Here is a 112772-nt window from a genome sequence, read left to right as displayed (position 1 = left end):
GACCAACGATCCGGCCTTTTACTCGCTGTTCTTGCAGGCGCAGCAGCCAACGTTACTGCCGGACGGTCAGGGCAATGGCCTGGCGGCCGCTCTCAGGCTGGCCGATGATAATCTGCCGGACACGCCGCGCAGCATTGTGCTGGTGGCCGATACGTTGCGCCAGGATGATGCCCGGTTGCTCGGCCAGACCTCGCTGCCGCTGCAGCTGTGGGTGCCCGGCACTGCGCCAGGCGGCCCCTTGCCGCCCGCTTTCGCCAGTCAGGCTATTGATACCCGCCTCAACGTGGCGCGCTTCCAGCAGCTACGCGCCAACGGCGTGGCGGTTACGCTCGCCACCCCCGATGACAGCGATCTGCCTGCCATCAGACGCCATATTCAGCAAAGCCTCAGCGCCCAGCAAAACAGTCGCGAGGATCTGCCGTGGCACAACAGCGGCTACTGGCTGATTGCGCCGATGTTGTTGCTGCTGTGGTGGCGTCGTCAGATACTGATCGTGCTGATTGTGTTGCCGCTCGGTGGGATAACGCCGCCGGCCGCCGCCGCGCTGCTGGATGCGTTTATCCCGCCCGACCTGCAAGGGCAACATGCCTTTCAACGGCAGGATTACGCGCGCGCGGCGCAGCACTATGTCGATCCGCTGCGCCGCGGCATTGCGCTCTACTATGCCGGTGATTTTTCCGCCGCCAGCGGCGCTTTTCGTCAGGCACCCGTGACGCCTGAATCGCTGTTGTGGCTGGGCAACAGCCTGGCGCAGCAGAAACAGTGGCAGCAGGCGCTGCAGCATTACGATCAGGCGCTGAGCCTGCGTCCCGACTGGCGTATGGCACAACAAAATCGCGCCAGTATCGCGCGCATTGTGATGCAGCTTCGTCAGCAGGAGCGCGATCGCCAGGCGGCACAGGGGAAAGAACAGGATTACGATCCTGACGGCAGCAAAAAAGATCTGCACAAACAGCAGGGCGTCGCGCAGCAGGTCATGCAGCCTGCAGGTCACGCGGCACCGCAGGTCAGTCAGTGGTACGACAATCTCAGCCTGTCGCCCGGTGGCCTGCTGGAAAATCTCTATCGTCAGGAGTCACCATGAGAACGCTGCTGATTTGCCTGCTGCTGCTGACCGGGCCCGCGCGCGCCGCAATGGACATCACGCGCGAGCTGGTCGGCGATGACCGTTTGGTGCCCGGCCAGCCGCTGCGCGTCGCGGTAACCTACTGGACCGATAGCTGGTTTAACCCGCCGCCGCAGTGGCCTGACTTTCCGGTCAGCAACGGCACGCTGTTGCCGGCGGCCATTCCCAATCAGCTGGTATCGCGTCAGCGTGACGGTGTCAGCTGGAGCGGCATCCGCATGGAGCGGCAGCTGATGGCCTGGGATCAGGGCAAACTGCAGCTGCCGGCGCTGGACATCACTTTGCAATCCGCAGGCCAGCCGCCGCAGACCGTTACGCTGCCAGCGCTGGAAAAAAATGTGCGCTGGCCGCCGGATGTGCAGCAGCCGGATCGTTTCCTGCCCGCCGCCACGCTTCATCTGCAGGAAAAAGTGACACTGTATCGTGCCGCGCAGGGCGACGCGCTACACGCAGGCGACGTGGTGGAACGTCAGATTACGCTGCAGGCCAGTGGTGTGGTCTCCGGACAGATTCCACCGGTGCTGATCGATTTGCCCGGTGCCAGTACCCAGCTGCTGACGCCCGAGGTTAGCGTCCTGACCAGCGGACGCGGTGAAATCACTGGCAGCCAGCGACGCGAGCGGCTGCGCTATCTGCCGGACAGCGCCGGCAGCCTGACGCTGCCGCCGGTGCAGCTGCGCTGGTGGGATACGCGACAACAGACATGGCAGCTCGCCACGCTGCCCGCCCATCACTATGACATTCTGCCTGCGCGCACGGCCGGCAGCGAACAGGTGCTGCGTGCCGGGCCTGAACGCCCCTGGTGGCAGTGGCTGCTGCTCGCCGCAACCGTGGTTCTCCTCGTCGCGGTGCTGTGGGCTGGCCGCCATTTACTGCGTCAGGCGCTGATGTTTGCCGGCCATGCGTGGAGCCGCCTGTGGCGTATTCATGCGCTGCCCGATCTCGTTCCACATCACAGGAGTCGCCGATGAAAACTGTTTCAATACTGGCGGGCCTCACGCTGTGCCTCGCTAGCGTCAGTCAGGCTGACGATCTCTCCGCCTGGCGTGACGGTGCGGCAAAGCGTGCCATTACACAGTGGGTGGATGACACCACCCGCGCCGGCAGCGCTGACTTTATTCCTCTTAACCAGCGCTACGTGGTGTTCGATAATGACGGCACGCTATGGCCGGAAGCACCGCTCACCTTTCAGCTGCAGTTTGCGCTCGATGAAGTGAAACGGCTGGCACCGCAGCATCCGCAGTGGCAGCAGGATGCGCTGGTGCAGGGGGTGCTCAGCAACAACACGGCCGCTATTGCCGCCAGCGGGAAAAAGGGGCTGATGCATTTGCTGACACTGACTCACAGCGGTATCACCACCGATGAGTTTGCACAACGCGTGCAAAACTGGGTGGCGACGCAGCGGGATACGCGTTTTGGCTGCCGCTACGATCGCATGGGCTATCTGCCGATGCGCCAGCTGCTGGATTATCTGCGCGCTCACGGTTTCCGCACCTGGATTATCTCCGGCGGCGGCATCGATTTTATGCGCGTGCTGGCGGAACAGATGTACGGCATTCCACCCGAGCAGGTGGTTGGCTCGTTTTCCCTTGCGGAATTTTCACTCAGCGACAACGGCACGCAGTTGCGGAAAACCATGAATGGTGCATTTTATGATGATGAAGCGGCCAAACCGGTGGCCATCCATCTGTTCATGGGCCATCGGCCGGTAGCAGCGTTCGGCAACAGCGACGGCGATGTGCCGATGCTGCAATACACCTCGGGGAATCCTGCCGCCAGCACCTTCGGCCTGCTGGTGCATCACACCGATGCACAGCGGGAATACGCCTACGATGCGCATCCGCCGGCCAGCGGCAAACTGGTTAACGGTCTCAGGCTGGCCGCGCACTATGGCTGGACCGTTGTCGATATGAAACAGGACTGGGGTACGGTGTTCGATCCCGCCCAGTGCCCGGCCGCCGTTTCCGTTCATCAAGGAGAAGCAAAATGAAAACATTACCTTTCACTGCCATGATCGCCCTGCTCACCCTGAGTGCCACGTCTGCGCTGGCAGCGTCGCCGTATGAGAATCTGGCGCTGGCGCTGCGGCAGCAGACCATGATCAACGATCTGCGCACTCACTGCCGCGTGCCGGTCTCCATCGACGACGAAAAAATCAAGCAGACCTTTCTGGCGGATAAGAGCAATCACAACGCGCTGCTGCAGGCGGCTGATGCGCTGAAGATGGGCAAGCATCAGCATTATCAGCAGCTGATGTCGCAGATAACCTGCCCGGATTTTAGCTGATCGTCGCTGACAGGAAACGCCAGACACCATCGTGTTCAGCGCGGAACAGGCCAGCGGCGTGGCGCTGCGGTTTCAGGCGTGATCTACGGTTTGAGCTGCGCCCGCGCGGTGTAAAAGCGACGGTAGGACAGATACGCCGCGATGATGGTCGACAGGCTGGCGGTGGCAATCAGCATAAACGTCACCATGATCTGATACTTGATGGCCTTAACCGGATCGATCCCGGCGAAAATCAACCCGGACATCATGCCTGGCAGACTTACCAGCCCCACCGTTTTTGCGCCATCAACGGTGGGGATCATCGCGGCACGAATACTGTCACGCATCAGCCCGGCGGATGCGCGTTTGATCGGCGCGCCCAGGCTGAGCATCTCCATGATTTTTTGCTGGTTGTCGCTAAAGCGCTGATTGAGATTGGTGAAACACAGCCCGACCGCCACCATGGCGTTACCGGCAATCATGCCGGAAATGGGGATTACCTGCATGGGAACAAAGGCAATGGCGCCGCTCAGCAGCAGCACCGTTAGTGTCAGTGCCGTACCGCTGGTAATCGCCACCAGCGCGATGATAAAACCATGATCGATCCGCCGGCTGCGTTTGCGCGCATTCAGCGCTGCATTAACGCAGATAAACAGCACCATCAGTAGCGTCAGCCAGTCATTATTGACATCGAAAATTGACTTCAGCACATAACCGACGATCACCAGCTGGATAATGGCGCGTGTGACACTCCACAGAATGTCTTTGCTCATCCCCAGCTTCTCTTTCTGGCTAATCAGCAGCGCCACCAGCACCAGCATGAGTGAAAGCAGCAGCGAGCTGTCGCTGATATTATGCTGATTCATGCTGTTCTCCCGCTGCGGGTGGGGTCAGCCGCAGAATACGCTCAGCGGCATCAATCTCCTGTACGTCATGGCTGATACGGATCACCGCCAGCCCTTTTTCCGCCACCAGCGTGGCAATCAGCTGGTTAACCCGTTGTTTATTGGGCTCGTCCAGTGCGCTGGTCACTTCGTCCAGCAGCAATATCTGTGGCAGAAACTGCAGATTGCGCAGCAAAGCCACCCGCTGCTTTTCACCACCAGAGAGTCCGGCAATGTTTTTGTCCAGCATGTCGCCGGATAAATGCAGACTGCGCAACGCCGCCACCAGCTGCTCGCGTGACGGTTGTTGCTGACGCAGCTGCCACGGCAGCGCCAGGTTATCGTAGACCGTGTCACCAAACAGTTGCGGTGTCTGGAAACAGTAGGAGACCTGCTGGCGATAGTGTTCGACTTTCAGCGTGTGAATATCCCGCTGCTGAAAAAGGATCTCGCCGCTATCGGGCTCCAGCAGTGAGGCAATAATTTTCAGCAACGTGCTTTTGCCGCTGCCGGACGGGCCGGTGAGCAACAGCGTTTCACCTGCGTACAGCTGCAGTGATACCGGTGCCAGCAAGGTGCGCCCCTGCACGGCCAGCGTGACGTCTTGTACCGCCAGCAAAGGAGAATCAGCAGACATAAAAGGTATCCGTGAGAAATTGTCGGCAGATTATAGACAGCTGCACAAGGCAGGGGAATGCGTCACGACGCGGAGAGCGGCTGCCGTTTAACCGCCGTGGCTTTACAACGCGGCAGAAATCCGCATGCTGGTGACATTCAGGACCACTTTCTTCATTACTATGACCGCCACCAAAACCGGATTTCTCTGCGCGAGCGTGCTGCTGCTGAGCGCGCTGACGCTGCTGTCGTTGCACTGGAGCGCGTTTCAGGCATGGGCGCTGCAAAGTCAGATTCAGCTGCACCGGCTGCTGGTTACCCATTTACTGCAAATCAATAGCGGCCAGTGCAGTGCCGGACTGTGGCTGCTGGCTGTGACCTTCATTTACGGCATTCTGCACGCGGTGGGTCCCGGCCACGGTAAATTTATCGTTACCACCTGGCTGACCACTCATCAGCCCCCGCGCGGCGTGGCGCTGAGCGTGCCGCTGCTGGGCAGCCTGGTGCAAGGGCTGAGCGCGATTGCCTTTGTCTTTATCCTCGCGGTTGGTTTTAACCTGACCACCGGCGATCTCAGCCTGAGCCGCTGGTATCTGGAGAAAGCCAGCGCTGTGTTCATCGCCGGGCTGGGCGTGATGATGCTGCTGCAAGCCTGGCGCAGGCCGCCAGCGGAGCATAATCATGATCATTGCGGCCACGCGCATGGCGTCGCGGCTGGGCACCACAGCGACTGGAAAAGCTGGACGGGCATTATTATTGCCACCGGCGTGCGGCCGTGCAGCGGTGCGCTGACGGTGCTGCTGTTCGCCAGCGTCATCGGCATTACGCGCTGGGGCATGCTGGCGGTGATGAGTATGGCGCTCGGTACCGGCATGGCGCTGGTGGCGCTGGCACTGTTTGTGCAGCATTACCGTCAGCGCGCCGGGCAGCTGTGGCTGACAGAACGCTCGCCGCAGGCGGCATCGCTGCTAAGAGCGGTGCGGATCGCCGGTGGGATATTGCTGGTGATGTTTGCGCTGGTGTTGTTTTTTACCGTGGTGCCGGTGAGTGCCAACGGGGATTATATTGCGGCGGGATGTTGAGGTGCATGGGTTGGGGAGGGTGCGGTTTTCCCCTCACCCTAACCCTCTCCCGCACGCGGGAGAGGGAACGTCAGGTGCCGCTTTGGGCTCTGGCTTACTGATCAGAAACGGTATTTCGCGGACAGCATAAAATTGCGCGGTTCGCCGTAGACGATGCCGGTGCTGTCGACGTTTTCGTCGTACTCTTTGTCGAACAGGTTATTCAGGTTGGCCTGCAGGCTGAGGTTTTTGGTCACGTCGTAGCGCGCGAACAGATCCACCAGCGCATAGCTGCCCTGACGGGTGCGCCAGGTGCCATTGCCATCCGGGCCACTGATATCCGCGTAAGTTCCCGCCTGCCAGTTCACCCCGCCGCCCAGCGTCAGCTGGTCCAGCATCGGCAGGCGATAGCTGGTGAACAGGTTGAACGACGTGCGCGGCAGCTGTGAATTATAGCGATCGCCGTTGGCGTCTTCCGCCACATACGAAGTCCCGCCAAAGGTCATCTGCCAGTTATCGGTCAGCGCCCCATTCACCTCAAACTCGACGCCACGACTTACCACGCCCTTCTTCGCCACGTAAATGGTGTTACCGGTCTGCGCATTGGTCTGTCCGGTGCTCTGACCGACGTTATCCAGTTCGGTGCGGAAGATCGATACCGAGGTGGTCAGACGGCTGTTGAACCAGTCAGACTTCACGCCGGCTTCGTAGTTTTTGCCAATCACCGGCGAGAGATAAGCGCCTGACGCATCCTGATAATCCTGCGACTGGAACACCGAAGTGTAGCTGGCGTAGGCAGACCAGTTATCGTAGAAGTCCCAAATCACCCCCCCGTACGGCGTGATGTTGTTTTTCTCCATCTCTGCCGTCAGCGTCTGGCGGTTCCAGTTGGTGTAGCGCGCCCCGACAATCAGGTGCAGCGGATCGGCCAGATTGATGCGCGTCGCAAGATACGCTGACTTCTGCCGTACCAGTTGGGTGTCGGCCGCAGGTTCACGCGGATTCCAGTCGGTTTCCGGGAAATCGCCGTTAAACTGGTTGAAGTTGCCCAGCTCGGCTGACGAAATGTTGGCCCAGGCGCTGTAATATTTGTTGTCCTGACGGCTGTAGTTCACCCCGACCATCAGTTCATGCTGGCGGCCCAGCAGTTCATAAGGACCGCTGGCGAAGGCGTCTACCGCATCCACCTTACGTTTGCCGGTGTTGTAGCCGGTTCCGCCCACCACCGGATAGCCGGCATAGCCAGAGACGCCTGCGCCAGTGGTTTTATCGAAGTAACCGTCGAGATACAGCTGCTTGCTGTCGAGGAACATCTCGTTATGCGTGCCGTTAAGGGTGATGTTCCAGCCGTTATCGAAATTCTGCTGCAGGTTAACAAAGACCTTTTTATTTTCTTTGTTGTTGTAAGCCCATTCAGGTGCGGTGTTATAGCCGCGACGGGTGTGGATCTGCGTGCCGTCGGTGTACCAGCGTGGCGCGCCGCCCCACATCGGTGAATCCGTGTTCACCTGGCTGAATTCATAACCAACGGACAGTCTGGTGGCGTCCGTCACGTCAGCGTCGACCACACCGTAGATAAACTTCTTATCGGCGCCGTAGCGTTCAATGAAGCTGTTTTTGTCTTCATAGCCGGCAACCAGGCGACCGCGCACGTCGCCTTCCGGTGACAGCGGTGCAGAAAGGTCGGCGACGTAACGCTGCTTATTCCAGCTGCCATAGCCAGCTTCAAGGCTACCGGTAAACTCTTTGCTGTCGGCATGTTTACGCACCATGTTGATGGCAGCAGAAGGATTGCCCGGTCCGGTCAGCAGGCCCGTTGCGCCACGCACCACTTCGACGCGTTCGTACAGCGCGGTATCGGTCTGCGCATCACCGAGGTTCCAGCGCTGGGCAAACGCGGTCGGAATGCCGTCGGTCATGTAATTATCAATCAGAAAACCGCGCGAATAGTAATTGATGCGGTCCATATCGGCGGCCACACCGTGGATGCCGGTGGTGTTGCTCAGTACGTCGTTCAGCGACTGCAGCTGTTGATCCTGCATGCGCTGTTTGCTGACGATGGTGACCGACTGGGGAATATCACGTGCGGTCAGCGCCATTTTGGTGCCGGCCCGCGTCACCGGTACGCTGTAATCCGCTGCGGCCTGCGCCTGCTGCGCTTCTGCGCTGGCGCTGGCATCAACGGTCAGGGTGGCCTCACTGTTTTGCGTATCGGCCGCCTGAGCGACACCCGAGGCAACCAGCACTGCCAGCAGTGACAGGCGCAGCGCGCGCTGCGGCGCAAGACCTGCGTCCCGGACGCGCATCTCTTTGCAAGACATAATATTCCTCAATCGGCTTATCGTTATTTTGTGGTGAGCATGTGGTTAAGAAAGCAAATGAGAAATATACGCATTAAGATTAACATTGCAAGAAATTGTTACTGCCTTTCTGACGCCTTTACACTGCGAAAAAATCTTATGCTTCAGGGAGTAACGGCACTAATACTGCTTTACAGGAAACTATCACGCCTGAAATCATCCTTAATCTCAGTCAACCGGTGCGTGAACGGTTGTGCCTGCATCCTGCTATGGCATCTGAACACCACGCATGTACCAGCTTCGTACCCGGTCACCGCCATTGATTTATAATTACGCTGCCAATAGGAAAGGTGTTTATAAAGTTTCCTTTTCTGCGCTAAGGTGGACCAGTTACGCTTTTAATCCCTGCAGCAATCGCTGCGTTGTTTACATGACGCCATTTATTAAGCTGTAAATCGCCGTGACGTATATTGTGTGAGATGCTGTGATGTTAAATGAACGGCTTAACGTAGGTGGCTGGCAATATTAAATCAGTCGCTAACATGTTTATGCGTAATCAATGAATAGACAAAAATCTTTACGCCCAATCAAAAACTGTACAGGTCGGGGCATATTTCCGGACAAATCTGTCGGCGGGTGAATATTTCCATTTGAATAAAATTGCCGTAGAATACACGCTTTCAAATCAGTGATATCAGTAATAAGGGTTTATACATGAGCGATGCACTCAAGGCATTGAACAATCTTCGTACGCTGCGTGCTGAAGCACGTAATATTGAGGTTGCGGTATTAAACGAAATGCTGGAGAAGTTTGCCGTGGTGGTCGCCGAACGCCGCGAAGAGACGGCGGCAGAGAGTGCTGCACAGCGCGAAAAAGAAGAGAAGCTGGCATTATATAAAGAGATGCTGCGCAAAGACGGCATTACAATTAATGAACTGGCGCAATTAAACCAGGGTGAAACGAAGAGCAAAGCAAAACGTGCACCGCGTCCGGCGAAGTATAAATTTACCGACGAACAGGGTAATGAGAAATTCTGGACCGGTCAGGGTCGTACTCCCTCGCCGATAAAGTCAGCGATTGACGCTGGCGGTTCGCTGGATGATTTTCTGATTTAATCCAGTCGCAGGAAATCGGGGCGGAACCGGCTAATTGCCGCATCACCGCCCCTGTATCGCGGCACCCTAAATGCTTTCATGCAATCCTTTCATGCATTCCTTTCATGAAGTGTACCGCGAGGTGATCAGGCCATTACGCCTTCCCACACCCGCCCGTCAGATTAACGCTGCACAGGCGCGCGCAATACGTTTACCCGCCTCCTGCACGCTATCGATATCCGTGGCGATCGACAAACGGAAATACGGCGACAGGCCGTAAGCACTGCCCGCAACGCCGGACACACCGCTCTCCAGCAGATAATTCAGCACATCCTGTTCATCATGCAGTACGGCGCCGTCAGGCCGGGTTTTGCCCAGCAGGCCAGCACAGCGACAAAAGACAAAAAATGCGCCCTGAGGTTGCAGCACTTCAATGCCGGCCACCTGCTGCAACTGCTGCACAATGACATCGCGTCGCGCCTGATACGCGGCGCGCTGCGGGGGCAGAAAATCGAGCCCACCGTTAAAGGCCGCAACCGCCGCCGCCTGGCTGATGGCGCTGGCACCAGAACTGTTCTGCGACTGCACCACTACCATGGCATCAATCAGCGGCTGCGGCCCGGCACCAAAACCAATGCGCCAGCCGGTCATGGCATAGGTTTTCGACACGCCTCCCACCAGCAAAATGCGTTCAGCCAGCTCCGGCGCCACCTGCAGCAGGCTAACGTGCTGACGATCGTCAAACAGGATATGTTCGTACAGCTCATCCAGCATAATCAGCACATTGGGATGATCGCGCAGCACCGTCGCCAGGGCCTGCAACTCCTGTGCGCTGTACACCATGCCAGAGGGATTGCCGGGATTGTTCAGCACCAGCCAGCGGGTTTTCTCAGTGATCGCCTGCGCCAGCTGCGCCGGCTGCAGCTTGTACTGCTGCTCAAGCGGACAAGGCAGCAGCACCGCCTCGCCACCGTTGAAACGCACACTGTCCGGGAAAGTTGGCCAGTATGGCGTGGGCACAATCACCTCGTCGCCGTCGTTTAGCGTCGCGGCAAACGCGTTGAAGATGATTTGCTTTGCGCCGTTGGCGATACAGATTTGACCCAGCGCGGACTGCAGCTGGTTCTCGCGCGCCAGTTTGGCCTGCACCGCTTTACGCAGCGCGGTGGTGCCATTGGTCGGCGTATAACGGGTTTCACCGCCATCCATCGCGGCGCTGGCGGCGGCACGGATGTGCGCGGGCGTATTAAAATCCGGCTCACCGGTGGTGAGGTCAAGAATATCCACGCCCTGCTCTTTTAGCTGGCGCGTCAGCTGACGTGCCGCCGCATTAGCCGAGAGCGACACAGACTGTACGCGCTTCGATAGGGTGATCATGTTTCGCTCCTGTCTGTCTCTCACACCACCGGCAGGCCGAGGTTTTCACGCAGCGTGGCGAACTCGTACTCTTCGCGGAACAGACCGCGACGGCGCAGTTCCGGAATCACCAGCTCCACAAACAAATCCAGCTGCTCGGACATGATCGCCGGCATGATGTTGAAACCATCGGCGCCGCCCTCGTTGAGCCACAGCTCAAAGTCATCGGCAATATCCTGCGCGGTACCGACGATTACCCGGTGACCACGCGATCCGGCGGCTACCGCGGCCAGTTCGCGCAGCGTCAGATTTTCACGTTTCGCCATGTCGGTCATCAGTTTCACGCGGCTCTGGTTGCCTTCACCCAGCGGCACTTCCGGCACCGGACCGTCGAGCGGATACTGGCTCAGATCCATATTGAAGCGCAGCGAGAGCTGACGCAGACCGTTGTCGATATCAACCAGCGTGTTGAGCTCTTTCCACAGCGCTTTGGCCTCTTCGCGCGTGCGGCCAACGATCGGCATCACGCCAGGCATGATCACCACGTGATCCGGATTGCGTCCGGCGGCAATCACCTGATCTTTCTGCGAACGGTAGAAGCTCTGTGCTTCTTCCAGGCTGGCCGAGGCGGTGAAAATCACCTCGGCAGTCTCTGCCGCCAGCTTCTGCCCATCGCTGGAAGAACCGGCTTCGATAATCACCGGACGCCCCTGCGGTGAGCGGGTAATGTTCAGCGGGCCCTGCACCTGGAAGTGCTCGCCGACGTGGTTAATCGGCTGAATTTTGTCATCAATGAAGTACTGACCGGTCTCTTTGTTGGGCTGCACCGCCCCCGCCTGCCAGCCGTCCCACAGCTTACAGGTAACATCAAGGAATTCACGCGCGCGCGCGTAGCGCTCCGCATGATTAGGCATATCGCTGCGGCTGAAGTTACGCGCCACATCGGTAGAGAACGACGTCACCACGTTCCAGGCGGCGCGGCCGCGGCTAATGTGGTCCAGCGACGAGAAGCTGCGTGCCATGGTGAACGGGTCGCTGAAGGTGGTCGAGGCGGTCGCCGCCAGGCCAATGCGTTTGGTGTTGACCGCCAGCGCCGACAGCAGCGTTAACGGCTCCAGACGCGCCATGGTGGAAGGCAGACGATACATGCTGGTCGCCAGTGCATCACCCACGAAGAACAGATCAAACTTACCGGCTTCGGCTTTTTTCGCGATGGTGATCAGCCAGTCAATATCCGTCGGATCGCCCAGATTTTCCGTCAGCCGCCAGCCGCTTACGTGCTGTCCAACCGGTTGCACAAACAGCCCTAAACGGATGCGGCGTGAAGATGAAGTAGCCATATTTTTTCCTGGTCAATAAAAGGGTCAATAACAATTAAAAGGCGTTCTCGGTCGCCAGCAGCGCCTGCTCTAAGGCATCCGCGCTGATGCGGAACGGCAGACGTTCGGCGCTGGCCGCCGGGAATTTGATCTGTTCAGCAATGCTTCTGATGGCTGCGCGACGATCGCCGTGCAGCGGCGCTAAGGTTAGCGGCATATCATACTGTCGCAGCAGCGCCAGCAGCGCGGCGTCCGGCTCACCGTCGTGCTCAATCAGCGACTGCACCAGCAGGCTGTAACCGACTTTTTCACCGTGCAGCCAGTGGTGCAGCTCCGGCTGATGGGTCAGACGGTTATGAATTGCGTGGGCAAAGCCTGGCGTTGGCAGCACATCACGCACGCTGTTGGCCAGGCCGGCCAGCACAATGCTGGCATCGATCACCTTCTCCAGTTCCGGCGTCACCTGCTGTTGCTGGTTGGCCAGCACGGCGGCGGCACCGTGCTGGCGATAGACATCCAGCGCGCGCTGCGCGGTCATCACTTTAAGATCGAGGGCGAGATCGTGGGGGTTGTGCCGCAGATAAGGATAGAACTCGTAGTATTTAGCCAGCGCGTCGACAATGCCCGCTTTGAGGTAACGCACATCACTTTGCGCAATCACTTCGCTGTCTACCAGCACCAGTTCAGGCATTTTGCCCAGCGGCTGGCTGCGCACGTGGCCGCCCTGCGCGTCATAAATAATCGCCACCGGCGACCAGGCGGCACAGGTCGCCGCGACGGTGGCGAAATTGACGACGGTGATTTCCGGTAACTGGCTGCCGACCGCTTTAGCCGCATCCAGTACGCGCCCGCCGCCAATTGCCAGCAGCAGTTCAGCCTGCTGCTGTTGCAGATTGCTTTTCAGCGTATCAATGGCCGCGTCGGTGCATTCGCCGTGTAAATACTCGATTGCCCAGCGAATACCACAGGTTTCCAGACTTTGCGTTAATTGCGGATTAACCGCCTGCCAGGCGCGTGGAGAGGTGAAAATACGGATATGCGTAGCATAAGGTTTAATGAATTCACCGGTGCGCGCACGCAGTCCCGGTTCGTGTGCGTAGGCACGCGGAGATTTAATCGCTAACACGTTGTCACCCTGACTAGGAAAAACGCCATAACAAAATTGTTATATTTCAGAGGATTAATGCGAAATAGTTATAGCGCTATGTATTTTATGCATACTACGGTAAATGGCGATTTGTGCAATGAAAAAGCCGCCATTTCATTTTCACAAATTTGCATTAGCTTATCCGTATTTCACATATAGGCCGTCAGCGCTTTACTGCTACTCTGAGCCTTCTTTCTTTATCGCCCACCGGGCGGTTTTCCGGGGATAGCTATGACACTTGAGTTTCGTCAGGTCACAGAAGACGAAGTGGACACTTATCAGGCGCTGATGCATGCCGCCTATGCGCCCACGCTGGCGCTGGGGATCAAATTTGATGCGGCCACCGCTGACCGCGAGAAAACGCTGCGGCATCTGCAAAGCCACGGCGTGTATGCGCTGTATGCCCAGGGCGTGATGGTCTCCTCGGTCACCGTGCGTTATCCATGGGGCCCGCTGCCGGGTCCGTTCGGCCTGCCGCATATCGGCTGGTTTGGTGCTCACCCGGACTATGCGGGGCAGCAGTTTGGCCGCCAGGTTCAGGATCGCCTGGAGCAGGAAATTTTACGCGGCCAGTTACGCGCACCGGCAGTTTCGCTCGGTACCGCCATCAGCCATCCTTGGCTGATTGATATGTATCGCAAGCGCGGATTTGTGCTCATGCACACCACCGATCTCGGCAAAGGCCACATCACGCAATATATGAAAAAAGTGCTGGATGAAACCGCGCACGATGCCTGGCTGACGCGCCAGGCGGCATCACAAGGAAGCCAGGCATGAGCCAACTGAATGAAACAGCGCTGGGCGAGCAGCTGATCGCCTTTCGCCACGAACTGCATCGTTTTCCGGAACTCTCTAATCAGGAGTTTGAAACTACCGCCCGCCTGCGCCAGCAGCTGGAACAGCACCAGATTCGCATCGTTGATTTGCCACTGAAAACCGGTCTGGTGGCAGAGGTCGGTCCGGCACAGGGACCGCTGATTGTGCTGCGTTCGGATATTGATGCGCTGCCGATTGAAGAGCAGTCGGACGTCGCTTTTCGTTCGGAGCGTCCCGGCGTGATGCATGCCTGCGGCCACGATTTTCACGCTTCCGCTGCACTCGGCGCGGCGATTCTGCTTAAGCAGCAGGAGGCAACGCTGCCCGGCCGCGTGCGGATTCTGTTCCAGGCCGCCGAAGAGACCGGCCAGGGCGCGCCGGATGTCATCGCCACCGGCGCGCTGCAGGAGGCGGTGGCGATTTTCGGCATTCATAACGATCCGTCGCTGCCGCCTGGCGTGGTGGGCAGCAAAGCCGGCGCGCTGACCGCGGCGGTGGATCGCTTCGATATCCGCATCACCGGCACCGGCAGCCATGCCGCCAAACCGCATCAGGGCAACGATCCGATCGTTATCGCGGCGCAGATTGTCTCCGCGGCGCAAACGCTGATTAGCCGTAACGCCCCCTCCGCTGACAACGCGGTGGTGTCGATCACCCAGCTGCACAGCGGCAGCACCTGGAACGTCATTCCGGACAGCGCCTGGCTGGAAGGCACGGTGCGCACCTTCTCTCAGTCCACGCGTGAGCGACTGGAGCAGCGCTTCCGCGAAATCGTGCTTGGCCTTGGTGCGGCTTTTGCCGCAGAGGTTGAGTTTAACTGGCACGCCGGTCCGCCTGCGGTGGTGAATGATGCGCACTGGGCGGATTTTGCTCTGCAGCAGGCCACCGCCAGCGGACTTGAGGCGCGCGTGGTGGAAGCCAGCCCGATCGGCGAAGATTTTGCTTTTTATCAGCAACAGCTGCCCGGTGCCTTTGTGATGATCGGCACTGGTGAACCTTATGCGCTGCACCATCCGGCTTTTCGCATCAATGATGCGGTGTTACTGCCCACCTCACGCTACCTCGCGCAGCTCGCCGTGGCGGCGCTGCGCAGTCTGGAGCAGGCATGAACCTGAGCCTCGCGCTGGCTGAGCGCATCCTGCAAAGCCAGCCGGATGCGGCGGCACGTGATGCCGCGCGCACTGGCGTGCAGGATTTTCTCGCTGTGAGCTGGCCGGTGTTACAGCAGCAGGTGCCGGACAGCGGCTTACCGGCGCTGCGACAGGTTTATGGCGACGGCAGCGTACGCTCACAGGCGTTACTGCTGGGCTATGCCGGGCATGCGCTGGATTACGATGATTTCCATGCCGATTTTCGCGGCCATCCCAGCGTGGCGATTCTGCCCGCGCTATTTGCCTGGCAGCAGCAGCAGCCCGCCACTGCCGAAGCGTTCCTTGATGCCTATGTCATCGGCGTGGAAGTGGCTGGCCGGCTGGGACTGGCCGCCAGCCAGCAGCACTATGCGCTGGGTTATCACAACACGGCCACGCTGGGCACGCTGGCGGCGGCGGCCGCGCTGGCACGTCTGCTGCAGCTTAATGCAACCGACTGCGCCACGCTGATCGGCATCGCGGCGACCCAGGCCAGCGGACTGCGCGCTCAGTTTGGTTCAGCGGTGAAGCCGCTGCACGCCGGACTGGCGGCAGAGCGTGCGGTGATGGCGGCGCAGCTGACGCTGGCGAAATTCGATGGCCGGCATGAAGGCGTGCTCGACGCGTTTCTCGCCGCCAGCAGTAACGGCGAGGCGCAGCCGCAACGGCTGGTGGAAAACTGGGGCGCGCCGTGGCGCATCAGTACCCCCGGTCTGGAGTTCAAACCCTTCCCCACCTGCGCCGGAACTCACAGCGCTGCCGAAGCGGCACGTCTGCTGCGGCGCGCCTGGCTGGCGGAAGGCCACTCGCTGGACTCGCTGCTGGAAAATATTGATGACATCACGGTCGCCTTCCCGCCGGGTGGTGACATCGCGGCGGCAGTTCGCGTGCCGGCTAACGGCATCGAAGCACGCTTTAGCCTGGAGTACGTGATCGCCGCCATGCTGATGTACGACGATTTACGGCTGGAAGATTTTGCCGAAGGTGCACTCAATCCGGCGGTGATGCCGCTGGCGGCCAAAGTGCGTCGCACGCCGGATGCGTCCGCGCCGCCCGATGCGCTCAACCCGGCGCGGCGTTTTCATCTCGTCACGCTGACGCTGAAAGAGGGTCGTCAGCTGCAGCAGCGCCGCACGCGGCAGCAGTCGCTGGCGGATGGCGTAGATGTGGCGGCCAAACTGCGTCAGGCGCTGCGCCATGAAGTGCCGGCGCGCCAGCAGCAGTTACTGGCTATCAGCGAGCTGCAAAGCACGGCGGATTTGGCTACATTAAGCCAACTGTTGCGCGCCTGAATCCTGTCGGCGCGCGTTCTTCGCTTAAGGCTGGCGTATCATGTCTAAAACTCAGCGGCTTCCTGAACTGCTGCAATTGCTGCGCTGTCATCGCTATCCGCTGACCGCGCAGCGTCTCGCCGAACAGCTGCACATCAGCGTGCGCACCGTCTATCGTGACATTCTTAGTTTGCAGCAGCAGGGCGTAGAGATTGAGGGCAGTGCGGGCGTTGGTTATTTACTGAAATCCGACGGCCATTTGCCGCCGCTGATGTTTTCCCGTCAGGAGATTGATGCGCTGGTGCTCGGGCTCAACTGGGTCACCCGACACACCGACGAAGAGCTTAAGTCCGCCGCGCGCCATGCGCTGGCCAAAGTCCAGGCTGTGATTCCGCCCCATCTTACGCAGAGTATCGATCACCAGTCGCTGCTGATCGCCTCCCAGGGCGAAGCATTATTCGAAACCCATCTGCCGCAGATTCGCCAGGCGATCCATCAGCGCAGCAAGATCAGCCTGCGCTACAAAGATCTGCAGGATAACCTCTCCACGCGCACCATCTGGCCGGTGGTGATTGGCTACTTTGATCGCGTGCGCCTGCTGTGCGGCTGGTGCGAACTGCGCCAGGAGTTCCGCAATTTCCGCGTCGACCGCATTGACGCGATCAGCGTCACCAGCGAACTCTATCCCGGCACGCGTCATCAGTTGCTGAAACGCTGGCGGGATTATCACCATTTGCGTCACCCGGCGGACAGCGCGACACGCTAGCGACATAAAGTTGCCATAAGCGACAAAATGTCGCATACTTAGCCGCGTGCAGCAGTAATCGCAACTCAACATTACAACAGTCAGTCCATCACCGCTTTCATCCGCGAGGTAATATTCATGGCCACAAGTATTCGTTTAGACGATGACTTCGTGAGCGACGTAAAAATTCACGCTGAAGCCGCCAGCCGCAGCATTCCAAAGCAGATTGAGCATTGGGCGAAGATCGGCCGGATTGCTGAGGATAATCCGGACTTACCGTATAGCTTCATCGCTGAAGTATTGATCGCCCAGGCTGAAGTCGATAATCAGAAGGTTTCGCCGTATGTCCGCCGAACACCCCGATCCAAAACCACAAAATAGCATCGAGGTTTATCAAACACGCCGCTTTGAAAAAACGCTCGATAAATTGCCCGATACACAGCGTGCCATCGTCGAGGATGAGATCGACAGGATTGTTGATGCGCCTGAAATCGGTGAGCTCAAGAGAGGTGACTTAAACTTTTTACGCGTGCACAAATTTCAGCTGAATAACCGCCTGACGCTGTTGGGTTATAGCTGGGTGGAAAATAAACTGGAACTGTATCTGCTGGATATCGGACCCCATGAGAATTTCTATCAGGAACAGAAAAAGCACCGTAAAGCCGATCTGAAAATTATCAGTTAACCCATCGACTCCTGACAAAATCTGTCACAGCCTCCCCCTACTATGCAGCGGTAAACACACAAGGAGATCACCATGCTTACCGCTAACATGACCATTATTTATGTGCCCAACGTCGTGAAAAGTGCTGACTTTTATGCCGCGCTGTTCGACATCAAACCCGCAGAACTCAGCCCAACCTTTGCCATGTTTGTGTTTGAGAGCGGCTTTAAACTGGGTATCTGGTCGCAGTATACCGTTGAACCCGCACTCTCCCTGCCCGCCAGTACAGCGCGTAGCGAAATTGTTTTTAAAACCGCGCGCAAAGACGATGTCGATTTTCTTTATCACGAATGGGGCGTGCTGCGCGAAATCACCATCATTCAGTCACCGGTGCGCATGGACTTTGGCTACACCTTTACCGCGCTGGACCCGGACGGGCACCGCCTGCGTGTCTGCTATTTACAGCTGGATGAGTAAGTGAAGAGACCTGGCGCTGACGGTTGCAGGTTGTTAAATGTGCTGAGCAATCATTAACTATATTTATACTCTTAATTGCCGGTTAATGACATTAACGCTGCTGTTCAGTTAAGCAACGTGCAGGTAATTCAACCTGGTGGATAGCGGTGCGATTTATCGCGCAATAAGTTTCACCGCTACACAGTGCGCGCAATGCTTGTATCACCTCAGGTTAATTTCTATATATTACAGCGCATTAAAATAATATTGTCATCGTTGAATTTATCCGTCATTACCGTTCCCCTCCCACATCGCGCTTTTTTAAAGTGCCTTCCGTGTATGCAATAAATAAAATCTACTGATTACAGCCACCTGAACACGCTACGTCATTTCCAGGACAAGTCTTGTTACTGTTAAATATTAATTACGTTTTTATGGGCCTCTGCACAGGCTGCAGTGTACCTGTAGCCCGACCATGGATAAGGCCAGGCAATGAAACGCCGTACTACACCGGGATGTGATGATGAACAGTAATCTGCTTAACCTGCGCCAGCAGCGCGCGACGCGCACGCTATTTTTTATCGCCGGACTGGGCATGGCCGCCTGGGCGCCGCTTATTCCCTTCGCCAAAGCGCAACTGGCGATCAATGACGGCATGCTGGGGCTGCTGCTGTTCTGTATCGCCGCAGGCTCCATGTCAGTTATGCCCTTTACCGGCGCGCTGATTGCCCATTTTGGCTGTCGCACGCTGCTGCTGCTGTGCGGTGCGGGACTGGCCCTGGATCTGCCGCTGCTGATGCTGCTGAACGCACCGCTGCCGATGGCGGGCGCGCTGTTGCTCTTCGGCGCGATCAACGGACTGATGGATGTCAGCATGAATTATCAGGCGGTGATCGTGGAGCGCGAGGCCGGGGTCAGCAAGATGTCGGGCTTTCACGGCTTTTACAGTCTTGGCAGCATTGCTGGCGCCGGCGCGGTGAGTCTGCTGCTGTGGCTGCAGGTTGCGCCCCTGCTGGCGCTGCTGCCGCTGTGTGCGTTGATTTTATTGCTGCTGCTGATGAGCCATACCGCCCTGTTGCCCCGTCGCCGCACGGATGCAAAACCAACGCGCGGTACGCTGCGCGCCCTGACGCACCGTAACGTGGTGCTGATTGCCCTGCTGTGTTTCCTGCTGTTCCTCACCGAAGGCGCCATGCTCGACTGGTCAGCGGTGTTTATGAACAGTGAACGCGCCATGTCGATGCAGCTGGCCGGTTTCAGCTTCACGCTGTACGCCACGGCTGTCGCTACGCTGCGCCTGTTTGGCGATCGGCTGATTAATCACTATGGCAGTCGCCGCGTGCTCACCTGGGGCGGTCTCGTCGCCAGCGGGGGGCTGGCATTAGCGATTTTCTCCGTCTGGCTGTGGAGCGCCCTGCTCGGCTTTGTGCTGGTGGGTATCGGTCTGGCCAATATCGTGCCGATTTTATTCAACGCGGCGGGTAACCAGCGCACTGTCGCCGCGCATTACGCCATACCGGCCGTCACGCTGTGCGGTTACTCCGGGCTACTGCTGGGCCCGGCGCTGATTGGCTTTAGCGCCCAGCTCACGTCCCTGACCACCACGCTCAGCGCCGGCATCGTGATGTTGCTGCTGGTGACTTTCGCGGCGCGTTTCGCTCTGACAGCGAAGTAGCGCCTCTGCCCCGTCATATTCACAAGGAGTTTCTATGACAACCTCAACGCAACCGGTGTTCAGCCTGCACTACGTCGGGCTCAATCTGAAGAAAGGCGTTAATGCCGCGACCTTCGAAGCCTTTCTCAAGGCGCGCGGCACGCAGATTCCTGCTTATCCGGGCTGGCAATGGTCGCTGTTAAAAGGCCTGCGCGGCGAACGCCAGGAACAATACCTGATGCTGTATCAGGCTCCCAGCCAGGCAGACTATGACCGCTATATCACACCGGCTGGCGAACTCACGGCCGAGGCCATCGCCTTCTGGCAACAACGGCCCGAGGCGTGCGCGCTGCTTGAGGAGTGGAAAAACTTTGCCACCTACGGGGAGTTACCAACGCTGTTCTCCACCTTCTCGCTGCTGGCAGAAAACCGCCACAGTTCACTGCCGCCCGGCCCGAACTTTCAGCCCGATGCTCAACCTGCGGTGGCACGCGTGGTCGGTTTTCATCATCTGGCACTACGTGCTGGCGTGACGGCTGCCGACTTTGATCGCTTTATGATGGAGAACGTCGCGCGCATTGATGACTATCCCGGCTGGAAGTTTCACATGCTGAAGGGCACCGGCGGCAATCGAAGTGAGCAATATGCAGTGATGCTGGTGATCGAAAGTCTCGACTCGCTCAACAGCTTCCATCCGGCGATGGACGTCTCAACCGAAAAATCGCTGACGTTTGTGAAAAACCATCAGGAGAGCGAGCGTATGTATGATGAATGGCGCACCATGGCCTCGTTCTCCGGCGCACCGCAAATGTATACCGACTATCTGACGATTGCCGGCAACGTCGGCTGAGGTTGGCCACGACCGGCGGAGGCCGGTCAGACTGCATTATCACGCCCGTTCAGGGTTGGTGTTCGGTTCTGGCTGGCCCGGCACCTCAACGCCAGGCCAGCCCGCCGTTCGCGTCCGTTGCCGGATTAGCTCACCCGCGCCGCTGCCGGGCTGTTCAGCGCGGCCAGCAGCGTTGCCGAGTCCGCCACTGCGCCAAAAATACCGCCCTGCATGTGGATCATGCTGAGCGCCGCCTCGTGATGTTTCAACTCCGTCGCCGCGCAGCAGTCGCTCAGCACCAGACATTCAAAGCCGCGATCGTTGGCTTCGCGCAGTGTGGTATGCACGCAAACGTCGGTAGTGATGCCGCTGATGATTAAGTTGCGGATACCGCGACTGTGCAGAATCAGCTCAAGGTCGGTGGCGTAAAAGGAGCCTTTGCCGGGTTTATCAATAATCACTTCATCCGGTAGCGGCGCCAGCTCGGGAATGATTTCCCAGCCTGGCTCACCGCGCACCAGAATGCGGCCACAGGGCCCTGCTGCACCAATCTCCGCCTGCATCCGCCGCGATCGCCAGCGCTTGTTGGCCGGTAGATCGCTCAGGTCCGGACGATGGCCTTCACGGGTATGGATGATCGGGAAGCCGGAGTCGCGCATGCGCGCTAACACCTGCTGCAGCGGTTTGATGGGGGCGCGTGTCAGGGAGATGTCGTAACCCATAGTATCAACATAACCGCCCTTACCGCAGAAGTCGGTTTGCATATCAATCACCAGCAGCGCGGTGTTTTGTACCGTGCAGTTGCCGTCAAAAGGCCACGGATAAGGCGTTGAATCAACGATATAATCAGGCATTGCTTTTCTCCATTACCGCCGCGCTGCTTTCCGGTTTCCATTTCACAATCAGCGTGTAGCTCACTGCCGCTGCCACCAGACCAATGACCGCTTCACCAAACTGCGGGAATTCAAGGTGGGCCATCACCGCACACAGGCTGCCGATGGCCCAGGCGGCGAACGCGCTGCCGCGCAGGCGGCGGGTTTGACGCTTTTCGCTGATTTTTGCCATAAAGATCAAATCAACAATCATCACTGCGCCAAACGGCGGCACCACCATGCCGAGCAGGCTGAGCCATTCGAGGAACCAGGACCACACGCCGGCCAGCGCCAGCACGCCACCGATGGCACCGAGGATCAGCGTCCACAGGCGCATTTTGCTGCTGAACAGATGGCTGAAACCGACCGCGCCGTTATACAGGCAGTGCGTGCACACCGAACCGAGGTTGATGAACACAAACAGAAAGGCAATGACGGAGAGCAGCATGCCGTGCCCCATCAGCAGCGGCAGGAAGTTACCGCCGTTACTGAGCGGATCGACCGCCGCGCCGACGGCGACAATCACCACGCCAAACAGATAGGAAATCACATTCGCCAGCGGAAACGCGGAAAACGCGGCGATCACCGCTGATTTGCCGTCCTTCGACCAGCGGGTGAAATCCGCTGTCATGGTGCCGGAATCCGCAAAGCCGGCAATCACCATGGTAACCGCCGTGCCCATGCTCATGGCACCAGCGGCTGCCGGACTGCCCTGCCACTGGGTCAGCGTGGTGAAATCATGATCCTTGCTCACCAGCCACAGCGCAACCAGCCCCAGCACCACAAACAGCGGAGCGGCAATCATTCCCAGCACCGACAGCGCCCGCACCCCAAGAAAGGTGACGCCGGTATACAGCACCATGGCAAACGCGGTGACCGCCAGCGCGTTCCAGCCAAAAGTCTGGTTGATCACCGTCCCGGTCAGGCCGGTCTGGAAGGCGTACCAGCCTATCACCACGGTAGAAAGAAAGCCGGACACCAGGATATAGCCTTTGGTGCCGAAGGTCCGCTTCGCCTGCAGCGCGAAGTTCATACCGGTATGCCCGGCGAACCAGCTAAGTGCACCGACATAGGCAAACAGCACCAGGTTACCCAGCAAAATCGCCAGCAGTGCCGGCCAGAAGCCGAGATGCCAGGTGATAATGCCGCCGAACAGCGCATTGGTGAGGATCATCGGAAAGCCAAACCACACCGCCGACACCGAACCCGTCGAGTGGCGATGGCTAAGCGGCACCGGCTCATGCTCGAACTCCTGCTCCAGCGCAGGGGAAGATTTGTTACTCATGGAGAACTCCAATAGCAGCAGGATAGTGATGATTCCATGGTTGGATGCGCTCAAAAGCGGCACTGGCCGCCAGCACCAGGCCATCGTCCAGATGACGACCCACAATTTGCATACCGATCGGCAGACCACTGGCCGTGAAGCCGGCAGGCACCGAGGCGGCAGGCTGACCGGTAAAATTGAACGGGAAGCAGAACGACAGCCAGTGATCGCTGCGCACCATGCGGCCATCAATGACTTCCGGGCCCTGCATGTGCAGCGCAAACGGCGGCACCGCCAGCGTAGGTGACAGCAGCAGGTCGTAGCGCTGCATAAAGCGCCACAGCTGGTTGCAGAGCTTTTTGCGCGTGGTATTGGCGTCGGTGAAATGCTCCGCGCGCCAGTCGCGCTGCAGCATGGCACTCAGGTGCGGTGACATCGCAGCACCCAGCTCGCTCTGCATCTGGCGCATGCCGCTCAGATCGCTTTCGAACGCCACCAGCGCAGCAAAGCTGGCGCTTTCGTCAGCGATGCCGGGATCCACCTCCTCCAGCTCTGCGCCCAGCGCCGCAGCGAGACGACGCGCGGCCGCGGTGACCACGGCGCGCACTTCCGCATCGACGGCGATATAGCCAAAGTCGGCGCTGAAAGCGATACGCACCCCCTGCAGTGGCCGATGCAGGCTGCCCAGCCAGTCAACATCGCTGCACGGGATAGAGTGCCGGTCGCGCATGTCCGGACCGGCCATCACCGACATCATCAGCGCGCTGTCGCGCACGCTACGCGTCATCGGACCGATATGTTCAAGCGATTCCCAGCTGGAAACGCCAGGATAACGCTCATCGCGGCAGCCCGGCCAGAGCGGTACCCGCCCCATCGAGGCCTTGAGTCCATAGACACCGCAGTGGGCCGCCGGGATACGTACCGATCCTCCGCCATCACTGCCGAGCGCAATCGGACACAGCCGCGCCGCCAGCGCCGCGCCGGATCCCGCGCTCGATCCGCCCGGCGTTTTGCTCACATCCCAGGGATTACGCGGTGAGGGAAACAGGGGATTATGGCCGACACCGCTGTAGCCAAATTCCGGCGCGGTGGTCTTGCCCAGCAGGATGGCATCCGCCGCCAGCAGGCGCTCAACGGTGATGTCATCTTCTTCGGGAATAAAATCGGCGTAGGCGGCCGATCCTGACGTGGTTCGCACACCGGCGGTACAGATCAAATCTTTTACCGCCAGCGGCACACCCGCCAGTGCGCCCAGCGGCTCGCCGCGCGCACGACGGCGGTCGATCTGCTCTGCCTGTGCCAGCGCCCGCTCCGGCGTCAGGGTACAAAACGCCTGAATCAGCGGCTCCCGCTGTTCCAGGCGATCCAGCGTCGCCTGGGTTAACTCGCGCGCGGAAACCTCGCCGTCGCGCACCCGCGCCGCCAGCTGGGTGGCATCTTCATCCAGCAGTGCATCAAACATGATCGTTCTCCCGGGTTAATTGGCTACCGGGAGGAGTGCAGTTTGCGTGCCAGAATAGCGTGAAGTGCGCGGCCGTTATGCGCCGGGCCAGATAGGATACGGTCTGGGATACAAGATGGAATACTTATGGATGCGGCAGTCATACCGATGCAGGCAATGCGCACAAGCTGTGCACATCGCTGCATCATCGCGTTGCCATTTTAGGGTGCAGCCAGCGGAGGCGGAGTTGCTGCCGTGGCGTGCGTCAGAAGGGTTAGCTTTGCGCGCTGACTAACCGCACGGCGAAGCCAAAAAACAGCATGCCGGTCAGCATGTTCGCCAGCTTGACCAGGCGGGTGCGGCTGCGCAGATAGCGCACCATCACCGCGCCAGCCACCAGCAACAGTGAATAGTAGCTGAAACTGATCACCTGAATCAGCGCACCCAGGGTGGCAAACGCCGGCGCGGTATGGGTGACGCGCGGATCGATAAACTGAATGAAGAACGAAACGTAAAACAGAATCGCCTTGGGATTGGTTACGCCAAGCAGCAGCGCACGCAGGAAATAGTTTTCCTGTTTTACCGCTTCAGCCGGTTGATCGCCGCTGCGTTTGCGCAGCGCGCCGATGATAATCTTCACGCCGAGATACAGCAGGAACATGGCACCAAGATAACGCACCACCATAAAAATATGCGGACTGGTACGGATCAGCGTCGCGACGCCCGCCCAGGCGAGGAAAATCAAAATTAAATCGCCCGCCATCACCCCGGCTATCGCCTGACAGGCCGGCTTTGCCCCACGACTCATCCCGGTGCGCAGCACATACAGGCTGTTGGGTCCGGGTAATAGAATGATCACCAGCGCGCCCGCCAGGAAAGTCCAGAGATTGATGATGCCTAAATCGTGAAACATTACGGTGCTACCCCATGCCGTTAAGCAGGTAAAAATGAGTGAAAGTGGAACCCGGCGCGCTGCTCAACTGCCGCGGCGCGGCGCATAGTAGCAGTTGTGCGGTGGATTTGTCGCTTAACGCCACGGTTCAGTATGTCGAAACGGTGTTACGTAACGCATACAGCGCGTGACAGGCACCAGTGACGTTGTCACAGTGATGATTCAGAGGTTTTGCAACTGCTGCATCACCGCATCCAGAAATACCCGTAATACCGCAGGCTGGCGTTCGCGCGACATATACAGGCCATAAATGCCTAAGGTGCGCGGTTGAAAACCGGGCAGTACGCAACGTAACTGACCGCTGGTCAGCGCAGCCTGTGCCTCCATTGCCGGCACCATGGCAACCCCACAGCCGGCGATAGCGGCATCACATAACACGGATGAAATACCGGCGCTGAAATTGCCGCTCACCACCACGGAAACCGCCTCGCCTTGCGCATCGTGAAACTGCCAGCGCTGCCCGGCGAAGCGGCTGTAGTGCAGGCAATTATGTTGTGCCAGATCCGCTGGCGTCTGCGGTTCGCCCCGCTGCGTTAAATAGGCCGGCGCGGCGCAGACTACCGAGGCACATTCACCCAGCCTGCGGGCAATCGCGCCGGGCTCCGGATCGTCGGTAATGCGAATAGCCACATCGATGCGCTCACCCACCAGGCTGACCGGCTGATTATTGATCTCCAGCTCAATACGCACCGCCGGGTAACGCGCGAGGAACGCCGGAATCATCGGTCCAAGAATGTGTGTGGCGGTTGAATGTGCACAGGCCACGCGCAACGTGCCCTGCGGTTTGCCCTCATCGCCCTGCTGCTCTATCTCATCGGCAAGCCGGGCCAGCGCGCGTGTCTTATGCAAAATCTGCTCACCCGCCGGAGTAATGGTCAGCCGCCGTGAAGAACGGTGCAGCAGGCGTGCGCCCGCCCACTTCTCCATTTCATCAAGATAGCGACTGACCATCGGGCGCGAAATATCCAGCGCGCGCGCCGCCGCGCTCAGGCTTCCCAGCTCACAAATCCGGTTAAACACCCGCGCTGCCGTCACTCTGTCCATGCAGGCTCCATCTGATCGTTTTATGCAACTGATCATATCTGATTGCGGGAATTCTGCCAGCTGGCGATTTGCTTACAATAGCGTCTTTCAGTGACGGCACGTTGCCGTAAAAAGGAAGATGCCATGAAGATGAAATCACTCGCGCTGCTGGTCACCTTAGCCGCCGCGCCGGTTTTTGCCGCCCCGTTGCAGTTGGACGTGTATAACCCACAGGAACAGGGAATTTTTCCGGTCTCGTCGACGCTGGTCTCCGGTCCGCATGAGGCGATTCTGTTTGATGCGCAGTTCAGCCCCAAAGATGGCGAGAAGCTGGTGGAACTGATTAAAGCGCGCGGCAAGCAGTTGACCCACATCGTGATCACCTCGGGCGATCCGGATTTCTACTTCGGTCTTGAGCCGCTGGTGCAGGCGTTTCCGCAGGCCAAAATTGTCGCCTCGCCGCTGGTAGTGGAACATATCGAAGCGACCAAAGATGCCAAGCTGCAGTACTGGGGACCGCAGATGAACGGCGCTGCGCCGCACCAGCTGTATGTGCCACAGATTACCCACCAGACGCGGTTTAGCGTCGATGGTGAGCGCATCGAGCTGCGCCACGCGGCAGAAAAATCAGCCTACGTGTGGATTCCCTCCAGTAAGGCAATACTCGGTGGCACAGTGGTGGATTCCGGCATTCACGTCTGGACCGCGGACACCCAGAACGCAGCCAGCCGCGCAGAGTGGCGTCAGGTATTGCGAGAAATGCAGCAGTTGAAGCCGCAGGTGGTGATCCCCGGCCACTATCTGGGTGCGCGTCCGGCAGGCGATAAGGCGGTCACCTTTACGCTGGATTATCTGCAAAGTTTTGAGCGGGCGCTGCAACAGCACAAAGGCTCCGCGGCGGTGATTCAGGCGATGAAACAGGCATGGCCAACCTTAGCGGATGTCAGCTCGCTGGAGCTGAGCGCGAAGGTGAATACCGGTGAGATGAAGTGGAAGTGACGCGAGAATAAATGAACGGGCCAGACGCCACCGCGCCTGGCCTGAAGCTTACTGCAGATGGGTTTTCAGCTCTTCCGCCGCCTGGCGAATCGCAGTGCGTACCGCCGGCACCTCGCTCAGCGGATTGAGCAGGCCGTAGTCATGAATCAGACCGTTATAGCGCGTCACGGTGACATCCACACCGGCGGCATCCAGTTTGCGACCAAAGGCTTCACCCTCATCACGCAGCACATCCAGTTCTGCCGTCTGAATCAGCGTTGGCGGTAAGCCCTGCAGCTGCTCTTTTGTGGCGCGCAGCGGCGAAGCGAGAATATTGCCGCGCTCGCTCTGTTTGGTGGTGTAGGCGTCCCAGAACCATTTCATCATGTTACGCGACAGGAAATATCCGTTGGCAAACTGGTGATACGAAGCGGTATCAAAGCGCGCATCGGTTACCGGCCACAGCATGATGTCATAACGAATCGCAGGCGTTTGCTGCTGTTTAGCCTGCAGCGCGACCGCCGCCACCATGTTACCGCCGACGCTGTTACCAACCAGCGCCAGGCGCTTGCCATCGACACCAATTTCACTACCGTGTTCCGCCACCCAGCGTGTCGCCGCATAAGCCTGATTGATGGCCAGCGGATAATGCGCTTCGGGTGACGGCGTATAGTTCACAAACACAGCCGCAGCGCCAGATTCCACCACCAGATCGCGCACCAGACGTTCGTGGGTCGGGAAATCACCGAGGATCCAGCCGCCGCCGTGGAAGAACATAAATACCGGCAGCGTACCCTGTGCGCCCTGCGGTTTTACGATATTCAGCTTAATGGGCTGGCCGTTTACCTGAATGGTTTTTTCAGTGACATCGGCCGGCGGCAGCGTTACGCCCTTCTGCGCATCAATCAGGACCTGACGCGCCGCCTGCGGTGACAGTTGCTCAATCGGTTTGCCGCCGCTGCTGTTCAGCGCCTGTAAAAACTGTTGCACGTGACGTTCAGGTTGTGGTGCGTCAGCAAAGCTATTTACCGACGCAGTAGCCATCGCCATGGCAAGCAGAGAGTGTTGTAATTTCATGGTGTTACTCCTTTAATGTTTTTTGCGATTATATCGCACGCTATTTAAATGATGATGACTCAATGGTCGTGTTCTGAACTGAGACTGAATTTATATAGCGCGCTATTTAATAGCAAGATATTTTTTGCGAAGATTTACATCATTACTCTATTACACTGATTTTAATCAGGATATTTTTTCAAATTTTTGCCTGCAGGCGGGTGCGCTTTCTGGCCAGTCACATTGGTAACCTGCAGATTCATCTTGTCTGCGTCCCCGCCAGCAGCCACACTGGCGAGCACGCCGCGATTTTTCACACATTGAGGTAACGGGTAATGCCGCAGAGTAAAGCTACCCTGACTGGTCTGCTGGCCATTGTGCTGTGGAGCACGATTGTAGGATTAATAAAAAGCGTCAGTGAAAGTTTTGGTCCGGTAACCGGTGCCGCGCTGATTTACAGCGCCAGCGCCCTGCTGTTGCTGCTCACCGTGGGTTTTCCTGACCTGCGCCAGTTTCCCCGTCGCTATTTGCTGATCGGCAGCCTGCTGTTTGTCTGCTATGAGCTCTGCCTGTCGCTGTCGCTGGGTTTTACTCATAGCGGCCATCAGGCGATTGAAGTCGGCATGGTTAATTACCTGTGGCCGGCGATGACCATCGTTTTAACGGTGATGGTTAACCGGCAAAAGACCAGCCCGTTGATTATTCCCGGCCTTCTGCTGGCCGTCGCCGGTATTTGTCGGGTACTGAGCGGCGATCGGGGATTTTCACTGGGCGAAATGATCGACAACGTGATGGATAATCCGCTCAGTTATGGTCTGGCATTTGGCGGTGCGATGATTTGGGCGGTTTATTGTGTGGTGACAAAAAATAGCGCTAAAGGCAGTAATGGCATCACGCTATTTTTCATGTTAACTGCGCTGACGCTGTGGCTGAAATCGCTGCTATCACCGCAGCCGCCCGTGGTGTTTTCGCTACAGGCGTGCATCAGCCTGGCGCTGGCAGCGATGGCGATGGGGCTCGGCTATGCGGCGTGGAATGTCGGCATTCTGCACGGCAATGTCACGCTGTTAGCCGCAGCCTCCTACTTTATCCCTATCATTTCATCGCTGATAGCCGCTTTTATCCTTAACTCCAGCCTGACCTTCTCCTTCTGGCAAGGCACGGCGATGGTTTGCCTCGGTTCGCTGCTCTGCTGGTGGTCAACGCGCGGGACTGCAACGCATAAGCTGGAAAGCAACACGCTGGAATAAGCGGCTGGATGGCGCAGCCGGGCGAGAATACAGACAGTGGTGCAGACTCAGCGCGGCGGCGGGAACATTTTGCGATACAGCGACGGCGTCATGCCGGTTACTTTGACAAACGCGCGGCGCATCACATCGGCACTGTGATAGCCGCAGGCCGCCGGGATCGCTTTGAGCGGCAGCTCACCGGCATCCAGCAAAGCCCGCGCGTGGCTGATGCGTGCCTGCTCCAGCCATGCGCCAGGCTGGATCTGCATCTCCTGCTGAAACAGACGCGCTAAATGCCGCGTACTGAGGTGCATGTGCGCCGCCAGGTCATCCAGCCCGCGAATCTGTGCCAGATGCGCGATTGCCCAACGCTGCATCTCCTGAAAGGCGCTGCGTCCGGCCAGTGACACCTGCTGTTTACGCACAAAATGTCCCTGTGTGACCGGGCGCTGGAAGAACATCACCAGGCTGGCGGCCACCTCCTGCGCCAGCTCGCGCCCGAGATCCTCTTCCACCAGCCGCAGCGCCAGATCCAGTCCGGACGTCACCCCCGCTGCCGTGCGTAATGCACCATCCGCCACATACAGCGCATCGGCTTCGACCTGCGCATCGGGTAGCAGTAATGCCAGCCGTTCCGCACACGCCCAGTGAGTAGTGACTTTCCTGCCGTTCAGCAAACCCGTTTGCGCCAGCAGCAGCGCCCCCGTACACACCGAGCCGTAACGCTGGCTGCGCTGACAGAGCGCGGTAATCTGCTGGCGCTCACTGGCGGAAAGCTGCATCTGGCTGGCGTCAGGTGCTCCGGCAACCAGAAAGGTATCGGCGCGATGCTGTGTCGCCGCAGTTAGCGCAACGTCGGCTTCCAGCCGGACACCAGACGAGCAGCGGATGCTGGTGTGCTGCAGCGACATCACGCTGAGCTGATACACCTGACGATGCAGCAGCCGATTTGCCTCGGCAAACACATCCAGCGGCCCGGAAATATCCAGCAACTGGGCGCCGGGAACGGCCAAAAGGGTAATGAGATGGTGAGTCATTATCTGGCTGTCCGCTTAAATCGCAATGTCTGAAATCATCGTTAAACAGAGATTCATGACATTGTCGCGCGGCTTTATGCTGAACGCAACTTCACTAAGCGGAGACATCACCATGAGTTTTACGATTAACGGCATTCGTATTCCAGACAGCAAAATGGCGCGCGATGCTACCGCGCTGGTACGTGACATCGAATCGGATCTGTTATTTCATCACTCCAGCCGCGTTTTTTACTGGGGCGCTTTGGCAGGTCAGCGACTGGGGGTCAAAGTGGATGCCGAGCTGCTTTACGTTGGCTGCATGTTTCATGATGTGGGCCTGACGCAACAGCATTGCAGCTGCGATAAGCGCTTTGAAGTCGATGGCGCCAATGCGGCGCGCGATTTTCTGCAACATCACGGGGTTGCCCAGGCGGATATTGATAAAGTGTGGACGGCGATTGCCCTGCACACGACGCCCGGCATTCCGCAATTTATGGCCGGGGAAATCGCCCTGGTGACGGCCGGCGTTGAGATGGATGTGCTGGGTATTGACTATGATCACTTCAGCGATGAGCAACGTGAAGCCGTGGTGCAGCAGCATCCCCGTCCGGCACAGTTTAAAGAAGAAATTATCCAGGCATTTTATGAAGGCATTCAACACAAACCGGCGACGACTTTCGGCAACGTGAAAGCTGATATCATTGCTGATAAGCAACCGGCATTTCGCCCGATGAATTTTTGCCGGATTATCCGCCAGTCGCGCTGGACGGGTTAACATGGACAGCGGAGATAGCTCACCGCGAACGGGAGAAATGGCGACGGAAACGTGCGCTGTGAATCCCGGCAACAAAATTAACTCATCGAACATTGTCAGCAGGGGCGAATTTTCGTTGCTACTATAGTGACGCAACACACAGCTCAAGCGTTGCGACGAGAATTTTTCCTGTAGTTTTTTGTTATGCCCGCTCTGCGGGCATTTTTTTATGCCAGAAATGGACTGCCGTCCCCTGCCGCTGCCGTGCTGCCTGATGTCCGCTGGACGTTTTGCCGGTAGCGGATGTTAATGAAAGCGACCAATTCATAACAATTTGCCCACCACGCATGTATATCTTCGTTACAAATAGGGTGAGAAAATGACTTTGTTTCATATGGTACAACACTGTTTCACCATGTAAAATCGCAACGACTATCCAGTAAGACTGCTTACAGCATGCATCGATCCCCGAGAGATCGGGCTGCCGCATGGCCAGAGGATTGAATACAGAAAAACAATTAGTTGAGGTTATTTATTATTCCCCTGGGAAAGAAAGGGGGTGGGCAAAAGCAAGTAGTGCAAAGCGCCATGTCTTTGTACTCAGGAATCATTTGAATGAAATCAAAAGAGCAACCAATCAAAACATCCAGAAGGTCATTTCTGCAGAAAACCCTTTCTGTTATCCCCTTCACCGCGCTTGCAGGCACCACAGCAGTGAGCGCGATGGCTTCTGCAGCTCCGGCTAAAGAAAAAAGTGAGACCTATCACTACGTTCCGGTATTTTTTAATAATGACGAATGGCGATTTATTTTATCCGCAACGGACCTGCTGATTCCTGAAGACGAATTCGGCCCCGGTGCGGTGAGTGAAGGCGTGCCCGTTTACATCGATAAGCAAATGGAATTGCCTTATGGCTATGGTTACCTGTGGTATATGAGCCCGCCATTTCAGGAATCGATTCCTGAGATGGGATACCAGACTAATCTGGTGCCACGGGAAATTTACCGCCGGGGAATTATCAACCTGAACAAATACTGCCGTGAAAAGTTCCAGAATAACTTCGCAGATTTAAGCAAAGAAAAACAGGAAGCGATTTTACACGATCTGGAGTCGGGAAAAATCGTGCTTGATACTATTCCCGGCAAGTTATTTTTCTCTCAGTTACTACAGAACACTAAAGAAGGTTATTTAGCCGATCCGGTGCATGGCGGTAATCAAACCATGGCATCCTGGAAATTAATTGGTTTCCCGGGCGCGCGCGCGGACTTTATTCAGGTTATGGAGAACCCCGATAAACCTTATCCTTTAGGCCCTGTGAGTATTTCTGGCAAGTATGGTGCAAAAAAATGACGATTAAAAAAGAACCTGTAGATGTAGTTATTGTTGGCTTTGGCTGGGCTGGTTCGTTGATGGCGATGGAATTAGCCTCAACCGGATTAAAAATTGTTGCGCTTGAACGGGGAGAACAGCGAGATACTTACCCTGACTTTGCCTATCCCCGTATCATTGATGAGCTGACATATGGTGTCAGGCTAAAACTTTTTCAGAACATATCCAAAGAGAGCGTGACGGTAAGGCATACCACTAAAGATACCGCTTTACCTTATCGCCGCATGGGTTCTTTTTTACCCGGCGACGGCGTGGGCGGCGCTGGCGTACACTGGAATGGTCTACTGTGGCGGCCACTGGAAGCGGATCTCCGACTGAAAACCGTGGTGACTGAAAAATATGGTGCCAGTTTTATTCCTGAGGGTATGACGCTGCAGGACTATCCTTTCAGCTACAGTGAAATAGAACCCTATTTTGATAAGTTTGAGAAAATTTGTGGTGCTTCAGGCCAGGCCGGGAACCTGAATGGCAATATCATCGAAGGTGGCAACCCCTTCGAAGCGCAACGCGCGAATCCTTTCCCGACCAAACCGTTGCTTTACCAGTATTCTGCCATGCTGTTTGAAAAAACCACGAAAGAACTGGGCTACAATCCCTTCCCGGGTCCCGCCGCCATCTGCACTGGGGCATATACCAACCCGTACGGCGTTGCGCTCGGCGTCTGTAACTATTGTGGTTTTTGTGAGAAATTCGGTTGCTATAACTATTCTAAAGCGTCGCCACAAACCAGCGTTATCCCCGCCCTTAAGCAATACGATAACTTTGAATTACGCTGTAAATCACATGTGCTTCGCGTCAATAAAGACAACACGGGTAAACTGGCCACTGGCGTAACCTATATTGATGAAAATGGCAGTGAAGTCGAACAACCCGCAGCGATGGTTATCCTCAGCGCCTTCCAGTTGCATAATGTCCGGCTGCTTTTGCTATCCAAAATCGGTAAGCCTTATAATCCCGAGACAGGCGAAGGCGTGGTTGGCAGGAATTATGCCTATCAAATGTTAGGCGGCGCAAAACTGTTCTTCAATAAAGAGACCTACTTTAACCATTTTGCCGCCACCGGTGCGTCAGGCGCCTATATTGATAATTACAACAGTGAAAACTTCGATCACTCTGCTGCAGGCTTTATTGGTGGCAGTATGGTCTCTGCGCATGTTACCGGCGCCCGGCCTATTGAACAAACTGTCACGCCTAAAAATGCGCCTAAATGGGGCAGCGGCTGGAAAAAAGCAATCAGGGATAGCTACCTGCATAATATGAGCATTGGCGTCAGTTCATCTGTCATGCCTTATAAGCAATGTTATCTTGATCTTGACCCGACCTATACCGATGGTTATGGGCTGCCTTTATTAAGAATGACGTTTGACTGGCAGCAGAATGAACTCAAAATGACCCAGTTCATGGCAGGCAAAACGGAAAATATCATTAAGGCTATCGGGCCAGATTCTTACGACATGGGCTTCAAAAACTTATCTACGCATTACGATGTTCGTCCTTATCAATCTACCCATACCACCGGTGGCGCCATAATGGGTGACAGCCCGGCGACCAGCGTGGTGAATAAATATCTGCAGTGTTGGGACGTGTCCAACGTGTTCGTGGCCGGTGCCAGTTGCTTCCCACAAAACCATGCATACAACCCCACGGGAATCGTCGGCGCAACCACGCTATTTTCAGCTAACGCAATCAAAACGATTTACCTGAAAAATCCAGGCCCAATGGTTCAGGCTTAAGGGGATAAGGATAAGAAGATGAAAATGACCTGTTTGAAATGGCTGTCCTTATTAACACTATTCTGTGCTTTATCCTCTGCAGCGGAAGATGTCTCTCCGGAACTCATCAGCAAGGGTAAATATATTGCCACTGCCGGAGATTGCGTTGCCTGTCACTCGATTGCCGGAAAAGAGAGCTTTACCGGCGGATTAAAAATGATGACGCCGGTTGGCGCAATTTATTCGACTAATATCACCCCGGATAAAGCCACCGGTATTGGCGAATACACCTATGACGACTTTGCTAAAGCATTACGTCAGGGAGTAGCGAAAGACGGGCGACATTTGTATCCAGCGATGCCTTATACGGCTTATGCCAAAGTTAACGATGAAGATATGCATGCTTTGTATGCTTACATGATGCATGGTGTAACGGCGGTTCACGCGGAAAACAGAAAAAGCGATATTCCATGGCCACTGAATATGCGCTGGCCACTGGCCCTGTGGAATCTGGCTTTCCACGACGATAACGCTTACGCAGCGGATACCACCAAAAGTGCGGAGTGGAATCGTGGCGCTTATCTGGTGCAGGGATTGGGTCACTGCGGCACCTGTCATACCCCGCGTGGCATTGCTTATCAGGAAAAATCGTTAGATCAGCAGGGCAAAACGTACCTGACCGGCGGGACACTGGAGGGCTGGCATGCCCCGGATCTGACCGGCAACGCGAAGTCGGGACTCGGCAGTTGGTCAAATGAAGATATTGCGTTATTTCTGAAAACCGGTCGTACCAACACCTCAGCCGCGTTCGGTTCTATGACGGATGTGGTAGAGCACAGCACACAATATCTCAGCCAGGCCGATCTTGCTGCGGTGGCGAGCTATTTGAAGCCACTGCCGGCTTCCGCACCTGATATGCCGTCTGCGCCATCCGCCGATACCACCACTGCCGCGCTTATCCGGGGAGACATCAGCGTACCTGGTTCACGGCTGTATATGGATAACTGCTCAGGTTGCCACCGCCTGGATGGCAAAGGCTACGCCAAAACCTTCCCTTCTCTTGCCGGTAACTCAGCAATCCTGAGTGATGATCCTTCATCGGTGATTAGCATTGTACTGCGCGGCGGCAAAATGGCTGTCACGAAGGAGGCGGTCACCGGGCTGGCTATGCCTGATTTTGCCTGGCGGCTCAACGATCAGCAGGTGGCGGATCTGGTGACATTCATTCGTAACGGCTGGGGCAATCAGGCACCTGCGGTAAGCGCGGATCAGGTAGCAAAACTGCGTAAAGATCTGCCGAAGGCAGCGGAGGCGGATAAGGATAAGAGTCAGTAAAAACGGACGGAGAAAACGCCCTGTTCAGGGCCCCGACAAGGGCCCTGATAATGACGCCGGATAGCAATGGCAACCTGAGCAACTACCGTGCAATGCCCCATCGCCAGCCTGCACTATGCTTTGTCGGCGTCGGTCAGGGTGGCTCTTACCTGCGGCAGACTCTGCGGGTAATTCTGCTGAATGAATTCAATCATTTTCTCGCGTACATAGCAGCGCAGATCCCATGCCGTCGGTGAGTTCTGCGCGGTCATCAGTAAACGGATGGTCATGGTTTTTTCCGTGGTATCGGTCACCTGCAGTACCTGAGTTTCGCGATCCCAGAGCCGCGTCTCATTGAGGATTTTTTCAAAATGCTCACGTAGCGGCGCCAGCGGCATCGAGTAATCAACATACAGAAACACAGACCCCAATATTTGCGCATTATTTCGCGTCCAGTTCTGAAATGCATTCTCGGTAAAATAGGTGATGGGCAGCACCAGACGGCGTAAATCCCAGATGCGCACCACAACATAGGTCAGATTGATTTCCTCAATCCAGCCCCACTCCTTTTCGACCACCACCGCATCGTCAATTTTTATCGGTTGGGTGAAAGCAATCTGAATGCCGGCAAACAGATTCACCAGCGACTTTTGCAAAGCGAAACCAATAATGATACCGGCGACCCCGGCACCCGCGAGGATGGTGGTGCCGAATTTACGTACACCAGGGAAGTTGAGCAGAATTAAACTCAGGCAAAACAGTACCAGGATGACGATAGCCACTTTTTTAACATAGATTAATTGCGTACGAATTTTACGCGCGCGCAGGTTGTTCGACAGGTTGATATCATAGCGAATAAATAACATATCCTGCGCTACGTTAATCAGGCGAATCAAAATGGAACAAAACGATAAGATGATAAAGATATTAAGCGTGGTGGCGATAAAGCTCAGTGAGCCAGGATCAAGATGCACATAATTCATTCCCATATTGATCAGCAGTAATGGAATGAATAAAAATAACGATCCCCGCAGATGCTTTTCCAGCGATTTAAACAGCTTGCGATCGCGGCTTTGCCAGTAGCGAATAAATCTGAGAAGAATAAAGCGGGCCAGAAAACCCAGCAGTAGCGAGAGTGTGACGAGCAATACAGCAGGCACCCATGTCGGCGCACCAGATAACTCACCAAGCAGTAATGGCATGATATTCCCTTCTGTTCAGCTAACAACCTTGGTTGTCAGATAAGTCATCAAAATCAGTAACCGTTATCGTGCCGGTTATCTGTTAACCTCATGATTTCGCACTTCAGTGGGTAAAAATATAGTTCACTGACCGCTGTTAGCAGGGGAAAAACCCTTCAGGTTATCGGGTGCTCTGCTGGCGGTCATCGCAAGGTTATGAATTGGTGGTTTTTTTCGGCTTTATTGCTAAAGGTCTGAAATTGCAGGCAGGTGATGAGGCAAAGCGTCAGAGGGTGCTGACGAGAAATGCGCTGGCAGGCAGTGATGCTGCACCCAGGGAAGAAGTACAGACAACCTGTTGCGCCAACTCGCGCATAGCGCCGCAGGTTGATGCAGAGAAAAAGCGCGCGATTAAGCGCGCAATGCATTATTTGGCATACGCCTCGGTAGAGAGCGTAATCGTCACTTCGTCGCCCACGGCCGGAACATATTTATCGATTTTAAAGTCCGAGCGTTTGATGACGCCGGTGGCATCAAAACCGATCGCCTGCTTTTTAACCATAGGGTGCATATCCTGCTTGTTCAGCGTGGCATGCAGCACAACCGGCTTAGTAATACCTTTAATGGTTAAATTACCCTGCACATCATATTTATTATCGCCTTTGCTTTCCACATGGGTGCTGTGGAAGGTGGCCTGAGGATATTTTTTAACGTCAAAATACTCATTACCCAAAAACTCTTTGGTCAGCGCTGGCACATGCGTGTCGATCGTTTTTAACGGCAGGGTCACATTAACCTGTGCCTTTTCCGGGTTTTCTTTGTCAAAAGCCAGCTGACCGGAAACATCAGAAATATCAGCAGTCGGATGAGAGAAACCAAAGTGATTCCATGCGATCACTACAGAAGTATGTTGCGGGTCAAGGTTATATTCCGTCGCTGCGGCATGTGACAGAGGAACATATAATGCCACCAGAGAAAGCAGCGCCGTTTTTTTCAAAAATTTCATGGAAACATCCTCAAATAATCAAGTGCTAATACTGTAGCGCAAACCTACTGAGGTGTTATTGAAATCATTTGCTTTACCCATTCAAAATTTTTAACCGTTTTCTACCGCAAGCAAATAATAACGCAGAGTGAATTTTACCGAAATGACGTAATTAAATTCCGGCGAGTAGAATTTAATAAGTCCGTTTTTATGTGGGCTATTTTAGCGGCGAGGAGAAGAACGGCAAGCCATGTTGAGCATGCGATTAACAGACCGCCTGAATAGCCGGCGGCCGCCACGCTTTATTCTTCGCTGGCACGACGTTGATCATAGACAACCTGTGCCTTTTCAATCGCGTCGCCCTGCTCTCTGGCCCACTTCACCAGCGCAACAAACGGATCCTGCAATGTCTGGCCCAGCGGCGTAATGGCATATTCCACCGCCACCGGGGACGAGGCGATCACGCGACGGCTAATCAGGCCGTTACGCTCCAGCCGGCGCAACGCCTCCGTCAGTGCCTTGTGGGTAATCGGATCAAGACGGCGCTTGATCGCGTTAAAGCGCGCGGGTTCAGTGCACAGCACGGTCAGAATTAATACCGACCACTTATTGGCGACCTGTTCCAGGATTGGACGGGTGCTGTTGATCTCTGCCAGCAGCGCCGCGATATCAGTCGGCATGAGGTTTCCTTATGTATATCTAATGTAGATAAGGTGCGTAATTGACACTAAATATACGAAATGTATCATCAGCCGTCCACCCCTCTCATTCTGGAGCAGCCATAATGAAACTCGAAGGAAAAGTCGCGCTGGTGACCGGCGGCGGCAGTGGTATCGGCCTCGCCATCGCGCGCCGTTTTGTGCAGGAAGGTGCCCACGTTTTCATCACCGGGCGACGTGAAGCGCTGCTGGCCGAAGCCGTCACGCTGACTGGCGGCCGCATTGAGGCGATAACAGGCGACCTCACCAGCGCAGACGATGTTGCCCGTCTGTTTGACACCGTGCAGGCCCGCGCCGGACGTCTCGATATTCTGGTGAACTCCTCTGGCGTGGCTGAACCCGCCAGCCTCGAAGAGACCAGCGCAGAGCACTTTGACCGCACGTTCGGCCTCAACGTGCGTGCCATGGTATTCACCGTACAGCATGCGGTGAAGCACATGACGGAAGGCGGTGCCATCGTGCTGGTGGGATCGATTGCGGGCGGCATGGCCAATCCCGGCTATGGCGCTTACTCGGCCAGCAAAGCCGCGGTGCGCGCCTATGCCCGCACCTGGAGCAGCGAACTGGCACCGCGCGGCATTCGCGTCAACACGCTTAGTCCTGGCCCGACGGACACGCCGATGTTTGACCAGGTCAGCGACGAGGTACGACAGACATTCAGCGCGCAGATACCGGCCAAACGCCTCGGCCATCCTGACGAAGTTGCGGCGGCCGCCCTGTTCCTCGCATCGGACGAAAGTGTCTATGTCACCGGCAGCGAACTGGTGATTGATGGCGGCATGTCCGCGTAGTGGCTGTCGTGCTGCACCGCGCGCCGGCCGGGCGTTGTGCAGCCACCGAAAACGTTTCTCAGAAGGTGTAGCTAAAGCCGACCGTGCCGGTGACCTGATCGCGCCGGGACGCGATCGGGCTGTCCGCGGCGCGATCGCCCAGCCAGCTGTAACCGGCGCTGACCAGCGTGCCCCAGTGGGCATCAAACTGGTGGCTCCAGGTGAGCGTAGTCGCAACCCCGTAGAAGCCGCCGCCGGCATCGTAGCGTGAAAACCGGCTGCGCCTGCTCTGGACATCGCTCACGCCATACCAGGTATTCATATAACGCGCATCGCCAAACAGCGCCGCCGTCTGCAGTGCAATGGTATCGCTGTCGCGCTGGACGGGCACCAGCGTAACGGATGCCTGATAGTTCACGCCCTGATCATCACTGAGCGGCAGCACCGCTTTGCCCTCTGCACTCAGCCACGGCGTGAGCTGCCAGCCCAGCGCCAGTGCAGTGTTCACCGTCGCATTGATGTTTCCCATGCCTTGCAGCCGGCTGGCGCCGTCCCGCCACGTTGAATCTTTATCGCTTCTGCCGAGGCCGTAACCCAGCGTGTGTTCCAGATAAACCCCGCTGTCGCTCTGCAGGTCGTACCCGATGCCTTTCTGGGCATCAGCAAAAAATGCGCCATCTCTGGCCTGGAAAATCGGTACCGGCTGCACCCGTGTTTTATTCGATCCGCTGTAGCGTGGCGCGAATTGCGCCCCCGCGCCGAGCGTCAGGCTGGTCTGTGCGTCACCATCCGCCCTGGCGGCAGCGGAAATCATGAGTAGCAGATGGGTCATGTACATCAGCGTTTTTCTGGTTATCATCGTGTCACCTCTCTATCGGTCCGTTTACCGCCCCTTGCCCGGGCAGCCGCAGCGCGAAGCCGAAGTATCCCGGGGCTGTGTCAACAAACAGCCAGGGATTTATGAAGAAACTGTCAAGGTGAGTTATGCAGACCAAAAATATCCTGATTATTGAGGACGACGCTGACGCGGCTGAGGTGCTGGAGGCCTATCTGCTACGGGAAAATTATGCGGTGCGTGTTGCCGCAGATGGCCTGAGCGGACTTGAGCTGGCCCTGCGCTGGCAGCCCGATCTGATTTTGCTTGATGTGATGCTGCCCGGCCTGAACGGCACCGAGGTGCTGGCAAAACTCCGGCGCAGCAGCGAGGTGCCGGTGATTATGGTCACGGCCATGGGCGATACGCCCGATCGCATCGGTGCCCTGCGCTACGGCGCGGATGATTATGTGGTCAAGCCTTACCATCCCGGCGAAGTGGTGGCACGCGTGCAGGCAGTGCTGCGGCGCAGCGCGGTAAAAACGCCGCAGGAAGAGATCCTGCGCTGGCAGGGGCTGGAGGTGAACAGCAGCGCGATGACGGTTACCGTCACGCAGGCCTCGGGCAACGTGCTTTGCGTTGATACCACGCCAACCGAATTCACGCTGCTGGTCACGCTGATGCGCGCACCGGTGCGCGCGCTGAGCCGCCCGTTTTTGCTGGAGCAGTGTATGCCGGACAGCGACGCGCTGGAGCGGGTGATTGATACCCACGTGTATAACCTGCGCAAAAAGTTAGAGGCGGCCGGTATGGCGGGCGTGCTGCTCAACGTGCGCGGCGTAGGCTACCGGTTCCGCCAGCCATGACAGAAAAATCCCCACAAACGCTCTGGCGCTGGCTTTGTCTGCGCATTCTGACGCTGGCTATCGGTACCGTGGTACTGATTGCTTTGTGCATGTGGCTGCGCTTCACGGTGCAATACCTGTGGATCACGCACCATATGCCGCCGGCGGTTCTGCGTGAATTTCTCGCCCTGCGTGCACATCCGGAACGCGATCCCGCGCGCTTTCACCAGATCATCGATAGCTGGTGGGGCATACGCTACTCCGACCCGTCCATTGCTTCCTCGGATTGGATTACCGTCGGCATCCTGGTGCTGGTGACCATTCCGTTTATTGCCTATTTCGGGCTGCGCCACGCGCGCCCGCTTTCTGCACAGTTCAGCCAGCTCAGACGAGCGGCAGACCAGGTGACCGCAGGCGATTTCGGTGCGCAGGCGGCGTTAACACCGGCAGCGCCCGCCGAACTGGCGCAGTTCGCGCACAACTTCAACGCGATGACGCGCCAGCTGGCGCGTTACGACAAAGAGCTACGTACGTCGCATGTCGCCATGGCGCATGAGCTGCGGTCGCCGCTCAACGCCGCCATGGTGCGTCTGCAGGCGCTGCTTGATGGCGTGTTCAGCGCTGATTCACGTCAGCTCGCCCTGATCATGGCGCAGCTCAGTTGTCTGCACCGGCTGATCGATGAGCTGCATCTGCTGTCACTGGCGGATGCCGGCCAGCTCACGCTGGAGAAAGTCCGCTGCAACCCGGCCGATATCCTGCGCGAGCGCTTACAATGGATCAAACCGCAGCTGGATGAAGCACGCATCAGCACCGGGGTAACGCTGGCTGAGGAGACATTACTGCCGGTCGATCCGTTCCGTCTCGGGCAGGTTTTCACCATCCTGCTGGAAAACGCCCTGCGCTATGCCGGAAGCGGCAGCCAGCTGCAGCTGCGCACGCGCAACACCGTTGATCATTACGAAATCATCGTGCAGGACAGCGGCCCGGGCGTTCCTGCGGCGTTTCTGGCGTTGATGTTTGAGCGCTTTGCGCGCGGTGAGGCGTCACGCGCCCGCCACTCGGGCGGCAGCGGGCTGGGCCTGTCGATTGCGCGGGCGATTTGCCAGGCGCACGGCGGCACGATTAATGCCACGCTGCCGGCAACGGGAGGCTTGCAGGTACAGATTTTGTTGCCGCGCAACGCCTGACGTTGTTGCCCTTCTTGACACGCTCTTGATGGAACATCGCCGGATTCTTGATAATCGCACGGTGTAATGGCGCAAATACCGATAAAGGAATTGCGCCATGACCGACGAGCTTCCCTGCCTGATCAAACAGGGTGTGCGCCACCTGCTTAATCCGCGCCACCTGGTTTCCCTGCTGCCGCTGCTGCCCTGTCTGCTGCTGACGGCCCTGCTGCTGACCGGCTGTGACCGCAAGCGTTCACCCACGCCGCCGCCACCGCGTCCGGTAAAGTTCATCACGGTTGGCCCGCCCACGCCCGCCGGGCAGCAAACCCTGACCGGCGAGATCCGCGCGCACGATGAAACCTCGCTCAGTTTCAGGCTGGAGGGGCGGATTCTGACGCGCAGCGCCGATGTCGGCAGCCGCTTCAGGCAGGGAGAGACGCTCGCCGTGCTGGACAGCCCCGGCGCGCTGAATCAGCTGGCGAGCGCACAGGCGGAGCTGAACAGCAGCCGCGCGGCCGAAAAGGTGGCGGCCCTCAATCTGCACCGCATGCGCCTTCTGATGCCGTCCGGGGCAATTGCCCGTGCTCAGCTCGATAGCGCCAGCGCCGACTGGCAGGCTGCGCTGGCGCGGCGGCAGAGCAGTGAAGCGGCATTGAAAAATGCGCAGGATAGCCTGCGCTGGACCCACCTTACCGCGCCTGAGGATGGCGTGGTGACGGGCGTCAGCGCCGCAGCCGGTCAGGTGGTCAGCGCCGGTCAGACGGTGTTTACGGTTGCGACCGGCACAGGCCGTGACGTGGTATTTGACGTTGCCACACCTGAAACCCTCGATCGCCGGGCCAGTGCCCGCTTCCGCGTTGCGCTATTGCAGAATCCGTCCGTGATAGCCGAAGCGCACCTGCGTGACGTCAGTCCGCAGGCCGACGCCCAGACACGCAGCTGGCGGGTGCGCATCACACTGGACAATCCTCCCGCAGAGATGGTGCTGGGTGCCAGCGTCGCCGTCACCCTGCCGCTGATTGACACGACGGCGGATGCGGTGATGGCGATTCCGGCCACCGCGCTCACCCGCCAGGCAGGCCAGCCGGCGGTATTTATTCTCGACCCGGTGAAAAACTGCGTTATCCGGCGCACGGTCGCGATTGCCGGCTACACGGCAGATGCGGTATGGATTCGCGCCGGCATCATGCCGGGCGATCGGGTGATCACGGCGGGCGTCAGAAGCCTGCGTGACGGTGAACGCGTTGCCGGCAGCCAGGAGGATCAGCATGAAACCGGCGTTTAATCTTTCTGCCTGGGCGCTGAAGCAGCAGCAGCTGATGGCCTTTCTTATGCTGCTGATTGTGGCAGCAGGCATCGTCAGCTATGAAAAACTCTCGCGCAACGAAGATCCAGCGTTCACCATTAAAACTGCGGTGGTGTCTGCGCAGTGGCCTGGTGCCGACATCAACGATATGGTCAGACTGGTCACCGATCCGCTGGAGAAAAAGCTGCAGGAAATTCCCTGGCTGGATTATGTGCAGAGTGAAACGCACGCTGGCCGCACGGTCATTTTCGTCAATCTGCGTGACGATACTCCGCCCGCGCAGGTGGCCGGAATCTGGTATCAGGTGCGTAAAAAAATGCAGGATGTGACCCCGGCTTTGCCGCAGGGCGTGCAGGGCCCGGCGGTCAACGATGAATTTGACGATACCTTTGGCACGATTTACGGCTTCACCGCTGACGGTTTTTCCCCGCGCGAGCTGCGAGACCGGGTGGACGACATCCGCCGCGATCTGATGAGTCTGCCGGATGTGGGTAAGATCCAGCTACTGGGCGAGCAGGAAGAGCAACTGGTGGTGGCCTTTTCCCCGCGCCAGCTGTCCGCCATGGGGCTGGATTTGCAGCAGGTAGCAGAGGCGCTGCGCGCGCAGAACGTCGTGGAGCCGGCAGGCAGCGTGCGCACCGCCACCGATAACATCGCCCTGCGCGTGAGCGGCGCGTTCAACAGCGAGGCGAGCCTGCGGGCGGTTACGCTGCGCGTTAACGATCGCTATGTTCCGCTGACGGCGATCGCCACGATTACGCGCCGCCCCGCCGAACCGCCCGCCCCGCTGTTCCGCGTCAACGGCCAGCCGGCCATTGGACTGGCGGTGTCGATGGCCGCCACCGGCAACATGCTGGATTTTGGCCAGGCACTGCGGGCGCGCATGGAGAGCGAAGCCAGCCAGCTGCCGCACGGCATTGAGATGACGCGCATCGCCGATCAGTCAGCGGTAGTGCAACAGGCGGTGAGCGGATTTGTCGATGTGCTGGGCGAGGCAGTGATCATTGTGCTGGCGGTTTCGTTTGTCTCGCTGGGACTGCGCGCCGGCCTGGTGGTCGCGGCGGCGATCCCGCTGGTGCTCGCCATGACGTTTATCGGCATGCATCTGGCCGGTATCGGCCTGCAGCGCATCTCGCTCGGCGCGCTGATCATTGCGCTGGGCCTGCTGGTAGACGATGCAATGATCACGGTGGAAACCATGGTGGCGCGGCTGGAGGCCGGCGATTCCCGCACCGGCGCAGCGACCTGGGCGTTCAGTACCACCGCCTTCCCGATGCTGACCGGTACGCTGGTGATGATTGCCGGTTTTATTCCGGTCGGCTTTGCCGCATCCAGCGCGGGCGAATATTGCTATACCCTGTTTGCGGTGGTGCTGATGGCGCTCATCAGCTCATGGCTGGTGGCGGTGCTGTTTTCACCGCTGACCGGCAGCTGGCTGTTGCCGGCCACGCTAAAGCAGCACCGCGCCGGAAACGGGCGCCTCAGCCAGTTCTATCGCCGCCTGCTGAGCAGCGTGCTGCGCCACCGCATGCTGACGCTGGCGATGGCGTTGCTGGCGCTATTGCTGGCCGGCGTCGGCACCACGTATATGCAGGGCGAGTTTTTCCCGGCCTCCGATCGGCCGGAGCTGCTGGTGAGTCTGGCGCTACCTGCCAGCGCGTCGCAGCAGGCCACCCTGCGTCAGGTGCAACGCCTTGAGCAGATTGTCTCCGCCAGCCGGGATGTTGACCACTACTCGTCTTACGTCGGCACCGGTGCGATACGCTTCTACCTGCCCATGGATGTGCTGCTGGACGATGAAAACAGCGCTCAGCTGGTGGTCGTGGCCAAAAGCCTGGCCGCCCGTGAACGACTGCAGCGCTCACTGGATGCGGTGCTTGCCCGGGATTTCAGCGACATCACCACCCGCGTCGCGCCGCTCGAGCTCGGTCCGCCGGTAGGCTGGCCGATTCGTTATCGCATCAGCGGTCCGGATTATCGCCAGGTGCAGCAGCTGGCAGAGCGGCTGGCCGCCGCGCTCGGCAGCTCAGCGCTGACGCGTGACGTCAATCAAACCGCCGGTGAGCCCGAACGCGTTATCACCTTGCAGGTGAATCAGACGGCAGCGCGCGCAGCCGGCCTCTCTTCTGACCTGATTGCTCAGTATCTGCATACGCTCTGGTCAGGAACGCTGATCACCACGGTACGCGATCGCAACCGGCTGATTGATGTGGTGCTACAGGGCAACGCTGCGGCGCGCCATGACCTGAGCAGCCTGTCCGGATTGCTGCTAACTGCGCCGTCGGGCGCAAAAATTCCGCTGACGCAGGTCGCAACACCGCAGTGGGGGCTGGAGGATCCCGTTATCTGGCGACGCCAGCGCCTGCCGTTTATCACCGTCCAGACCGATACGGCGCCGGGTTTGCGCGCGGAAGCCGTCTCAGCCGCCCTCACGCCGCTGATTGCCACCTTCAGGGCCAGCTTGCCGGCCGGTTACCGCCTGAACGAGGACGGGGCGGTAGCAGAGTCTGACAAGGGCAACCAGTCGGTGATCGCTATCCTGCCGGTCACGCTGCTCTGCATGCTGGTATTGCTGATGTTACAGCTGCGGCGGATTTCCCGCATGCTGCTGGCCCTGCTGATGGCGCCCTTTGGTCTGCCGGGCATTGTGCTGGCCATGCTGCCGACCGGCACACCGATGGGCTTTGTGGCGCTGCTGGGCGTTATTGCTCTGGCTGGCATGATCATCCGCAACGCGGTGATCCTGATCAGCGAGGCGGATAACAACGTTGATGCAGGTATGCCGCCGGATGCCGCCATTGCGGCTGCGGCAGAACACCGCGCACGGCCGATCGTGCTCACCGCCAGCGCCGCGATTCTCGGTATGATCCCCATCTCGCGTCAGGTTTTCTGGGGACCGATGGCGCTGGCGATTATCGGTGGGCTGTTAGTGGCGACGCTGGTGACGCTCACGGTTTTACCCGCGGCGATGAGTCTGGTGATGCAGGCAGCAGCCCGTCGTGACAAACTGAAATCGCTGCGCTGGCGGCCGTTCAGAAAATAACCGCCTGCTGGTCAGCCCTGCTGGCACGGGGCAACGAAAGGTTTATCCACAGGGTTCCGGGCGGGATATGCACGCCAGATGTGGACAGTATCAGGAGAGAACGCGCAGCACCGGCTGCGCGTGGTCACGGGCTATTTCACTACCGGATGCTTCTCCTGCTGCAGCGCATTCATAAAGGTGTCGCTGAGATGCAGATGCTGACGCACCAGCGCCGGCGGCGTGCTGGCCAGCCACTGGTTGAGCGAAATATCCGCGTAATAATCGCTTTTAAACAGTTCCAGAAAGCGCAGCGGTTTATCACCCGTGTTTTCGATATAGTGACCCATGGCAAAGGGCACATAGCCGACATCACCGGCGCGGAAGTCAAACGTACGCGCCTGACCCGACGAGGCAAACACGCCCATCCGCCCCTGACCTTCCAGATAGTATTGCCATTCGTCGTTATTGGGATGCCAGTGCAGTTCGCGCATTGCGCCGGGAGCCAGTTCCACCAGCGCGGCGGCGATGGTTTTCGATACCGTAAAATTACTGGAATCAGTAATGCGTACCGTGCCGCCCGGCAGCGTCAACGGCTTCTGCGCCAGCATTTTATGCGAGAAGACCTGCTTCGATTTCACCCCGCCGCTCACCGCCGAAGCCGCCGCGCCGTCAGGTGCCTGCCCGGCAAAGATGTACTCCTCTTCTGGCGAGGGCAGCGTGTTAAACACCTCAGCCGGCACGCCAAAGTTTTTTGCCAGCACTTCGGGCGGGATATGTTTGAACCAGTCGCTGAGCAGAAAGGTACTGTCTTCATCGAAATTGCCGTTGTCGAAGGCCAGCAGGAATTCGCAGCCGTCCGGCCCGAGGCCCTGAATTGAGTGCGGCACGCCCGGCGGGAAATACCATAAATCGCCCACGCCGACGTCATCGACAAACCAGCCACCTGCGGTATCCAGCGCGGTAATGCGCGCATTGCCGTACAGCATGTAGGCCCACTCGCCCTCTTTGTGCCAGTGCAGTTCGCGGATGCCTCCCTTATCCAGCCGCATATCGACGCCAGCGATGGTGGTGGAAATGCCCAGTTCGCGCTGCGTCACCTGGCGCGTCCAGCCGCCGCTGCCCTTGCGCACATGCGCATCGCTAAACGAAAAGCGCAGGTTGGGTAACGTGCCGCTGTCGGTTGCTGGCGGATCGACCAGATCCGGATTCAGTGCTTCGCGCACCGGATCGTGCGGGCCAGGATCGCGCGGATGGTTGGGATCATTCGCCGGATAAGTCGCCACCTTGCCGTCGTGGGCATGGACCTTGCCGGCCGCCAGCGCCACGGTGCCACCAGCCGCGAAGGCCATAAAGCTTCTGCGAGATAAGTTTTCCAGTTTCATACCTGCTGTCTTCCTCAGTTTCTTATGGTTTGTGTCATGCCCCTTAACCATAATCAAACTGTGGCTTCCGCCAACCTTGTGTCACCGCTGAAATCAATAGAAAACCTTTATCATCGCGTAATCCCGCTCTTCACCAGCCTCACGCCATTTACGCTTCGTTGAGATCGCGTTGACTTTCAGGTTATATCAGTCGACAAATAAGGCACAAAGTGATTAAACCCCCTCTCCGATTAAGCAATTTTTTTAATGATAGCCCGCCGAAAAAGTTAATTTAATGTTACAAAAGCATCGCAATTGCAATAATTACCCGGCTACGTTTTTTCTCCGGCGAGACGTGGCCGTTCCGGGCGGAAACCCATGCCAATCAATCGGCCAAACAGATGGCGTAAAAACGGATAGCGGCTGATGAGCTGCGGAACCTTACTGGGCGTGGTACGCGGGCGCTTGCCGCTGCTCATTTTGATCTGCAGGAATTGCGTCGCCACGGTCGGAAACTGCCGCCGCCGCTGCACGTTCTCCAAATCGCGCAGCGTGAGCGTGCCGTTTTGCAACGGCCGCGTCAGATAATTGGCGGCGGCCACCGCGTCCTGAATCGCCAGGTTCACGCCCACGCCGCCAATCGGTGACATCGCATGTGCGGCATCGCCAATGCACAGCACGCCGGGCTTCATCCATTTGTCCAGCCGATCGATACGGATGGATAACAGACTCAGCTGCTGCCACTCCTGCAGCTGCGCCATGCGCGCCACGCTGAACGGCGCAACCTCTGCCATGCGGTTTTTCAGCGCGTCGAGCCCGGCCTGCTTCAGCGCCTCGAATTCGCCTTTCTGAATGGTGAATCCACACTGCCAGTATTCGCCGCGGTCAATGACAATGAAGTTTTGCTTCGGCCCCTTGTGGCCCATCCCCAGCTCAGGGTCGTCCGGCTGTTTATCCAGCCGGAACCACACCACATCGCGTGGAGCACCGAAGCTTTTACCCACCAGCCCGGCTTTCTGCCGCACCGCCGAGCGACGGCCATCAGCGCCTATTACCAGCGGCGCGTGAATTTCGTGACCTTGTAACGTTTTCACGCCTGCGATTACGCCGTCCTGATAGAGAAAATCGTCAAAACCGGTGGATTGCAGCAGCGTGAAACCGGGATAGTGCGCCGCCTGGGCGGCGAGGAAAGTGAGGAAGTCCCACTGCGGCATGAAGGCGATAAAACGGCAGCGCAACGGCAGACGGGAGAAATCGGCCATGGTGATCTCCTGCCCGCCTACTTCCGCCTGTAACTTTTCCGCGCGCTGATGCGGCAGCGCCAGCAGCGCGTCGAGCAGACCCAGCTGGTGCATGATCTCCAGGGTTGAGGGATGAATGGTGTCGCCGCGAAAATCGCGCAGAAAATCGGCGTGCTTCTCAATCACGACCGCGCGCAGGCCGGCGCGCGTCAGTAAATAGGCCAGCATTAAGCCGGCCGGACCGCCGCCGACGATACAGCAGTCGGCGTTTATCACCTGTGGAGACGGCATGATATCCTCATCAATCGCTATATATGATAATTGTTATCATTTATATAGCATCTGCGCGTCACCAGGGTGATGATAAATGCCGCAGTCAGACTAGTGGTTTGCTACCAGCCCCAGCGCAATCAGGCTGCGCGCGGTGGCAAGAATGGCCTCCTGCGGACTGCGCGGGTGCCAGTTCAGCAGCCAGCCAGCTTTAGCGGCGCTGACGTTCATATCAACGCCCAGCAGTTTTACCATTCCCGTCATCAGCGGATTTTGCGCTGCCGCCGCCCGCACCATGGCGTCACTCATTGGCTGCAGCGAAACTTTCTCTGCTTCTGCTGCCAGATGGGTTTTGAGCGTGCGCGCCACCTCAATAAGCGGCAGGCTGTGCCCCGAACTGGCGAGGAAGCGCTGCCCCTGCGCGGCGGCGTGGGTCATCGCCAGCACGTGCAGACTGGCCACGTCACGCACATCAACAAAAACATGAGTTGATGTCAGGACAGCCTGGCTGCCCCTCCAGAAGCTCCTTCACAATGCGAATCGAATGTGAATAGTCAGCACCCAGCACCGGCCCCAGCACCGACACGGGGTTCACCGTGGCCAGTTCCAGACCGTTACCCTGCTCAGCGATAAACTGCCAGGCAGCGCGTTCCGCCAGGGTTTTCGATTTCTGATAGGGCCACACATCGCCGCTGACATCGCTCCAGTCGCGCTCGGTAAAGGGGCGCGGATAGTCCGCTGGATGTCCGATACCGACCGCGCCAAACGCCGAGGTCAGCACCACACGTTTAACGCCTGCATCGCGCGCGGCGCGCAATACGCGCAGATTTCCTTCAATCGCCGGATTCACCCAGTTAGCTTCGCTTACCTGGTTGCCGGTCGGGGTGGGAGAAGCGCCATGCAGCACGAAGCGACAGCCTGCTACCGCGTCTTCCCAGCCCGCGTCTGCCGTTAAATCGGCAACGACAAATTGCAGCGCCTCGCCTGCGGCCACCCCGGCCTGCAACAGATGCGCCCTGACTTCAGCTTCACGTTCGGCATCACGTAAGGTGGTTCGCACCTGATAGCCCTGCTGCAGCAGCGCAATAATGCAGTACTGAGCGATAAACCCGCTGCCGCCGGTAACCAGAACCTTTTCATTACGCATTTTTCTTCCTCATCACAAGCATCGTTCATTCGACGCGCTCTACGTTAAGCGGCGGAGGGCGGATTTTGAATGCTTGTCAATGCGGTTTACTTACGTGATAGTACAGAAATGAGCCTTGATCCCTTTTCCGACATTCTGCGATTCGTTCGCGCTGAATCATTACTGACCGGCGGTTTTACCGCAGGCGGACGCTGGGCGCTGCGTTTCCCTGCGCCCGATAAAATTAAATTCTTCGCCATTATCAAAGGCAGTTGCTGGGTCATACTGGAGGGCGAACCTGAACCATTCCACTTTGCCACCGGCGACGTCGGCTTGCTGAGCGCTAAACGCGCCTTCGTGCTGGCCAGCCATCCGGACGAACCGCCGGTTGACGCCATGAGCGTGTTTTATGGCGCAGGAAAAGGCCATGCGCCGATTGGCAGCGGTGATGATTTTGTCCATATCGGCGGCCATGTACTGCTTGATACTGCCAGTGGTCGTTTACTGACCCACGTATTACCTCCCTGGATTCAGGTACCGGCGGCGTCACCGCAGGCGGCATCATTCCGCTGGGTGCTGGATCAACTGGTGCAGGAAGGCCAGCATGTCCAGCCGGGATCGCAGCTGGCAACGGCCCAGCTGGCACAACTGCTGTTCATCCAGATTCTGCGGGCGCATTTGCAAACCAGCAGCGCACTGCCCGCCAGCTGGCTGCGGGCGCTGAACGATGCGCGATTGGCACCGGCGTTACAGCGGCTGCATGGCGATCCGGCGCGCAACTGGCATCTGGACGAACTGGCGCGTGCCTGTGCCATGTCGCGCACCCGTTTTGCCCAGTATTTTCGTCAGGTGGTTGGCATCACGCCAATAGCCTATCTGACGGCGTGGCGCATGCGGCTGGCAGAGCGTGCGTTGCAGGAGGAAAATGAGGCGGTGGCCGTGGTAGCGCAGACGCTGGGTTACGCCTCAGAGAGCGCCTTCAGCCATGCTTTTAAGCGTGAAACGGGTCAGTCACCCAATGCATTTCGCCGCGCCGTGCGGTTACAGCAGGCGCAGCGATAAAGCGCGCCGCGTTGCGCGGCGCCGGGCATTATTTAAGTTGAGAAGAGACGCGCCACATATCCACCCCGCCTTCGGTGGCGTAGCGATCAATCTCCGCCAGCTCCTGTGCCGTAAAGGTCAGGTTGTCCAGCGCGCGCAGGGAATCACTCAACTGATCAACCGTGCGGGCACCAATCAGCGCAGAAGTGACCCGCTCATCACGCAGCGCCCAGGCGATCGCCATCTGCGCCAGCGTCTGACCGCGCGCTTCAGCAATCGCGTTGAGCGCGCGAATTTTTGCCAGGTTCTCTTCGCTGAGCATGGCAGAAAGACGCGGATCGCTGCCGCCGGCGCGCGCGCCCTGCGGTACGCCGTTGAGGTATTTACTGGTCAGCATGCCCTGTGCCAGCGGTGAAAAAGCAATGCAACCGCTGCCGAGCTCCGCCAGCGTATCGAGCAGCCCGTGCTCAATAGTGCGGTTTAGCATCGAGTAATTGGGCTGATGAATAAACAGCGGCACTTTCTCATCGGCCAGAATCGCAGCGGCCTGACGCGTCAGCTCTGGCGAATGGGAAGAGATGCCGACATACAGCGCCTTGCCCTGACGATGCAGCTGTACCAGCGCGCCCATGGTTTCTTCCAGCGGTGTATTCGGATCGACGCGATGGCTGTAGAAGATATCGACATAATCCAGCCCCATGCGGCGCAGGCTGTTATCACAGCTGGCAATCAGATGCTTACGGGTGCCGGTCGGGCCACCATACGGACCCGGCCACATATCCCAGCCCGCTTTGCTGGAGATAATCAGTTCATCACGATATGGGGCAAGATCCTGCGCCAGCCAGCGACCAAAGTTCTCTTCAGCCGATCCCGCTGGCGGACCGTAGTTATTAGCCAGGTCGAAATGGGTAATGCCGTTATCAAACGCGTGGCGCAGGATCGCTCTGCCGGTCTCAAACACGTCAACGCCGCCAAAATTCTGCCATAGCCCCAGCGAGATCAGCGGCAGCACCAGGCCACTTTTGCCGGTTTTACGGTACTGCATGTTGGTCTGATAACGCGCTGGCGATGCAACATAACTCATAACAGATTCCTCTCATTAAATGCCGCCGTGCTGGTGGGCAGAAGACGTACCCTGCCTTCCTGCAAAACCGTGCGGCGAACAGGCGATTGCCGGACAAATTTTTACCGCGTATCGTTAATCTGTAAAATTCATTATTGTGATTAAATTCATCTTTTATGGAGATAACTGATGGAATTGCGCCAGATGCGGCACTTCATCGCCGTGGCGGAACATGAAAATTTCACCCGCGCCGCACAGAGTATGCATATTGTGCAATCGGCCTTGTCCACCTCGATCAAACAGCTGGAGGAGGAACTGGGCACGCCGCTTTTTATCCGCTCCACTCGCCAGGTGCGCCTGACCATGGCCGGGAAAGTGTTTCTTGATTACGCCAGAACCATCGGCGCCTTTGTCGAAAAAGCGTCGCAGGAAGTGGCAGCGATCGTGGCGCTTAAGACCGGAACCCTGTCGATTGGCACGGTGCAAAGCGTGCCGCCGTTTATCGATCTGCCGCAATTACTGGAAACCTTTATTCGTCGCTTTCCGGATTTTGACGTCAAGCTGTGTCAGGGATCATCGGCGAAGCTCAACGCAAAAGTGCACAATCAGCAGATCGATCTGGCGATTATGCCGGTGGAGGAAGTCTCCGACCGGCTGTCGTCGCGCATCATCGCCTGCGATGAAATCGTAGTAGCGTTCGCCGCCGATTATGCCGGATTCACCGCGATGCAGCCGGACGTCACCATGGCACAACTGGCGCAGCAGTCGTTTATCGATTTCGAAGCCGGCCAGGGCACCCGCAAGGTGAATGACAACAGTTTTGCCCTGCAGGGGCTGAGCCGCAAAGTGACGTTTGAAGTCAGCGATCTGGAAACCCTGCTGAGTCTGGTTGAGCGCAATATGGGGATTGCCCTGCTGCCCGAACAGGTAGTGAAAGCGCGCAGCACGACGCTGCATTATTGCCGCATTAGCGACGTTGATGTGTGCTGGGAACTGGCTGTGGCCTGGCTCAGCGACCGTCCCGGCAGTATGAACGTCTACGACCGGCCAGTGCAGGAGTTTATGGATATTCTGGGCAGCAGCGATTAGCGCCGGGGCGGGTAACGGTGCAGGATGACGGCGGCAGCGCTTGTTATGTTTTAACGAATCGACAGTCAGCCATGATTCGGTCGCCATCAATGGCGACCCTACTGGGAAATTGCACCCTCACTGTAGAGTGCGCATTAATGCGCACCGCTATTAATATCTGATTCAAGCCACTGTTTGTCAGGGATTATGTGGCTAAAAACCCTTGCCACTCGCACTCCCGCCTGTACAGAAGCGCTTTTGTTGTATAAGTTTAAGGGTGCTGTCGGGGAAAAATTTCGCTCAGCAGGTCACACATTTCCGACAGAGGAAGAGCGACACTATCAGTCGTTGATTAGGCTTTGGTTTACCTGCACCAGGCAATGCTAAACGCAACGCGGATACTGAGAGCTTTTATGTATAGAAGTGAAGATGAAAAACTGGCCGACATTGTCATGGGCGATGCCGTGCTGCAATTGTTAAAACAAGCCGGACCGGTAACCACTCTCGCGCTGCTGGAAAAACTGCGCGCGATGGCGGCATCAGAAACCGATCCGGCACGCCAGCGCGCGTTTCGCTATGCGATTGCTGAAGTGCAGAACAGCAAAAGTGCGCCACAGGGCGAAGCAGTGGCGTTAAAAGGTAGCGATAACGTGACCCATATTTTTCGCAACCGTGATAATACGAGCAAGAACACCCGACATTAGCCCCGCTCTGCCCCCTGTCTGCTTATCAATAACGTAACCTCCCGCTTATGCCTGCGCCCGACAGGTGACGGCTACACAGCTGCACACTCTCCGGCTGCTGCTCATCCATTAACAGGGCGAGGAAGCTGTCGGCCCACCAGTGACAATCATAGCGGTGCAGATTATTCAGCAAGCGCGCATGACGGTTCTGACGGTCGCTGAGCGGCAGCCGTAATGCCGTATGGATGGCATCCGCCATTGCATCAGGATCGTAAGGATTAACGATCAGCGCGCCATCCATCTGTTCGGCCGCACCCGCGAACTGCGACAGAATCAGCACGCCGGGATTTGCGGGATCCTGCAGCGCAGCATACATTTTCGCCATCAGGCTCATGCCCGCCATCAGTGGCGTCACCAGTGCCACCCGCGCCGCGCGATACAGCCCGGCCAGCTCCTCACGGCGATAATCGTGGTTGAGATAGCTGACCGGATACCAGTTGAGCATACCGTGCACGCCATTAACCTCACCGCACAGATTTTCCAGATTGTGGCTGATCGCCTGCTGCCGGTGCGGGTGTCCGCTGGCAGCAGAAGCCAGCTGCAATAACATCATGTTGCCCGCATAGTCGGGATGATGGCGCAGCAGCACTTCCAGCGCGCTGATGCGATACGGCAGACCTGCGCTGTCGTCGAGATGACCGCCGCTCAGCACCGTGTTGGCCGGCAAATGTTCGCGGCTCTGCTGTTCCATGTACTGGCAGCTGTTGCTCTCAAGTAACGCCTGAACCTCAGCCAGATCGATCCCGACCGGAAACACGCCGGTGGTGATAATGTGACCGTGCACGCGCAGACGGTTCCTGCCTAAGCGTTCAGCGCGAAACCCGCTCTCCAGCCACAGCAGAAAGTTATTCATATCCTGCCCGGTCTGGAAGCCAATCAGGTCACAGCACAGCAGCGATTCTGCCAGGCTGCGCCAGTCAGGGATCGCTTCAAACAGCTGACCGGACGGAAACGGCTGATGTAAAAATAAACCGATGCGGTTAGTTAAGCCGGTATCACGTAGCATTTTTACCGTTGGGATGAAGTGATAATCCTGCAGCCAGATCACATCGTCCGGCATGGCATATTCGGCGATGGCGTGGGCATAAGCCGCATTCAGCTGGCGATAGGCCTGGAAGCTGGCGCTGGTGAAACGTGCCAGGTCCGGACGCTGGTGAAACACCGGCCACAAGCCCTGATGGACGTAGCCGTGATAGCCCTCTTCGTATTCTGCGCGCGTCAGCGCAAACTGCAGCCTGTCGTATTCATTACCCTGCTGAAAGCTAAGCGTGCGCGCCGCTTCCTGCGCAGCGACGGTACGTTGTCCATCCCAGCAGACCCAGAGGCCACCGCGTCGCGCCATCAGGCGATCGTAAATGGCTGCCAGCGTGGAAGACTGATGCTGATTATGTGTGACCAGAATAGTGCCGGGCATGATATTTCCCTTTGAGGTTAAGGCGCGCCACAGTGCCGCCTGCTGCGCTGATTTAACCGCCGGCAATATAAAAAAGGCGTAAAGAAAACCTGCGCGGATATAAAAATCCGGCAAAGATCAGCGCCAGTGTGTGGAAATCAGCCCGGTGCCAAAGGGGAAAGGCTTGCAGCGATCAGTGACGGATGGCGCAGCCGCACTGCGACATTTCGCCAGGCACATATTTGCCGTGATGCGAATGGCGCACCTGCAGCTCACCCTGCTGCCAGGCGCGGCTGTGGTCCGGACGCTGATCCAGCAGCCGGTTGAGGGCTTCCGTCACCAGTAAATCACGGCGCGGTGCCCAGCTGCTCAGGTGCCATGTGGAGCCGCGCGCCTCGTCAGCATCATCAAAGCCTACCACGGCGATATGCGCGCCCTGACCGAAGTCGCGCACGGCCTGCAGTGCGCCAAAGGCCAGCTCGTCGTATTCGCACATCAATGCATTGATGCGTTCTGCCGCACGGGTTTTCTTCAGGTAAGCCATCATCGTCTGATAAGCCTGCTCACGGTGAAGGGCACCGGCGTGCAGTGCTGCGTGCAGCGTCTTGTCCTCCGCCTGCAGGCTGGCAATAAACCCCTGCACCTGGCGCGGCGGCGTGTCACTTGCCTGCACCTGCATAGCGCCCAAACGCTGATGGCCCTGCGACAGCAGCAGTGCGCCAAGCTGCTGCCCGGCGTGATACGCATCGGCAACCACCACATCAGCGCCCGCGCTGTCGTTCGGGCACAGATGCACCGCGCGCAGCGACGGCAGCAGGTGCGCGGCGATCTCCTGCGCATCCTGACACGGCGAGCTCAGGAACAGCAGTCCACCCAGCGGCAGCGACGCCGCGTTCCGCAGCGCGGCCTGAAGATCCTCGCGCGTGGTGGCGCACAGCAGTACCGGCAGCCGATCACGCGCACTGAGCTGACGCGTGACTTCTTTGAGCATGTGCATACTGTGCTGATGGCTGACATCATCGCTGACGATGCCGATGAGCGGCGAATGGACGGACATAACTGACCTCTCCTGCTACGTAGGGTACGGGAATAATCTTGACGTATTAGTATGAAATTCCACGTTACCCGAATAATCAGATATCGCCAATTGGTAGATGCGAAGGATTGCTGCTCTCCCCCTTCACCCGGTGCGTGTTGATGGCGGCAAAATGCGCAGCCGCTGTACCGGACGCCCGGTGAGCTTCGTTTTACGTTACACTGACGCCACGAATATTTTGCTAGCGGAAAATTTATGCGCATCACCCTCGATCAGGCCGATCAGCCTTTTATTCACCGCTTACTGGGCGAGGAGATCGCCAGTATCGATTCCCCGTCTGACGAACAACTGCGCCTGCAACAGGCGTTGCAGGATGCGCGGTTACAGAGAAATCATGAAGCAGAGCTCGACTGGAAACGCAACGCGCTCTATCTGCTGCTGTTTGTGTTCCTGTATGGCGCACTGGGCTGCTCGCTGACGCTGGATTTGAGCGCGGTCGCACAAGCGTCAAGCCATAAAAGCATTGCCTATGCGCTGGAAGCGGTACCGGTCCTGATCGCCTTTTCTGGTCTGTTCCTGTCGCTGCTGTTTCTGTTCGCCGCGCGCGGCAGCGCACGCCGCCTGCACAACTGGGATCACACTATCGTGCTGCTGGAAAAATACAGCGGCTGCAACCTGAGTCTGCAGATTAATGAAATGGGGGCGCGCACCACGCATTACTCGCAGTCGGCGATTACCGTGGCGCTGGCGATGTTTATCTGCCTCACCTGGGTGGTGATGTATAACTACTTCACCTTTACCACCAGCGGCGTGATTGGCAGTGTCATCTCGCTGTTTATTACCACTATGACCTACGTGATTCTGGATATTCAGCTGCTGAAATCCGGCAAATCAATCGCTATCGATGAGCCGGTGATTCCGCCAGAAGATGAGGTTGAGAAACGCCGTTAATCGACAGACCGGCAGCGGCGTAAGGTTTTGCGCCGCGCCGGTTTCGCTATCCTTATCTATACTTCAGACAGGATTTTGAGAGATATAAAGGAGTTGCGATGAAAATCTGGCCGTTAGTCGCCATTACGGCGCTGTCTGTTACCCTGGTCGCCTGTAAATCCCCGACGCCACCTAAAGGGGTGCAGCCCATCACCCACTTCAATGCCGATCGCTATCTCGGCACCTGGTATGAAATTGCCCGCCTCGATCACCGTTTCGAACGCGGTAAAGATCATGTGACCGCCACCTACGGCAAACGCAGCGACGGCGGTATCAGCGTGCTGAATCGCGGTTACGATCCGGAGAAAAAAGCGTGGAGCGAGAGCGAAGGCAAAGCTTACTTCACCGGCAAACCTGACGTCGCCGCGCTGAAGGTCTCGTTCTTCGGGCCTTTTTATGGCGGTTATAACGTGATCGCGCTGGATGAAGATTATCAGTATGCACTGGTCGCCGGGCCGAACCGGGGGTATCTGTGGATTCTGTCGCGTCAGCCCACCATTCCGGCTGAGGTCAAACAGCGTTATCTCGCCTATGCCCAGCGACTGGGCTTCGCAACCGATCAACTGATTTGGGTTAATCAGTCACGATAAGAGGGTGCAGCGCCAGTGACTCCCGCGCGGGCGTCAGTGATTACGCTGGCAGTAATCAGAGTAAGGTCAGTAACAGGCATTGCGTAAATTGACGGCCTTACTTTTTATTGAAAAACGGGTGTTGATGATCTGTTAAGTCAGCAGAGATAAAACGGATGGTAGTGTATCTCTTCGTGAGTATTACCCGCAGCGGCAGCCTGAGCTGCCCGTTACGAATCGAGAGGCTAACCAATGAGTAAGTATTTTCTGGCCTGCTTTTTGGCACTTTTTGCATGCTCTGTCAGCGCTGGACAGGGAGGAGCCGGAGGTCAGGGAGGAAACGGCGGCTATGCGGGAGAATCCGGCGCTGACGGTGGAAACGGCTCAGATGGGGGTAATACTGATGGCTCTGCCGGCAGGCCGGGATGTCCCGGCGGCACCGATCCTGATGCGGACGGAAAATTTTATCTTCCTGGTACCACCCAGGAGTGCAATCCAGGCAAGCAAGATTCGATGAAGGTACATCAGCCGACGGTAACCGGCGCTTAATTCGCTAGCCTGTTGCCGAGGTAAGTGCATGTTTGGGCCAGCGTGTTAGTTATTTCCCCGTCATGTACGGTTTCAGTCACTCTCTAAGCGTCAGCAGCAGGCTGGCGCCGCCAAAGGCCAGTAGCAAACCTATTCTCTATTGCGCCGCCGCCGGTAAGTATGCTCAACCTACGCATTCCAATACATGGCACACAATGTACTGGCTGCATACTGCCTGTCAGTATCAAATGCCTCTGGACAGCTGGAATTGCTATGAACGTCCGCTTTGTGCCAGTAGCGGACGTTGATGATATTTTAGTGCCGTTAAAAATCAGGAAGCATTCCAACCTATCGAAAGCGATTATGCTGGCTTTGCCATTTTTAATAGTCTCAGAAATAATCTGTTTCGTGATTAGAAATCCATATCAAGATTGAACCACGATAGTTGTCATCAGTGGAGGCTATTAGCGAGCATTTATCAGCATTACCATCAGCGGTGTAAGCGCAGCTTTGTTTCACTCTGACAGTTGATTCACCTCTTTTTGATACTATCTCTGAGTCAAGAAATTGCGCACTGCCGGATGGGTAAAAGATGCGTTTGTCCTTTTTATCTTTATAGTTTCTTATGCGCACAGGTAATTGACCGTTTTGATATTCATATAACTCTATAACTTCGCCCGTATCTTTGTCCTTCATTGTTTCAAGCAACCCGCGCACATTGTAGCTGAGCACATAATTGCCTTTTTCGTTCTCCAGTCTAGTGATTTCGCAGCGTTCATTGATTTCACCTGTAATATGCTGACCTTTAAAAGATGTCAGTACGCCATCTTTGTTTACCAAATGGAACTCACGGCCATTTGCCTTATCAACCATGTTGATATTAGTAAAGCACCCGTTACGATCATATTTCACTTCTGTCATGGCCTGGAGTTTACCGGAAATATCTCGGATCCACTGGAGGCTATGTTTTACGTTCCCGGTAGTTGCATCATGCTCGAACAAAAGAGCAGCGTTTAAGACCGCCGGTTTGAATTGAGTAAATGCAGCGACATTAAATGACATCGCTAAAAGTGATAGACTTAAAAACACCTTGTTTTTCATTATTCATCCTTTATTTTTAGGACCGCACTCTAGCACGGAGGGGCAACTCAATTTATGTACGCATCACATACATTCAAATCAACATCTAAAGGTCAGCTCCTCGCTCATGACTGCTCTTTAACCTTGCTTGAACGATATAAACTTCCCCCAGACATTAATTTTTTCGCCAGTAAGTCTCTCAAAACACCTTGTTTTTCATTATTCATCCTTTATTTTTAGGACCGCACTCTAGCACGGAGGGGCAACTCAATTTATGTACGCATCACATACATTCAAATCAACATCTAAAGGTCAGCTCCTCGCTCATGACTGCTCTTTAACCTTGCTTGAACGATATAAACTTCCCCCAGACATTAATTTTTTCGCCAGTAAGTCTCTCAATAGCCTCAATTGCGTCTGGATCACCATGGCAAGCCATACAATATAAACAGTCGCCGCCACGGTCAAAATTCATAGTTTCTGGTGTTTTGCTCAGCGGTTGGCCGCAGGTCTGGCAACTGTTTACATTCACTGGAATGACATCCTGTTTAGGGTTTCACTACTATGTTGCTTAACATAACACGCTAAGATCGACCTGCTCCCTGTTAATTCTCATAAAATGCTTCTGGCAATGACCGCTGTTCGCTCAAAGCGGACATGGACTTGTGCACCGTCCGCTTTATGCCAAAGGTAAACAACCCAACACAATCAGGTTTTTATTCGATGCGTTTCACATCAGGATGATGCTCAGTTGCAGCTTCATGAAAGATATCACCCAGCCAGCCTGCAATTTCGTCTTCTGGCATATCATCTGGAATAGCAATATCAAACATTCGTGAGAATTTTCTTTCTGTCACGTCGGCGCGAAATACCTGCCAGCCATCATCCTTGCGCAGAACACCAATGTGGCGGCCAAAAACGTCAAAAATCAGCATATTCACTCTCCTGTGACATCAATCAGACTCTGACGCCATACTATACCAACGCCGATACAAATCGCTGGAAAAAGCCGCACACCGCCACTATTATCGGCTGACTTATTCACCTGCTGATAACTAAGGAGGAACTCTATGCCGTCGTGTGAACTGTTTGTTTACTCACACTTCTATGGTGACTGGATCCGCTCAGGTTTTACCGCACTCGTGCTGCGATAATCCGCCTGAGCGAAGTTCTGACAATCTAATCCCTTCTCTCCGGCTTACCGGGTTGTCGTCAGCGAAATTCTGACGTCAGGCCTTTTTGCGCCTGCAACTTGAGAGTAAGTAGATGAGCACACTCCTTTCCGCACACGCCGTCGGCTTCGACAATGCCTTTGGCCCGCTTTTCCATTCCCTGGATTTCAGCCTGAAAAAAGGCGACCGCATCGGCCTGATTGGCGACAACGGCAGCGGTAAAAGTACCCTGCTGAAAATTCTCAGCGGTGAACTGGCCGCCAGTCACGGCAGCGTTACGCCCGCCAGCCACTGTCTGCTGGCGCGCATTGAACAACATCTGCCGGAAACGTTACTTGAGGCCTCATTGCTGGATGGCGTGATCGCCCGGCTGCCCGCAGCACAGCGCAGCAGCGAGCGCTGGCGTGCCGAGGCGCTGCTGCATACGCTGGGTTTCAGCACAGCGCAGCAATCACAACATGCTGCGACACTGAGCGGCGGACAGCATATGCGGCTATTGCTGGCGCGCGCGCTGATTCTGCAGCCCGATTTACTGTTGCTGGACGAACCGGGTAACCATCTCGACCTGCCGACCCTGCTGTGGCTGGAGAATTTTCTGATCGGCTGGCAGGGCAGCTTTGTGCTGGTATCCCACGACAGCGCGCTGCTGGACCGCGTCACCAACTGCAGCGCAATCCTGCGCGATCGCACGCTGCATGTTTTCCGTCTGCCCTGCACGGCCGCCCGCGAGGCGCTGGCGCAGCAGGATGAAGCCGATGCGCAGCGCCACCAGGCACAGCAGCAGGAGATTGCCCGGGTTGAGAGCAGCGCAAAACGGCTGGCGATCTGGGGCCGGACCTATGACAACGAAGGTCTGGCGCGTAAAGCGAAACAGATGGAGAAGCGCATCGACTGGCTGAAAGACGCGCAGACCACGCTCAGCGCCGGCAGTCCGTGGCAGCTGCAGTTACAGGGCGAAGCGCTGCAGGCGGATCGCGTGCTGGCGCTGCCGCCGATGTCGATTCAGCCTGCTGCCGGGGCGCCGCCCCTTTTTTCCCTGCCGGCGCTGCAGGTGAAAAGTGGCGATCGCATCGCGATTGTCGGCCACAACGGCTGCGGCAAATCCTCACTGCTGCGCCAGCTGTGGCACAGCTGGCAGCAAGGCGACAGCCCGCTGTTTCATCCGCGCGCCCGCGTCGGCTATTACGACCAGAGCCTGCAACAGTTGCGTGACGACCAGACGTTAAGCGCGGCGTTGCACGGTTTCGCTGCGCTGAGCGATGAGCAGTGCAAAATGGCGCTGATTAGCGCAGGCTTTCCCTGGCTGCGCCATCAGCAGAAGGTTGCCTCACTCAGCGGTGGTGAGCGCTCGCGCCTGCTGTTTGTCGGCCTGACGCTGGCGCGCTACTCGCTGCTGCTGCTGGATGAGCCTACTAACCATCTGGATATGGCAGGCAAAGAGGAGCTGGCGCAGGCGCTGCAGCAGTTCGCCGGCGCGGTGCTGCTGGTGTCTCACGACCGCAGCCTGATCGCCAGCAGCTGCAATCGCTTCTGGCTGATTGAACAGCAGCAGCTGAGCAATTGGCACGACTGGCCGCTGGTGACCGCCAGGCTGGCCACCGCCCATGTGCCAGTCGATCATCCGCTTGCCGCTGCCGCCGTCGATGACGGTCCGGGCGATGAAGATGCGCTGTTGCAGGCGCTGCTGGTGCTGGAAGAAAAGCTGCAGCAGGACGAAGCGCGTAAGGCAAAGCATCAGAAACCGGCGCAACAGCAGCAGTGGCGCAGGGAGATTGCGCAGCTTAAGCAACAGCTGAATCTGCTCTGAACGGATTGACTGACGGGGTATCGCTAACCCATAAACTGCGCCAGGGATGGCGCACTCCCCTGCGGCTGACAAAATTCCGCAGAATTTTTCTCCAGTTTGTCCCGCTTAGTGATTATTATTCTCGCTAAATTTAAGGGACGATGATGCACACAATGACGAAAAAATGGCTGTTTGCCGCACTATCCGCGCTGGTGATTATTCTGGTTCTCTGGGCGTATTCGGCGTCACGCAGTAAACCCAATCCGCTGATGACCGCCGCGGTGCGCCAGGGCGACATCGAAAACGTGATTGCCGCCACCGGCAAAATGGACGCGATTGAGCGCGTTAACGTCGGTGCACAGGTCTCCGGTCAGGTGAAAAAGCTGTATATCAAAGCTGGCGACAACGTGCGCAAGGGCCAGCTGATCGCGGAGATCGATGATCAGCCGCAGCGCAGCGATCTGCGTAATGCACAGGCGGCGCTGAGCGTGGCGCAGGCGGATTTACAGACCCGTCAGGCTACGCTGGTACGCCAGCAGGCGCAGTTTCAGCGCCTGCAGCAGATGATTAAAACCAACGCCGTTTCCCGCCAGGATTTTGATACCGCCGCCGAAGCGTGGCGCATCGCCCAGGCAGAGCTGACGGCGCAGCAGGCGCGGGTGATTCAGGCGCAGATCGAAGTGGATAAAAAGCAACTCGATCTCGGCTACACGCGCATCATGGCACCAATTGACGGCACGGTGGTGGCGATCGTCACGAAGCAGGGCCAGACCGTAAACGCCGTGCAGAGCGCCCCGACCATCGCCAAACTGGCGCAGCTCGGCACCATGACCATCAAAGTGCAAATCTCCGAGGCGGACATTACCAATATTCAGCCCGGCCAGCAGGCGTGGTTTACCACCTTCGCCAACCCGGATAAACGTTACAACGCCACGCTGCGCAGCATCGAACTGGCTCCTGAGTCGGTGATGAAAGATGATGCGCTGATGGGCAACAGCGAAAGCAATACCGTGAGCAGCACGAACGCGGCGGTGTATTACAACGCCCTGCTTGATGTGCCGAACCCGGATAATGCGCTGCGCATCTCCATGACGGCGCAGGTTAATCTGCTGCGTGACCAGGCGAAAAACGCGCTGCTGGTGCCGGTGCAGGCCACGAAAAAGGCCAGCGATGGTCGTACTTACGTCGAAATCGCGGATCAAAATAATCAGCCAGAGAAGCGCTACATCACCACCGGCATCAGCGACAGCGTTGACATTCAGGTGCTGAGCGGGCTGCGCTTAGGGGAAAAAGTGATCCTTGCCACGCAGCAGCCGGGCGCGGACAAGGTGGTGATGTGAATATCATCGAACTGCACAACATTCAGCGCAGCTACGTCAATGGTTCGCAATCCCTGCAGGTGCTGAAAAACATTAATCTGCAGATTGCCAGCGGCGAAATGGTGGCGATCATCGGCCCCTCGGGCTCAGGCAAATCCACGCTGCTGAACATTCTAGGCTGCCTTGATGCGCCGGACAGCGGTGATTACCTGATTAGCGGCAAAAATACCGCCACGCTCTCGCCCGATGCGCTGGCGCAAGTGCGGCGCGAGCACATCGGCTTTATCTTTCAGCGCTATCACCTGATGCCGGATCTCAGCGCGCTGAGCAACGTTGAAATACCGGCGATTTACGCCAATTTATCCGGCACCGCACGCCGTCAGCGCGCCGCACAGCTGCTGGCGCGGCTCGGATTACAGGGGCGCGAACAGCATAAGCCGGGCGAGTTGTCGGGCGGCCAGCAGCAGCGTGTCAGTATTGCGCGTGCACTGATCAACGGTGCCGAAATTATCCTCGCCGATGAGCCCACCGGCGCGCTCGATTCGCACTCCGGTGAAGAAGTACTGCGCATCCTCAGCGAACTGAACCGCGAAGGTCACACGGTGATTATCGTTACCCACGATATGAAAGTGGCGCAGCACGCGGAACGCATCATTGAAATTCAGGACGGCGAGATTTTTGCCGACAGCGGCAGCGCTGCCACGGCCGCAAAAACGCGCTTTACGCCAGCGCCACGCAAGCGGCAAAGCCGATTCCGCGGTCTGCTTGACCGGCTGCGCGAATCATTGCGCATGGCGCTGAATGCCATGAACGCCCACCGCCTGCGCACCGCGCTGACTATGACCGGCATTATCTTTGGCATTGCCGCCGTCGTCACCGTGGTGGCGCTGGGCCAGGGCGCGCGGGAAAAAACGCTGGAGAGCATTTCCGGACTGGGTACCAATGTGGTTTCTATCTATGCCGGGGGCGATTATGTCGAGGACGATGCGCATCCGGTACAAACCCTGGTGATGGCCGATGCCGATGTGATTGCGCGCCAGCAGTTTGTCGCCGCCGTCAGTCCGGAGATCATCGCCACACAGCCCATTCGCTACCTGGCCAACGCCTCCAAAACTTCAGTTTCCGGCGTAGGCGTCGACTATTTTCGCATTCAGGGCATTAAGCTGGTGGAAGGCAGCAACTTCAGCGATGAGCGGCACGCGCGCCAGGAAGTCATTATTGATATCAACACACGCAATAAATTATTTGGCGAACAGGGCCCGAGCCCGATTGGCAAAATGATTGTGCTGGGATCGGTGCCGGTGCGGGTTATTGGCGTGGCCAACAATGAAGATGGGCTTTCGCCCAACCGTCTCAGCGTCTGGCTGCCGTGGAGCACGGTGATGTATCGCATCAGCGGTCAGACCGCGCTCACCAGCATAAGCATCAAACTTAAAGATGATGTGGTGAGCGGTGCGGCGGTGGAATCGCTCACCCAGCTGCTGACGGCGCGCCACGGCACCAAAGATTTCCTGATGTTCAACCGGGACAAGTATCGTAAAGCGATAGAAGGTGCGGCGGCCACGCTGACGCTGCTGATTTTACTGGTGGCTTCGATTGCGCTCATGATCGGCAGTATTGGCGTAATGAACATCATGCTGGTGTCGGTGACCGAACGCACCCACGAGATTGGTGTGCGCATGGCGGTGGGTGCGCGACGCGGCGACATTATGCAGCAATTTATGATTGAAGCCGTGCTGGTGTGCCTGGTGGGCGGATCGCTCGGCGTGGCGCTGTCTCTGGTGATAGGTCCGGTCATTTCACTACTGGCTGGCGGCGTGCTGACCGCCATTTACTCGTGGCAATCGGCTGGCGCAGCGTTTGCCTGCTCAACCATTATCGGCATGATATTTGGTTATCTGCCCGCGCGCAAAGCCGCACGAATGGATCCGGTCGCCGCGCTCGCCAGCGAATAAAATCAGCAACCGGACCGGCACATTATTCATGCTGGTCCGGCCATTTCAGGTCTAATCCGAAAGTCATTAAATCAATTAGCCCCGCAGGTCATCATCGGCGTAGACTGAATGCGTCTCTAATTTAGACACATCACCGATTATCTATTCGATGGTTATCACTCGCCCGAGAGTAAGTTATGTTAGAACCGCACTATTTTTATTTATGTCACGATCCGGACGCCGGCTGGGTATTGCATAAAAAAGGCTGTTACGTACTGGAATTTGAGGAAGAGAAGCGCTTTATCGGCTCTTTGTATACCGTGCATCAGGCGCTGACGGTAGCGCGTATCCACCATCCGCAAATAGCCTGTTGCCGCGACTGCCTGCTGGACAAAGGCCGGTCGAAAAGAACGCCGGTTAATAAAGAGAATAATCTGATTCCCTCTCGCCATTTTGACGACGACCAGAAAAAATAACGGTGCAGATTACGCAAACGTAATGTGTTTTGAAATGGTGAAATAAACTCACCCGCTTCGCGTTTATTTAGCCGCAACCGGATTCATTTCTGACAAAATAACCGACGTGTAAGTCGGGAAATCAACTCAGCGTTTATCGCCTGACGGTTTGATATTAAAGCAGTTATCCACAACTGACGTGCAAAGAGGCTGGCTTATCCTGTGGATAAACGCCTGGGCTCCGCCTGTTGCGCCCGCTGAGCAGGATTGGTCAAATTTCGAACGCCAGCCTGCTGCTTTTGTTCGTTTCAAGCCTTCCGGAAACAGCAAAGCCGCCCGAAGGCGGCCTTAACGCAGTGAACCAGTCTGAACTTAGTTATACAGTTCAGCCGTCATGTGCACGCGGTTGTTGGTGTTGGCTTCAGTAATTTTATACTGAGCGCCCTGCTCTTGCGCCTGCGCGGCGATTTTAGCTTCTGCACCGTCCAGTGTAGAGGAAGTCACGGTTACGCTCTGGGCAAAGCTGGCAGCTGACATCAGTGAAAGAGCGGCAACAGCGGCGATTGACATAGCTTTAATGGTTTTCATGGTCTTATTCCTTAATGGTTGTGTCTGAAGGCTGTGTGCCTTCGATGGAACTAATAATAACTAAGGTTACTATACTGCAATTGATAATTAGTGCGGTTATCGTGATCGTGCTAATTATTTATGGTCGCCCGGTTGCGCCAGCTCAGCGCGCACCGTCGCGATAAATTGCGGCCAGTGGGCAAAACGAATCACCGGAACGTGAGCATGGCGTTGCGTGCGTAATGCATCTGCAAAAGCCAGCGCCTGCCGGTTGATATCCACGTTGTTCAGCATATTGCGTTCTCCTGCCAGACAGTCTGCGCTGCAAATTCAGCAATATCGCCAGAATGATTGATACGCTGCGAGCCTGACTGCACGACAAAAAAGGCCGCCCGTCAGGCGACCCGTTCTGGCACATCCCTGTGCAACCATCCGTTATTTGTAAAGTTCGGCGGTCATATGCACCAGGTTGTTGGTGCTGGCTTCCAGAATTTTATATTGCGCACCCTGCTGCTGAGCCTGAGCGGCAATTTTCGCTTCGGCACCATCCAGTGTGGTGGAGGTGGCTGAAACGGTTTGCGCGAAGCTGGCAGCAGACATCAGGGAAAGCGCGGCGGCGGCGGCAATGGTCAGTGTTTTGATAGCTTTCATGGTCATATTCCTTAGCGTTTGATGAGAAGGCGCTGCGCCTTCGATGGAGATAATAATAACCATGATTACTATTACAAAATTGATAATTAGTGCGAATACTATGATCGCACTAATTGTTAACGCTTGATATTTAAATTATTTATTTATAATCAACAGGTTGAATGTATTTCGATGCCCATAAAGCGGCACAGAGCGTTAAAGCAGCCATCATGTTGAAGGCGAATTATCACTGAAACAGGAGACGATTGATTGACGGTGGGATGGGTCTGAGCACGGGCGCGAAAACCTCGCGCCGCGGCTTTGTGGAGGGATGTCTGACTTCAGACTTTATTTTTATAATTGAAACTGATCTGCGAATTTTGCTCGCGCGGGAGTCTTCTGGCTTCTAAATATACCGATTTCCAGTACGGATTATTCAGTGACGAGCGCATCACGCCCTGGCTGACTGATGCGTGCAGGAACTGGCGATCGGTGTCGTAAAAGCCGACGTGCAGTTCATGCTTAATGCGGAAGAACACTAGGTCGCCAGGCTGTAAATGCGCCTGATCGACCGGCTTACCCATGGCGATCAATTCACGCGTTGTGACGCGATCCATGGGAATATTGAAACGATCTTTTAAGGTGCGCCAGACAAATCCGGAACAGTCAACGCCGGATAATTGCGTTCCGCCCCACTGATATTTGGTGCCTTCCCACGAATGCATTTGATCGTGCAAAGCGGCTATTACCGGAATTAAATCGGGCTGTTTACCACCGTCCTGCGAGGTATCAACACTTTCCTGCTCCGGTGCTGGCGAGGAGTGAGACGAGCAGCCAGCCAGGGTTAATAACATCAGGCAGGCAATCAGGTTGCGGGCCGCAGTAGCAATCATAGGGTGACGTTTCACAGTGGATAACAGGGATAGCAGATTTATACCGTAAAGAAGTTGCAGAAATAAAGCGTCTCCGCCCGAATTCTCGCTGTCTTCACTATTTTTACCTAAGTTTACAGAAAGGTAACGCTATGTATTTAGGATAAAAATCTATATCTTTTGCTGCTTTGCGCCGACAGCGCATATTTATCCGGCAAATTGCGTTTAAATTTTATTCCGCAGCCTGACCGACGGACCTGCTGCGAAATAACCGGAAAGCTTATTTGCGCACGTTATCGCGCAGCGGCGACTCCGGCAGCAGCAGCGAAAGTATAAACGCCAGCAGCATAACGCCGGCGGCCATCTGAAATGCGGCATGCACTGCATCGCTGAACACCAGCAAATAAGCCTGACGCAGCGCTGCAGGCAAATGGTTCACGGCGACCGGATCCAGCGAAGGCGGCAGCACATTACCCTGCTCTATCAGTCGGGTCGCTCCGGATTTCAGCACGTGACTGAACACAGCGCCAAACAGCGCAACGCCGATCGAACCGCCCACCGAGCGAAACAGCGTAACCGATGAGGTCGCTACGCCGATGCGATCGGGCGTCACCGCATTTTGCACCGCCAGCACCAGCACCTGCATAGTCATGCCCATTCCCATGCCGAGCACGCTGGAGAACACATAAATGTGCCAGAGCGGCGCATCCAGCGTCAGCGTGGTCATCAGCGCCATCCCGGTTGTGGCCAGTAGCGTCCCGGCGATGGGGAACAAACGGTATTTCCCGCTGCGGCTAATCATGCGACCACTAATGATCGAGGTGACCAGCAGCCCGCCCATCAGCGGTAACAGCTGTAGTCCGGCCTCGGTGGGCGTGGCGTTTTTTACCACCTGCAGATAAAGCGGCAAAAACGTCACGCTGCCAAACAGCGCCATGCCGATAATAAACGCCATCAGACTGGCGAGGGAAAAACTGCGATTGCGGAACAGATCGAGTGGAATGATCGGTTCCCATGCGCGTCGCTCCTCATAAATAAACCCCAACACGCCAACCAGCCCCATGGCCAGAATGCACCATAGCTGGGGATCTGACCATTCGCGCAGCGTGCCGCCTTCACTGGTAAACAGCGTCACGCCCACCAGCGCCAGGCTGAGAAACACCGCACCCGGATAATCGATTTCATGGGGTTTGCGTCGGCTATCCGCTTTAAACACCGCATTAATGATCAGCAGAGCCAGCAGGCCGAGCGGCAGATTAATGTAGAAAATCCAGCGCCAGGACATGTGCTGCACGATAAAACCGCCCAGCAGCGGCCCAATCACCGTCGCCAGACCAAACACGCCGCCAAACAGGCCCTGGTACCGGCCGCGATCGGCGGGCGGAATGACATCCGCGACCGCCGCCATGCTCACCACCATCAATCCGCCGCCGCCCAGTCCCTGCAGCGCGCGGGTAAAAATCAGCTGCGGCATGTTTTGCGCCAGCCCGCACAGCGCCGAGCCCAGCAAAAACAGCACCACCGAGATTTGCAGCACCGTTCGGCGGCCAAACAGATCGCCAAATTTGCCGTACAGCGGCACAACCAGGGTTGAGGCCAGCATGTAAGCAGTGACGATCCACGACAGGCGATCCAGCCCGCCCAGTTCGCCGACGATAGTCGGCAGCGCGGTCGAGACGATGGTCTGATCAAGCGCGGACAGCAGCATCACCAGCATCAGCGCGCCCATCAGCAGGCGAATGGAAGGCGGGCGGGTTGCCCCGCTGTCGCGCTGCGATGTGATAGATTGAGGTTTCATAACGACACCGTTTGAAATTAATTAAATGCACAATTAATATTAACCAAAGTCTGACACGAAACCCGTGAGTACGTAAAGATGACCGCACAAAAAGTGATGGAGAGCGAGACAACGCCTTCTGATAAACCCCGCCGGCCGGGCCGTCCACGCGGCGGCGCAATCAATGCCCAGCAGCGCGAGCATCTGCTCGACATTACGCTCACGCTGTATGCGCAAAACGGCATCGCGGAAACCTCGCTCAACGCCATAGCCCGTAAAGCCGGCGTCAGCCCTGCCATGCTGAATTACTATTTTCAGTCGCGCGAGTCACTGCTGGATACCGTGGTCGCGGAACGTTTTGTGCCGTTACGGCAACGGCTGGAAGCGCATTTTGTCGAAGAGAGTAATGACCCTGTCGCTGCGATCAGCGGATTTATTAAAGAGTTTGCGGATATCGTGCTGAGTCATGACTGGTTCGCACCGCTGTGGCTGCAGGAAGTCGCCAGTGGTCAGGGGCTGGGCGGCACGCTGAAACAGCGTCACGGTCATGCCGGACGCGAACGGATTCGCGCGTTGCTGATTCAGTGGCAGCAGCAGGGATTACTGAATAACCAGCTGAATGTCGATGTGCTGATGACCTCAATTCTCAGCATGGTACTGGTGCCCTTTACCCGCTTTGCCCACGAGCCGGGCTTTGATACCGAAATGATTCTGCAGCACACCCTGAGCATGGTGTGCCACGGTATACAGCCGCGCAACTGAGTCAGGCGTCGTCGCCGTGGGTCAGCGTCTCTAACTGCTGCCAGAAATCTTCCGGCACCGGCTGCACCCGGGGAGGCGGCTCGGCAATGTGCTGTTCAAGGGAGGCCAGCAGCTGCTGGGTTTCACTGTTCTGTTTATCGCAAGACGTTGAAGACATATCTAAAACCTAAAAAAACATCAGGCGATTATTGTAAGGATTTCACGCAAAGAATAAATAAACGAGACGGGAAAAAGGGATCTGCCCTGCTTTTTTTTGCCCTTCGCGCAACTTTTTACCGACTGCGGCGAACTGTCTGGCTGAACACCCCTAACCGGACCTCTTTCACCGCAGGAGCAGATCATGACAACTATCAGGCATCTCATCGCTACTCTCACCCTCGGCACCACGCTGAGCCTCGCCGCCTTCGCTGCTGGCGCGGCGCTGCCCGTCGGGGCCAAAGCACCTGACTTTGAACTTCAGGGCGCGCTGGCCGGTAAGCCGCTCACTTTCTCGCTGCAGCAGGCGCTGCAAAAAGGGCCGGTGGTGCTCTACTTCTTCCCGGCGGCCTTCAGCGCGGGTTGTACCATCGAGGCGCACGACTTCGCCGAAGCCACGGATGATTTCAAAAAAATGGGCGCCACGGTGATTGGCGTCACTGCCGGTAACACCGAGCAGATCAGCGATTTTTCTAAGCTGGAGTGCCGTGACAAATTCGCCGTGGCTGCCGATCCGGGCGCCAAAGTGGCCGCCGAATATAAAACGCTGATGCAGATAAAAGGCAAAACGCTGTCTGACCGCACCTCTTATGTGATTGCCCCCAACGGCAATATTCTGCTGAGCTATACCGACAGAAACCCGGATACCCACATCGAAAAAGCGCTGGCGGCGGTGAAAGAGTATGACGCTGCGCATCCGCAAGCGCAGTAAGTGAGAGGCCAGCCATGTTAACCGCGATGCTGGCCGCCTTTTTGGGCGGCATCATCCTCAACCTCATGCCGTGCGTCTTTCCGGTGATTTCGCTGAAAGCGCTTGGCCTGCTGCGCCATCAAAGCCAGGCTGCCAGCGCGCGCCGTGAAGGCCTCGGATTCCTGCTCGGCGTGCTGGTGACCATGATGGCGCTGGCTGGCATTCTGCTGGCCGCACGCGCGGGTGGCGCCGCGGTCGGCTGGGGCTTTCAGCTGCAGTCACCGCTGATGATCGCCCTGCTGTCGCTGGTGATTCTCGCTGCCGCGCTTAACCTGCTTGGCGTCTTTGAGGTGGGGCTGACGGTGCAGCGCGTCGGGGCCATCGACATTCAGCGCGGCGCTTTTTTGCGTTCCGCGCTGACCGGTGCACTGGCGATCATCGTAGCCACACCCTGCGCCGCGCCCTTTATGGCCAGCGCCATCGGCTACGCGCTGGTGCAGCCCCCTGCGGTTGCGCTGGTCATTTTCTTTGCGCTGGCGCTCGGCTTTGCCGCGCCGTTTACCCTGCTGTCGCTGTTCCCACCGCTGGCGCGATTTTTACCGCGTCCTGGCGTCTGGATGGATATCCTTAAGCGCGGGCTGGCCTTTCCCATGCTCGGTGCCTGGGCCTGGCTGGTGTGGATTCTGGCCCAGCAGGCGGGCAGCAGCGCGCTGGCTGTTGTGCTGGCCGCCTCGGTGGTGCTGGCGTTTGCCGGCTGGCTGTATGGCATGGCGCAGCAGCGCCGCTTTGCCGGAAAAGGGCACAAAGCGCTGTTCAGCGTCACGGCGATATTGCTGATTGCGGTGATCGCGCCGCTGCCGGGGCTGATCAAGCCAGGCGCGGCGCTGCAAGGCGATATACAGGCGCAGGTCAGCAAACAGACGTGGACGCCGCAGGCGGTGGCCGCTCAGCGCGGGCATGGCAAACCGATTTTTGTCGATTTTACCGCATCATGGTGCATCACCTGTCAGGTGAACGAGAAGACCTCGCTGTCGACCCAGGCGGTGAAAACCGCACTGGCGAAAACCGGTACGCTGTACATGGTGGCAGACTCGACTAAATTTAACCCGGACGTTGATGACGTGATGAGTGAGTTCGGTCAGGGCGGTTTACCGATGTACCTGGTGTATCCGGCTGATGGCGGACCACCGAAAGTGCTGCCGCAGGTGCTGACACCCGGCATCGTAGTGGATGCGTTAAACCAGGCGGCAGCGAAAAAGACGTAACGGCAACAAGGCAGCGTATGCACACAGGCGATAGCGCACGTGAAAACTGGCCCGAACTTATGGAACGCGCGCAGGCCGGGGATCAGTGTGCCTATACCCGGCTGCTGCGGGCGCTGGTGCCGGTGATACGCGCGCAGGTGCGGCGCAGGCTGAGCGATGAAGCCTTAACGGAAGATGTGATTCAGGATGTGCTGCTCACGCTGCATCGCGTGCGCCATACCTACGATCCCGCTTACCCTTTTCTGCCCTGGCTGACGGCGATAGTCTCGGCGCGCGCGATTGATGCCCTGCGCCGCCGCGGCCGCCAGCAGCACTGCGCGCTTGACGACGCCCAGGCTGCCGATCCCGCCAGCACGGCAGAACAGCAGCAGCTGGACACCCGGCAGGAGCTGGCGGGCTATCTCAGCCAGCTGCCGCTGCGTCAGCGTGAAATCGTTGAACATGTTCATTTGCATGAAATGAGCCTGAACGAGGCGGCGGCACACCATAATATGAGCGTGTCGGCGGTGAAATCGCTGCTGCACCGCGCGCTCATCAATCTGCGCCGCTTTGGAGCAAACCATGACTGACCATCATTTGCTGATTGAAAAACTGGGGCGCGATCTGCGCCCGGTGAAACGCCCGCCGGCGACCGGAAAACGCGTGCTGGGCTGGCTGGCGCTGGCGCTACCGGCCGGCATCGCGGCCAGTTTGCTGGTGCCGCGCACCCTGACCGACTGGTCGCAGGCCGGCGCGATGCAGGCCGCGCTGCAACTGATGCTGGCGTTTATCCTCGGGCTGCTGGCGATGCGCAGCGCCTTTGAACTCAGCATTGCCGGCCGGCGCGGCATCAGCGCAAAGCTGTTGTTGCCGCCGGGCCTGCTGTGGCTGGGATTGAGCGCCGGCAGTCTGCTACAGACGGCCACGCCGCTGCAGCAGCACGACACGCTGCCGTGCTTTGTTTTCCTGCTGGTGGTGAGTCTGCCGATGCTGCTGCTGACCATCATCAGTCTGCGCCGGACGCGAACACTCTATCCGGCCCGCAGTCTGGCCATGGCGGGCCTGGGCGTCGCCTGCATGGCGGTAAGCCTGCTGGCGTTCTGTCATCCGGTGCACCTGCATGCGCTGGATTTGCTGCAGCACCTGGCGGCCATCGTGAGCATCATCGTGCTGACCGTATTGCTTGGCCGGCGCTGGGTGCAGATCGCCTGACAACGCCGGCCAGTAACGCTATCAGGGAATGATGCGCTCCGCACGCAGCCGGTCGAACAGCTGGGTGAAGGAATCCAGCGTGGCGCGATAGCCGGTAAAGCCGGCTTTACGGCTCTTGCTCATATCGGTAAACGCCTCCATCGGCCGTCCCAAATCCGCATCGGTGTGCCACCACGACGCCAGTTTATCGATGTCTGCTTCACGCAGCTGATAGCGCGCAGCGATCTCACGCCAGGCCGCAGCGGCTTCCTGCATGCGTCCTTCCAGCGGCATCATCTGCACCGGATAGTCTGCAGCTTCAATACCGAAATAGTCTGCCAGACGCGGCCACAGCCAGTTCCAGCGGAACACATCGCCGTTCACCGCGTTGAAATCCTGATTGGCAGCCCCTTCAGCACGGGTCGCCCACAGCAGCTGTTCCGCCAGTAAACCGGCTTCGGTAACATCGGCCAGACCGTTCCACTGCTGCGGCGAGCCGGGAAAGATGAACGGCCAGCCTTTTTCACGGCACAGCGTGGCGTAAACGGCCAGCGTCTGCCCCATGTTCATGGCGTTACCCAATGCATAACCGATGATGGTGTGCGGACGGTGCACGCTCCAGCTGTAGCCATATTGCTCTGCGCCGGCAAACACTTCGTCTTCCTGCGCATAGTAAAAGTTATCGACCGGCTGACGGCCCTGCTCTTCGCGGAACGGCGTCACCGGCACCGCACCTTTGCCATATGCTTCGAACGGACCAAGATAGTGCTTCAGCCCGGTCACCAGTGCCACATGCGCGCCGTTCAGCCGCTCGCCGAGCGCGGCAATGACGTTATGCACCATGCCGCCGTTAACGCGAATGTTCTCTTTTTCATTCGCCTGGCGTGACCAGACGCTAAAGAACAGCGCATCCGGTTTTTCCTGCGCCAGCGCATTGCGCACCGCTTCTGCATCGGTCAGATCGGCCGTCAGACTGCGGCAGCCTTCCGGAATGGCACCGCGTCCGCGCGACAAACCGGTTACCTGCCAGCCCTCGCTTTGCAGCCTTTCCGCCAGCGCACGACCGATAACCCCGCTGATCCCCACGATTAACGCCTGTTTTTGCATGTCGAATCTCCTCTGTTGCAGTTATCCTTAGCGTAATAGAGAATTAAATTCTTAGCCGTGGCATTAATTCACATCATTCCTGAACTGGATTCATTAATACATGCACGATCAGCGTCTGAAAGACATCGTTCCTTTTGTCGCCAGTGTCGAATGCGGCAGTTTTGCCGCTGCCGCTGAGCGCCTGCACCTGACCGGTTCCGCCATCAGTAAAAGCGTGACGCGGCTGGAAGCGCGGCTCGGCTCACGCCTGCTGGAGCGCACCACCCGCAGCCTGACGCTCACCGACGCCGGCAGCGCCTATTACCAGACCTGCCTGCGCATTATGGAGGAGCTGGCGGAAGCCGAAGCAGTGCTGGCGGCGCAGCGCACCATTCCTTCCGGGCGATTGCGGCTGGCGGTGCCCAATACCTATGGCCGCCTCGGCGTCATGCCGCTGCTGATTCCGTTCTGTCAGCAGCATCCGGATGTGGAACTCAGCCTGACCTTCTCGGATCGCTTTATTGATCTGTTTGATGAGGGCATTGATGTCGCGGTGCGCATCGGCGGTTCGCCGGATCTGCCCGCCTCGCTCGGCTGCCGGGCGATGGGCCGCGAGCGTATGGTGTTTTGCGCCGCGCCGGACTATCTGGCGCGCGCAGGCAGACCAACCAGCGAGAGCGAGTTGCTACAGCATCGGGCGATTCTGTACGAGCGCGTTGACGGCAGCACCAAGCCGTGGCTGTTCACCACGGAGGATGGACATCCGCACTGGCGTCAGGTGCCGTCTCGCATGGCGCTGGGCGACGTGGATGCACAAATGCAGGCGCTGTGCGCTGGCCTCGGGGTGGCGCAGATGCCGTCATGGCTGGTGCGTGACGCGCTGGCGAGCGGCGCGCTGGAAGTGATTGTGCCGCAGCAGCAGCCGGACGGTCTGCCGCTGTCGGTGATTTGGCCGCGGCGCAAACAGCTGCTGCCGAAGGTCGACGCGTTGCTGGCGGCGCTTGACGGCCTGCAGATCAGGTAAAACGCCTTTAGCGATGGTTCAGCCGGCGCGACAGCCGGTCGCCACACAGCTGCAGCAGCGTGACCAGTGCCACCAGCACCACGATCACCGTGAGCATGACCTGCATATCGAAACGCTGGTAGCCGTAACGATAAGCCAGATCGCCCAGCCCGCCGGCGCCAATCGCACCGGCCATCGCCGAGGCATTAATCATCGTCACCAGCGTAATGGTAAAACCGCTAACGATGCCAGGCCGCGCTTCCGGCAGCAGCACGTGCCAGACAATATGCCAGCGCTGAAAGCCCATCGCCTGCGCCGCTTCCGTCAGCCCTTTATCCACTTCACGCAGGCTCACCTCCGCGATGCGGGCAAAAAACGGCGTCGCCGCCAGCGTCAGCGGCACCACGGCCGCCCAGACGCCGTAGGTGGTGCCGACAAGCCAGCGGGTAAACGGGATCAGCGCCACCATCAGAATCAAAAATGGAATCGAGCGGAACAGGTTCACCAGCCAGCCCAGCAGCCGGTTGAGCAGCGGATTGGGGAACAGATCGCCGCGCCCGGTCACCACCAGAATCACCGCCATCGGTAAACCGATCAGCAGTGCCAGCAACGACGACACGCCGACCATCAGCAGCGTATCCAGCAACCCCTGCCATAAACGATCAATAGCCAGTGACATAACCTGCAACCTCCAGTTGGTCCGCCAGCGGATGAAGCGCGGTAAGGGCTGCCGGCGCGTCGTGCCGGGCATCCAGCAGCAGCAACAGCTGGCCGGTGGGTTTGCGATCGACCCATTCAACCGCGCTATACAGTAGCGTCAGCTCGCCGCTGACCTGTGCGCTGATCGCCGCCAGATCCGGCTGCGCGCCCTGCCCGCTGTAGCGCAGCCGCAGCAGCAAACGCGAGTCCACGTCCTGACGTTGCGGCGTCAGCAGCGGCTGGATGGCCTCCGGCAGCGCGCCGAATTGCGGATTAAGCAACTGCCGCGTCGTCTCATGCTGCGGATCGCTGTACACCTGCCACACCGGACCGCGCTCAATGATTTCACCCTGATCGATCACCGCCACCTGGTGACACAGGTCGTGCACCACGTCCATCTCATGGGTGATCAGCACAATAGTGATATGACGCTGCTGATTGATTTTTTTCAGCAGCGCGAGAATGGCGCGCGTGGTTTCCGGATCCAGCGCCGAGGTTGCCTCGTCGCACAGCAGCAGTTCCGGATCGTGCACCAGCGCGCGCGCAATGCCGACGCGCTGCTTCTGCCCGCCGGAGAGTTGCGCCGGCCAGGCATGCTGGCGCGCTTCCAGCCCAACCAGCGCCAGCAGCTCATCCACTTTTTGCCGCCGTTGCGCCGCCGGTATGCCAGCCACCTTCATCGGCAGCTCAATGTTTTGCCGCACCGTTTTAGCGGACAGTAAATTGAAGTGCTGGAAAATCATGCCGGTGCGGCGCCGCCACTGCACCAGCTGGCTGGCACTCAGTGAACTGAGATCAATACCGTCAATCACCACCGCACCCTGCGTCGGATTTTCCAGCCGGTTCAGACAGCGGATCAGCGTCGATTTGCCCGCACCGCTGCGGCCAATGATGCCAAAAATCTCGCCGCGTTTAACCTGCAGGTCGATGTGCTTCAGCGCATCCTGCGACTGGCCGTCATAGCGTTTGCTCAGCCCGCGGATCTGCACATGCGCACGACCCGCCACCGGTGTCGTGGTGTGCAGCGCCGCCTGCTCGCCAGGAAGAGTCAGGCTGACCATGATTACTGGCTCCAGCCCGGCTGATACAGCTTGCCGTAGAACTCATCCAGCTTCGCGCGCACCACCGGCGAGTGCTGATAGATATCAACAAACTTTTTGAGACGCGGATCGTCCTGATGTCCGTCGCGAATCACGAACTGAATCACATATTCCGGATGCTCAAGGCCATCAAATAACAGGGCCTTATTGGGGTCGATGCTCTTAGACAAACGCAGATAGTGCGGATATCCCTGCGCCAGGTCGACCTCATCCAGCGAGCGCGACAACTGCACTGCTTCCACTTCGATGATTTTCAGGTGTTTGGGATTGCTGGCGATATCATCCACGGTGGATTTCAGCCCGCTGCCCGGTTTTAACGTAATCAGCTGCGCTTTTTGCAACAGCAGCAATCCGCGCGCACCGTTAATCGGGTCATTGGCAATCGCCACCGTGCCGCCGTCCGGAATCTGATCGATTGCCGTGTGCTTCTTCGAATAGAGTCCGATGTTATTGATGATGGCGGGCGCATACGGCACCAGATGGAAACCGCCCTCGCGGTTGGCATTGTCAAGAAACGGCTTGTGCTGGAACAGGTTGACGTCAATGTCGCCATTTTCCACACTCACGTTCGGCGCAGTCCAGTCGGTGAACTCCACCAGCTCCACCTGCAGTCCCTGCTTTTTCGCTTCAGCCACGGCGGTTTCCAGCGGCGGCGCGAAGGCCGCCGTGGTACCGACTTTGAGGGCGCCGCTGTAGTCACCGGCGGCAAACGCGCTGGCGGTTAATATTGCGGCGCTCAGCGCCACTAATGAGGCAAATTTCATCCTGACTCCCTGAGGTTAATTTAACGAACGTCAGCCACAGGCCGCCAGCGCGCGGCCGGGTGGCGCGCGGGCAGACGATCCTGCTGCTGAAAAATTTTTTGCCGGAGCGATCCCGGCTGATAGGCGGTTTTAAAGCGGCCGCGCTGCTGAAGTTCCGGCACCACAAGCTCAATAAAATCGCGGTAGCTTTGCGGATTCAGGATGCGCGTCAGATTGAAGCCGTCGATGTCACCTTCATCAATCCAGCGGATCAACTGGTCGGCGACCTGGGACGGGTTGCCGACAATCACCGGGTAGCGGCTGCCAAGCGCGTGCTGCTCCAGCAGCTGGCGACGCGTCCAGCCGTTATAGGCTTTGCTCACCGATTCAATGGCGCGCGTGTCGCCGCTGTGAATCGGTTCATCGAGGCCAAACGCAGCGAGATCGACGCCAATTGAGCTGGAGAAGTGCGCAATGCCGGCTTCAGCACTGGCGTATTCCAGATAGCTGCGGTGCTTCTCCTGCGCTTCGCGTTCGCTGGCAGCGACGATCACGCTGACGCCCATAAAGATGCGTAAGTCGTCCGCCTGACGACCCGCCGCCACCGCCGCGTGGCGCAGACGCTGCGCCTGCTCGCGCAGCGCCGCCGGCGAGCTGGCATTCACGAAACTGCACTCGGCGTGCCGCGCAGCAAACGCCACGCCGCGCGCGGATGATCCTGCCTGGAACAGCAGCGGCGTGCGCTGCGGCGAAGGGCTGCTCAGGTGATAGCCCTGCACCTGATAAAATTCACCCTGATGATTGATCGCGTGAATCTTCTGCGCGTCGGCATACAGCCGGCGCTGTTTGTCGGCCAGCAACGCATCGTCCTGCCAGCTGCCTTCCCACAGCTGATAAGTGACATCAAGAAACTCATCGGCCTGGTCGTAGCGCCGATCGTGCGCCAGCAGTTGCTGCTGCCCCATGGCGCGCGCCGCGCTGTCGAGATAGCCGGTCACGATGTTCCAGCCGATGCGGCCATTGGTCAGATGGTCGAGCGTCGACAGGCGGCGGGCAAAAGGATAAGGGGCTTCGTAGCTCAGATTGGCGGTCACGCCAAAGCCCAGGTGCTGCGTCACGCTGGCCATGCCGGAAATCAGCATCAGCGGATCGTTCACCGGCAGCTGAATGGACTCGCGCGCCGTCAGGCCGATACCCTGCTGATACACATCGTAAACGCCGAGAATATCGGCAATGAACAGTCCGTCGAACAGGCCGCGCTCCAGCAGACGCGCTAAATCCAGCCAGTACGCCAGTGAATTGAACTCCACTGAGCGGTCCTGCGGATGGGTCCACATGCCATGGTGAATATGCCCCACGCAGTTCATGTTAAAAGCATTGAGCAGAATCTGTTTGCGGCTCATAGCGTTCCCCGTCGCGGTGGCAGCACGCCGTTAAGCAGATAGTTGCCGATGACCGGATATTTCCAGCGTACCGGGTCATGCAGCGTGTGGGTACGCGCGTTGCGCCAGTGGCGATCGAGGTTGTGCTCGCGCAGGCTGGCGCGCGATCCGCCCAGCTCAAACAACAGATTGCCGGCTTCCAGCGCCACCTCAGTGGTCCAGGCACGCGCTTTCGCCACTTCAACCGATGCCAGCGCGACGTGTTCAGCGCTCGGGTTGCGTTGGGCGACATCGACCGCCTCCCCGGCGACATCCAGCAACGCATCACCGGCGCTGAGTCGTGCGGCGAGCCGCCCGGTGCGATCCAGCGTCAGCGGATCGTCACAGGCTCGCTCGACGCCGCTGTCCGGCCACGGCCGCGCGCGCTGCTGCACAAAAGCCAGCATGTCGTTGAAGGCCGCGCGGGCAATGCCCTGGTCGATAGCCGCATGCATAATCTGGGCAAACGGTCCGACGGTGGTCGGCCGCTCAAACGCGCTGTGAAACGGCACCACATCGTCCGGCGCGATCGCCACATCACGAAACTGCACGCTGCCGCTGCCGGTGGTGCGCTGGCCGAAACCGCTCCAGTCATCAATCACCGTCACGCCCGGCTGATGGCGCGGCACAAACACCAGCTGTTCTTTGCCGTCATCGGCGATGGCCAGCGTCGGGATGCGGTCGGCAAACAGCGCCCCGGTGCAGTAAAATTTGTCGCCGTTGAGGCGCAGCCCGCTGGCGGTCTGATTGAAGGCGGTGGTGCGCTGATGCGCCGCCGCGGAGGCGAACTCCGCCAGCGCGTTGCCATAGTGAACGCCCGCCAGCACTTCGTTGTACAGCCGCTGCTGCTGGGCATCGCTGCCGTTAACGCGCAGCACTTCCAGCGCGTAGAAGTGGTTTTGTGGCACCTGACCGATCGATGCATCGGCAGCGCTGAGCATGACAAAAATCTGCGCCAGTTCTGCGCTGGAAATCTCAATACCGCCCCACGCACGCGGCACGGTAATGGCGCCCAGGCCGGACTGGAAATAGTGCTGAAGTTCAGCATGTGGCAGCTCACGCTGCCGATCGCGCTGCGCTGCGCCGCTGCGAAAGCGTCCAGCCAGCTCCTCTGCCACCTGCAGGGCCTGCTGCGCACTGCGGATGCGTGCTGCCGGCTGTTTAGCGAAAACCTGCGTCATCATCGCTCCTTAAATCCACGCATGACGCGCGGGCAGAACATCATTGAGGTAATAGTTGCCGATGGCGTGCGTTTTCCAGCGCACCGGATCGTGCAGCGTATGGGTGCGCGCGTTGCGCCAGTGGCGATCCAGCCCGTGTTTCAGCAATGTGCCGCGGCTGCCGCTCCACTCCAGCAGCTTTTCGCTGGCTTTCAGCGCAATTTCAGTGGTCAGCACTTTGGCTTCTGCAACCGCGATGGAGGCGCGCGCGCAGTGCGCAGCGGTAAGCGCGTGCGGGTCAATGCTGTCCAGTACGCGCGCCGCCCGCATCAGCAGCGCGTTGGCGGCGCTCAGTTCGGTGCTGATACGCCCGACATCGGCGAGAATGTAAGGATCGTCTGCGTTGCGGCTCACGCCCGCGTCCACCCACGGACGCGAGCTGCTGTGAATAAACGCCAGCGCCTCATCCAGCGCGCCCTGGGCGATCCCGGCGTCAATCGCGGCCTGGATCAGCTGCGATACGGCACCGCGCAGCGTTGGCTTATCGGGCGACGGTAGCGCGATGGTCAAACCGGCATCGACCGCCACCTGCTGGAGCTTCACCGTGCCGCTGGCGGTGGTGCGCTGACCGATACCCGACCAGTCATCGATAATCTCCACCCCTGCCGCCGGCAGCGGAATGAACGCCATCACCGGCTGGCCCTCCTGCTGCGCGGTGGTCACCAGAATGTCGGCAAACAGTGCACCGGTTGAATAGAACTTTTCACCGCTGAGCCGTAACCCCTCCGGGCCTGACACCAGCTGCGCCTGCACATCACGCGAGTGCTTGCTGTTCTTTTCCGGACCGCCGTTGCCAAGCCGCTGGCCCTGTACCACCGCGCTGAGCAGGCGCTGCTGCTGTTCCGCGCTGCCTTCCCCCAGGATGAACTGAATCAGCCCGAAGTGGTTTTGCGGAATCTGGCCAAGCGACGGATCGCTGGCGGAGATCAGGCGGAACACCTCCGCCACGGTAGCAAAAGACAAACCGCCGCCGCCAAACTGGCGCGGCACGCTGATACTGCCCAGCCCCAGCTGGGTGAACTGATCGAGCAGTTCACGCGGATAGATACGCTGTTGGTCGCGTTCGGCTGCCCCGGCTTTCGCCTGTTCCGCCAGATGGCGGGCGGCGTCGATTGCCGCCGCGTCAGACGTGATCACCGCCGCGCGCTGAAGTTGTTGAGCCCTGAATTGCGTCATCGCTGGATTCACTTTTTATTTTGCTGTGATTCACAGGCTCATTCTGCCAGGGCAGAGAGCCGTAACTTAATAACAGATTGAGCGCGATGATAATCAGCGGGAATAACAGCGGTAAAGAGCGCGGTTATGCTATATCCGGCAAACGGCATGCAGAAAGAGAATAAAGAATTTATCAGGGATAAGAAGGCGTTAGCGGGCGCGGAGATGCAGGGTTATTACGCTGAGTGACACGGGCGAATTATCTTAAGTATTAATTCCGCTATCGATAGTGATAAATGACATTATTGTTTTATTGCGCCATGGGCTGGCGCAATAAAGTGGGCATTACGTTATCCTGGTATTACGCCTGCGCCAGATACATCGCCGGGGAATAGTGGCGCGTCGATTCACTCTTCTCACTGTGCGGTGTGCTGGTACTGTCGATCAGCTTCGCCAGCTGATAAGTCTTCACCGTTTCCTGCTGCGTCAGCTGCCGGGCGAAACGGGCGGTGAGATTGCCCTGCGCATCCTGCGTCACCTCAGTGGTGCTGCGCGTTTCATCGTGAATCTGGTGGTAGTGATAGTTTTGTGACTCTTTGGTTTCATTGAGCGCCAGCGGCGAACTGGCGTTCAGCGCGGTATGAAAACTGGCGTTCAGCTTAAACAGGGTTTCCTGCGTCATGCGCTGCGTATCGCCGTTCTTCTGCTGGCTGCTGCGCTGCGCCACATCCAGAGCGAAGGTATCTTCTTCTTCCGGCTTCAGCGGATTGCTGGAGCGCGCCGTCTGGTGATAGCTGGCCGAGAAATCTGCCAGGCCGCTGATCGCACCGGCCTGCGCCGCATGCGCGCCTACGGTGATCGCCTGCGGGGTGCGCATCGCCACGCCGGCCGCCGCGCTGGTGCTGTTTAAGCTCTCGAAACCCTGCTTAAACAGTGCCAGCGCCGCGCGATCGCCGTGACCGCGCGAAGCGGCCTGATCAAATTTCGCGCTCCACTGCGCCAGGGCGCTCTGCTGCTGACCGGCGTTGCTGGCCTGCGCCAGGCTGCGCATGTCCGTCGTCAGTTTGAAACTGGCGTCAGCATTATGGAAACCCAGCCAGCGTGAACCCGGGTCGGCATGCAGATTCAGCGACTGCATCACTTCGCCGCTGCGACGCAGGTCGGTTTTCAGATCAACGCTGGCCAGCTGGTTACTGTCAAAACTGAGCAGGTCACCGACATCCAGTTTACCGTTGCCGTTATCCAGCCCGCTCAGGGTTTTCTCCAGCGCGCCGGAAAGTTTGGCAATTGCCGCAGCTTCGTCATCGTTCAGCTTACCGTGAGTGGTTTTCAGCGCCACCGCTACGCCATCCTGCTGCCGCGTCATCTGCAGGGTGAGGCTAACGCCGGACTGAGTGGTAATCTCCAGCGCCACCGCGCTCTGCGTGTCAGTTTGCGCGCCGCCGCTGGCCGGTACGCTGATGGTGACATCGTCACGCTGCTGCGTCAGTGCGCTCAGCAACGCGCTGCCAATGCCGTTCATGCTGACGCCCGTGCTGCGCAGCGCACCCATCGCCTGCGTCTGCATATCAGGCGAAAGAGGCGTGCTGGCGGTGACGCGCGCCGGCGTCATTTGGTACACCGCAGAGATGGCGTCGGTGGCTTCGCTAAAGGTGACTTTCGCTGAGGCGTCTGCCGTCAGACTATTTTGCCGGGTCGCATTGCTTGCCGTGCTGCTGGTTACGCGTGCGCTGGCGCTGCTGAGATGGAGCGGTGAGAAACTACCCGGTCCGATACCGTTAATCATCCTGACTATCCTCGCTGGTATTATACCGCTACGTTATCGGCGATCCTGACGAAATCTTTACACTTCCGCACGGCGCGTGACGGTGCAAAATGGTTGTTGAAATTAATAATCATTATCACTAATCTGTCTGGCGCTTTCGCTGTGACACGGAAGTAATTGACTCGCCAGCTAGTAAGGAAGCGCCATGATTTATCGCTTTATCATTCCGCTGTTCACCCTGCTGAGCCTGCTGCTCGGCCCCGCTGTCGGTTTCGCCCGGCCTGATATGACGCCGCTCGGACCCAACATTGCCGACAAAGGCTCTGCCTGGTATCGCTTCACTGTTAACACGTTTGATTCCGCTGACGGCCAGCGCCACTACAAGGTGTGGACGGCGGTGCCACGTAAACCGGCACCGGCCAACGGTTACGCGGTGCTGTATATGCTGGATGGCAACGCGGTGATGAACCATCTCAGCGAAGCGCTGTTGCAGAAGCTGGCAGCAGGCAACCCGCCGGTGCTGGTGGCGGTAGGCTATCAGACCCCGCTGCCGTTCGATCTCGCTGCGCGCACGCTGGATTACACCCCGCCGCAGCAGGTGCAGGATCGTCGCGGTCGGCCAGCCGGCGGCAGTGCCGCATTCCGCCAGCTGCTGGAACAGACTATCGCGCCGCGTGCCGAACAGCATCTGCCGATCAATGCGCAGCAGCGTGCGCTGTGGGGCCACTCTTACGGTGGGCTGTTTGTGCTGGACAGCTATTTGACCTCCGGATTTTTCCAGCGCTATTTTGCCGCCAGTCCTTCCCTGCGCGGCGACGCAACGCTGTTGCAGCAGATGGCGGCGGTGACGCCCGCATCGTTTAAGCAGAAGCAGCTGGTGCTGATGGAAGGCAACGGCGAATCCCGTCCCGGCGTCAGCGATGTGCTGAGCCGGATTCGCACCACCCTCGACGGCATGCAGGAGAACGGCCTGGCGGCTCGCTTCCAGCTGTTTCCCGGGCTCAGTCACGGCCAGATGTTTCCGGCCTCGCTGGAAAGCGCGCTGTCGGCCATGGCGAAAGACGGTGCGCCGTCACGCGCACCGGATGAGTGAAAGGGCAGTTAGTTAAAGAATTTGATGTCGGTTGGCGTTGCCAGCTTCGCCGCCACACCGCGCGCGCTTAGCTTGCCGCTGTGCGCATCAAAATCAAACAGCGTAATGGTGTTGGTAAACACGTTGGTGACATAGAGGTGTTTACCGCTGTTATCAAACGCCAGCGCGCGCGGCTCAATACCGTCGGCGGCATAGCGCTGTGGGTCTGTCAGGCTGCCATCGGCGGCAATCTTAAACACCAGCAGATGATTGTCAGATCCGCGGTTAGCGGCAATCAGGAATTTACCCTGCGGGCTGAGAATGATGCCGCCACCGCTTTTATAGGCGGCGCTGCTGTTTTGCGTATTCAGCGCCACCTGTGCCTGCCGTTCCAGCCGGTCATCAGTGACGCGGAACACCACGATTTCGCCCGCCATTTCAGTGATCACGTAAGCGTGTTTACCGTCGGCGGAGAACACCATGTGGCGCGGACCCGCACCTGGCGCAAAGCTCACATCACGGCTGGTATCCACCTGCAGCGGCTCTCGCCGATCCGCGTGGTAGCGATAGGCATGCAGTTTGTCGTCACCGAGATCGGCTGCATACAGATAGCGGCCATCATGGGTAAAAGTAGTGGAGTGCGCATGGCCGCCATCCTGCCGATCTTTTACCACGCCGCTACCCTCGCTGAACGCAAAATGCTGGACCTGTTCGCCCAGCTTGCCGTCCGACGCAATCGGGAACACCGTCACCCCTGCTCCGCCTTTCGCCACCGAATAGTTGGCGACAAACAGGAATTTGCCGTCCGGGCTGAGAGTGGCGTGCGTCGGCTGCTCGCCGTGGCTGTCGACCTGATTCAGCACCCGCACTGCGCCCTGTTTATCGATCGCCAGCGCGGTAACGGCACCGGCATTCTCTTCATTGGTGGTATAAGCAAACCGCCCGTCGCGTGATTTAACGATCCACGACGGGCTTTTCATCCTGATCACCTCCAGCGGCTTGAGCGTCCCGTCGCTGTTGACCTGCATGCGATACAAACCTTCACTGGGTCGATCCGGCTTTTGTACCGCAGGGGCATCCGGAATACTGGTCCAGGTGCCGACTAATGCTGTTTGATGATGTTCCGTGTTCTGCGCCATAGCACTCCCCGCCAGCGTCAATAGAGCCAGTGATATTGCCACGGTTAAGTTTGTTGCTAAACCGCCAGTTGCCGGTTTTGGGTATCCACTCATTGTCTTTCCACCATAATCGGAATTTTCACGGGCCTGCGCCCAAACCAGGTTGATTTTTTTGTATTGAAACGGACGTTGTTAACGTCTCGTTAACGACTATAGTGGCATTCCCTGCGCGCAAAGCTGCGCAGGCCGATCGGCTTCACAAATCGGTTTATTTAATTGTGCCTTTGCTAATAGGTCATAGCGTTTGGTTATGGCTGGCAGTAAGCAGTGTAAAAAGCCCCGGCACGCATGCTTTAATCTTTCCTTTACCGAACTCAGGGATGGTCACGACGTTATGCTGCCGTTTTCTAATGGTTTTTTATTGAGTTTATCGCTGTGTCTTGATATCGGACTCGCCAACATCGCCATGCTGACGCTGGCGATGCAGCGCGGTTATCTGCACGGTTTCTGGCTGGGCATGGGCACCTGCGTGGGCGATTTAATTTACGCCTTGCTGGCGATGGCTGGCATGGCGGTGGTACTGCAGTTTACGCCGGTGCGCTGGTTGCTATGGATTGGCGGCGGCATCTTGCTGCTGTGGTTTGCCGCTAAAATGCTTTACGCCGCGCTGGCCAAAAAAATCGACATTCCCACGGCTGAAACCCAGCCTTATCGTTCACTGCTGCGCGAATTTCGGCGCGGCATCGTGCTGGCGATGTCGTCACCGACGGCGATTCTGTGGTTCGCCAGCGTGGGCGGCGCGCTGATAGCCCGCATCGGCCACAGCGATGCCGGTGCAACCTCATGGTTTCTCAGCGGTTTTTTCCTCGCCGGGGTGGTGTGGACCTGTGTGATCTGCCTGATCGGCAGCATGGGCGGAAAGCTATTAGGCGAGCGCCTGCTGAAATATTCGTATCTCGCCTCAGCGCTGATTTTCTGTTATTTCGCGGTGTATGTGATTTGGTCGGGATACCGCGAGTTCGTGGCGGTTTAAGTCACCACGTAATCGTTTGAAATCATGTGATTATCCAGTTACGACAGCGCAAGCGTAGTAAGGTCGCCATGGATGGCGACCTGGAAAACGCCGCGCGGCCGTGAAATGCACCATTTAAACGCCGGCAATCCGCCTTAGCTCCGCCTGTGCACCCGGCGCCACCGCCAGCACCTGCGCGCCTTTCAACAGCCGATCGCCCTCGGTGTTAAACGGGTGATACCAGCCGCCGGCCTCTTTCACCAGACAGTAACCGGCCAGGCAATCCCACGCGTGCATATAGGGTTCGAAATAGCCCACCACGCGTCCGGCTGCCACCCACGCCAGCATCAGCGCACCAGATCCGATACGGATAAAGTTGCCACCCGCTGCCAGCAGTGACGCCAGCAGGCGGCCCACCTCTTCCGGGCTGACATAGCTATTAGCGCCAAAGCCGGTCACGTGATTTTGCAGCGTACGTGACGGATCCACCTGCAAACGGCGGCCATTCAGCGTTGCGCCCTGGCCGAGCGCGGCGACGTAGCACTCCTGATAGGTCGGCGCAAAGATCACGCCAATCACCGGTACGCCGTCATGCAGCACCGCAACGGAAACACACCAGTTTGGCATACCGTTGAGGAACGGGCTGGTGCCGTCAATCGGATCGACCACCCAGGTATAGCCTGACGTGCCCGGTTGCAGGCCGTACTCCTCGCCAAGAAAACCGTCGTCCGGGAAGCTGGCGCGAATCTGCTGGTCGATCATCTGTTCCACCTCGCGGTCAGCGCGTGATACCACATCCTGCAGGTCGTGCTTGGTTTCGACTACCAGCGTGTCACGCTGATTGAAGTAGGCCAGCGCCTTCTCCCCGCCCGCCCGCGCGACGCGTTCGGCCAGCAGCAGACGCGATTGCAGCGCGTCATTTTTCGTATCACTCATGCGTTATCCTTAAATTAACCGGCAATCAGGGCCAGACCCTGAGGTTTAAAATCAATCGCCACCCGGGCGGCCAGCGGCAGCTGCTGCTCCATCTGCGCATCGACGATGAACAGCGAGCCCAGTTCCGTGTTGACCTCGTATTCGATGTGATCGCCCAGCCAGGTGGCGTGCGTCACCTCACCGCGCAGTGCGCCTTCAGCACCGCTGTGCAGGGTAATGAACTGCGGTCTGACCGACAGCTGCGCGGAGCCGGTCGCGACGCCGTTACCGCGCACGCGATAGCGCTGCCTGCCGAGTCGCACCAGCGCTTCGCTGCCTTCTACCTGTTCGACTTCGCACGGCAGAATATTGGCTTCGCCCATAAAGTCAGCGATGAAAACCGAATTGGGCGCGTGATACAGGCTTTCCGGCGCGCCCTGCTGAGCAATATCGCCCTCTTTCATGACAATAATTTTATCCGACACCGCCAGCGCCTCTTCCTGGTCGTGCGTGACATACACCGCCGTGAAGCCCAGCCGCTGCTGCAAATCACGAATATCGGTTCGCACCCGGCGGCGCAGGCGCTCGTCGAGATTGGAGAGCGGCTCATCCAGCAGCAGCACCTGCGGCTCCAGCACCAGCGCGCGCGCCACCGCAATGCGCTGCTGCTGCCCACCGGAAAGTTCGGACGGCAGCCGCTGCCCCTGACTCTCCAGCCCGACCAGTTTCAGCCCTTCGCGCGCACGATCCTGCGCTTCCTTTTTGCTCATGCCGGACGATTGCAGGCCGTACATGATGTTGTCGAGCGCACTCATGTGCGGAAACAGCGCGTAGGATTGAAACACCATCGCCACGTCGCGCTCGTTGGCTGGCAGATGCGTCACGTCTTTACCACCAATTAAAATGCGCCCCGAAGTCGGATGTTCCAGGCCAGCCAGCAGGCGCAGCGTGGTGGTTTTGCCGCAGCCGGAAGGCCCCAGTAGCGTCACCAGCGTACCCGGCTCCACCGTCAGCGATAAATCCGGCAGCGCGGTAAAACCGGCAAAGCGTTTTTCGACGTGTTCAAACACCACTGAACCAGCAGTAATCGCGGTCATACGGCACTCTCCTGAGTTAACGAAGGGGAAGCAGGTGGCGCGGCGACGTCCACCGGGCGCGCCACGCGGCGCAGGCGACGTTCGCCCACCAGCCACTGGAACACGCCAATGATCAGCAGCATCACCACAATCAGTACTGTCGAATAAGCAATGGCGACGCCGTATTCGCCATTCTCCACCAGCCCGACGATGTAGGACGTCGCCATGTTGTACTGGGCGCTGACAAGGAAGATCACCGCGCTGATCGAGGTAATGGCGCGGACAAAGGCATACACCAGCGCCGCGCTGATCGCCGGTTTCAGCAGTGGCAGCACCACTTTGCGCAGCGTGCGGAAACTGCTGGCACCCAGCGTCAGTGAGGCTTCATCAAGGCTCTTATCCAGCTGGCTCATCGCTGCGATACCGCCGCGCACGCCGACTGGCATATTGCGGAACACAAAGCAGGCAATCAGGATCATCGCCGTGCCGGTAATCTCCAGCGGCGGCAGGTTATAGGCCATCACATAACTGACGCCGATCACCGTGCCGGGAATGGCAAAGCTCAGCATCAGCAGGAACTCAAACGTCTGACGACCGGCAAATTTCTGCCGCACGATGAGCCAGGCGGTCAGCAGGCCCACCACGGCGGTGAGCGGTGCGGCAATCAGGGCTATTTCCAGCGTGGTCCAGAACGAGTTCCACGCCACGCCGCTCCACAGCAGATGACCGTCACTGACGCTGACGCGGAAAGCGCGTACGTAGTGTTCGATGGTCAGCGCATCGTTCAGGCCCCACGACTGCACAAAGCCGCCGACCACAATCATGCCGTAGATCAGCAGGGTAAACAGCCCCCACGGAATCACCATGCCGTATACGCCGTAGCGCAGCAGACGCGGCAGCTGACCATGTTTGCCGCCGTCGCCCTTGCCGGTCACCGTGGCGAAGTTTTTGCCACCCAGCCACAGCCGCTGCAGCACAAAGGCGGCCAGCGTGAAGCACAGCAAAATCATCGCCAGCACCGCGGCGCGACTCGGATCGTTTTGCGCGCCTACCACCGAGAAGAAAATTTCGGTAGAAAGCACGCCGTGACTGCCGCCCAGCACCATCGGATTACCAAAATCGGCCATGCTTTCGATGAAGCTGATCAAAAAGGCATTGGCCAGACCCGGCGCCATCAGCGGCAGCGAAACGCGGCTGAAGGTGCGCCAGCGGTTAGCGCGCAGCGTTTGCGACGCCTCTTCCAGCGACGGACTGACACCTTCCACCACGCCAATCAGCACCAGAAAGGCAATCGGCGTGAACGACAGCACCTGGGCAATCCAGATACCGGTCAGGCCATACAGCCAGCGGCCGGGCTCAATGCCAAACAGCGCCGCCAGATGCTCCGTCACCACGCCCGAGCGACCGAACAGCAAAATCAGCGCCAGACCAATCACGAACGGTGGCGTGATGATTGGCAGAATGGTCAGCATACGCAGCGCTTTTTTGCAGGGCAGCGGCGTGCGCGTTGCCGCCAGGGCAAAGGCCAGACCCAGCAGCGTCGAACCGCTGGCAGTCATCAGCGCCAGCCACAGCGTGCGCCAGGCGGTGCCGCAGGTGCCGCCTTTCAGACAGGCAAGGCTCCAGATCGACGGGTCCTGTAAATTGCTGATCAAACCGTCCGGTTTGAAACTGCCGTCAACGTCCTGCACCGACACCACAAACATGCTGAGCACCGGATAGAGTACGAAGATGCTGACCAGCGCAGTCAGCAGCACCAGCGACGCCACCACAAAGGCATCGCCTTTCAGCACGCCGCGTTCGGCCAGCGCAAACGAGAACAGCAGCAAAAACACGGTCAGCAGCAGAAGCGCGCCAGCGCCCATCGCTGGCTGTCCCTGCGGCAGCGCGCCGAAGCGATTTTCCAGCCACAGCCAGCTCCAGCCGCTGTAACCAATCGCGTGCCCTTCCACAATCAGGAAGATCACGCCCAGCGCGCTGAACAGCAGCAGCAACCGGCTGCGCGCGCTGCCGGGCAATAAGGCGCAGGCGGCGCACAGCGCCAGCAGCGCCACGGCGAGCACCAGCCATGGATGGCTGCCGATCTGCCACAGTGCCGGCGCGCTGGCTTCATCACGCCACAGGTTAAACAGCCAGCCGCTATCGAAAAAGCCTGCTTCCAGGCTGTACCACGGCAGCAGCAACAGCGCGACGGCGCCCAGCAGCAGCGCGCCCGTCAGACGGCGATTATTTGCGTTCATGTGTTACCTCAATGCGGAATCATCGCGCCATCCTTAGCGCTGTCGGAACCGGCAAGCCGCCGCCAGCGGCAGCGTCCGGCGATGCGGCATTACTGCGCGCTGGCGCCGATCTCTTTATCCCAGCGGCTCAGCAGCGCTTTACGTTTGGCGGAATCGCCGTAGGTTTTGAAGTCATAATCAATTAGTTTGATGTTCTCGAAGCGCGGCGCGTATTCGGAGATCTCAGCACTGCGGTTTGACGGCAGCTGGAAGGATTTGGCCTCTTTCATGTGCGACTGCGCTTCGGCGCTAAGCGCCCAGTCGTACCACACTTTGGCATTGGCCAGATTGCGTGCCCCTTTGACGATCGACATTGAGCCAATCTCATAGCCAGTGCCTTCACAGGGCGCGACGGTTTTGATCGGGAAGCCGTCGACTTCCATCGCCACCGCGTCGTGCATAAATACGATGCCCACGGTGGTTTCGCCCCGCGCCGCTGCCTTCACCGGCGCCGAGCCGGATTTGGTGTACTGGGAAATATTGGCGTTGAGCTTTTTCAGGTAATCGAACGCTTTGTCCTCGCCCATGATCTGCACCAGCGTCGCCAGGGTGTTATAGGCGGTGCCGGACGAGTTCGGATTGGCAATCTGAATTTCGCCTTTGAAGGCCGGATCGAGCAAATCAGCCCAGCAGGCTGGCGCTTTGAGCTTTTTATCCGCCAGCAGTTTGGTGTTGTAGCCCCAGCCGAGCGCACCGGCATAAATCCCTACCGTACGGTAACCTGAGTTTTCCGCCTGCTTCTGCGCCCAGTCCTGCTGCTGGTCAAGCAGCGGCGATTTATACGGCTGCGTCAGCCCCTCTTCCGCCGCCTGCATATGCGGATCGCCGGTGCCGGCCCACCAGATGTCGGTGCGCGGGTTACGCGCTTCGCTGCGCAGGCGGGCATAGGCTTCACCCGCTGACAGGCGCACCATGCTGACTTTAATATCCGGATGTGCCTGGCTGAAAATGCGCGTCATATGTTCGCACACCACCACGTCCGCCGAGCAGACCATATTGAGATTGCCAGCGGCCGTCGCGGCAAACGGCAGCGCGGTGCAACTGAGGGACAGCGCGATGGCCAGTGAGGTGTAGCGCATGATGTTCTCCTTGGTTGGCAGGGTTCCGTGCTTAACAGAGGTTTTTATTTGCACGTGTGTGCAAATTAGTAATGAACAGAAAATAGCCTGTCAAATAGCGCAATCTGCAATTGACAGGCTGTGTCACAAAAATGCAACAAATGTGATCGCAGACAAATTGCACAGCTTTGCAATTTACGGCAGACTGCTTTTCAGCCGTAATTGTGAGGAGTTGAAGATGCAGAATGACAAAGCCGGGGTGAGCGCGCAGGATGTGGCGGATCGCGCGGGCGTGTCGCGTTCGGCGGTGTCGCGCGCCTTTACGCCCGGTGCCAGCGTTTCTGCAGCCACGCGTGCCCGGGTGATGAAAGCGGCGCAGGAGCTGGGCTATCACGTTAACCACCTGGCGCGCGGGCTGGTGCGCAACCGCAGCGGCATCGTCTGCCTGATTGTCTCTGAAATCGCCACGCCTTACCGCGCCACGCTGGTGCGCTGGCTGACACAGTTTTTACAGGAAGCAGGCAAAGTGGCGATGCTGATAAATACCGATCGTTCCGACAACAGCGTCTCCGCCGCGCTGCTGCAGGCGATCAATTTTCGCGCCGACGCCTCCATCATCCTTTCCGGCATGCCGGATCGCACCATCACCCGCCAGTGCTATCAGCACGGTCAGCGCATCATCCTGATCAACCGCGACGAAGCGCTGCCGGGCTCGCTCAGCATTAACCTCGACGCGCAGGCGGCGGCCGAAACGGCGGTGATGGCATTTCAGCGCGCCGGCTGCCGTCAGCTGGCGTTCGCCAATTCACTGGCCGGTACGCCGAGCCTGATCAAACGCGAAGCGGCGTTTATCGCTGTGGCGGAGCGCGCCGGACTGACGGTCAGCGTGGAGCGGTTCGGCACCACCTCGTATGAGAGCGGTCAGATTCTGGCGCATCGCCTGCTGACGCGTCATCAGCGCCCGGACGCAGTGTTCTGCGTCACCGACCTGATGGCCTGCGGTTTCATGGATGAAGCGCGCCACCGTTTCCAGCTGCGCGTGCCGGAGGATTTGTGCCTGATCGGCTATGACAATATCGCGCAGGCTGGCTGGTCCTCTTACAATCTCACCACCTTCGCCCAGCCGGTGGAGCGCTTTGCCCGCGACGCCATCGCGTGGCTGACGCAGACAGAACAGGCAGAGAGTGGTTTTACGCCGCAGAGTGAGCAGCAGCACGACACGCTACTGTATCAGGCTGATGTGGTATGGCGCGGATCGGTGCGCGGCGGCTGATCTAAGCGCGGCACACCTGCCGCACCGTGTCACGCAACCAGCGGTGTGCGGCATCCTGCTCCAGTCGCGGATGCCATAGCTGTGACACCGTCACCTCTGGCGTGGCAAACGGTAGTTCAAACATCGCAAACGCCGGATTATCTTTGATTAGCGGATGGTGCAGGCACAGCGTATGCGGCACCAGCGCCAGCCAGTCGCTGTGCAGCGTGAGCGCGACGGCAGTGGAAAAAGCGGGTACCACGGCCGCTACCTGACGGGTAAAACCGGCGGCGAGCAGCGCCTCATGCACCGGTCCGCCCAGCTCACCGCGCCTTGACGCCACGATGTGACCATATGCGGCCAGCTGCGCCAACGTCACGTCCGCGAGTAACGGATGCCCGGCGCGCACCACGCCGACGAAGCGATCGCGAAACAGCGCCTGCAGCCGAATCTCCGGTCCCATATTGCCCAGTACGCCAATCTCCAGATCAACGTCGCCGCTGCGCAGCGGTCGATCATTTTTCTCTGCTTTCGGCATGAAGCGCAGCTGCACGCCGGGCGCCTGTGCGCGGACTGCAGCGATCAGCGCGCTGCCAAACGCTTCGACAAATCCTTCGTTGGTACGCAGCGTGAAGTGGCGCTGCAGCTCGGCGGCAGCAAAGCGTTGCGCGGGTGGACTCAGCAGCGCCTGCGTGTCCTGCAAAGTGGCATGCACCTGGCTGCGCAGCGCTTCGGCGTGTGGCGTCAGCACCATCGCGCGCCCGGCGCGCACCAGTAGCACATCGCCGGTGGCAGCACGCAGTCGCCCCAGCGTGCGGCTCATCGCTGACTCGCTCAGCCCCAGGCGACGCGCAGCGCCCACTACGCTGCCTTCACTGAGCAGCGCATCCAGCGCAGGGAGTAAATTCAAATCGACGGTATTCATCGCATCATCCTTATCGATTGAGCGCCATCTGGCAAGGCGTTTGCTGCAGGTTATCTATGCAGATGCTGCGCGTTCCGCCTGTTGTCATGCAAGGGTAGACTTTTCACTCACCCCAAAACCAGGAGAGGGTTATGAACAAGGCTTCCCGTGCTTTATTAATTGGTGCTTCGCGCGGCCTCGGCTTCGCGCTGGCGGAGAATATGCTGCAGCGTGGCTATCAGGTGGTGGCGACCGGCCGCCAGCACTCCCTTCACGCGCTGCAACAGCTTGCGCAGCGCTACCCGCAGCAGCTGAAGGTGGAGAGCGTGGACATCACCGTGCCAGCAGAGGTCAACGCCCTGCATCTGCGGCTAAGCGGCCAGCAGTTCGATCTGCTGCTGGTCAACGCGGGCGTGAAAAATGACGATCGCGAAACCCTTGCCGATGTGTCGACGGAAGAGTTTATTCGCGTAATGGTAACCAACGCGCTGAGCCCGCTGCGCGTGCTGGAAACCTTCAGAAACAACGTCAGCGCGCGCGGCACGCTGGCGGTGATGTCCTCCGGCCAGGGCAGTCTCACCAACAACACCCATGGCAACTACGAGGTGTATCGCGGCAGCAAAGCGGCGCTGAATATGTTTATGCGCAGCTTCGCCGCGCGTCACGACGATGCACGCACGCTACTGCTGCTGGCCCCCGGCTGGGTGCGCACCGACATGGGTGGCGCCGGGGCGCGACTGAGCATTGAGGAGAGCATCCCAAATCTGCTCAACACGGTGGAAAGCCAGACCGGACGCGGCGGCCTGCACTATCTCGATTACCTCGGCCGCGTAGTGCCGTGGTAAGCATTTCACGCCAGCTTGCGTTCGATCAGCTGACGCAGCGTGGCGCGCAGCCAGCGGTGCGCCGGGTCTTCGGCCCGGGCGTTATGCCACAGCAGCGAAAGCGCATAATCCGGCATGCCGATCGGCACCGCCGCCGTACTCAGCGCATAGCGCTGTTGCCATGCCTGCACCAGTCCCTGCGGAACGGTCGCGAACAGCGGCAGACGCTGCAACATTAGCGGTAACACCGAGAAGTGCGGCGTGACATAACGCACGCGGCGCGTCAGCCCCTCGCGGGCTAACGCGGCGTCCAGCGCACTTTCACTCACGCCGCGATAGGAGACCAGCGCATGCTGATACTGCACGAACTGCGCCAGCGTCAGCGGTGGCGCAAGGTCAATTTGTCCGCGATGCCATACCGTGCGGAAGCCGGCGCGCGCAATGTGCTCCCGCGTAAGATCGCGGCTGGTTTCCTCTCCGACGGTCACCACCACGTCAGCCTGCTGCGACTCCATCAGCGGAATGGCCTGCCACGGATCGGCAGCCACCACCCGGATATCAATATTCGGAGCCGAGTCGGCCAGCTGCAGCAGTAAATCGGGCATCAGCCAGTGCTCGAGCCAGTCGCTCATGCCGAGCGTAAAACTGCGGCTATCGTGCGCGGCATCAAAGCGATCGGCAGTGAAAATAACGCGATGGACGCTCTGCAGTAGCGGTGCGATCTGCCGCACCAGCTGCTCTGCGCGCGGCGTGGGCATCATGCCTTGCGAGGAACGCACGAACAGCGCATCGTCAAACATTGCCCGCAATCTTTTTAATGCCGCGCTGACCGCCGGCTGCCCCAGATAAAGCCGGTTTGCCGCCTGAGTTACGCTGCGCACGTCATACATGACCAGCAGCACAATCAATAAGTTAAGGTCGATTTTGCTGAAATCATTTTCATTGATGCTTTTCATGATTCTAATCGATTTAAATAATGACATAGCCCTCAGTATAGTGACCTGCAGTAACAGGCACCACGCTTTAAGGAGGCAATATGACCCTGCACATAGGTGAATGCAGCATTGATAAAGTGATCGAGCAGATCAGCTCACTCCCCTTCGCTGCGCTGTTTCCGGCACACCGCGAGACGATGAGCGACACGCTGGCACAGCAGCCGGCAGAGATATCCATCCATAGCTGGCTGGTGCGCACCGCTCGCGACACCATCGTGATTGATACCGCAACTGGCAATGGCCGCAACCGCGATAACAAGCCGCTGTTTCACCAGCTGCAAACCGCGTGGCCGCAACGTCTGGCCGAAGCGGGCGTCGCCCCTGATGAAGTGACGCTGGTGCTGATGACGCATATCCACACCGATCACGTCGGCTGGAATACCTGCTGGCGCGCTGGCCGCTGGCAGCCGATGTTTCGTCATGCGCGTTACATCTGTTCAGCGCGTGAACTGGCACAGTGCCGCAGCACGCCGTCAATGCAGGCGCTGTACCACGATAGCCTTGCGCCGCTGCTGGCGAGCGGCCAGCTGGAAACCATTGATGTGCAGCACTCCCCGCTGTTTGCCGGTGTGCTGCGCTATATGCCGACGCCGGGTCACAGCGTCGATCACGCTTCAATTGTGCTGCAAAGCGCCGGTGCCCACGCGGTATTTAGCGGTGATGTGATGCATCATCCAGTTCAGTTTGCACATCCGCAATGGAACTCAGTTTTTTGTGAGGATTTACCACGCGCCGTAACGTCACGTCAGTTACTTATAGACTGGTGCATCAGCCATCAGGCACTCTGGTGCAGCTCACACTTTGCCAGCAGTTCGTGCGGCCGGGTTTCGCCAGAGCGGCAATGGATTCCTGTGGAGGCCTGAACCATGCAATACGCTGATTACCTCACCGCGTCGCTGGGGGATATGCAACAGGCGCTGGCCCAGCGCCGGGTGAGCGCACGCCAGCTCACCACATTTGCGCTGCAGCGCATTGCTGACGTGGATCAGCCGCGCTACAACGCCATCAGCTGGCTGTCTGCCGATGACGCGCTGGCTGCGGCCGCTGCCAGCGATGCCGCACGGCAGCAGAATGCGCCAGTTGGCCCACTGGCCGGTATTCCGCTACTGATTAAAGACAACATTGAAGTCAAAGGCTGGCCGACCAGTGCCGGTTCGGCGCTGCTGCGCGATGTAATTGCCAGCGAGGATGCACCGCTGGTTACGGCTCTGCGTCAGGCTGGCGCAATCCTCATCGGCAAAACCACCATGCATGAACTGGCGGCAGGCATCACCGGCGCGTCGTCGCTGAACGGCTTCACCCATAATGCCTGGCAGCAAGGCCGTTCTCCGGGAGGTTCGAGCAGCGGTTCAGCCGTGGCGGTGGCCGCAGGCTTCGTGCCGCTGGCGATAGGCAGTGATACCGCTGGTTCGGTGCGCATTCCGGCCGCATTCAATGGCCTGTTCGGCTTACGTATGACGCGCGGTGCACTGAGCAGTGCTGGCATCGTGCCGCTGTCGCCTACCCAGGATATCCCCGGACCGCTGGTGCGCTACGCGGCCGATTTGCGGCTGATCAGTGAAATACTCACGGGCCAGCGTTTTTCCCGTCCCGACCGGCCGTTGCGCATCGGTATCTGGCAGGAAGGATTTGCCGCAGAGGAAACGGAGATTAACCAGGCGGTGCAGGATGCTGTGGCACCGTTTCAGCCGCGCATGCTGAGCTGGCCGCAGCTGGAGACGCTGGCGACGGAAGCCAATATTATTGCCTATGAATTTGCCGACGCGCTGGCCGCCTGGCTGGCGGATAAACCGCAGGCACCGCTGCGCACGCTGGCGGCGATTGCCGCTTCAGGACGCTATCATCCCCAGTTGGAGGCCACCTTCAAAACCCGCGCGCAGCATCCCGGCATGCAGAGTGACGGCTATCGCGAGGTGCAGCTGCGCCAGCAGAGGCTGTATCAGCAGCTGGCGCAGTTTTTTCAGCAGCAGCAGATCGACCTGCTCGCTTATCCGGTAGTCCGCCATCCGCCAGTGAAGCATGGCGAGTTACAGCCTGGCAGCAACGCGCTGATCTCAGCCGTCACCGGCGCACCGGCAATCAGCATTCCGGTCGGCCTGAGTACGGAAGGGTTACCCATCGGCCTGGAGCTTCTGGCGCTGCGCGAGCGGGAAGATGTGCTGTTAATGGCGGCAGAACAGATTGAACAGGCGCACCCGCCGTTCAACCGTGCAGCGCCAGCCCTTTGATGGCTTTATCCACCGCCTTTTTCGGGCCGCGCAGCGCGATGCCCACCAGGTTGAGATTATCGGCGTCTTCGGCCAGAAACACCGCGCGGTTGGCGGCATCGTGGCCGGTGGAAAACATCGCTTCGACGTAGGGAATCAGCGTTAACTCGCGCTCTACGCCCTGGCGATGCGCCCGTTGCAGGCCGGCTAAATCGGCGGCAAACACCAGCATCGGCTGGCCGGCCATGTTGCCGTACTGACGACCGAGCGCGTCGACGTAGGGTTCACCCATCATCTCCGGCGCGGCCGCCGCAATGCCGGTCGCCAGAAAAGCCACCACATTCAGGCGCTGCCAGGTGGCTAAATCATCACGTACGATTAGGGCAATTTTGGTATCAAACATCTGTCAGAACTCTCCGGTGAGGATTAAAAATCCCATCATCGGATAGCCGGCATAGAGCGGTATAGAACGTTTGTGCACTGGCGCTGATAGGCGGCGGGCGTGAGACGATAAGCGCGCTGGAACCAGCGGCCAAGATGGCTTTGGTCGGCAAAGCCCACCTGCGCTGCGACCTGCACTGGCTCAACGCCCTGTGCCAGCAGCGCACGCGCGCTACGCAGCCGCAGCCGCACCAGATAGGCGTGCGGCGACTGGCCAAACGCCTGCTTAAACTGGCGCGTCAGGCGGAAACGATCGATGCCGGACAAGCGCGACAGATCGTCCAGCCCGATATCCTGCGCCATAAAATCGTGCAGATAGTCACGCAGCAGATGCATCTGCCGCTGAGCGTCACTGAGTTGCATGCCTGGTTTATTTTCCAGATGCCGGGACAGCAGCGTGAGCAGATGATCCAGGCTCTGATCGCGCGCCAGCCGCCCTTCCCGCTGATGCACCGCAAACCATGCCTGCTGAATCGCACTGGCCAGCTGCGCATCATCGGTGAGCGTGGAGCGAAATGCCCCCTGAATATTCGCCACATCGCCCAGCCCGCGGCGCTGCATCATCTCCGCCACCCAGGGTTGCGGCAGATAAAGCATCACATAGGTAAAACCGGCGGCATCGGGCGCGTGACCATCGTGTACCGCGCCCGGCTCAATCAGAATAGCGCGGCCCGGCGTGCTGGTGTGTAGCGCGCGGTGACAGTTAAAGCGCTGCAGCCCCTGCTGCGTCACACCGACCAGCAATTCGTCGTGGTCATGCGGATCGTAAGCGTGGCCGCAGAAGTGCGCGTTAACACTTTCGATGCCCGTCTCCTCATCGCGACGGAAATCAACCCAATCGTTAGTAGCTGACATAGCGAATTCGTGACCTCTGACGGCGTATCAGGCATAGCCTAGCAGCCGGAACCACAGATAATCCAGCGGTAACAGCAGCAGCGCGCTCAGCACAAACACCAGCAGGCACAGCTGCAAACCGGCTCTGGCAGGCACATTCCCCAGCCCCATTGCCACCACGATGGGCGACGCCTGATATGGCAGCAGCGGGGTGGCGTAGGCAAAAACCTGCAACATCACCACGCTCAGTAGCGGAAAGCCCGAAGCGGCAGCCAGCTCCTGCGCCATCGGCGTAACCATCGCCGGCACGCCGTTGGCGGTGAGCACAAAATTCAGCAGCGTCACCAGCGCATTGAGCACGGCAAAATTACTGAATGACGGCGAATCATGCAGCGGCAGCAGGTGAAGCAGTGCATTGGCGATGAGCCGCCCCAGGCCAGAGTCCACCACCACCGTGGCGACGCCGAGAATGCCGGCGATATAGATGCAGGTGCGGAAATTGACGCCGCTGGCAAAATCGTCGCCCGAAAGAAAGCCCACGCGCGGTAACAAACACAGACACGCCGCGGCCAGCCCGACCCACGCAGCAGATAAGCCGTGCAGGCTGTCGGTCATCCACAACAGTAACGTGACGGCAAGTAGGCCAATCAGCCGCCATTCGCGCCCGCTTAGCGCCGGCAATGCTTCCCGCGTTGCCACCGGCTGCGGCTGAGCGCGGAACAGCAGCGTAATGCAGGCAACCAGCAGAATACCTTTGCCCAGCCCCACCACCGGCATGTGCAGCAGCCACCACGGCAGCCATTGCAAATGCAGCTGATACGCGCTTTCCGCCGCGCCGCTCAGCACCAGGTTTGGCACGTTGGCGGGCAGAATACTGGCAGAGAGTTGAAAGGTGCCGAAGCCCACCGCCAGCGCCAGCCCAATGCTGCCGCGACTGCCCGGCCGGATACCGGCCCGCTCGCCCAGCGCCAGCACCACCGGCATCAGCAGCGCGATGCGTCCCATGTTCGACGGCATCACCAGCGCCAGCAGATAACTCAGCAGCACCGTGCCCGCCACCATCCGCGGCCAGCTCTGGCTGAACGGCACCACCAGCCAGTTGGCCCAGCGTTGGGCAAGGCCCACTTTGCGGATCGCCGCGCCCAGCACAAAACCGCTCAGCACCAGCCAGAACGCTGAGGAGGCAAAACCGCTGAATACGCTGCTGGCTGGCGCTATCGACAGCAGCATCGCCGCCGCAAAAAACAGCAGCGCGGTAAGATATTCCGGCAACCGCGCCAGCGCCCACAGCAGAATTGTGATGCTGACCACCAGCGTGGTCAGCCAGAATGAGGACTCGATCATCGTGCCTGAACTCCCTTTCTTCGCAACTGCGCACAAAGCGCATCAGCATAGGGCAATCCCTGTCGCAGAACGCTGCGGCAGTTAACAATTTGTTAACTCGCCAGCTGCGTCAGCCACTGAATCAGCGCCTCGCTGCCGGGTTGACTGCGGGAGCGCTGTGGCCAGGCGAGGAAATAGGGTTTGCTCAGCGGCAGGCTGAGCGGATCCACCACCTGTAGCGCGCCGCGCGCCAGTTCGCCGGCAATCAGGCGACGCTGCCCCAGCAGCACACCGGCCCCGGCTACCGCCGCGTCGATGGCCAGGGAGGTGAGATTAAAGCTGAATGCAGGCTGGACCGCCGGCTCCATGCTGCCTTTGGCCTGAAACCAGCTGCGCCAGTCGGGCAGAAAGCGTCCTTCATTGCCCCAGTCCAGATGGATCAACGGCGCCTGGCTTAGCAACGATTCGCCCGGGTAACGCTGTATCAGCGCCGGACTGGCGACCGGCAGCACCTCGTCACAGAACAGCCGTTGCTTGTCGAGTTGCGGGTAGCGATCCTCACCAAAGCAGATGACAAAATCTGCCGGTGTGGCGCTGAAATCCACCGGCGCATGAGTGCCGTGCAGGCTGAGATCGCAGCCCGGACAGTGAGCCCGCCAGGCGGTGATATTCGGCAGCAGCCATTTCGATGCCAGCGCCGGCAGTGAATAGAGCGTCAGCTTTGGCATGCTGGCCGCATGGCGCAAATTTTGTTGCCCCAGATGCAGAATGTCGAACGCTTCACTGACGTAGCGCAGATACTCTTTGCCGGTTTCCGTCAGCATCACGCCACTCTGGGTACGCACAAACAGTGCGCTGCCCAGCTGCGCTTCCAGCTGACGAATTTGCTGGCTGACGGCAGCCGGCGTCAGCGCCAGCTGTGCGGCGGCTTTCGCCAGGCTACCAAGTTCCGCCGCCACTTTGAACGACTGAATCACGCTGATTTTCGGCAAACGCGACGCGGGTGCAGGCATTAAGGTTTCCTTAGCAAGGCGTTAAATATTTATCGTTAGGCATCAACATATCAGGCCGTTACAGTCTCTACACCTGCCAACTCAGAGAACCACCGCGATGTCTGCTTTGATTCGATTTGATTTGCACCCCCTGGCCGATGCCGACTGGCGTCGGCACTGTCGCCAGCAGCTGGAGCAACACGGCGCGCTGGTGCTGCGTCAGTTTTTGCAACCGGCTGCGCTGCAGGCGATCGTGGCTGACGGGCTGGCCCAGCGCCATCTGGCTTACCACACCGTCAGCAAGCACAACGTCTATCTGCTGAAGCCGGACGAGGCGTACCGTGCCGATCATCCGCGCAATCGTGACGTGATCAGCACCAAAGGCTGCATTACCGACGATGTGATTGCGGCGGAATCGCCGCTGCGCCAGCTGTACAATGACGAACTGTTTAAACGCTTTCTGTGTGATGTGCTGGACGAAGACGCGCTGTATCCGTATGCCGACCCGCTGTCGTCCATCAATCTGCATTACGCGCCTGACGGCCAGGAACTCGGCTGGCATTTTGACAACTCCTCTTTCGCCATCACGCTGCTGGTGCAAAAACCGCGCGGCGGCGGTGTATTTGAGTATGTGAAAGATTTGCGCGATGCGGATGCCGGCGAGATGAACTACGACGGCGTCGCCGCCGTGCTCGATCAGCGCCATACGGTCGAGGCGCTGGAGATTGATGCCGGTGACCTGGTGCTGTTTCGCGGGCGTAATTCGCTGCACCGCGTGACGCCCACCGAAGGCGATGTCACGCGTATGCTGGCGGTGCTGGCCTACAACACCCAGCCCGGTATCGCGTTGTCCGAAACCGCGCGCATGACCTTTTACGGCCGGTTGTAAGCCACCAGCGCGCGCCAGCCGCGCAGGAAAATCTGCCGGGTACGAAACGCAGTTAAGGCGCGCCAGTCCTCATCGGCGGGCCAGAACCCCTCCACCAGCTGCTGCTTCAGCGCGCGTCCGGCGTGGCTTGCCGGATCGCCCTGCAGATGCAGCCAGTGATCGTCGCGCACCCGGCGATGCATCTCTTCGCCCGGATAAGTGCCGCACTCCACCACCAATGGCAGCAGCTGCGTGTCAGGCAGCGACGTCAGCAGAAACTGCGAGACATAGCCCGTTGCCGTGGCGGTCACGCCGGTGTCGCTGTCGCGCCCGGCGCCGGTAAACAGCAGCGTCAGCCACTCATCGTATAACGTTTTGCCCCAGTCATGCGCCGGATAGCGCTGTTCAGCAATCGCCAGCAGCATCGGATGGCCCCACGCGCCGGCACCGGTGTGCAGGTCGAAACTCAGGATGACCTGCGCCTGACGCAGATGCTGTTCGACAATGGCGTGCAGCGTGCGGTGCGACCAGGTCGGCTGCTGCCCGCCATAAAACAGGCCATCTGCTGCCTGATATTGGCCCGCTTCCACCACCCGTTTTAGCGCCGGCCAGCCTGACTGCTGCAGTGTCTCCGCCAGCAGTCGATCGGCATGTGCGCGGTCGCCGTGGTACAGATCGTGCCATAGCGCATAGTGCGGATTAGCGGGTGCGGGCTGGCTGAAATCGATGAAATTCCGGTTGAGATCGATATTGTCTTCATTGACGCGCCGCAGATGCGCAGCGCCCCATGGATTTAGCAGATGGACCAGCACAAGGGCGCAGTCGGGCGGTAACGCGGCGACATCAAGGCTATCAAGCCAGGCGATCTGGCTGTCTGAACCGTAATAGCCCTCCACACCGTGTGTACCGGAGAGAATCAGCATGCGTTTGCGGGCCGCCGGATCGCCGATCACCGCGACGTCGGTGTACAGCGCGGCCCCGTCGGGCGCGGTCAGCGGATGGCGATAGGCAGTCAGCGCGCCGTGCTGGCGCGTGACGGCGGCCAGGAATCGCGCCCTCTGCTGAGTATAATCAGGGAGTAAAGACATGATTTTCCTGTGCGTAATGAAGGCAAATCGCCCTGCGATTAGGGATAAACCTTAACCTTAAAGTACTTCTGCGCCAGCCGGTCATACGTGCCGTTGCTGTGCAGCGCAGCCAGCGCATTGTTGATTAAAGTAAGATTGGCCGTATCGCCTTTACGCAGCCCGATACCCACGCCGTTGCCCAATAATGCTTTATCCACCAGCGTGGCTTTATTGACATAGCCCTTGCCTTCCGGCGTGTTGAGAAAGCCCTGCTCGGCCGAAACCGCATTTGCCAGGCTGGCATCGAGTCGACCCGCTACCAGATCCGGGTAGATCTCCATCTGATTCGGATACGAGACCACGTTGACGCCCTGCGGTGCCCATTTCGTTTTGGCGTAGGTTTCCTGAATGGTGCCCTGCGCGACGCCGATATTCTTCCCGCGCAGCGTGCTGATATCCGCCGTCAGCGTGCTGTTGGCAGGCGTCAGCAGCGCGCTGGGCGTGATATACAGCATATCGCTGAACGCCACCTGCTCGCGGCGCTTCTCCGTCATCGACATCGCCGACAGAATGGCGTCAAATTTCTTCGCCTGCAGCGCCGGAATGCTGCCGTCAAAGCCAATCTGCACCCACTGACATTTCACTTTGGCCTGCGCACAGATGGCATTGCCCAGATCAATATCAAAACCCTGCAGCGAGCCATCGCTGGCTTTGGATTCGAACGGTGGAAAAGTGGGATCGACGCCAAAACGCAGCGTCTGCTGCGCCGCAGCCAGTTGGCTGAGGGCGCTGAGTGACAACAGTAAGGCAAAAGACCAACGCTTTTTCATGATGCTCTCCGGCAGGCTATCTCACAGGTTTTAACCTTGTAATAACACGATGCCGCTGACGCCACCATCAAAAGCGCGCAAAAATGCAGAGCAAATTCTTATATATGTTAATGGGTTAGCGAAATTTGTCGCGCCATTAAGTTTTACTTAACGCTCTGTCATGATTTTGTCATCAGGGGCTCATGCCGCTGTCAGCCTCGGTTTTCTATGCTAACCCGCGTTATACTGCCCGCCATCAGCAAGCGGCCGCCACTGCCGGGAGATCGCATGAAAATATTGGTGATAGAAGATGAAGCCGGGGCGCGTGATTACATGCGCAAAGGATTGACCGAGGCCGGTTTTATCGTCGACGTGGCGGAAAACGGTCAGGATGGCCTGTTTTATGCGCAGGAGCACCATTACGATCTGATTCTGCTGGATGTGATGATGCCCGGCATCAATGGCTGGGAGGTGATGGCGCAGCTGGATAAGCAATTGCACACGCCGGTGATTTTCCTCACCGCCAAAGGCACGGTGGAAGATCGCATCAAAGGGCTGGAACTGGGTGCCGATGACTATCTGGTCAAACCCTTCTCCTTCGCCGAACTGCTGGCGCGCGTGCGCACCCAATTGCGGCGCGGTAGCCAGCAAAAGCTGCCCGACATCCTGACGCTGGCCGATCTGCAGCTGGATATTGCCCGTCGCCGGGTCGAGCGCGCCGGACAGCGCATCGACCTGACCAACAAAGAGTTCAATCTGCTGCATCTGTTTCTGCTGCATCCCGGCGAGGTACTGACGCGCACGGTGATTGCATCGCGCGTCTGGGACATGAATTTTGACAGCGACACCAACGTGGTGGATGTGGCGGTAAAACGGCTGCGGCAGAAAATTGACGGCCCTTTTACCCGACCATTGATTCATACCGTGCACGGTGTCGGTTATCGCTGCGAAGCTGAAACATGAAACCCCGCTCGCTCGCCGTCCGCCTTTCGCTACTGCTCAGTGCTACGGTGGTGGTCATTTTTACACTCAGCGGCATGGCGCTGTATCACGCACTGGCGAAGCAGATCGGCGTGCGCGATGACGCAGCCCTGCTGACGCGCATCGATCAAATGCGCACGCTGCTGCGCGATGAAGATGCGCTGACGCTGATTCAGCAGAAGCCGCGGCTGTTCGCCAACATGCTGGGCAATACCGAATCGTTGCTGGTGCTGCGCTTTCCCGGCCAGCCGCCGCTAATCGTGATCAATCCTGGCGCGCGTCCGGTGCCAGCCATTACGCCGGTCGCCGCCGATCAGCCGTTAACCCTGCAATCGGTCCACCATCAGCAGGCGGCGGACGGCACGCCGTTTATCGCCGCCGCCGCGTTAACACCAACGCGCGATGGCAGCGGCCAGATCGAAATCATCACCGGTCGCCTGATGAGCGACCGCACGCAGACCCTCACCGGCTATCGCCACCAGATTATCCTGTGCACCGCGCTGGCGGCGCTGCTGGTCGCCGCGATCAGTGTGCTGCTGGTGCGCCGCGGCCTGACGCCGCTGCGCCGGCTGGCGGCGGAAGCCGGGGTGATCGACGTGCGGCGGCTGTCGCATCGCATTGAACTGACCAGTGCGCCAGGCGAGCTGCAACCGCTGCTGGCGGCGCTCAACCAGATGCTGAGCCGGCTGGAGCAAGGTTATCAGCAACTTAGCCAGGTCTCAGCGGACATGGCACACGATCTGCGCACGCCGATTGGCACGCTGCTTGGCCAGACGGAAGTGGCGCTAAACCAGCCGCGCAGCGTCAGCGAGTATCAAACGCTGCTGGGTTCCAATTATGCGGAGCTGGAGCGGCTGGCGAAGATGATTGATAACATGCTGTTTCTCGCCAAAGCCGCAGACGCCAGCCAGGCGCTGGACAGACAACGTATCGATCTGACACCGCTGGGTGAGCGGTTGAGTGACTATTTTGAGGGCATGGCGGAAGAGCATGGCATGCAGCTTGTCATCTCGCTTCACGGCGAGTTGCACGCCGATCCGCAGTTGTTACAGCGCGCGCTGGCGAATCTGATCGCTAACGCGCTGCATTACGGCACGCGCGACGGCACCATTCACGTCTCCAGTATCACGCAGCCAGACGCCGTGCTTTTGGTGGTGGAGAATCAGGGGCCGACGCTAAGTCAGGCGCAGCAGGCACGCCTGTTTGACCGCTTCTGGCGCGCCGATGCGTCACGCCAGCAGGGCGGCAGCGGACTGGGTCTGTCGATCGTGCGCGGGATCATGCAACTGCATCAGGGCAGTTGCACGATGAGCAGCGAACACGGCATTACCCGTTTCTGCCTGCGGTTCCCACGTTAAGCGCGCAGGTGCGCAGGTGCGCACCTGGTTAAGTCCCTTAGATAAACGTGAAAATTTCGTCCTGCGACAGACGCGATTTCGGCAGCGTGGCGTTGAAATCTTCCTCACTGCGATAGCCAAGCGAAACCAGCACCACGCTGGTAAAGCCCTGTTCACGCAGGCCCAGCGCCTGGTCAAGTGCGCGCGCATCAAAGCCTTCCATCGGGGTGGCATCAATGCCGAGCATCGCGGCGCCCAGTAACAGTCCGCCCAGCGCCAGATAGACCTGTTTCTCCATCCACTGCGGCACGTCGCGCAGCTCATAACGGTGCATATCCACATAGCTGCGGCGGCTCTTATCCTGACCGGCTTTGGCTTCGGGTTTGGCAAAACGCCCGTCCTTCTCTTCCTGCGCCAGCACATTTTGCAGGTGCGCTTCATCCAGATCGGTGCGCATGCACAGCGCAATCACGTGTGAGGCGTTCAGCACCTTAGGGTTGTTGTAAATGAACGCGCCGCTGGTGGATTGCGCCATCTTTTCCCGCCCTTCCGCAGTCGACGCGACAACAAAGTGCCACGGCTGCGAGTTAACCGATGACGGGCTGTTGCGCAGCAGGTTAAGCAGCGTGTCGATCTCCTGCTGCGGCAGCGTTTTGCCCGCAGAGAAAGCTTTTACGGTGTGACGGCGGGCAACCGCATCATTAAGGGTCATGAGAGTCTCCTGATTGAAGATTGCGCCAGAGCGCAGATAAATAGCAAAGTCGCTACCATAACCGCCCGGGCTGACGGACGGTTAACCTTACGTGTTTTAATGACTTAAAAGCCGCTAAGGACAATCTTGCCGCGTGCGCGACCGCTTTCAATCAGCGCATGCGCTTTACGCAGGTTGGCCGCGCTGATGCTGCCGTGATGCTCGCCAGCGGTGGTCTGCAGGGTTTGATCGTCAATCAGCTGACTCACCTGCTGTAGAATCTGATGCTGGCGCTGCATATCGGCGGTATGGAACAGCGAGCGGGTAAACATCAGTTCCCAGTGCAGCGAGATGGCTTTGCGCTTCAGCGGCACCGCATCCAGTGTTTCCGGATCGTCAATCAGCGCCAGTTTGCCCTGCGGAGCCAGCACATCGATCAACTGCGGGTAGTAGCTGTCGGTATGGGTCAGTGAGGCCACGTAGCGCACCTCTTTATGGCCAATCGCTGCCAGCTGCTCACCAAGCGGACGCTGATGATCGATAACATGATTGGCACCCAGCGAGCGCACCCAGTCGGCAGTTTCCGGGCGAGAGGCGGTACCAATGACCGTCAGTCGGGTCAGTTTGCGCGCCAGCTGCGTCAGCATCGAACCCACGCCGCCGCCCGCGCCGATGATCAGCAATGTGCCTTCGTCGGCAGCATCAATTTCCAGGCGATCAAACAGCAGTTCCCACGCGGTAAGAGACGTCAGCGGCAGCGCGGCGGCATCGGCGTCGCTCAGCGTGCGCGGCTTGAGTCCGGCGATGCGTTCATCCACCAGTCCGTACTCGGCATAGCTGCCAGCGCGTGTGATGTCGCCAGCGTAGTAAACTTCATCGCCGGGCTGAAACAGCGTGACATCGCTGCCCACCGCCTCGACCACGCCCACCGCATCCCAGCCGAGAATGCGCGGCGTGTCTGTCGGGGCGCCAGCACGCACTTTGGTATCAACCGGGTTGACCGCAATCGCGCTGATTTTTACCAGCAGATCGCGTGCGCCTGGCTGCGGTTTTGCCACGTCCAGTTCATACAACGCATTTTCATCTGAAATCGGTAAACCGTTTTGGCTATAAACAATCGCTTTCATGCAACAGGCTCCAGGTGAGTGAATATTTTCAGGGTGTTGACAGCAGCATAGCCAGACATCGCGCCGGGAAAAATGCCTGTTGCAGGACAACACTTTCACTCGTAGAGTGAAAATCCCGATAATGGCGAGAACGTCGATGATTCGTTTAGAAGATGTCACCCTGTTTGTGCGCTCTGCCGCGCTGGGCAGCTTTTCCCGCGCAGCGCGCGAAACCAACCTGCTGCCCGGTCAGGTCAGCGCCGCCATTCAGCGGCTGGAGCGCGATCTCGATCGCCGCCTGTTTGCGCGATCGACGCGCAGCCTGCGTTTAACAGCGGAAGGCGAAAAGTATCTGCCGTTCGCGCAGGAGATGCTGGCGCTAATGCACGCCGGTGCGGAAAGTCTGCAAAGCCACGACGATGCCCTGAGCGGCGAGCTGAAAATCGCCCTACCATCTGACATCGGTCGTCATATTATTCTGCCGCTACTGACAGAATTTTGCCGGGCACATCCGGCGCTCGGATTGCGTCTTTCCTTTTCCGATCAGGTGAGTGACGTGTTCCGCGATCCGGTGGATATCGCTATTCGCTACGGTAAGCTGGAGGACAGCAGCTATGTCGCGCTACCGCTGGCGGAAGAAAACCGCCGTGTGATGGTCGCCGCACCCGATTATCTTGATCGACATGGCCGTCCGGAAAAACTCGAGGATCTGGCACAGCATCACTGTCTGCCGTTTGTCATGGGCGGTCACGTGTATGATAAATGGACTTTTCCGCAGGAAGGGATGCGGCGACAGATTACGGTGAAAAGCCGACTGCTGTGCGACGACGCTGAAGTGGCGCGCCGCTGGGCGATTGCCGGGATGGGGATTGCTTATAAATCCTGGCTTGATGTCTGCGACGATATCAGACACGGCCGGCTGGAACGGGTGCTGCCGCAGCTGCCAGGCGAAAGCACGCCGCTGCATTTAATCTGCCCGCATCGCAAACAATTCTCGCCGGCGATTCGCGCTTTACATCAATTACTGCGTGAACATTTACGCACTCTGACGGCGCAAATCTTACCGGCGATTTAATCTCACCGCTGCGCCTCGACGCCATTAGCCATGCAATCCGGGCCAGCCATCAGGCGAATCCCTCTGCGATTTATCTTTAAAATTAAGGACGCGCGGCCGCAAGCAAATGAAATGCTGTGCCTTCTGAACCCGCGCATGAAACGCAGCCGTCCGGCACCTCTGATAACCGTGGCACAGCATAGTAATCTTATTCTTAACAGGTAATATTTAACGTTACTTCACTGTATTCACGTTAATTATTCAGGACTGATGATGTCTCAACCCAAAGCGATGTCCGTTAATGCCCTCACCCACATTATCCTGTTCTTCCTGGTCATCAACGCGATTGATGTCGTGTATGCGTTGATGCACTGATGGCTTATTGCGCTTTACCGCTGTTTTTGCGAGCCAGATGCGAAAGATGAGATAAATTCCCTGTCACGGATTTTTTAATCCGCGAGCCTTGATAGACTGCAGACGATAAAATAGACTACAGACTATCAAGGATGGCATCGTGTGGCAGGTTGAAGCAACAGATCGGTTTTGGAAATGGTTGCAGGCTCAGGATGAAGCGTTGCGTCTCGACGTGCTTGCCGCCCTGAAGCTTCTGGCGCAGGACGGTCCGCATCTTGGCCGCCCTTTCGTTGATACCCTGATGTTATCGCGGGTGCCCAATATGAAAGAGCTTCGCGTGCAAAGTAAAGGTCGTCCCATCCGCAGCTTTTTTGTTTTCGATCCGCGCCGCCATGCGATTGTGCTGTGTGCCGGCAACAAACAGGGTAAAAATCAAAAGCGTTTCTATCAGCAGATGCTTCGCATTGCCGAAACCGAATACCATCATCATCTGAACGCAATCGGGGAAACACATAATGAAAACCTTGGATGAGATGCTGGCGGCGCTGACGCCCGAACAGCAACATCAGGTCGATGAACGCGTCAGCCAGATGCGTCTTGAATACCAGCTTTACCAATTACGTGAGCAGATGCAGCGGACTCAGCGTCAGCAAGCGCAGGCCATGCACATTGCCCAGTCATCTGTGGCGGCAATGGAAGCGCGTGGCGCAGAGTTAAAGATTTCCACGCTGAAGCGCTACATTGAGGCGCTGGGTGGAGAGCTGACGCTGGGTGTAAAGATGCCGGGTGGCCAGCATGTCGACTTAATTATCTGACCGTTCAGGCAGAGCGCATTACGCCCTGCCCCAGTCTGAGGTCAACGGTGCCGACATCTGGCCCACACCACAGTCAATCAGGAGTTGTTTGGCGTGGCAGCGCTTTCGCTGAACTGCGGTTTTTGCCGCGTAACGGAATAGACCACGTTTTTCGGGCCATTGGTGTCTGTGGTGACATCGACCGCAGGAATGGTCACTTTGCCAAAACCAAACAGTGTTTGCACGTAGCCGCCGATCTGGTGTTTACCGGCCGGGACGCGGAGCTCTTTACTCTCGCCCTTTTGCAGCAGTCCGGCTTCCTGCCCATCCACCGTCACGTACACGGATGAGCCATCGTCGGTGCGCGTCACCAGATGGGAGACATTGATGACGGTCGGTCCGCTGGCAAACGGCGAAGCGCTGTCGTTGTTTTCGACCGGAGCGGAAGCGGTAGCCGGGGCTTCTGCGGCGGCAGCATCAGCGCTGCTGTCGCTGGCAGCATGACGCGCGCAGCCGGTGAGCAGGAGTGTGGCCGTTAACGTGGCCAGTGTGAAACGCGAAAACAT

Annotated in this window: 109 protein-coding genes and 1 pseudogene (1 of these 110 running past the window's edge); 55 read left to right on the top strand and 55 right to left on the bottom strand. The window is 58.2% G+C overall.

The annotated features are described in order from the left end of the window. The 4 genes in view from C1N56_RS19885 to C1N56_RS19870 are tightly spaced (each overlapping or abutting the next) and all read left to right on the top strand, a layout consistent with a single transcriptional unit that may run on beyond the window. Positions 1-1084 carry the 3' portion of a VWA domain-containing protein gene (locus tag C1N56_RS19885; protein ID WP_394517636.1) on the top strand. It extends 416 nt beyond the left edge of the window, so the window shows 1084 of its 1500 coding nt (coding positions 417-1500); the start codon falls outside the window, past its left edge; the stop codon is at positions 1082-1084. Beyond that, positions 1081-2097: an oxygen tolerance domain protein gene (locus C1N56_RS19880; RefSeq protein WP_394517635.1), complete on the top strand. Its 1017-nt coding sequence runs from the start codon at positions 1081-1083 to the stop codon at positions 2095-2097. The genes C1N56_RS19885 and C1N56_RS19880 overlap by 4 nt, the downstream gene beginning before the upstream one ends. After that, positions 2094-3116, top strand: a complete 1023-nt coding sequence (locus C1N56_RS19875; protein ID WP_394517634.1) for an HAD family hydrolase — start codon at positions 2094-2096, stop codon at positions 3114-3116. Before C1N56_RS19880 ends, C1N56_RS19875 begins: the two co-directional genes overlap by 4 nt. Next, on the top strand, positions 3113-3412 hold the full coding sequence (locus C1N56_RS19870; RefSeq protein WP_150058950.1) for a YicS family protein: 300 nt from the start codon (positions 3113-3115) through the stop codon (positions 3410-3412). Before C1N56_RS19875 ends, C1N56_RS19870 begins: the two co-directional genes overlap by 4 nt. 83 nt (positions 3413-3495) lie before the next feature. On the opposite strand, the gene fetB is transcribed toward C1N56_RS19870, so the two are convergent. Both fetB and fetA read right to left on the bottom strand, forming a co-directional pair. Beyond that, positions 3496-4257, bottom strand: coding sequence for an iron efflux ABC transporter permease subunit FetB (fetB, locus tag C1N56_RS19865; protein WP_021509035.1), 762 nt, complete (start codon positions 4255-4257; stop codon positions 3496-3498). Next, complete coding sequence (gene fetA, locus C1N56_RS19860) at positions 4244-4912, bottom strand: iron efflux ABC transporter ATP-binding subunit FetA (protein WP_211726846.1); 669 nt, start codon at positions 4910-4912, stop codon at positions 4244-4246. The genes fetB and fetA overlap by 14 nt, the downstream gene beginning before the upstream one ends. Positions 4913-5072: 160 nt before the next feature. Here fetA and C1N56_RS19855 point away from each other — a divergent pair, with 160 nt between their 5' ends. Further along, on the top strand, positions 5073-5972 hold the full coding sequence (locus tag C1N56_RS19855; RefSeq protein WP_211726879.1) for a nickel/cobalt transporter: 900 nt from the start codon (positions 5073-5075) through the stop codon (positions 5970-5972). A gap of 101 nt (positions 5973-6073) precedes the next feature. On the opposite strand, the gene fhuE is transcribed toward C1N56_RS19855, so the two are convergent. Continuing rightward, positions 6074-8272 carry a ferric-rhodotorulic acid/ferric-coprogen receptor FhuE gene (gene fhuE, locus C1N56_RS19850; RefSeq protein WP_394517633.1) on the bottom strand — a complete coding sequence of 733 codons (2199 nt, stop codon included), beginning with the start codon at positions 8270-8272 and terminating at the stop codon, positions 6074-6076. Positions 8273-8965: 693 nt separating this feature from the next. On the opposite strand from fhuE, the gene C1N56_RS19845 reads away from it, so the two are divergent. After that, positions 8966-9367, top strand: coding sequence for an H-NS family histone-like protein (locus C1N56_RS19845; RefSeq protein ID WP_021509031.1), 402 nt, complete (start codon positions 8966-8968; stop codon positions 9365-9367). A gap of 156 nt (positions 9368-9523) precedes the next feature. On the opposite strand, the gene C1N56_RS19840 is transcribed toward C1N56_RS19845, so the two are convergent. The 3 genes from C1N56_RS19840 to C1N56_RS19830 are packed head-to-tail and all read right to left on the bottom strand — an operon-like array spanning position 9524 to position 13147. Then, positions 9524-10723 carry an aminotransferase class I/II-fold pyridoxal phosphate-dependent enzyme gene (locus tag C1N56_RS19840; RefSeq protein ID WP_394517632.1) on the bottom strand — a complete coding sequence of 400 codons (1200 nt, stop codon included), beginning with the start codon at positions 10721-10723 and terminating at the stop codon, positions 9524-9526. A gap of 20 nt (positions 10724-10743) precedes the next feature. After that, complete coding sequence (locus tag C1N56_RS19835) at positions 10744-12042, bottom strand: LLM class flavin-dependent oxidoreductase (RefSeq protein WP_166710433.1); 1299 nt, start codon at positions 12040-12042, stop codon at positions 10744-10746. A 34-nt stretch (positions 12043-12076) separates the two neighbouring features. Further along, positions 12077-13147 carry an iron-containing alcohol dehydrogenase family protein gene (locus C1N56_RS19830; RefSeq protein WP_394517631.1) on the bottom strand — a complete coding sequence of 357 codons (1071 nt, stop codon included), beginning with the start codon at positions 13145-13147 and terminating at the stop codon, positions 12077-12079. A gap of 252 nt (positions 13148-13399) precedes the next feature. On the opposite strand from C1N56_RS19830, the gene C1N56_RS19825 reads away from it, so the two are divergent. The 9 genes from C1N56_RS19825 (at position 13400) to C1N56_RS19785 (ending at position 20754) form a co-directional block, all read left to right on the top strand. Continuing rightward, positions 13400-13945, top strand: coding sequence for a GNAT family N-acetyltransferase (locus C1N56_RS19825; RefSeq protein ID WP_021509027.1), 546 nt, complete (start codon positions 13400-13402; stop codon positions 13943-13945). Further along, on the top strand, positions 13942-15093 hold the full coding sequence (locus C1N56_RS19820) for an amidohydrolase (RefSeq protein ID WP_058775941.1): 1152 nt from the start codon (positions 13942-13944) through the stop codon (positions 15091-15093). The genes C1N56_RS19825 and C1N56_RS19820 overlap by 4 nt, the downstream gene beginning before the upstream one ends. Further along, positions 15090-16406 (top strand): MmgE/PrpD family protein, encoded by a 1317-nt coding sequence (locus C1N56_RS19815; protein ID WP_348879343.1) that lies wholly within the window; start codon positions 15090-15092, stop codon positions 16404-16406. The genes C1N56_RS19820 and C1N56_RS19815 overlap by 4 nt, the downstream gene beginning before the upstream one ends. Positions 16407-16446: 40 nt before the next feature. Continuing rightward, positions 16447-17151, top strand: a complete 705-nt coding sequence (locus C1N56_RS19810) for a helix-turn-helix transcriptional regulator (protein WP_394517630.1) — start codon at positions 16447-16449, stop codon at positions 17149-17151. Positions 17152-17268: 117 nt separating this feature from the next. Continuing rightward, positions 17269-17511, top strand: a complete 243-nt coding sequence (locus C1N56_RS19805) for a ParD-like family protein (RefSeq protein WP_071813632.1) — start codon at positions 17269-17271, stop codon at positions 17509-17511. After that, positions 17474-17815, top strand: coding sequence for a type II toxin-antitoxin system RelE/ParE family toxin (locus C1N56_RS19800; RefSeq protein WP_021313439.1), 342 nt, complete (start codon positions 17474-17476; stop codon positions 17813-17815). The genes C1N56_RS19805 and C1N56_RS19800 overlap by 38 nt, the downstream gene beginning before the upstream one ends. Before the next feature lie 72 nt (positions 17816-17887). Next, positions 17888-18271, top strand: coding sequence for a VOC family protein (locus C1N56_RS19795; protein WP_159377666.1), 384 nt, complete (start codon positions 17888-17890; stop codon positions 18269-18271). Between the two features lie 499 nt (positions 18272-18770). After that, on the top strand, positions 18771-19925 hold the full coding sequence (locus C1N56_RS19790; protein WP_238562095.1) for an MFS transporter: 1155 nt from the start codon (positions 18771-18773) through the stop codon (positions 19923-19925). Between the two features lie 34 nt (positions 19926-19959). Further along, on the top strand, positions 19960-20754 hold the full coding sequence (locus C1N56_RS19785) for a hypothetical protein (RefSeq protein ID WP_238562096.1): 795 nt from the start codon (positions 19960-19962) through the stop codon (positions 20752-20754). Between the two features lie 125 nt (positions 20755-20879). On the opposite strand, the gene C1N56_RS19780 is transcribed toward C1N56_RS19785, so the two are convergent. The 4 genes from C1N56_RS19780 to leuE all read right to left on the bottom strand — a co-directional run bounded on the left by C1N56_RS19780 (position 20880) and on the right by leuE (position 25223). After that, positions 20880-21587, bottom strand: a complete 708-nt coding sequence (locus C1N56_RS19780; protein WP_215481253.1) for a biuret amidohydrolase — start codon at positions 21585-21587, stop codon at positions 20880-20882. Beyond that, complete coding sequence (locus C1N56_RS19775) at positions 21580-22890, bottom strand: purine-cytosine permease family protein (protein ID WP_238562097.1); 1311 nt, start codon at positions 22888-22890, stop codon at positions 21580-21582. Before C1N56_RS19775 ends, C1N56_RS19780 begins: the two co-directional genes overlap by 8 nt. Beyond that, a complete protein-coding gene (locus C1N56_RS19770) occupies positions 22883-24331 on the bottom strand; it encodes an amidase (protein ID WP_238562098.1) in 1449 nt (482 codons plus the stop codon). Before C1N56_RS19770 ends, C1N56_RS19775 begins: the two co-directional genes overlap by 8 nt. Positions 24332-24584: 253 nt before the next feature. Beyond that, the gene (gene leuE / locus C1N56_RS19765) at positions 24585-25223 is read right to left on the bottom strand and encodes a leucine efflux protein LeuE (RefSeq protein ID WP_058770263.1); all 639 of its coding nucleotides are present in this window, start codon (positions 25221-25223) and stop codon (positions 24585-24587) included. Positions 25224-25261: 38 nt separating this feature from the next. Between leuE and C1N56_RS19760 the strand changes: the two genes are divergently transcribed. Further along, positions 25262-25393: a hypothetical protein gene (locus tag C1N56_RS19760; RefSeq protein ID WP_260467644.1), complete on the top strand. Its 132-nt coding sequence runs from the start codon at positions 25262-25264 to the stop codon at positions 25391-25393. A 31-nt stretch (positions 25394-25424) separates the two neighbouring features. Here the strand turns inward: C1N56_RS19760 and C1N56_RS19755 are convergent, their stop codons facing one another. Further along, entirely contained in the window at positions 25425-26306 is an 882-nt protein-coding gene (locus tag C1N56_RS19755) for a LysR family transcriptional regulator (protein WP_159377662.1), read from the bottom strand. Between the two features lie 123 nt (positions 26307-26429). Between C1N56_RS19755 and C1N56_RS19750 the strand changes: the two genes are divergently transcribed. Continuing rightward, positions 26430-27284, top strand: a complete 855-nt coding sequence (locus tag C1N56_RS19750; RefSeq protein ID WP_238562100.1) for a Vmh family MBL fold metallo-hydrolase — start codon at positions 26430-26432, stop codon at positions 27282-27284. Between the two features lie 48 nt (positions 27285-27332). Here the strand turns inward: C1N56_RS19750 and C1N56_RS19745 are convergent, their stop codons facing one another. Then, on the bottom strand, positions 27333-28313 hold the full coding sequence (locus C1N56_RS19745) for an alpha/beta hydrolase (protein ID WP_375140412.1): 981 nt from the start codon (positions 28311-28313) through the stop codon (positions 27333-27335). A 341-nt stretch (positions 28314-28654) separates the two neighbouring features. Between C1N56_RS19745 and yddG the strand changes: the two genes are divergently transcribed. After that, positions 28655-29569 carry an aromatic amino acid DMT transporter YddG gene (gene yddG, locus C1N56_RS19740; protein WP_238562101.1) on the top strand — a complete coding sequence of 305 codons (915 nt, stop codon included), beginning with the start codon at positions 28655-28657 and terminating at the stop codon, positions 29567-29569. A 47-nt stretch (positions 29570-29616) separates the two neighbouring features. On the opposite strand, the gene C1N56_RS19735 is transcribed toward yddG, so the two are convergent. Continuing rightward, a complete protein-coding gene (locus C1N56_RS19735) occupies positions 29617-30585 on the bottom strand; it encodes a GlxA family transcriptional regulator (protein WP_238562102.1) in 969 nt (322 codons plus the stop codon). 112 nt (positions 30586-30697) lie between these two features. Between C1N56_RS19735 and C1N56_RS19730 the strand changes: the two genes are divergently transcribed. The 4 genes from C1N56_RS19730 to C1N56_RS19715 all read left to right on the top strand — a co-directional run bounded on the left by C1N56_RS19730 (position 30698) and on the right by C1N56_RS19715 (position 35754). Further along, positions 30698-31339, top strand: coding sequence for an HD domain-containing protein (locus C1N56_RS19730; protein WP_394517629.1), 642 nt, complete (start codon positions 30698-30700; stop codon positions 31337-31339). 594 nt (positions 31340-31933) lie between these two features. Then, positions 31934-32668, top strand: coding sequence for a gluconate 2-dehydrogenase subunit 3 family protein (locus C1N56_RS19725; protein ID WP_283342349.1), 735 nt, complete (start codon positions 31934-31936; stop codon positions 32666-32668). After that, complete coding sequence (locus C1N56_RS19720; RefSeq protein ID WP_394517628.1) at positions 32665-34440, top strand: GMC family oxidoreductase; 1776 nt, start codon at positions 32665-32667, stop codon at positions 34438-34440. The genes C1N56_RS19725 and C1N56_RS19720 overlap by 4 nt, the downstream gene beginning before the upstream one ends. Before the next feature lie 18 nt (positions 34441-34458). Then, positions 34459-35754: a c-type cytochrome gene (locus C1N56_RS19715; protein ID WP_394517627.1), complete on the top strand. Its 1296-nt coding sequence runs from the start codon at positions 34459-34461 to the stop codon at positions 35752-35754. Between the two features lie 113 nt (positions 35755-35867). On the opposite strand, the gene C1N56_RS19710 is transcribed toward C1N56_RS19715, so the two are convergent. From C1N56_RS19710 to C1N56_RS19700, 3 genes are all read right to left on the bottom strand, one after another. Then, positions 35868-36935 carry a mechanosensitive ion channel family protein gene (locus tag C1N56_RS19710; RefSeq protein WP_058759073.1) on the bottom strand — a complete coding sequence of 356 codons (1068 nt, stop codon included), beginning with the start codon at positions 36933-36935 and terminating at the stop codon, positions 35868-35870. A 406-nt stretch (positions 36936-37341) separates the two neighbouring features. After that, positions 37342-37920, bottom strand: a complete 579-nt coding sequence (locus C1N56_RS19705; RefSeq protein WP_262264045.1) for a YceI family protein — start codon at positions 37918-37920, stop codon at positions 37342-37344. Positions 37921-38201: 281 nt separating this feature from the next. Next, positions 38202-38579: a winged helix-turn-helix transcriptional regulator gene (locus tag C1N56_RS19700; RefSeq protein ID WP_021509005.1), complete on the bottom strand. Its 378-nt coding sequence runs from the start codon at positions 38577-38579 to the stop codon at positions 38202-38204. 101 nt (positions 38580-38680) lie between these two features. Here C1N56_RS19700 and C1N56_RS19695 point away from each other — a divergent pair, with 101 nt between their 5' ends. Then, the gene (locus C1N56_RS19695) at positions 38681-39409 is read left to right on the top strand and encodes an SDR family NAD(P)-dependent oxidoreductase (RefSeq protein ID WP_262264256.1); all 729 of its coding nucleotides are present in this window, start codon (positions 38681-38683) and stop codon (positions 39407-39409) included. 58 nt (positions 39410-39467) lie between these two features. Here C1N56_RS19695 and C1N56_RS19690 read toward each other — a convergent pair whose 3' ends face one another. After that, a complete protein-coding gene (locus C1N56_RS19690) occupies positions 39468-40247 on the bottom strand; it encodes a MipA/OmpV family protein (protein WP_262264046.1) in 780 nt (259 codons plus the stop codon). A gap of 125 nt (positions 40248-40372) precedes the next feature. Here C1N56_RS19690 and C1N56_RS19685 point away from each other — a divergent pair, with 125 nt between their 5' ends. From C1N56_RS19685 to C1N56_RS19670, 4 genes are all read left to right on the top strand, one after another. Next, positions 40373-41068, top strand: coding sequence for a response regulator transcription factor (locus C1N56_RS19685; protein ID WP_262264047.1), 696 nt, complete (start codon positions 40373-40375; stop codon positions 41066-41068). Then, on the top strand, positions 41065-42237 hold the full coding sequence (locus C1N56_RS19680; protein ID WP_159377655.1) for a sensor histidine kinase: 1173 nt from the start codon (positions 41065-41067) through the stop codon (positions 42235-42237). Before C1N56_RS19685 ends, C1N56_RS19680 begins: the two co-directional genes overlap by 4 nt. 97 nt (positions 42238-42334) lie before the next feature. Further along, on the top strand, positions 42335-43504 hold the full coding sequence (locus C1N56_RS19675; protein ID WP_262264048.1) for an efflux RND transporter periplasmic adaptor subunit: 1170 nt from the start codon (positions 42335-42337) through the stop codon (positions 43502-43504). Then, positions 43488-46568: an efflux RND transporter permease subunit gene (locus tag C1N56_RS19670; RefSeq protein ID WP_394517626.1), complete on the top strand. Its 3081-nt coding sequence runs from the start codon at positions 43488-43490 to the stop codon at positions 46566-46568. Before C1N56_RS19675 ends, C1N56_RS19670 begins: the two co-directional genes overlap by 17 nt. Positions 46569-46699: 131 nt before the next feature. Here the strand turns inward: C1N56_RS19670 and C1N56_RS19665 are convergent, their stop codons facing one another. From C1N56_RS19665 to C1N56_RS19655, 3 genes and pseudogenes are all read right to left on the bottom strand, one after another. Continuing rightward, positions 46700-47896 carry a cupin domain-containing protein gene (locus C1N56_RS19665; RefSeq protein ID WP_222952400.1) on the bottom strand — a complete coding sequence of 399 codons (1197 nt, stop codon included), beginning with the start codon at positions 47894-47896 and terminating at the stop codon, positions 46700-46702. Positions 47897-48240: 344 nt separating this feature from the next. Continuing rightward, on the bottom strand, positions 48241-49440 hold the full coding sequence (locus C1N56_RS19660) for an FAD-dependent oxidoreductase (protein WP_394517625.1): 1200 nt from the start codon (positions 49438-49440) through the stop codon (positions 48241-48243). Between the two features lie 90 nt (positions 49441-49530). Further along, positions 49531-50566: pseudogene (locus C1N56_RS19655) on the bottom strand (SDR family oxidoreductase). A 69-nt stretch (positions 50567-50635) separates the two neighbouring features. Between C1N56_RS19655 and C1N56_RS19650 the strand changes: the two are divergent. Then, positions 50636-51607 (top strand): AraC family transcriptional regulator, encoded by a 972-nt coding sequence (locus tag C1N56_RS19650; protein WP_394517624.1) that lies wholly within the window; start codon positions 50636-50638, stop codon positions 51605-51607. 28 nt (positions 51608-51635) lie between these two features. Here C1N56_RS19650 and mgrA read toward each other — a convergent pair whose 3' ends face one another. Further along, positions 51636-52670 carry an L-glyceraldehyde 3-phosphate reductase gene (gene mgrA / locus C1N56_RS19645; RefSeq protein ID WP_394517623.1) on the bottom strand — a complete coding sequence of 345 codons (1035 nt, stop codon included), beginning with the start codon at positions 52668-52670 and terminating at the stop codon, positions 51636-51638. Positions 52671-52838: 168 nt separating this feature from the next. Between mgrA and C1N56_RS19640 the strand changes: the two genes are divergently transcribed. Together C1N56_RS19640 and C1N56_RS19635 are read left to right on the top strand one after the other, a co-directional pair. Beyond that, positions 52839-53738, top strand: coding sequence for a LysR family transcriptional regulator (locus C1N56_RS19640; RefSeq protein ID WP_058770278.1), 900 nt, complete (start codon positions 52839-52841; stop codon positions 53736-53738). A 392-nt stretch (positions 53739-54130) separates the two neighbouring features. Further along, positions 54131-54421 (top strand): hypothetical protein, encoded by a 291-nt coding sequence (locus C1N56_RS19635; RefSeq protein ID WP_394517622.1) that lies wholly within the window; start codon positions 54131-54133, stop codon positions 54419-54421. A gap of 25 nt (positions 54422-54446) precedes the next feature. Here C1N56_RS19635 and C1N56_RS19630 read toward each other — a convergent pair whose 3' ends face one another. Next, a complete protein-coding gene (locus C1N56_RS19630; protein ID WP_394517621.1) occupies positions 54447-55874 on the bottom strand; it encodes an alpha,alpha-trehalose-phosphate synthase (UDP-forming) in 1428 nt (475 codons plus the stop codon). Positions 55875-56046: 172 nt separating this feature from the next. Next, the gene (locus C1N56_RS19625; protein ID WP_058770281.1) at positions 56047-56910 is read right to left on the bottom strand and encodes a substrate-binding domain-containing protein; all 864 of its coding nucleotides are present in this window, start codon (positions 56908-56910) and stop codon (positions 56047-56049) included. A 234-nt stretch (positions 56911-57144) separates the two neighbouring features. Between C1N56_RS19625 and C1N56_RS19620 the strand changes: the two genes are divergently transcribed. The 3 genes from C1N56_RS19620 (at position 57145) to C1N56_RS19610 (ending at position 58997) form a co-directional block, all read left to right on the top strand. Further along, positions 57145-57840 (top strand): RipA family octameric membrane protein, encoded by a 696-nt coding sequence (locus tag C1N56_RS19620; protein ID WP_058770282.1) that lies wholly within the window; start codon positions 57145-57147, stop codon positions 57838-57840. Between the two features lie 98 nt (positions 57841-57938). Then, on the top strand, positions 57939-58469 hold the full coding sequence (gene blc, locus C1N56_RS19615; RefSeq protein ID WP_021508986.1) for an outer membrane lipoprotein Blc: 531 nt from the start codon (positions 57939-57941) through the stop codon (positions 58467-58469). A gap of 231 nt (positions 58470-58700) precedes the next feature. Next, positions 58701-58997, top strand: coding sequence for a hypothetical protein (locus C1N56_RS19610; RefSeq protein WP_072208998.1), 297 nt, complete (start codon positions 58701-58703; stop codon positions 58995-58997). Positions 58998-59366: 369 nt separating this feature from the next. On the opposite strand, the gene C1N56_RS19605 is transcribed toward C1N56_RS19610, so the two are convergent. Beyond that, on the bottom strand, positions 59367-60077 hold the full coding sequence (locus tag C1N56_RS19605) for a YnfC family lipoprotein (protein ID WP_394517620.1): 711 nt from the start codon (positions 60075-60077) through the stop codon (positions 59367-59369). 695 nt (positions 60078-60772) lie between these two features. Further along, the gene (locus tag C1N56_RS19600) at positions 60773-60991 is read right to left on the bottom strand and encodes a DUF7661 family protein (protein WP_262258271.1); all 219 of its coding nucleotides are present in this window, start codon (positions 60989-60991) and stop codon (positions 60773-60775) included. Positions 60992-61322: 331 nt separating this feature from the next. On the opposite strand from C1N56_RS19600, the gene C1N56_RS19595 reads away from it, so the two are divergent. The 4 genes from C1N56_RS19595 (at position 61323) to C1N56_RS19580 (ending at position 66743) form a co-directional block, all read left to right on the top strand. Further along, the gene (locus C1N56_RS19595) at positions 61323-63035 is read left to right on the top strand and encodes an ABC-F family ATP-binding cassette domain-containing protein (RefSeq protein WP_394517619.1); all 1713 of its coding nucleotides are present in this window, start codon (positions 61323-61325) and stop codon (positions 63033-63035) included. A 143-nt stretch (positions 63036-63178) separates the two neighbouring features. Then, positions 63179-64354, top strand: a complete 1176-nt coding sequence (locus tag C1N56_RS19590; RefSeq protein ID WP_262258616.1) for an efflux RND transporter periplasmic adaptor subunit — start codon at positions 63179-63181, stop codon at positions 64352-64354. Then, entirely contained in the window at positions 64351-66288 is a 1938-nt protein-coding gene (locus C1N56_RS19585) for a MacB family efflux pump subunit (RefSeq protein ID WP_394517618.1), read from the top strand. The genes C1N56_RS19590 and C1N56_RS19585 overlap by 4 nt, the downstream gene beginning before the upstream one ends. A 176-nt stretch (positions 66289-66464) precedes the next feature. Further along, positions 66465-66743 (top strand): hypothetical protein, encoded by a 279-nt coding sequence (locus tag C1N56_RS19580; RefSeq protein WP_104093379.1) that lies wholly within the window; start codon positions 66465-66467, stop codon positions 66741-66743. A 351-nt stretch (positions 66744-67094) separates the two neighbouring features. On the opposite strand, the gene C1N56_RS19575 is transcribed toward C1N56_RS19580, so the two are convergent. The 5 genes from C1N56_RS19575 to C1N56_RS19555 all read right to left on the bottom strand — a co-directional run bounded on the left by C1N56_RS19575 (position 67095) and on the right by C1N56_RS19555 (position 70589). Then, positions 67095-67310, bottom strand: a complete 216-nt coding sequence (locus C1N56_RS19575; protein ID WP_058770290.1) for a YdgH/BhsA/McbA-like domain containing protein — start codon at positions 67308-67310, stop codon at positions 67095-67097. 114 nt (positions 67311-67424) lie between these two features. Next, the gene (locus C1N56_RS19570; protein WP_193752260.1) at positions 67425-67583 is read right to left on the bottom strand and encodes a hypothetical protein; all 159 of its coding nucleotides are present in this window, start codon (positions 67581-67583) and stop codon (positions 67425-67427) included. A 141-nt stretch (positions 67584-67724) separates the two neighbouring features. Then, the gene (locus tag C1N56_RS19565) at positions 67725-67940 is read right to left on the bottom strand and encodes a YdgH/BhsA/McbA-like domain containing protein (RefSeq protein ID WP_059009207.1); all 216 of its coding nucleotides are present in this window, start codon (positions 67938-67940) and stop codon (positions 67725-67727) included. A 320-nt stretch (positions 67941-68260) separates the two neighbouring features. Further along, positions 68261-68812, bottom strand: coding sequence for a C40 family peptidase (locus C1N56_RS19560; protein ID WP_021508972.1), 552 nt, complete (start codon positions 68810-68812; stop codon positions 68261-68263). Between the two features lie 259 nt (positions 68813-69071). Beyond that, positions 69072-70589, bottom strand: coding sequence for an MDR family MFS transporter (locus C1N56_RS19555; protein WP_125310834.1), 1518 nt, complete (start codon positions 70587-70589; stop codon positions 69072-69074). A gap of 78 nt (positions 70590-70667) precedes the next feature. Here C1N56_RS19555 and C1N56_RS19550 point away from each other — a divergent pair, with 78 nt between their 5' ends. Then, on the top strand, positions 70668-71330 hold the full coding sequence (locus C1N56_RS19550) for a TetR/AcrR family transcriptional regulator (RefSeq protein ID WP_058781097.1): 663 nt from the start codon (positions 70668-70670) through the stop codon (positions 71328-71330). Position 71331: 1 nt separating this feature from the next. On the opposite strand, the gene C1N56_RS19545 is transcribed toward C1N56_RS19550, so the two are convergent. After that, on the bottom strand, positions 71332-71487 hold the full coding sequence (locus C1N56_RS19545) for a hypothetical protein (protein ID WP_021508969.1): 156 nt from the start codon (positions 71485-71487) through the stop codon (positions 71332-71334). Positions 71488-71670: 183 nt separating this feature from the next. Between C1N56_RS19545 and C1N56_RS19540 the strand changes: the two genes are divergently transcribed. The 4 genes from C1N56_RS19540 to C1N56_RS19525 are packed head-to-tail and all read left to right on the top strand — an operon-like array spanning position 71671 to position 74672. Next, positions 71671-72237 (top strand): peroxiredoxin, encoded by a 567-nt coding sequence (locus tag C1N56_RS19540; protein ID WP_125310836.1) that lies wholly within the window; start codon positions 71671-71673, stop codon positions 72235-72237. Positions 72238-72251: 14 nt separating this feature from the next. Continuing rightward, a complete protein-coding gene (locus tag C1N56_RS19535; RefSeq protein WP_394517616.1) occupies positions 72252-73481 on the top strand; it encodes a protein-disulfide reductase DsbD family protein in 1230 nt (409 codons plus the stop codon). A gap of 17 nt (positions 73482-73498) precedes the next feature. Further along, positions 73499-74050 (top strand): sigma-70 family RNA polymerase sigma factor, encoded by a 552-nt coding sequence (locus tag C1N56_RS19530; RefSeq protein ID WP_394517614.1) that lies wholly within the window; start codon positions 73499-73501, stop codon positions 74048-74050. Beyond that, entirely contained in the window at positions 74043-74672 is a 630-nt protein-coding gene (locus C1N56_RS19525; RefSeq protein ID WP_152390927.1) for an NrsF family protein, read from the top strand. Before C1N56_RS19530 ends, C1N56_RS19525 begins: the two co-directional genes overlap by 8 nt. A gap of 21 nt (positions 74673-74693) precedes the next feature. Here the strand turns inward: C1N56_RS19525 and C1N56_RS19520 are convergent, their stop codons facing one another. Beyond that, complete coding sequence (locus C1N56_RS19520) at positions 74694-75758, bottom strand: SDR family oxidoreductase (protein ID WP_336699178.1); 1065 nt, start codon at positions 75756-75758, stop codon at positions 74694-74696. A gap of 100 nt (positions 75759-75858) precedes the next feature. Here C1N56_RS19520 and C1N56_RS19515 point away from each other — a divergent pair, with 100 nt between their 5' ends. Beyond that, positions 75859-76761 carry a LysR family transcriptional regulator gene (locus C1N56_RS19515; RefSeq protein WP_152390925.1) on the top strand — a complete coding sequence of 301 codons (903 nt, stop codon included), beginning with the start codon at positions 75859-75861 and terminating at the stop codon, positions 76759-76761. Between the two features lie 7 nt (positions 76762-76768). Here the strand turns inward: C1N56_RS19515 and C1N56_RS19510 are convergent, their stop codons facing one another. From C1N56_RS19510 to C1N56_RS19480, 7 genes are all read right to left on the bottom strand, one after another. Continuing rightward, positions 76769-77419, bottom strand: a complete 651-nt coding sequence (locus C1N56_RS19510) for a methionine ABC transporter permease (RefSeq protein ID WP_394517612.1) — start codon at positions 77417-77419, stop codon at positions 76769-76771. Continuing rightward, the gene (locus tag C1N56_RS19505) at positions 77403-78500 is read right to left on the bottom strand and encodes a methionine ABC transporter ATP-binding protein (RefSeq protein ID WP_394517610.1); all 1098 of its coding nucleotides are present in this window, start codon (positions 78498-78500) and stop codon (positions 77403-77405) included. Before C1N56_RS19505 ends, C1N56_RS19510 begins: the two co-directional genes overlap by 17 nt. 2 nt (positions 78501-78502) lie before the next feature. Beyond that, on the bottom strand, positions 78503-79303 hold the full coding sequence (locus tag C1N56_RS19500; protein ID WP_152390923.1) for a MetQ/NlpA family ABC transporter substrate-binding protein: 801 nt from the start codon (positions 79301-79303) through the stop codon (positions 78503-78505). Positions 79304-79323: 20 nt separating this feature from the next. Further along, on the bottom strand, positions 79324-80685 hold the full coding sequence (locus C1N56_RS19495) for an LLM class flavin-dependent oxidoreductase (protein WP_152390922.1): 1362 nt from the start codon (positions 80683-80685) through the stop codon (positions 79324-79326). Beyond that, positions 80682-81887 (bottom strand): SfnB family sulfur acquisition oxidoreductase, encoded by a 1206-nt coding sequence (locus tag C1N56_RS19490; protein WP_394517609.1) that lies wholly within the window; start codon positions 81885-81887, stop codon positions 80682-80684. The genes C1N56_RS19495 and C1N56_RS19490 overlap by 4 nt, the downstream gene beginning before the upstream one ends. A gap of 6 nt (positions 81888-81893) precedes the next feature. After that, on the bottom strand, positions 81894-83099 hold the full coding sequence (locus tag C1N56_RS19485) for an SfnB family sulfur acquisition oxidoreductase (RefSeq protein ID WP_394517608.1): 1206 nt from the start codon (positions 83097-83099) through the stop codon (positions 81894-81896). Positions 83100-83439: 340 nt separating this feature from the next. Continuing rightward, positions 83440-84864 carry a hypothetical protein gene (locus tag C1N56_RS19480; RefSeq protein WP_394517607.1) on the bottom strand — a complete coding sequence of 475 codons (1425 nt, stop codon included), beginning with the start codon at positions 84862-84864 and terminating at the stop codon, positions 83440-83442. A gap of 184 nt (positions 84865-85048) precedes the next feature. On the opposite strand from C1N56_RS19480, the gene C1N56_RS19475 reads away from it, so the two are divergent. Then, complete coding sequence (locus C1N56_RS19475) at positions 85049-85936, top strand: alpha/beta hydrolase (protein WP_394517606.1); 888 nt, start codon at positions 85049-85051, stop codon at positions 85934-85936. Positions 85937-85944: 8 nt separating this feature from the next. On the opposite strand, the gene C1N56_RS19470 is transcribed toward C1N56_RS19475, so the two are convergent. Further along, positions 85945-87147: a lactonase family protein gene (locus tag C1N56_RS19470; RefSeq protein WP_394517604.1), complete on the bottom strand. Its 1203-nt coding sequence runs from the start codon at positions 87145-87147 to the stop codon at positions 85945-85947. A 280-nt stretch (positions 87148-87427) separates the two neighbouring features. Between C1N56_RS19470 and C1N56_RS19465 the strand changes: the two genes are divergently transcribed. Continuing rightward, positions 87428-88066 carry a LysE family translocator gene (locus C1N56_RS19465; RefSeq protein WP_058770305.1) on the top strand — a complete coding sequence of 213 codons (639 nt, stop codon included), beginning with the start codon at positions 87428-87430 and terminating at the stop codon, positions 88064-88066. Between the two features lie 114 nt (positions 88067-88180). On the opposite strand, the gene C1N56_RS19460 is transcribed toward C1N56_RS19465, so the two are convergent. The 4 genes from C1N56_RS19460 to C1N56_RS19445 form a co-directional block, all read right to left on the bottom strand. Next, entirely contained in the window at positions 88181-88981 is an 801-nt protein-coding gene (locus C1N56_RS19460; protein WP_021508951.1) for an inositol monophosphatase family protein, read from the bottom strand. Between the two features lie 14 nt (positions 88982-88995). Further along, a complete protein-coding gene (locus tag C1N56_RS19455) occupies positions 88996-90057 on the bottom strand; it encodes an ABC transporter ATP-binding protein (RefSeq protein ID WP_021508950.1) in 1062 nt (353 codons plus the stop codon). After that, positions 90054-92276: an ABC transporter permease gene (locus C1N56_RS19450; protein WP_394517603.1), complete on the bottom strand. Its 2223-nt coding sequence runs from the start codon at positions 92274-92276 to the stop codon at positions 90054-90056. Before C1N56_RS19450 ends, C1N56_RS19455 begins: the two co-directional genes overlap by 4 nt. A gap of 89 nt (positions 92277-92365) precedes the next feature. Next, positions 92366-93394 carry an ABC transporter substrate-binding protein gene (locus C1N56_RS19445; protein WP_058759035.1) on the bottom strand — a complete coding sequence of 343 codons (1029 nt, stop codon included), beginning with the start codon at positions 93392-93394 and terminating at the stop codon, positions 92366-92368. Between the two features lie 217 nt (positions 93395-93611). Here C1N56_RS19445 and C1N56_RS19440 point away from each other — a divergent pair, with 217 nt between their 5' ends. Further along, positions 93612-94646 (top strand): LacI family DNA-binding transcriptional regulator, encoded by a 1035-nt coding sequence (locus C1N56_RS19440; protein ID WP_058759034.1) that lies wholly within the window; start codon positions 93612-93614, stop codon positions 94644-94646. 1 nt (position 94647) lies between these two features. Here C1N56_RS19440 and C1N56_RS19435 read toward each other — a convergent pair whose 3' ends face one another. Then, a complete protein-coding gene (locus C1N56_RS19435) occupies positions 94648-95550 on the bottom strand; it encodes a LysR family transcriptional regulator (RefSeq protein ID WP_058776063.1) in 903 nt (300 codons plus the stop codon). 131 nt (positions 95551-95681) lie between these two features. On the opposite strand from C1N56_RS19435, the gene C1N56_RS19430 reads away from it, so the two are divergent. Further along, entirely contained in the window at positions 95682-96374 is a 693-nt protein-coding gene (locus tag C1N56_RS19430; RefSeq protein WP_058776064.1) for an SDR family NAD(P)-dependent oxidoreductase, read from the top strand. A gap of 5 nt (positions 96375-96379) precedes the next feature. Here the strand turns inward: C1N56_RS19430 and C1N56_RS19425 are convergent, their stop codons facing one another. Further along, a complete protein-coding gene (locus C1N56_RS19425) occupies positions 96380-97309 on the bottom strand; it encodes a LysR family transcriptional regulator (protein WP_264444131.1) in 930 nt (309 codons plus the stop codon). 80 nt (positions 97310-97389) lie between these two features. Between C1N56_RS19425 and C1N56_RS19420 the strand changes: the two genes are divergently transcribed. Together C1N56_RS19420 and C1N56_RS19415 are read left to right on the top strand one after the other, a co-directional pair. Beyond that, a complete protein-coding gene (locus C1N56_RS19420) occupies positions 97390-98211 on the top strand; it encodes an MBL fold metallo-hydrolase (protein ID WP_394517602.1) in 822 nt (273 codons plus the stop codon). Between the two features lie 3 nt (positions 98212-98214). Further along, entirely contained in the window at positions 98215-99576 is a 1362-nt protein-coding gene (locus C1N56_RS19415; protein WP_394517601.1) for an amidase, read from the top strand. Here C1N56_RS19415 and C1N56_RS19410 read toward each other — a convergent pair. From C1N56_RS19410 to C1N56_RS19395, 4 genes are all read right to left on the bottom strand, one after another. Continuing rightward, the gene (locus C1N56_RS19410; RefSeq protein WP_058770312.1) at positions 99551-99958 is read right to left on the bottom strand and encodes a DUF2000 family protein; all 408 of its coding nucleotides are present in this window, start codon (positions 99956-99958) and stop codon (positions 99551-99553) included. The genes C1N56_RS19415 and C1N56_RS19410 overlap by 26 nt on opposite strands. A 35-nt stretch (positions 99959-99993) precedes the next feature. Beyond that, complete coding sequence (locus tag C1N56_RS19405) at positions 99994-100851, bottom strand: AraC family transcriptional regulator (protein WP_104187537.1); 858 nt, start codon at positions 100849-100851, stop codon at positions 99994-99996. A gap of 27 nt (positions 100852-100878) precedes the next feature. Continuing rightward, a complete protein-coding gene (locus C1N56_RS19400) occupies positions 100879-102174 on the bottom strand; it encodes an SLC13 family permease (protein ID WP_394517600.1) in 1296 nt (431 codons plus the stop codon). 92 nt (positions 102175-102266) lie between these two features. Then, positions 102267-103166: a LysR substrate-binding domain-containing protein gene (locus tag C1N56_RS19395; protein WP_394516547.1), complete on the bottom strand. Its 900-nt coding sequence runs from the start codon at positions 103164-103166 to the stop codon at positions 102267-102269. A 97-nt stretch (positions 103167-103263) separates the two neighbouring features. Here C1N56_RS19395 and C1N56_RS19390 point away from each other — a divergent pair, with 97 nt between their 5' ends. Then, the gene (locus tag C1N56_RS19390) at positions 103264-104034 is read left to right on the top strand and encodes a HalD/BesD family halogenase (RefSeq protein WP_222952173.1); all 771 of its coding nucleotides are present in this window, start codon (positions 103264-103266) and stop codon (positions 104032-104034) included. Here the strand turns inward: C1N56_RS19390 and C1N56_RS19385 are convergent. Together C1N56_RS19385 and C1N56_RS19380 are read right to left on the bottom strand one after the other, a co-directional pair. Then, positions 104019-105101 (bottom strand): DUF2817 domain-containing protein, encoded by a 1083-nt coding sequence (locus C1N56_RS19385; RefSeq protein WP_394517599.1) that lies wholly within the window; start codon positions 105099-105101, stop codon positions 104019-104021. The two genes, C1N56_RS19390 and C1N56_RS19385, sit on opposite strands and share 16 nt — an antisense overlap. Before the next feature lie 38 nt (positions 105102-105139). Next, positions 105140-105910: a transporter substrate-binding domain-containing protein gene (locus tag C1N56_RS19380; protein WP_021508935.1), complete on the bottom strand. Its 771-nt coding sequence runs from the start codon at positions 105908-105910 to the stop codon at positions 105140-105142. A 267-nt stretch (positions 105911-106177) separates the two neighbouring features. Here C1N56_RS19380 and C1N56_RS19375 point away from each other — a divergent pair, with 267 nt between their 5' ends. Together C1N56_RS19375 and C1N56_RS19370 are read left to right on the top strand one after the other, a co-directional pair. After that, a complete protein-coding gene (locus C1N56_RS19375; RefSeq protein ID WP_059009258.1) occupies positions 106178-106852 on the top strand; it encodes a heavy metal response regulator transcription factor in 675 nt (224 codons plus the stop codon). After that, positions 106849-108228 carry a heavy metal sensor histidine kinase gene (locus C1N56_RS19370; RefSeq protein WP_394517598.1) on the top strand — a complete coding sequence of 460 codons (1380 nt, stop codon included), beginning with the start codon at positions 106849-106851 and terminating at the stop codon, positions 108226-108228. The genes C1N56_RS19375 and C1N56_RS19370 overlap by 4 nt, the downstream gene beginning before the upstream one ends. A 37-nt stretch (positions 108229-108265) precedes the next feature. Here C1N56_RS19370 and C1N56_RS19365 read toward each other — a convergent pair whose 3' ends face one another. Both C1N56_RS19365 and C1N56_RS19360 read right to left on the bottom strand, forming a co-directional pair. After that, the gene (locus C1N56_RS19365; RefSeq protein ID WP_021508932.1) at positions 108266-108919 is read right to left on the bottom strand and encodes an oxygen-insensitive NAD(P)H-dependent nitroreductase NfsB; all 654 of its coding nucleotides are present in this window, start codon (positions 108917-108919) and stop codon (positions 108266-108268) included. 104 nt (positions 108920-109023) lie between these two features. After that, positions 109024-110025 carry a zinc-binding alcohol dehydrogenase family protein gene (locus C1N56_RS19360; RefSeq protein WP_394517597.1) on the bottom strand — a complete coding sequence of 334 codons (1002 nt, stop codon included), beginning with the start codon at positions 110023-110025 and terminating at the stop codon, positions 109024-109026. A gap of 136 nt (positions 110026-110161) precedes the next feature. Between C1N56_RS19360 and C1N56_RS19355 the strand changes: the two genes are divergently transcribed. The 3 genes from C1N56_RS19355 (at position 110162) to C1N56_RS19345 (ending at position 112227) form a co-directional block, all read left to right on the top strand. Beyond that, positions 110162-111079, top strand: coding sequence for a LysR family transcriptional regulator (locus C1N56_RS19355; protein ID WP_394517596.1), 918 nt, complete (start codon positions 110162-110164; stop codon positions 111077-111079). 493 nt (positions 111080-111572) lie between these two features. Further along, positions 111573-111944: a type II toxin-antitoxin system RelE/ParE family toxin gene (locus C1N56_RS19350; RefSeq protein ID WP_058770321.1), complete on the top strand. Its 372-nt coding sequence runs from the start codon at positions 111573-111575 to the stop codon at positions 111942-111944. Further along, positions 111928-112227 carry a helix-turn-helix domain-containing protein gene (locus C1N56_RS19345; protein WP_021508926.1) on the top strand — a complete coding sequence of 100 codons (300 nt, stop codon included), beginning with the start codon at positions 111928-111930 and terminating at the stop codon, positions 112225-112227. Before C1N56_RS19350 ends, C1N56_RS19345 begins: the two co-directional genes overlap by 17 nt. A 77-nt stretch (positions 112228-112304) precedes the next feature. On the opposite strand, the gene C1N56_RS19340 is transcribed toward C1N56_RS19345, so the two are convergent. Beyond that, on the bottom strand, positions 112305-112772 hold the full coding sequence (locus C1N56_RS19340) for a hypothetical protein (RefSeq protein ID WP_058759022.1): 468 nt from the start codon (positions 112770-112772) through the stop codon (positions 112305-112307).

This window comes from Pantoea sp. SGAir0175, from assembly GCF_043547855.1.
Note: the sequence above shows the minus strand (reverse complement) of the source record. Positions and strands in the feature narration are given on the sequence as shown.

Coding starts and splice junctions, on each gene's coding strand:
- C1N56_RS19880 (WP_394517635.1), top strand. CDS start 1,081: ATGAGAACGCTGCTGATTTGCCTGCTGCTGCTGACCGGGCCCGCGCGC.
- C1N56_RS19875 (WP_394517634.1), top strand. CDS start 2,094: ATGAAAACTGTTTCAATACTGGCGGGCCTCACGCTGTGCCTCGCTAGC.
- C1N56_RS19870 (WP_150058950.1), top strand. CDS start 3,113: ATGAAAACATTACCTTTCACTGCCATGATCGCCCTGCTCACCCTGAGT.
- fetB (WP_021509035.1), bottom strand. CDS start 4,257: ATGAATCAGCATAATATCAGCGACAGCTCGCTGCTGCTTTCACTCATG.
- fetA (WP_211726846.1), bottom strand. CDS start 4,912: ATGTCTGCTGATTCTCCTTTGCTGGCGGTACAAGACGTCACGCTGGCC.
- C1N56_RS19855 (WP_211726879.1), top strand. CDS start 5,073: ATGACCGCCACCAAAACCGGATTTCTCTGCGCGAGCGTGCTGCTGCTG.
- fhuE (WP_394517633.1), bottom strand. CDS start 8,272: ATGTCTTGCAAAGAGATGCGCGTCCGGGACGCAGGTCTTGCGCCGCAG.
- C1N56_RS19845 (WP_021509031.1), top strand. CDS start 8,966: ATGAGCGATGCACTCAAGGCATTGAACAATCTTCGTACGCTGCGTGCT.
- C1N56_RS19840 (WP_394517632.1), bottom strand. CDS start 10,723: ATGATCACCCTATCGAAGCGCGTACAGTCTGTGTCGCTCTCGGCTAAT.
- C1N56_RS19835 (WP_166710433.1), bottom strand. CDS start 12,042: ATGGCTACTTCATCTTCACGCCGCATCCGTTTAGGGCTGTTTGTGCAA.
- C1N56_RS19825 (WP_021509027.1), top strand. CDS start 13,400: ATGACACTTGAGTTTCGTCAGGTCACAGAAGACGAAGTGGACACTTAT.
- C1N56_RS19820 (WP_058775941.1), top strand. CDS start 13,942: ATGAGCCAACTGAATGAAACAGCGCTGGGCGAGCAGCTGATCGCCTTT.
- C1N56_RS19815 (WP_348879343.1), top strand. CDS start 15,090: ATGAACCTGAGCCTCGCGCTGGCTGAGCGCATCCTGCAAAGCCAGCCG.
- C1N56_RS19810 (WP_394517630.1), top strand. CDS start 16,447: ATGTCTAAAACTCAGCGGCTTCCTGAACTGCTGCAATTGCTGCGCTGT.
- C1N56_RS19805 (WP_071813632.1), top strand. CDS start 17,269: ATGGCCACAAGTATTCGTTTAGACGATGACTTCGTGAGCGACGTAAAA.
- C1N56_RS19800 (WP_021313439.1), top strand. CDS start 17,474: ATGTCCGCCGAACACCCCGATCCAAAACCACAAAATAGCATCGAGGTT.
- C1N56_RS19795 (WP_159377666.1), top strand. CDS start 17,888: ATGCTTACCGCTAACATGACCATTATTTATGTGCCCAACGTCGTGAAA.
- C1N56_RS19790 (WP_238562095.1), top strand. CDS start 18,771: ATGATGAACAGTAATCTGCTTAACCTGCGCCAGCAGCGCGCGACGCGC.
- C1N56_RS19785 (WP_238562096.1), top strand. CDS start 19,960: ATGACAACCTCAACGCAACCGGTGTTCAGCCTGCACTACGTCGGGCTC.
- C1N56_RS19780 (WP_215481253.1), bottom strand. CDS start 21,587: ATGCCTGATTATATCGTTGATTCAACGCCTTATCCGTGGCCTTTTGAC.
- C1N56_RS19775 (WP_238562097.1), bottom strand. CDS start 22,890: ATGAGTAACAAATCTTCCCCTGCGCTGGAGCAGGAGTTCGAGCATGAG.
- C1N56_RS19770 (WP_238562098.1), bottom strand. CDS start 24,331: ATGTTTGATGCACTGCTGGATGAAGATGCCACCCAGCTGGCGGCGCGG.
- leuE (WP_058770263.1), bottom strand. CDS start 25,223: ATGTTTCACGATTTAGGCATCATCAATCTCTGGACTTTCCTGGCGGGC.
- C1N56_RS19755 (WP_159377662.1), bottom strand. CDS start 26,306: ATGGACAGAGTGACGGCAGCGCGGGTGTTTAACCGGATTTGTGAGCTG.
- C1N56_RS19750 (WP_238562100.1), top strand. CDS start 26,430: ATGAAGATGAAATCACTCGCGCTGCTGGTCACCTTAGCCGCCGCGCCG.
- C1N56_RS19745 (WP_375140412.1), bottom strand. CDS start 28,313: ATGGCGATGGCTACTGCGTCGGTAAATAGCTTTGCTGACGCACCACAA.
- yddG (WP_238562101.1), top strand. CDS start 28,655: ATGCCGCAGAGTAAAGCTACCCTGACTGGTCTGCTGGCCATTGTGCTG.
- C1N56_RS19735 (WP_238562102.1), bottom strand. CDS start 30,585: ATGACTCACCATCTCATTACCCTTTTGGCCGTTCCCGGCGCCCAGTTG.
- C1N56_RS19730 (WP_394517629.1), top strand. CDS start 30,698: ATGAGTTTTACGATTAACGGCATTCGTATTCCAGACAGCAAAATGGCG.
- C1N56_RS19725 (WP_283342349.1), top strand. CDS start 31,934: ATGAAATCAAAAGAGCAACCAATCAAAACATCCAGAAGGTCATTTCTG.
- C1N56_RS19720 (WP_394517628.1), top strand. CDS start 32,665: ATGACGATTAAAAAAGAACCTGTAGATGTAGTTATTGTTGGCTTTGGC.
- C1N56_RS19715 (WP_394517627.1), top strand. CDS start 34,459: ATGAAAATGACCTGTTTGAAATGGCTGTCCTTATTAACACTATTCTGT.
- C1N56_RS19710 (WP_058759073.1), bottom strand. CDS start 36,935: ATGCCATTACTGCTTGGTGAGTTATCTGGTGCGCCGACATGGGTGCCT.
- C1N56_RS19705 (WP_262264045.1), bottom strand. CDS start 37,920: ATGAAATTTTTGAAAAAAACGGCGCTGCTTTCTCTGGTGGCATTATAT.
- C1N56_RS19700 (WP_021509005.1), bottom strand. CDS start 38,579: ATGCCGACTGATATCGCGGCGCTGCTGGCAGAGATCAACAGCACCCGT.
- C1N56_RS19690 (WP_262264046.1), bottom strand. CDS start 40,247: ATGATAACCAGAAAAACGCTGATGTACATGACCCATCTGCTACTCATG.
- C1N56_RS19685 (WP_262264047.1), top strand. CDS start 40,373: ATGCAGACCAAAAATATCCTGATTATTGAGGACGACGCTGACGCGGCT.
- C1N56_RS19680 (WP_159377655.1), top strand. CDS start 41,065: ATGACAGAAAAATCCCCACAAACGCTCTGGCGCTGGCTTTGTCTGCGC.
- C1N56_RS19675 (WP_262264048.1), top strand. CDS start 42,335: ATGACCGACGAGCTTCCCTGCCTGATCAAACAGGGTGTGCGCCACCTG.
- C1N56_RS19670 (WP_394517626.1), top strand. CDS start 43,488: ATGAAACCGGCGTTTAATCTTTCTGCCTGGGCGCTGAAGCAGCAGCAG.
- C1N56_RS19665 (WP_222952400.1), bottom strand. CDS start 47,896: ATGGCCTTCGCGGCTGGTGGCACCGTGGCGCTGGCGGCCGGCAAGGTC.
- C1N56_RS19660 (WP_394517625.1), bottom strand. CDS start 49,440: ATGCCGTCTCCACAGGTGATAAACGCCGACTGCTGTATCGTCGGCGGC.
- C1N56_RS19650 (WP_394517624.1), top strand. CDS start 50,636: ATGCTTGTCAATGCGGTTTACTTACGTGATAGTACAGAAATGAGCCTT.
- mgrA (WP_394517623.1), bottom strand. CDS start 52,670: ATGAGTTATGTTGCATCGCCAGCGCGTTATCAGACCAACATGCAGTAC.
- C1N56_RS19640 (WP_058770278.1), top strand. CDS start 52,839: ATGGAATTGCGCCAGATGCGGCACTTCATCGCCGTGGCGGAACATGAA.
- C1N56_RS19635 (WP_394517622.1), top strand. CDS start 54,131: ATGTATAGAAGTGAAGATGAAAAACTGGCCGACATTGTCATGGGCGAT.
- C1N56_RS19630 (WP_394517621.1), bottom strand. CDS start 55,874: ATGCCCGGCACTATTCTGGTCACACATAATCAGCATCAGTCTTCCACG.
- C1N56_RS19625 (WP_058770281.1), bottom strand. CDS start 56,910: ATGTCCGTCCATTCGCCGCTCATCGGCATCGTCAGCGATGATGTCAGC.
- C1N56_RS19620 (WP_058770282.1), top strand. CDS start 57,145: ATGCGCATCACCCTCGATCAGGCCGATCAGCCTTTTATTCACCGCTTA.
- blc (WP_021508986.1), top strand. CDS start 57,939: ATGAAAATCTGGCCGTTAGTCGCCATTACGGCGCTGTCTGTTACCCTG.
- C1N56_RS19610 (WP_072208998.1), top strand. CDS start 58,701: ATGAGTAAGTATTTTCTGGCCTGCTTTTTGGCACTTTTTGCATGCTCT.
- C1N56_RS19605 (WP_394517620.1), bottom strand. CDS start 60,077: ATGAAAAACAAGGTGTTTTTAAGTCTATCACTTTTAGCGATGTCATTT.
- C1N56_RS19600 (WP_262258271.1), bottom strand. CDS start 60,991: ATGCTGATTTTTGACGTTTTTGGCCGCCACATTGGTGTTCTGCGCAAG.
- C1N56_RS19595 (WP_394517619.1), top strand. CDS start 61,323: ATGAGCACACTCCTTTCCGCACACGCCGTCGGCTTCGACAATGCCTTT.
- C1N56_RS19590 (WP_262258616.1), top strand. CDS start 63,179: ATGCACACAATGACGAAAAAATGGCTGTTTGCCGCACTATCCGCGCTG.
- C1N56_RS19580 (WP_104093379.1), top strand. CDS start 66,465: ATGTTAGAACCGCACTATTTTTATTTATGTCACGATCCGGACGCCGGC.
- C1N56_RS19575 (WP_058770290.1), bottom strand. CDS start 67,310: ATGAAAACCATTAAAGCTATGTCAATCGCCGCTGTTGCCGCTCTTTCA.
- C1N56_RS19570 (WP_193752260.1), bottom strand. CDS start 67,583: ATGCTGAACAACGTGGATATCAACCGGCAGGCGCTGGCTTTTGCAGAT.
- C1N56_RS19565 (WP_059009207.1), bottom strand. CDS start 67,940: ATGAAAGCTATCAAAACACTGACCATTGCCGCCGCCGCCGCGCTTTCC.
- C1N56_RS19560 (WP_021508972.1), bottom strand. CDS start 68,812: ATGATTGCTACTGCGGCCCGCAACCTGATTGCCTGCCTGATGTTATTA.
- C1N56_RS19555 (WP_125310834.1), bottom strand. CDS start 70,589: ATGAAACCTCAATCTATCACATCGCAGCGCGACAGCGGGGCAACCCGC.
- C1N56_RS19550 (WP_058781097.1), top strand. CDS start 70,668: ATGACCGCACAAAAAGTGATGGAGAGCGAGACAACGCCTTCTGATAAA.
- C1N56_RS19545 (WP_021508969.1), bottom strand. CDS start 71,487: ATGTCTTCAACGTCTTGCGATAAACAGAACAGTGAAACCCAGCAGCTG.
- C1N56_RS19540 (WP_125310836.1), top strand. CDS start 71,671: ATGACAACTATCAGGCATCTCATCGCTACTCTCACCCTCGGCACCACG.
- C1N56_RS19535 (WP_394517616.1), top strand. CDS start 72,252: ATGTTAACCGCGATGCTGGCCGCCTTTTTGGGCGGCATCATCCTCAAC.
- C1N56_RS19530 (WP_394517614.1), top strand. CDS start 73,499: ATGCACACAGGCGATAGCGCACGTGAAAACTGGCCCGAACTTATGGAA.
- C1N56_RS19525 (WP_152390927.1), top strand. CDS start 74,043: ATGACTGACCATCATTTGCTGATTGAAAAACTGGGGCGCGATCTGCGC.
- C1N56_RS19520 (WP_336699178.1), bottom strand. CDS start 75,758: ATGCAAAAACAGGCGTTAATCGTGGGGATCAGCGGGGTTATCGGTCGT.
- C1N56_RS19515 (WP_152390925.1), top strand. CDS start 75,859: ATGCACGATCAGCGTCTGAAAGACATCGTTCCTTTTGTCGCCAGTGTC.
- C1N56_RS19510 (WP_394517612.1), bottom strand. CDS start 77,419: ATGTCACTGGCTATTGATCGTTTATGGCAGGGGTTGCTGGATACGCTG.
- C1N56_RS19505 (WP_394517610.1), bottom strand. CDS start 78,500: ATGGTCAGCCTGACTCTTCCTGGCGAGCAGGCGGCGCTGCACACCACG.
- C1N56_RS19500 (WP_152390923.1), bottom strand. CDS start 79,303: ATGAAATTTGCCTCATTAGTGGCGCTGAGCGCCGCAATATTAACCGCC.
- C1N56_RS19495 (WP_152390922.1), bottom strand. CDS start 80,685: ATGAGCCGCAAACAGATTCTGCTCAATGCTTTTAACATGAACTGCGTG.
- C1N56_RS19490 (WP_394517609.1), bottom strand. CDS start 81,887: ATGATGACGCAGGTTTTCGCTAAACAGCCGGCAGCACGCATCCGCAGT.
- C1N56_RS19485 (WP_394517608.1), bottom strand. CDS start 83,099: ATGACGCAATTCAGGGCTCAACAACTTCAGCGCGCGGCGGTGATCACG.
- C1N56_RS19480 (WP_394517607.1), bottom strand. CDS start 84,864: ATGATTAACGGTATCGGACCGGGTAGTTTCTCACCGCTCCATCTCAGC.
- C1N56_RS19475 (WP_394517606.1), top strand. CDS start 85,049: ATGATTTATCGCTTTATCATTCCGCTGTTCACCCTGCTGAGCCTGCTG.
- C1N56_RS19470 (WP_394517604.1), bottom strand. CDS start 87,147: ATGAGTGGATACCCAAAACCGGCAACTGGCGGTTTAGCAACAAACTTA.
- C1N56_RS19465 (WP_058770305.1), top strand. CDS start 87,428: ATGCTGCCGTTTTCTAATGGTTTTTTATTGAGTTTATCGCTGTGTCTT.
- C1N56_RS19460 (WP_021508951.1), bottom strand. CDS start 88,981: ATGAGTGATACGAAAAATGACGCGCTGCAATCGCGTCTGCTGCTGGCC.
- C1N56_RS19455 (WP_021508950.1), bottom strand. CDS start 90,057: ATGACCGCGATTACTGCTGGTTCAGTGGTGTTTGAACACGTCGAAAAA.
- C1N56_RS19450 (WP_394517603.1), bottom strand. CDS start 92,276: ATGAACGCAAATAATCGCCGTCTGACGGGCGCGCTGCTGCTGGGCGCC.
- C1N56_RS19445 (WP_058759035.1), bottom strand. CDS start 93,394: ATGCGCTACACCTCACTGGCCATCGCGCTGTCCCTCAGTTGCACCGCG.
- C1N56_RS19440 (WP_058759034.1), top strand. CDS start 93,612: ATGCAGAATGACAAAGCCGGGGTGAGCGCGCAGGATGTGGCGGATCGC.
- C1N56_RS19435 (WP_058776063.1), bottom strand. CDS start 95,550: ATGAATACCGTCGATTTGAATTTACTCCCTGCGCTGGATGCGCTGCTC.
- C1N56_RS19430 (WP_058776064.1), top strand. CDS start 95,682: ATGAACAAGGCTTCCCGTGCTTTATTAATTGGTGCTTCGCGCGGCCTC.
- C1N56_RS19425 (WP_264444131.1), bottom strand. CDS start 97,309: ATGAAAAGCATCAATGAAAATGATTTCAGCAAAATCGACCTTAACTTA.
- C1N56_RS19420 (WP_394517602.1), top strand. CDS start 97,390: ATGACCCTGCACATAGGTGAATGCAGCATTGATAAAGTGATCGAGCAG.
- C1N56_RS19415 (WP_394517601.1), top strand. CDS start 98,215: ATGCAATACGCTGATTACCTCACCGCGTCGCTGGGGGATATGCAACAG.
- C1N56_RS19410 (WP_058770312.1), bottom strand. CDS start 99,958: ATGTTTGATACCAAAATTGCCCTAATCGTACGTGATGATTTAGCCACC.
- C1N56_RS19405 (WP_104187537.1), bottom strand. CDS start 100,851: ATGTCAGCTACTAACGATTGGGTTGATTTCCGTCGCGATGAGGAGACG.
- C1N56_RS19400 (WP_394517600.1), bottom strand. CDS start 102,174: ATGATCGAGTCCTCATTCTGGCTGACCACGCTGGTGGTCAGCATCACA.
- C1N56_RS19395 (WP_394516547.1), bottom strand. CDS start 103,166: ATGCCTGCACCCGCGTCGCGTTTGCCGAAAATCAGCGTGATTCAGTCG.
- C1N56_RS19390 (WP_222952173.1), top strand. CDS start 103,264: ATGTCTGCTTTGATTCGATTTGATTTGCACCCCCTGGCCGATGCCGAC.
- C1N56_RS19385 (WP_394517599.1), bottom strand. CDS start 105,101: ATGTCTTTACTCCCTGATTATACTCAGCAGAGGGCGCGATTCCTGGCC.
- C1N56_RS19380 (WP_021508935.1), bottom strand. CDS start 105,910: ATGAAAAAGCGTTGGTCTTTTGCCTTACTGTTGTCACTCAGCGCCCTC.
- C1N56_RS19375 (WP_059009258.1), top strand. CDS start 106,178: ATGAAAATATTGGTGATAGAAGATGAAGCCGGGGCGCGTGATTACATG.
- C1N56_RS19370 (WP_394517598.1), top strand. CDS start 106,849: ATGAAACCCCGCTCGCTCGCCGTCCGCCTTTCGCTACTGCTCAGTGCT.
- C1N56_RS19365 (WP_021508932.1), bottom strand. CDS start 108,919: ATGACCCTTAATGATGCGGTTGCCCGCCGTCACACCGTAAAAGCTTTC.
- C1N56_RS19360 (WP_394517597.1), bottom strand. CDS start 110,025: ATGAAAGCGATTGTTTATAGCCAAAACGGTTTACCGATTTCAGATGAA.
- C1N56_RS19355 (WP_394517596.1), top strand. CDS start 110,162: ATGATTCGTTTAGAAGATGTCACCCTGTTTGTGCGCTCTGCCGCGCTG.
- C1N56_RS19345 (WP_021508926.1), top strand. CDS start 111,928: ATGAAAACCTTGGATGAGATGCTGGCGGCGCTGACGCCCGAACAGCAA.
- C1N56_RS19340 (WP_058759022.1), bottom strand. CDS start 112,772: ATGTTTTCGCGTTTCACACTGGCCACGTTAACGGCCACACTCCTGCTC.